The 115,343-nt window shown below is 57.3% G+C and carries 94 protein-coding genes and 2 pseudogenes (1 of these 96 only partly in view); 44 read left to right on the top strand and 52 right to left on the bottom strand.

The window, feature by feature from the left end; all coding sequences use genetic code 11:
- Window positions 1–80: 80 nt before the first annotated feature.
- Window positions 81–236, bottom strand: a pseudogene (locus QWJ10_RS13310) (general stress protein); the annotation flags it as partial.
- Between the two features lie 291 nt (window positions 237–527).
- Here QWJ10_RS13310 and QWJ10_RS13305 point away from each other — a divergent pair.
- The 4 genes from QWJ10_RS13305 to QWJ10_RS13290 all read left to right on the top strand — a co-directional run bounded on the left by QWJ10_RS13305 (window position 528) and on the right by QWJ10_RS13290 (window position 3,870).
- Window positions 528–1,109, top strand: a complete 582-nt coding sequence (locus QWJ10_RS13305; RefSeq protein WP_289927004.1) for an alpha/beta hydrolase — start codon at window positions 528–530, stop codon at window positions 1,107–1,109.
- A 58-nt stretch (window positions 1,110–1,167) separates the two neighbouring features.
- On the top strand, window positions 1,168–1,806 hold the full coding sequence (locus QWJ10_RS13300) for a peroxiredoxin (RefSeq protein ID WP_010795827.1): 639 nt from the start codon (window positions 1,168–1,170) through the stop codon (window positions 1,804–1,806).
- Window positions 1,807–2,037: 231 nt separating this feature from the next.
- Complete coding sequence (locus QWJ10_RS13295; RefSeq protein WP_289927244.1) at window positions 2,038–3,480, top strand: ATPase domain-containing protein; 1,443 nt, start codon at window positions 2,038–2,040, stop codon at window positions 3,478–3,480.
- A 27-nt stretch (window positions 3,481–3,507) separates the two neighbouring features.
- Window positions 3,508–3,870, top strand: coding sequence for a response regulator (locus tag QWJ10_RS13290; protein ID WP_074822007.1), 363 nt, complete (start codon window positions 3,508–3,510; stop codon window positions 3,868–3,870).
- 14 nt (window positions 3,871–3,884) lie between these two features.
- Here the strand turns inward: QWJ10_RS13290 and QWJ10_RS13285 are convergent, their stop codons facing one another.
- Window positions 3,885–5,234, bottom strand: coding sequence for a cation:proton antiporter (locus QWJ10_RS13285; RefSeq protein WP_289927000.1), 1,350 nt, complete (start codon window positions 5,232–5,234; stop codon window positions 3,885–3,887).
- A 178-nt stretch (window positions 5,235–5,412) separates the two neighbouring features.
- On the opposite strand from QWJ10_RS13285, the gene QWJ10_RS13280 reads away from it, so the two are divergent.
- Window positions 5,413–7,335, top strand: coding sequence for a PAS domain S-box protein (locus QWJ10_RS13280; RefSeq protein WP_289926998.1), 1,923 nt, complete (start codon window positions 5,413–5,415; stop codon window positions 7,333–7,335).
- A gap of 5 nt (window positions 7,336–7,340) precedes the next feature.
- Here the strand turns inward: QWJ10_RS13280 and QWJ10_RS13275 are convergent, their stop codons facing one another.
- The 9 genes from QWJ10_RS13275 to QWJ10_RS13235 form a co-directional block, all read right to left on the bottom strand.
- On the bottom strand, window positions 7,341–7,907 hold the full coding sequence (locus tag QWJ10_RS13275; protein WP_289926995.1) for an HD domain-containing protein: 567 nt from the start codon (window positions 7,905–7,907) through the stop codon (window positions 7,341–7,343).
- A gap of 207 nt (window positions 7,908–8,114) precedes the next feature.
- Window positions 8,115–9,857, bottom strand: coding sequence for a ClcB-like voltage-gated chloride channel protein (locus QWJ10_RS13270; RefSeq protein WP_289926994.1), 1,743 nt, complete (start codon window positions 9,855–9,857; stop codon window positions 8,115–8,117).
- Between the two features lie 142 nt (window positions 9,858–9,999).
- A complete protein-coding gene (locus QWJ10_RS13265) occupies window positions 10,000–11,310 on the bottom strand; it encodes an MFS transporter (RefSeq protein ID WP_122041594.1) in 1,311 nt (436 codons plus the stop codon).
- 193 nt (window positions 11,311–11,503) lie between these two features.
- Entirely contained in the window at window positions 11,504–12,838 is a 1,335-nt protein-coding gene (locus QWJ10_RS13260) for a sigma-54 dependent transcriptional regulator (RefSeq protein ID WP_010795819.1), read from the bottom strand.
- Window positions 12,835–14,628, bottom strand: a complete 1,794-nt coding sequence (locus tag QWJ10_RS13255) for an ATP-binding protein (protein ID WP_289926989.1) — start codon at window positions 14,626–14,628, stop codon at window positions 12,835–12,837. Before QWJ10_RS13255 ends, QWJ10_RS13260 begins: the two co-directional genes overlap by 4 nt.
- Before the next feature lie 91 nt (window positions 14,629–14,719).
- A complete protein-coding gene (locus QWJ10_RS13250) occupies window positions 14,720–15,448 on the bottom strand; it encodes a DUF4198 domain-containing protein (RefSeq protein WP_289926987.1) in 729 nt (242 codons plus the stop codon).
- Window positions 15,449–15,541: 93 nt separating this feature from the next.
- A complete protein-coding gene (locus QWJ10_RS13245) occupies window positions 15,542–17,665 on the bottom strand; it encodes a TonB-dependent siderophore receptor (RefSeq protein ID WP_289926986.1) in 2,124 nt (707 codons plus the stop codon).
- A gap of 177 nt (window positions 17,666–17,842) precedes the next feature.
- Window positions 17,843–18,121 carry a DUF3820 family protein gene (locus QWJ10_RS13240; RefSeq protein WP_010795815.1) on the bottom strand — a complete coding sequence of 93 codons (279 nt, stop codon included), beginning with the start codon at window positions 18,119–18,121 and terminating at the stop codon, window positions 17,843–17,845.
- A gap of 82 nt (window positions 18,122–18,203) precedes the next feature.
- Complete coding sequence (locus tag QWJ10_RS13235) at window positions 18,204–19,097, bottom strand: chemotaxis protein (RefSeq protein ID WP_197872576.1); 894 nt, start codon at window positions 19,095–19,097, stop codon at window positions 18,204–18,206.
- Window positions 19,098–19,346: 249 nt separating this feature from the next.
- Between QWJ10_RS13235 and QWJ10_RS13230 the strand changes: the two genes are divergently transcribed.
- The 7 genes from QWJ10_RS13230 to QWJ10_RS13200 all read left to right on the top strand — a co-directional run bounded on the left by QWJ10_RS13230 (window position 19,347) and on the right by QWJ10_RS13200 (window position 28,955).
- The gene (locus QWJ10_RS13230) at window positions 19,347–20,978 is read left to right on the top strand and encodes a methyl-accepting chemotaxis protein (RefSeq protein WP_289926983.1); all 1,632 of its coding nucleotides are present in this window, start codon (window positions 19,347–19,349) and stop codon (window positions 20,976–20,978) included.
- 151 nt (window positions 20,979–21,129) lie between these two features.
- Entirely contained in the window at window positions 21,130–21,219 is a 90-nt protein-coding gene (gene kdpF / locus QWJ10_RS13225; RefSeq protein WP_010795812.1) for a K(+)-transporting ATPase subunit F, read from the top strand.
- Window positions 21,220–21,229: 10 nt separating this feature from the next.
- A complete protein-coding gene (gene kdpA / locus QWJ10_RS13220) occupies window positions 21,230–22,930 on the top strand; it encodes a potassium-transporting ATPase subunit KdpA (protein ID WP_289926981.1) in 1,701 nt (566 codons plus the stop codon).
- 1 nt (window position 22,931) lies between these two features.
- Window positions 22,932–24,977 (top strand): potassium-transporting ATPase subunit KdpB, encoded by a 2,046-nt coding sequence (kdpB, locus tag QWJ10_RS13215; protein WP_289926979.1) that lies wholly within the window; start codon window positions 22,932–22,934, stop codon window positions 24,975–24,977.
- 28 nt (window positions 24,978–25,005) lie between these two features.
- Window positions 25,006–25,551: a potassium-transporting ATPase subunit KdpC gene (kdpC, locus tag QWJ10_RS13210; protein WP_122041602.1), complete on the top strand. Its 546-nt coding sequence runs from the start codon at window positions 25,006–25,008 to the stop codon at window positions 25,549–25,551.
- Complete coding sequence (locus tag QWJ10_RS13205) at window positions 25,548–28,193, top strand: sensor histidine kinase KdpD (protein WP_289926976.1); 2,646 nt, start codon at window positions 25,548–25,550, stop codon at window positions 28,191–28,193. The genes kdpC and QWJ10_RS13205 overlap by 4 nt, the downstream gene beginning before the upstream one ends.
- A gap of 60 nt (window positions 28,194–28,253) precedes the next feature.
- Window positions 28,254–28,955 (top strand): response regulator, encoded by a 702-nt coding sequence (locus QWJ10_RS13200; RefSeq protein WP_289926974.1) that lies wholly within the window; start codon window positions 28,254–28,256, stop codon window positions 28,953–28,955.
- Window positions 28,956–28,978: 23 nt separating this feature from the next.
- On the opposite strand, the gene QWJ10_RS13195 is transcribed toward QWJ10_RS13200, so the two are convergent.
- Window positions 28,979–29,269: a hypothetical protein gene (locus QWJ10_RS13195; RefSeq protein WP_125887565.1), complete on the bottom strand. Its 291-nt coding sequence runs from the start codon at window positions 29,267–29,269 to the stop codon at window positions 28,979–28,981.
- 351 nt (window positions 29,270–29,620) lie between these two features.
- Between QWJ10_RS13195 and QWJ10_RS13190 the strand changes: the two genes are divergently transcribed.
- Both QWJ10_RS13190 and QWJ10_RS13185 read left to right on the top strand, forming a co-directional pair.
- Window positions 29,621–29,800: a hypothetical protein gene (locus tag QWJ10_RS13190; protein ID WP_074822038.1), complete on the top strand. Its 180-nt coding sequence runs from the start codon at window positions 29,621–29,623 to the stop codon at window positions 29,798–29,800.
- 66 nt (window positions 29,801–29,866) lie between these two features.
- Complete coding sequence (locus QWJ10_RS13185; protein ID WP_289926969.1) at window positions 29,867–30,946, top strand: M42 family peptidase; 1,080 nt, start codon at window positions 29,867–29,869, stop codon at window positions 30,944–30,946.
- A gap of 45 nt (window positions 30,947–30,991) precedes the next feature.
- Here QWJ10_RS13185 and QWJ10_RS13180 read toward each other — a convergent pair whose 3' ends face one another.
- From QWJ10_RS13180 to QWJ10_RS13170, 3 genes are all read right to left on the bottom strand, one after another.
- Complete coding sequence (locus QWJ10_RS13180; RefSeq protein ID WP_197872584.1) at window positions 30,992–31,693, bottom strand: EF-hand domain-containing protein; 702 nt, start codon at window positions 31,691–31,693, stop codon at window positions 30,992–30,994.
- A 117-nt stretch (window positions 31,694–31,810) separates the two neighbouring features.
- A complete protein-coding gene (locus QWJ10_RS13175; RefSeq protein WP_289926965.1) occupies window positions 31,811–32,920 on the bottom strand; it encodes an ATP-binding protein in 1,110 nt (369 codons plus the stop codon).
- Window positions 32,921–32,923: 3 nt separating this feature from the next.
- Window positions 32,924–33,688, bottom strand: coding sequence for a response regulator transcription factor (locus QWJ10_RS13170; RefSeq protein ID WP_073450417.1), 765 nt, complete (start codon window positions 33,686–33,688; stop codon window positions 32,924–32,926).
- Between the two features lie 425 nt (window positions 33,689–34,113).
- Here QWJ10_RS13170 and QWJ10_RS13165 point away from each other — a divergent pair, with 425 nt between their 5' ends.
- Window positions 34,114–35,730 carry a catalase gene (locus QWJ10_RS13165; protein WP_289926962.1) on the top strand — a complete coding sequence of 539 codons (1,617 nt, stop codon included), beginning with the start codon at window positions 34,114–34,116 and terminating at the stop codon, window positions 35,728–35,730.
- Between the two features lie 68 nt (window positions 35,731–35,798).
- Here QWJ10_RS13165 and QWJ10_RS13160 read toward each other — a convergent pair whose 3' ends face one another.
- A complete protein-coding gene (locus QWJ10_RS13160; RefSeq protein ID WP_010795799.1) occupies window positions 35,799–36,251 on the bottom strand; it encodes a hypothetical protein in 453 nt (150 codons plus the stop codon).
- 249 nt (window positions 36,252–36,500) lie between these two features.
- On the opposite strand from QWJ10_RS13160, the gene QWJ10_RS13155 reads away from it, so the two are divergent.
- The 6 genes from QWJ10_RS13155 (at window position 36,501) to QWJ10_RS13130 (ending at window position 43,066) form a co-directional block, all read left to right on the top strand.
- Complete coding sequence (locus QWJ10_RS13155) at window positions 36,501–37,412, top strand: Fe(3+) dicitrate ABC transporter substrate-binding protein (RefSeq protein ID WP_289926960.1); 912 nt, start codon at window positions 36,501–36,503, stop codon at window positions 37,410–37,412.
- 35 nt (window positions 37,413–37,447) lie between these two features.
- The gene (gene fecC, locus QWJ10_RS13150) at window positions 37,448–38,410 is read left to right on the top strand and encodes an iron-dicitrate ABC transporter permease FecC (RefSeq protein WP_289927242.1); all 963 of its coding nucleotides are present in this window, start codon (window positions 37,448–37,450) and stop codon (window positions 38,408–38,410) included.
- Complete coding sequence (locus tag QWJ10_RS13145) at window positions 38,407–39,375, top strand: iron chelate uptake ABC transporter family permease subunit (protein WP_289926957.1); 969 nt, start codon at window positions 38,407–38,409, stop codon at window positions 39,373–39,375. Before fecC ends, QWJ10_RS13145 begins: the two co-directional genes overlap by 4 nt.
- A 4-nt stretch (window positions 39,376–39,379) precedes the next feature.
- Complete coding sequence (gene fecE / locus QWJ10_RS13140) at window positions 39,380–40,153, top strand: Fe(3+) dicitrate ABC transporter ATP-binding protein FecE (protein WP_289926955.1); 774 nt, start codon at window positions 39,380–39,382, stop codon at window positions 40,151–40,153.
- 407 nt (window positions 40,154–40,560) lie between these two features.
- Window positions 40,561–42,174 (top strand): methyl-accepting chemotaxis protein, encoded by a 1,614-nt coding sequence (locus QWJ10_RS13135; protein WP_019367403.1) that lies wholly within the window; start codon window positions 40,561–40,563, stop codon window positions 42,172–42,174.
- Window positions 42,175–42,622: 448 nt separating this feature from the next.
- Window positions 42,623–43,066, top strand: a complete 444-nt coding sequence (locus QWJ10_RS13130; RefSeq protein ID WP_019367402.1) for a DUF192 domain-containing protein — start codon at window positions 42,623–42,625, stop codon at window positions 43,064–43,066.
- Between the two features lie 286 nt (window positions 43,067–43,352).
- Here QWJ10_RS13130 and QWJ10_RS13125 read toward each other — a convergent pair whose 3' ends face one another.
- A complete protein-coding gene (locus tag QWJ10_RS13125; protein ID WP_010795791.1) occupies window positions 43,353–43,943 on the bottom strand; it encodes a Yip1 family protein in 591 nt (196 codons plus the stop codon).
- Between the two features lie 427 nt (window positions 43,944–44,370).
- Between QWJ10_RS13125 and QWJ10_RS13120 the strand changes: the two genes are divergently transcribed.
- Window positions 44,371–45,279, top strand: coding sequence for a M23 family metallopeptidase (locus tag QWJ10_RS13120; protein WP_019367401.1), 909 nt, complete (start codon window positions 44,371–44,373; stop codon window positions 45,277–45,279).
- 37 nt (window positions 45,280–45,316) lie between these two features.
- Here QWJ10_RS13120 and QWJ10_RS13115 read toward each other — a convergent pair whose 3' ends face one another.
- From QWJ10_RS13115 to QWJ10_RS13085, 7 genes are all read right to left on the bottom strand, one after another.
- Window positions 45,317–45,952: a LysE family translocator gene (locus QWJ10_RS13115; RefSeq protein WP_019367400.1), complete on the bottom strand. Its 636-nt coding sequence runs from the start codon at window positions 45,950–45,952 to the stop codon at window positions 45,317–45,319.
- A gap of 131 nt (window positions 45,953–46,083) precedes the next feature.
- Window positions 46,084–46,836, bottom strand: coding sequence for a phosphate ABC transporter ATP-binding protein PstB (gene pstB / locus QWJ10_RS13110; RefSeq protein WP_230382260.1), 753 nt, complete (start codon window positions 46,834–46,836; stop codon window positions 46,084–46,086).
- Window positions 46,837–46,853: 17 nt separating this feature from the next.
- Window positions 46,854–47,729, bottom strand: coding sequence for a phosphate ABC transporter permease PstA (pstA, locus tag QWJ10_RS13105; RefSeq protein WP_197872591.1), 876 nt, complete (start codon window positions 47,727–47,729; stop codon window positions 46,854–46,856).
- Window positions 47,729–48,709 carry a phosphate ABC transporter permease subunit PstC gene (gene pstC, locus QWJ10_RS13100; RefSeq protein WP_019367398.1) on the bottom strand — a complete coding sequence of 327 codons (981 nt, stop codon included), beginning with the start codon at window positions 48,707–48,709 and terminating at the stop codon, window positions 47,729–47,731. The genes pstA and pstC overlap by 1 nt, the downstream gene beginning before the upstream one ends.
- A gap of 73 nt (window positions 48,710–48,782) precedes the next feature.
- A complete protein-coding gene (gene pstS / locus QWJ10_RS13095) occupies window positions 48,783–49,805 on the bottom strand; it encodes a phosphate ABC transporter substrate-binding protein PstS (RefSeq protein ID WP_026004024.1) in 1,023 nt (340 codons plus the stop codon).
- A 290-nt stretch (window positions 49,806–50,095) separates the two neighbouring features.
- Entirely contained in the window at window positions 50,096–50,347 is a 252-nt protein-coding gene (locus QWJ10_RS13090; RefSeq protein WP_019366389.1) for a hypothetical protein, read from the bottom strand.
- Window positions 50,348–50,569: 222 nt separating this feature from the next.
- A complete protein-coding gene (locus tag QWJ10_RS13085; protein ID WP_019366390.1) occupies window positions 50,570–51,520 on the bottom strand; it encodes a nucleoside hydrolase in 951 nt (316 codons plus the stop codon).
- Window positions 51,521–51,673: 153 nt separating this feature from the next.
- On the opposite strand from QWJ10_RS13085, the gene QWJ10_RS13080 reads away from it, so the two are divergent.
- Window positions 51,674–52,741, top strand: coding sequence for an NAD(P)-dependent alcohol dehydrogenase (locus tag QWJ10_RS13080; RefSeq protein ID WP_289926941.1), 1,068 nt, complete (start codon window positions 51,674–51,676; stop codon window positions 52,739–52,741).
- Window positions 52,742–52,847: 106 nt separating this feature from the next.
- On the opposite strand, the gene QWJ10_RS13075 is transcribed toward QWJ10_RS13080, so the two are convergent.
- Complete coding sequence (locus QWJ10_RS13075; protein ID WP_289926940.1) at window positions 52,848–53,309, bottom strand: AAA family ATPase; 462 nt, start codon at window positions 53,307–53,309, stop codon at window positions 52,848–52,850.
- Between the two features lie 535 nt (window positions 53,310–53,844).
- Here QWJ10_RS13075 and QWJ10_RS13070 point away from each other — a divergent pair.
- The 5 genes from QWJ10_RS13070 to QWJ10_RS13050 all read left to right on the top strand — a co-directional run bounded on the left by QWJ10_RS13070 (window position 53,845) and on the right by QWJ10_RS13050 (window position 61,932).
- A complete protein-coding gene (locus tag QWJ10_RS13070) occupies window positions 53,845–56,127 on the top strand; it encodes an MHYT domain-containing protein (RefSeq protein ID WP_289926938.1) in 2,283 nt (760 codons plus the stop codon).
- A 223-nt stretch (window positions 56,128–56,350) separates the two neighbouring features.
- A complete protein-coding gene (locus QWJ10_RS13065; protein WP_289926936.1) occupies window positions 56,351–57,067 on the top strand; it encodes a class I SAM-dependent methyltransferase in 717 nt (238 codons plus the stop codon).
- Between the two features lie 939 nt (window positions 57,068–58,006).
- Window positions 58,007–60,583: an EAL domain-containing protein gene (locus QWJ10_RS13060; RefSeq protein WP_289926934.1), complete on the top strand. Its 2,577-nt coding sequence runs from the start codon at window positions 58,007–58,009 to the stop codon at window positions 60,581–60,583.
- A gap of 230 nt (window positions 60,584–60,813) precedes the next feature.
- The gene (locus QWJ10_RS13055; protein ID WP_289926933.1) at window positions 60,814–61,443 is read left to right on the top strand and encodes a LysE family translocator; all 630 of its coding nucleotides are present in this window, start codon (window positions 60,814–60,816) and stop codon (window positions 61,441–61,443) included.
- Window positions 61,444–61,458: 15 nt separating this feature from the next.
- The gene (locus tag QWJ10_RS13050; RefSeq protein WP_289926931.1) at window positions 61,459–61,932 is read left to right on the top strand and encodes a GNAT family N-acetyltransferase; all 474 of its coding nucleotides are present in this window, start codon (window positions 61,459–61,461) and stop codon (window positions 61,930–61,932) included.
- Between the two features lie 99 nt (window positions 61,933–62,031).
- On the opposite strand, the gene QWJ10_RS13045 is transcribed toward QWJ10_RS13050, so the two are convergent.
- The 6 genes and pseudogenes from QWJ10_RS13045 to QWJ10_RS13020 form a co-directional block, all read right to left on the bottom strand.
- Window positions 62,032–65,178 (bottom strand): multidrug efflux RND transporter permease subunit, encoded by a 3,147-nt coding sequence (locus QWJ10_RS13045; protein ID WP_289926928.1) that lies wholly within the window; start codon window positions 65,176–65,178, stop codon window positions 62,032–62,034.
- 9 nt (window positions 65,179–65,187) lie between these two features.
- A complete protein-coding gene (locus tag QWJ10_RS13040) occupies window positions 65,188–66,330 on the bottom strand; it encodes an efflux RND transporter periplasmic adaptor subunit (protein ID WP_289926925.1) in 1,143 nt (380 codons plus the stop codon).
- Window positions 66,327–66,815: a GNAT family N-acetyltransferase gene (locus QWJ10_RS13035; protein ID WP_289926923.1), complete on the bottom strand. Its 489-nt coding sequence runs from the start codon at window positions 66,813–66,815 to the stop codon at window positions 66,327–66,329. Before QWJ10_RS13035 ends, QWJ10_RS13040 begins: the two co-directional genes overlap by 4 nt.
- A gap of 14 nt (window positions 66,816–66,829) precedes the next feature.
- Window positions 66,830–67,645 (bottom strand): annotated as a pseudogene (locus tag QWJ10_RS13030) (ATP-binding cassette domain-containing protein); the annotation flags it as partial.
- A gap of 78 nt (window positions 67,646–67,723) precedes the next feature.
- The gene (locus tag QWJ10_RS13025; protein WP_289926921.1) at window positions 67,724–68,047 is read right to left on the bottom strand and encodes a DNA gyrase modulator; all 324 of its coding nucleotides are present in this window, start codon (window positions 68,045–68,047) and stop codon (window positions 67,724–67,726) included.
- Window positions 68,048–68,105: 58 nt separating this feature from the next.
- The gene (locus QWJ10_RS13020; protein WP_125887534.1) at window positions 68,106–69,041 is read right to left on the bottom strand and encodes an NADP-dependent oxidoreductase; all 936 of its coding nucleotides are present in this window, start codon (window positions 69,039–69,041) and stop codon (window positions 68,106–68,108) included.
- Between the two features lie 253 nt (window positions 69,042–69,294).
- Between QWJ10_RS13020 and QWJ10_RS13015 the strand changes: the two genes are divergently transcribed.
- Window positions 69,295–70,338: a DUF748 domain-containing protein gene (locus QWJ10_RS13015; RefSeq protein WP_125887533.1), complete on the top strand. Its 1,044-nt coding sequence runs from the start codon at window positions 69,295–69,297 to the stop codon at window positions 70,336–70,338.
- Window positions 70,339–70,379: 41 nt separating this feature from the next.
- Here the strand turns inward: QWJ10_RS13015 and QWJ10_RS13010 are convergent, their stop codons facing one another.
- Window positions 70,380–70,706: a thioredoxin family protein gene (locus tag QWJ10_RS13010; protein ID WP_019366033.1), complete on the bottom strand. Its 327-nt coding sequence runs from the start codon at window positions 70,704–70,706 to the stop codon at window positions 70,380–70,382.
- Between the two features lie 349 nt (window positions 70,707–71,055).
- Window positions 71,056–72,696 (bottom strand): methyl-accepting chemotaxis protein, encoded by a 1,641-nt coding sequence (locus QWJ10_RS13005; RefSeq protein WP_289926915.1) that lies wholly within the window; start codon window positions 72,694–72,696, stop codon window positions 71,056–71,058.
- A 303-nt stretch (window positions 72,697–72,999) separates the two neighbouring features.
- Here QWJ10_RS13005 and QWJ10_RS13000 point away from each other — a divergent pair, with 303 nt between their 5' ends.
- Window positions 73,000–74,070, top strand: coding sequence for an SMP-30/gluconolactonase/LRE family protein (locus QWJ10_RS13000; RefSeq protein ID WP_289926914.1), 1,071 nt, complete (start codon window positions 73,000–73,002; stop codon window positions 74,068–74,070).
- A 52-nt stretch (window positions 74,071–74,122) separates the two neighbouring features.
- On the opposite strand, the gene QWJ10_RS12995 is transcribed toward QWJ10_RS13000, so the two are convergent.
- Window positions 74,123–75,481, bottom strand: a complete 1,359-nt coding sequence (locus tag QWJ10_RS12995; protein WP_125887530.1) for an erythromycin esterase family protein — start codon at window positions 75,479–75,481, stop codon at window positions 74,123–74,125.
- 217 nt (window positions 75,482–75,698) lie between these two features.
- Here QWJ10_RS12995 and QWJ10_RS12990 point away from each other — a divergent pair, with 217 nt between their 5' ends.
- Together QWJ10_RS12990 and QWJ10_RS12985 are read left to right on the top strand one after the other, a co-directional pair.
- Window positions 75,699–76,160, top strand: coding sequence for a DUF2267 domain-containing protein (locus tag QWJ10_RS12990; RefSeq protein WP_019366029.1), 462 nt, complete (start codon window positions 75,699–75,701; stop codon window positions 76,158–76,160).
- Between the two features lies 1 nt (window position 76,161).
- Window positions 76,162–76,617 carry a DUF2267 domain-containing protein gene (locus tag QWJ10_RS12985; RefSeq protein WP_289926911.1) on the top strand — a complete coding sequence of 152 codons (456 nt, stop codon included), beginning with the start codon at window positions 76,162–76,164 and terminating at the stop codon, window positions 76,615–76,617.
- Between the two features lie 30 nt (window positions 76,618–76,647).
- Here the strand turns inward: QWJ10_RS12985 and QWJ10_RS12980 are convergent, their stop codons facing one another.
- Both QWJ10_RS12980 and QWJ10_RS12975 read right to left on the bottom strand, forming a co-directional pair.
- Window positions 76,648–76,947, bottom strand: a complete 300-nt coding sequence (locus tag QWJ10_RS12980; protein WP_289926910.1) for a hypothetical protein — start codon at window positions 76,945–76,947, stop codon at window positions 76,648–76,650.
- Between the two features lie 356 nt (window positions 76,948–77,303).
- The gene (locus QWJ10_RS12975) at window positions 77,304–77,507 is read right to left on the bottom strand and encodes a hypothetical protein (RefSeq protein WP_289926908.1); all 204 of its coding nucleotides are present in this window, start codon (window positions 77,505–77,507) and stop codon (window positions 77,304–77,306) included.
- Window positions 77,508–77,630: 123 nt separating this feature from the next.
- On the opposite strand from QWJ10_RS12975, the gene QWJ10_RS12970 reads away from it, so the two are divergent.
- A complete protein-coding gene (locus QWJ10_RS12970) occupies window positions 77,631–78,008 on the top strand; it encodes a hypothetical protein (protein ID WP_289926905.1) in 378 nt (125 codons plus the stop codon).
- Window positions 78,009–78,341: 333 nt separating this feature from the next.
- Complete coding sequence (gene gltP / locus QWJ10_RS12965) at window positions 78,342–79,688, top strand: glutamate/aspartate:proton symporter GltP (RefSeq protein ID WP_074822120.1); 1,347 nt, start codon at window positions 78,342–78,344, stop codon at window positions 79,686–79,688.
- 69 nt (window positions 79,689–79,757) lie between these two features.
- On the opposite strand, the gene QWJ10_RS12960 is transcribed toward gltP, so the two are convergent.
- The 4 genes from QWJ10_RS12960 to QWJ10_RS12945 form a co-directional block, all read right to left on the bottom strand.
- Entirely contained in the window at window positions 79,758–80,519 is a 762-nt protein-coding gene (locus tag QWJ10_RS12960) for a YkgJ family cysteine cluster protein (protein WP_010795745.1), read from the bottom strand.
- Between the two features lie 106 nt (window positions 80,520–80,625).
- Entirely contained in the window at window positions 80,626–83,292 is a 2,667-nt protein-coding gene (locus QWJ10_RS12955) for a GAF domain-containing protein (protein WP_289926902.1), read from the bottom strand.
- A gap of 320 nt (window positions 83,293–83,612) precedes the next feature.
- Window positions 83,613–86,693, bottom strand: coding sequence for an autotransporter domain-containing protein (locus QWJ10_RS12950; RefSeq protein ID WP_289926900.1), 3,081 nt, complete (start codon window positions 86,691–86,693; stop codon window positions 83,613–83,615).
- A gap of 183 nt (window positions 86,694–86,876) precedes the next feature.
- Window positions 86,877–87,461, bottom strand: a complete 585-nt coding sequence (locus tag QWJ10_RS12945; protein ID WP_010795742.1) for an NAD(P)H-dependent oxidoreductase — start codon at window positions 87,459–87,461, stop codon at window positions 86,877–86,879.
- Window positions 87,462–87,603: 142 nt separating this feature from the next.
- Between QWJ10_RS12945 and QWJ10_RS12940 the strand changes: the two genes are divergently transcribed.
- From QWJ10_RS12940 to QWJ10_RS12930, 3 genes are all read left to right on the top strand, one after another.
- A complete protein-coding gene (locus tag QWJ10_RS12940) occupies window positions 87,604–88,497 on the top strand; it encodes a LysR substrate-binding domain-containing protein (RefSeq protein ID WP_289926899.1) in 894 nt (297 codons plus the stop codon).
- A 125-nt stretch (window positions 88,498–88,622) separates the two neighbouring features.
- Complete coding sequence (gene uvsE / locus QWJ10_RS12935; protein ID WP_219651076.1) at window positions 88,623–89,648, top strand: UV DNA damage repair endonuclease UvsE; 1,026 nt, start codon at window positions 88,623–88,625, stop codon at window positions 89,646–89,648.
- A gap of 90 nt (window positions 89,649–89,738) precedes the next feature.
- Entirely contained in the window at window positions 89,739–90,272 is a 534-nt protein-coding gene (locus tag QWJ10_RS12930; RefSeq protein ID WP_289926898.1) for a 2,4'-dihydroxyacetophenone dioxygenase family protein, read from the top strand.
- A 39-nt stretch (window positions 90,273–90,311) separates the two neighbouring features.
- Here QWJ10_RS12930 and QWJ10_RS12925 read toward each other — a convergent pair whose 3' ends face one another.
- Entirely contained in the window at window positions 90,312–91,127 is an 816-nt protein-coding gene (locus QWJ10_RS12925; RefSeq protein ID WP_010795738.1) for a DUF1206 domain-containing protein, read from the bottom strand.
- Window positions 91,128–91,452: 325 nt separating this feature from the next.
- Window positions 91,453–91,935, bottom strand: a complete 483-nt coding sequence (locus QWJ10_RS12920) for a GNAT family N-acetyltransferase (protein ID WP_289926897.1) — start codon at window positions 91,933–91,935, stop codon at window positions 91,453–91,455.
- A 122-nt stretch (window positions 91,936–92,057) separates the two neighbouring features.
- On the opposite strand from QWJ10_RS12920, the gene QWJ10_RS12915 reads away from it, so the two are divergent.
- Window positions 92,058–92,240, top strand: a complete 183-nt coding sequence (locus tag QWJ10_RS12915) for a hypothetical protein (protein ID WP_010795736.1) — start codon at window positions 92,058–92,060, stop codon at window positions 92,238–92,240.
- Here the strand turns inward: QWJ10_RS12915 and QWJ10_RS12910 are convergent, their stop codons facing one another.
- From QWJ10_RS12910 to QWJ10_RS12890, 5 genes are all read right to left on the bottom strand, one after another.
- On the bottom strand, window positions 92,241–92,894 hold the full coding sequence (locus tag QWJ10_RS12910; RefSeq protein ID WP_289926896.1) for an HAD-IA family hydrolase: 654 nt from the start codon (window positions 92,892–92,894) through the stop codon (window positions 92,241–92,243).
- A gap of 64 nt (window positions 92,895–92,958) precedes the next feature.
- The gene (locus tag QWJ10_RS12905; protein WP_289926895.1) at window positions 92,959–95,004 is read right to left on the bottom strand and encodes a M13 family metallopeptidase; all 2,046 of its coding nucleotides are present in this window, start codon (window positions 95,002–95,004) and stop codon (window positions 92,959–92,961) included.
- Between the two features lie 232 nt (window positions 95,005–95,236).
- On the bottom strand, window positions 95,237–97,126 hold the full coding sequence (locus QWJ10_RS12900; protein WP_289926894.1) for a pyruvate kinase: 1,890 nt from the start codon (window positions 97,124–97,126) through the stop codon (window positions 95,237–95,239).
- Between the two features lie 455 nt (window positions 97,127–97,581).
- Entirely contained in the window at window positions 97,582–99,288 is a 1,707-nt protein-coding gene (locus QWJ10_RS12895) for a penicillin-binding protein 2 (protein ID WP_019366014.1), read from the bottom strand.
- Window positions 99,289–99,503: 215 nt separating this feature from the next.
- Window positions 99,504–101,384: a sigma-54-dependent Fis family transcriptional regulator gene (locus tag QWJ10_RS12890; protein WP_289926888.1), complete on the bottom strand. Its 1,881-nt coding sequence runs from the start codon at window positions 101,382–101,384 to the stop codon at window positions 99,504–99,506.
- Between the two features lie 309 nt (window positions 101,385–101,693).
- On the opposite strand from QWJ10_RS12890, the gene QWJ10_RS12885 reads away from it, so the two are divergent.
- The 4 genes from QWJ10_RS12885 (at window position 101,694) to QWJ10_RS12870 (ending at window position 107,010) form a co-directional block, all read left to right on the top strand.
- Complete coding sequence (locus QWJ10_RS12885) at window positions 101,694–103,214, top strand: aldehyde dehydrogenase family protein (RefSeq protein ID WP_019366011.1); 1,521 nt, start codon at window positions 101,694–101,696, stop codon at window positions 103,212–103,214.
- A 206-nt stretch (window positions 103,215–103,420) separates the two neighbouring features.
- Window positions 103,421–104,452 (top strand): alcohol dehydrogenase AdhP, encoded by a 1,032-nt coding sequence (gene adhP / locus QWJ10_RS12880; protein WP_289926880.1) that lies wholly within the window; start codon window positions 103,421–103,423, stop codon window positions 104,450–104,452.
- A gap of 220 nt (window positions 104,453–104,672) precedes the next feature.
- A complete protein-coding gene (locus QWJ10_RS12875; protein ID WP_289926879.1) occupies window positions 104,673–105,491 on the top strand; it encodes an alpha/beta hydrolase in 819 nt (272 codons plus the stop codon).
- Entirely contained in the window at window positions 105,448–107,010 is a 1,563-nt protein-coding gene (locus QWJ10_RS12870) for a sensor histidine kinase (protein WP_289926878.1), read from the top strand. The genes QWJ10_RS12875 and QWJ10_RS12870 overlap by 44 nt, the downstream gene beginning before the upstream one ends.
- A gap of 46 nt (window positions 107,011–107,056) precedes the next feature.
- Here the strand turns inward: QWJ10_RS12870 and QWJ10_RS12865 are convergent, their stop codons facing one another.
- The gene (locus tag QWJ10_RS12865; protein WP_019366006.1) at window positions 107,057–107,692 is read right to left on the bottom strand and encodes a LysE family translocator; all 636 of its coding nucleotides are present in this window, start codon (window positions 107,690–107,692) and stop codon (window positions 107,057–107,059) included.
- A 138-nt stretch (window positions 107,693–107,830) separates the two neighbouring features.
- Here QWJ10_RS12865 and QWJ10_RS12860 point away from each other — a divergent pair, with 138 nt between their 5' ends.
- On the top strand, window positions 107,831–109,234 hold the full coding sequence (locus QWJ10_RS12860; RefSeq protein WP_289926875.1) for an FAD-linked oxidase C-terminal domain-containing protein: 1,404 nt from the start codon (window positions 107,831–107,833) through the stop codon (window positions 109,232–109,234).
- A 122-nt stretch (window positions 109,235–109,356) separates the two neighbouring features.
- Here QWJ10_RS12860 and QWJ10_RS12855 read toward each other — a convergent pair whose 3' ends face one another.
- On the bottom strand, window positions 109,357–110,094 hold the full coding sequence (locus tag QWJ10_RS12855) for an SDR family oxidoreductase (protein WP_289926872.1): 738 nt from the start codon (window positions 110,092–110,094) through the stop codon (window positions 109,357–109,359).
- Window positions 110,095–110,226: 132 nt separating this feature from the next.
- Here QWJ10_RS12855 and QWJ10_RS12850 point away from each other — a divergent pair, with 132 nt between their 5' ends.
- A complete protein-coding gene (locus tag QWJ10_RS12850; protein WP_289926869.1) occupies window positions 110,227–111,135 on the top strand; it encodes a LysR family transcriptional regulator in 909 nt (302 codons plus the stop codon).
- 141 nt (window positions 111,136–111,276) lie between these two features.
- Here the strand turns inward: QWJ10_RS12850 and QWJ10_RS12845 are convergent, their stop codons facing one another.
- From QWJ10_RS12845 to QWJ10_RS12835, 3 genes are all read right to left on the bottom strand, one after another.
- Complete coding sequence (locus tag QWJ10_RS12845) at window positions 111,277–111,780, bottom strand: GNAT family N-acetyltransferase (RefSeq protein ID WP_289926868.1); 504 nt, start codon at window positions 111,778–111,780, stop codon at window positions 111,277–111,279.
- 114 nt (window positions 111,781–111,894) lie between these two features.
- A complete protein-coding gene (locus tag QWJ10_RS12840; protein ID WP_289926866.1) occupies window positions 111,895–113,454 on the bottom strand; it encodes a GGDEF domain-containing protein in 1,560 nt (519 codons plus the stop codon).
- An 853-nt stretch (window positions 113,455–114,307) separates the two neighbouring features.
- A protein-coding gene (locus QWJ10_RS12835; protein ID WP_019365999.1) for a glucan biosynthesis protein D crosses the window boundary here: on the bottom strand, window positions 114,308–115,343 show its 3' portion. The gene runs 584 nt beyond the window's last position; only the last 1,036 of its 1,620 coding nucleotides appear in the window; its start codon lies beyond the right edge, outside the window; the stop codon is at window positions 114,308–114,310.

The raw sequence follows: 115,343 nt of genomic DNA, 5'->3' as shown, positions 1-115,343 counted from the left end.
CAAACGGTAGGAAGCGTCTTCAGCAGCGCCTGAAAACAGAGCTTGAGCGGAAGCTGGGCCTCCGCTCAACCAGTCAGCTGCTAGCTGCGGCCGCCGCCATGGCTGTTCTGGCCACCTTTTTTGCCTGCTTCAGAGGCTTTCTCACGATCATTGGCAAAGTTACCGCCGCTGTTCTGACCCCCTTTCTTGCCTGCTTCGGAGGCTTTTTCGCGGTCGTTGGCAAAATTTCCTGGGTTGTCGTTTTTAGCAGTCATTTGAATTCTCCAGGGGAAACCCTGATTCGGCTATTGATGATCAACAGCCTTCCTAGGTAAGGAGAGGGATATCCGCGGGGAGTTCAGATATTACGGGCTGATGGTAAGAAAGAAGACCAATGGCATAGGGGGCGTAATCATCCAGGCCAACGCGCGGCAGCTTGTCGAGGAACAAGCCATATTCCATTAAAGAATAAATCAATTATTACTTATTCTTTGTGCGTATTTCAGGCGTGCGTACACTGGTGACATGACTCCTGTAGAGGCATCGCCATGGGCACCACTCCGATACAGTACCTGATTGTTCCCGGTTGGCAGGGCTCGCCTGACAACCATTGGCAAAGCCACTGGCAGCGTGTTCTGCCTGATTGCTCTCGGGTAGAGCAAAAGGATTGGTTCACGCCGCAACGTCAGGAATGGGTGGATGAGCTGGAGCGCAGCCTGAAGGCCTGCCACGCTCCGGTTATCCTTATCGCTCACAGCCTGGGCTGTGCAACCGTGGCCCATTGGGCCGAGCAGGCCGACCCTGAAACAAGACAGCGTGTAGTCGGTGCGTTGCTGGTTGCACCCGCAGACGTCGAGCGGCCGGCCTGTCCCGCGCCGCTAAAGAATTTTGCGCCATTGCCTCGGCAGGCTCTGCCGTTTCCGGCGCTGCTTGTCGGTTCCGGTAACGACCCGGCTGCCACACCGGAGCGCGCGCGTTATCTGGCGAATACCTGGGGCGCCGCCTCAACGATCCTGGCCGATGTCGGTCACATCAATGTGAAGTCCGGTCATGAACGCTGGGAGGACGGTTTCACATTCCTGTACCAGCTGCAGCATCAAATCGAGCGAACGTCACGATACCGGGCTTAACTTATCCGGACCATCTGCCCAGGCAGGTGGCCCCTTGAACCGATACAGGAGGATCACCATGAGCCTTAGATTGGGCGATATAGCACCCGATTTCGAACAGGATTCCAGCGAAGGCCGTATTCGTTTTCACGAGTGGCTGGGCGATAGCTGGGGCGTGCTGTTCTCGCACCCGGCCGATTTCACGCCCGTCTGTACGACAGAGCTTGGGTTCACGGCCAAGCTAAAGGACGAATTCGCAGCCCGAAACGTCAAGGTCATTGCCCTGTCGGTCGATCCGGCCGACTCTCACCGCCGCTGGATCGATGACATCAACGACACTCAGAAGACCACCGTCAACTTTCCCATCATTGCCGATGAAGATCGGAAAGTGTCGGGCCTGTACGACATGATCCATCCGAACGCGAACGACTCGCTGACGGTTCGCTCGTTGTTTGTCATCGACCCGAACAAAAAGGTCCGGCTGATCATCACGTACCCAGCCAGCACGGGACGTAACTTCAATGAGATCCTGCGGGTGATCGATTCGCTGCAGCTGACCGATAACCATAAGGTGGCTACGCCAGCCAACTGGGAGCAGGGTGGCGATGTGGTGATCGTGCCTTCGCTCAAGGATGAAGACGAGATCAAGCAGCGCTTTCCGAAAGGCTATCAGGCGCTACGTCCCTACCTGCGCATGACGCCGCAGCCAGACAAGTAACGTTCCCCTCGAGGAGCGGCAGCTGCCGCTCCCGTCTCTAAAGACGTGGTGCTCCATGTCTTTCTGTCTGAGAACTCCTGCTCATTTGTCATCTCTGGTGAGTACCCTGATCACCTCACAGAAGTATTCATCTGGATATTTCAGGCGCTGAGCCATAGTCTTGTAGACCTGTTCAGACCGCCACGGTGTGGTCGATCAATGATCTTTTACTCTCTGGCAGGGCCAATCGAATTGAAGCAACTAACGCGCCTGGAAAGTGGAATCGAGGGGCTGGATACCTTATTACGGGGCGGCTTTGTGGCCGGCGCGTCATATGTCATTCAAGGCCGTCCGGGTTCCGGCAAGACAATTCTGGCCAATCAGATTGCCTTCAACCATGTGCGCAAGGGTGAGCGTGTCCTGTTCGCCACGTTGTTGTCCGAATCCCATGAGCGGATGTTCCAGTTTCTTTCCACGCTCAGCTTTTTCGATCACAGCCAGATCGGCGGTGATATCCAATACCTTAGTGCGTTCGACACCATGGAGCAGGAAGGGCTGGAGCCGGTCGTCAAGCTGCTGCGCCGGGAAATCTCCCGGCAAAAGGCGACGCTGCTGGTGGTCGATGGACTGCTCAATGCCCGCTCCAGAGCCGAAACGCCTTTGGACACGAAGCGGTTTATCGCCGAATTGCAGGCCCATGCCGCCTTTGCCAATTGTACGGTTCTGTTCCTGACCAGCTCGCGTCTCGATGACGGCAGCCCCGAGTTGACCATGGTCGACGGTGTGCTGGACGTGGGCGAGGAGATTCGTGGCGTGCGCTCCATTCGTCGCATGAGCCTGCGCAAGACGCGTGGTAGCCCTGCGATTGCCGGGCTGCATGAGTATCAGATCACTGAAGATGGGTTTGTGGTCTATCCAAGGCTCGAAGCTGTCTACAACACGCCTTATCGTCCGGAGCAGATTGATGAGCGCCGAGTCGGCACAGGGCTGACCAGTCTTGACCAGATGCTTGCAGGAGGCCTTAGCCGATCCTCCATCTCCTTGCTGATGGGGCCGTCAGGCAGCGGCAAAACCTCCATGGGCCTGAGCTTTATTGCCCAGTCCTCTCTGGAGGAACCCGGGGTGATCTTCGGGTTTTACGAGACGCCAGACAGGCTACGGGTCAAGGCACGCAGCATGGGGCTGGATCTGGGCGGTCTGATGGACAGCGGCGCTGTACATGTCCACTGGCAGCCAACGGTTGAGTTGCAGCTGGACAAGGTGGGGCATCAGATTATCAATGAGGTCCGCCGGTTGAAGGCCAGGCGGTTATTGATTGACAGCCTCGGCGCCATTGCGCGCGTGGCCGGCAAGGAGGATCGACTCATGGAATTCTTTACCGCGCTCACCAACCAGCTCCGGTCTATGGGTGTCACAGTGTATGGCACGTGGGAGATGAAAGACCTCTTTGGGTCGGATATTCATGCGCCTGCGCCTGAACTGTCAGGCATTACAGACAATCTGTTCATGATGCGCTATGCGGAATTGAATGCCGAACTCAAGCGGGTCATTTCCATATTGAAGGTGCGGGACAGCCACTTCGACCCGTCACTTCGTGAAATTGTTATCAGTGATAGTGGTATTGATTTAGCTAAGGCTTTCAGAAATGCGGAGATGGTTCTTTCAGGCTCAGCAACGTCGAACAGTCAGGGCTGATGTCGTCATTACAGGGAAGGTAAATACATGACGACGATTCTGGTGGTCGATGATGAGTTTTTAATCGCTGAAATTCTCTCGTTCGCGCTTGAGGATGCCGGGTTCCAGGTCAAAACGGCCAGCAATGGCCAAAAGGCGCTGGATGCCTTGCTGCGCGAGCAGCCTGCGCTGGTCATCACGGATTTCATGATGCCCTTGATGAATGGCATGGAGTTGGCCCAGGCCATTCACGACCATCCCGATCTCAAGGCGATACCCATCATCCTGACCACCGGTGCGCAGGCGCATATCGCTCAGCAGAACCAGCATCTGTTCAATGCCATCTTCGAAAAGCCTTTCGACGTCTTCAAAGTCATCGACACGGTCAAAGCACTTACCGACACGGTATAAGCCCGCGCGCTAGCTCATGCCTGTTCTTTAGCATGTTTACGCTCATAGCGATCCAGCAAGGGCTGGGTAGTGACTCCGTGCAGCAGGATGCTGATAGTCACGACGGTTAAAGTGATGTCGATACTATCCTTGAGTGAGCCTTCCGTAAGGCCGTGGTTCAGGGCATAACTCAGGTAGTACAGGCTGCCGATCCCTCGTATGCCGAACCAGCCGATCAGTGTGCGCTGGGCAGGGGTCGCCCAACGTCGACCCATCAGCAAGTACACACTTAAAGGGCGAATCACGCAGAACAATATCAGCGCCAGCCCTGCCGCGCGCCAATCCCAGTGGGGGTAGAGCAATACGCCCAGCAGCGTGACCAGCAACACTTCCAGGGAGCGTTCCAGCAGGTTGCCAAAGGCTAGCATGTCACCCATCAGCACACCGGCTGCCACGGTGGGGCTGCTCAGTTTGTCCTGGTCGAGCCGGCCGGCCTGTACGACCGATCCAGTCATGTGGCCCAGTACCGGCTGGGTCTGTTCTTCGGCTGGAATCTTGGCGTGGCCGGAGGATGAGACCTCCACTCGACGCAACCCCACGCCCGCTGCAAACACCGCAAGAAAGCCCCAGGCGCTGACCAGATCGGCCAGTACATAGGCCAAACCTATCAGGGCCAGTGCAAGAAAGTCATTGGGAGAGATAACGCTATCGCGGTGCTTGATCCGCAGGTAAATGGAGAACCGTCCCATCAACCGCCCCAGGGTGTAGCCGATCAGAAGGCCTGCAGGCACGGCCCAGAGCAGGCGATGCAGAACCCATTCACCCAGCCAGTCGGCTTGTACGCTATCGTGGTGCATGACCAGCAGGGCCAGGACAACAAACGGAAAGGCCGTGCCGTCGTTGAGGCCTGCCTCACCGGACAGCGAGTAGCGCACCCGGTCGAAGTCCCGGGCATGAACGACCTGGACGAGCCCGGCCAAAACAGGATCGGTAGGGGCCAGTGCCGCGCCGATGAGAAGGGAGGTGCCCCAGTTGAGACCAAACAGGTAGTGGCAGACCAGGGTACTGCCGGTAATACAGCACAGCATGATCGGTCCGGCCAGCATGTAGGCACCGCGCCAGGCCGGGTCTGTCAGGGGTAATCGCAGTTTGAGTCCGGTCACGAACAGGGAGATCAGAACGGCAACTTCCGTTAGATGCTCCATCCAGGGCGCCACGTCCTGAAAGCTTTCCTGCCAGAGGCCCAGCCCCAGCGGGCCAATAGCAATGCCAAATGCCAAGCAAACGACGGATGTAGTGACAGGAAGCCAGCGAAGGTAGGCCGATGCCAGGGCCAGAACCAGCAGTAACGTACTGAGTACGCCTGCCCATTGAATGAAAGTCATGCGCTCATGGATACCTGATACTGAAACGTTATGGTTCGAGACATGACAGGGCGTACTGGTTCAGGTTATCGGATCAAAACGCTATCAATGACATACTGTGGCCTGACGAAACCATGAGCAGAAACGGCTGCTTATCTGTCAGACTGTGAAATAGTCCCGCTTTAGCCTGACCATTGCCATGTTGCCAGCAGCCGATCCTTCCTACGAAACCGAACGCTTGCGCGTCCTGAATGCGCTTGAGCTGATGGATTCGCCTGCCGAGCCTTTTTTCGAACGGATTACCCGGCTGGCGGTACGTACACTGGGTATGCCCATCGCCTATATCTCGCTGGTGGATGACAAGCGGCAATGGTTCAAGTCCCAGATTGGCCTGGATCTCGTGGAAACCAGTCGGGAGTCCTCTTTCTGCGCTCATACGGTATTGGCGCAGCAGGCTATCTTTATCGAAGACACAACGCAGGATGAGCGGTTTAAAAACCATCATCTCGTCAAGGGTAGCAAGCATATTCGCTTTTATGCCGGGATCCCCATCACGAGTATCGAAGGACTGGCGCTCGGTGCACTGTGTGTCATGGACACAACACCACGCAGGCTGGAGGCAGAAGAGCTTGAGGTGCTCAACGACCTGGCCGCCCTGGTCTGTCATGAGGTTCAGCTGCGCGAAACAACCCTGCTGGCCCGCCGTCACGTCAAACGGTCGAAAGCGGTGTTCGAGACACGTGAGGCGCGGTTTCGCGCCATTTTCGAACGGGCTGCGGTAGGAATTTCCCTGGTAGGCACAAATGATCATTGGATCGATATCAATGATGCACTCTGTCGAATGTTGGGTTACAGCCGCGATGAAATTAAGAAACTGACGTTCTGGGAACTCATTCATCCAGACGATCTAGCCGAGTTCAAGCAGCTGGCTGAGGGGTTGATTAGCGGAAAGGTAGATGCCATCGACCTGGAACGGCGCGCACTCAACAAGCAGGGCGATTCGATATGGGTTCGTTTGAATGTCAGCCGGCTGGAAGATCAAAACGGTAATGCCAGCAGTATTGTGACGATCGTTACCGATATTCATGCGCGTAAGGAAGCCGAAGAGGCACTGGCGGCCCTGAGGGAGGATCTGGAGCAGCGCGTAGTGCTTCGAACCTATGAGCTTCAACGTGCCAATGAGCAGTTATCTCAGGCGATGGCGCACCAGCTACAATCCGAGCAGGCGCTTCGTCGCCGGGAGGCGGAACTTAGTAGCGTGATCGAGCATGCTAATGATGCTTATGTCCGCGTTAATGAGCTCGGCATTATCACAGCCTGGAACCGTCAGGCCGTCGAAACGTTTGGCTGGACAGTAGAAGAAGCCCTGGGCCAGCCAGTAAGCGAGCTGATTATTCCTCCTTCGATGCGTGAGGCGCATCTGGCAGGAATGGCGCGTTACTTGGCGACTCGGGAAGCGAAAGTCCTCAATCAACGCTTGGAGTTGCCTGCGATACGGCGAGATGGGTCCGATGTTCCAATAGAGATACGCCTTCGAGCACTGAATGTGGAGGGACAATCCTTTTTTAGTGCCTTTTTGCACGATATCTCTGAGCGCAAGGCTGCCGAAGCGAGGCGTGAGCACGAGGCGCGTCATGATGCGCTAACGGGGTTGCTGAACCGGCGCGCACTGCTGGAGGTCCTGCCCAAGGCCATTGCACGGGCTGAGCGTACTCGGGCGACGCTGGCACTACTGTTTCTTGATCTCGATGGTTTCAAGGCTGTCAATGATGCTCAAGGCCATAATGCCGGCGATGCGTTGCTTATTGAAATCGCGAAACGGCTGCAAGGTAGTATCCGCAAGTCCGATGAGGCTATCCGCCTGGGCGGCGATGAGTTTACGGTCATTCTGGAAGGGTTGGTCGACGGAGTGAACGATGCATGTCGATTAGCGGGGCAACTGCTCGAGAAAATCCAGAAGCCGATCTGGTTGGAAAGCTATGAAGCCAAGGTAAGTGCCAGCATAGGCATCACGCTCTACATACCGGGCTCGGCCCGTACGGCAGATGATCTTATCAATACTGCCGACACCGCGATGTACGAGGCGAAGCGGGCCGGGAAGGCCCGGTATCACTTGATGTAAGTCTGCTATACGACGGTTTTTCGTTCGGTTTCTTCGTCCAGCTGCTCACGGATTGCAGCCAGTAGTGGGTGTGCGGAGGTGTATTGGCGGCCGTAGTTCAGGTTGAAGCCATAATCGAAATCTGGCGGATTCAAGCCCTGGTTGTGCTGGAGAATGGTCTCGAGCTTATCCAGGCCCTTGGCAAGCTTGGCCTCTGGAGAGGAGCCGTTCTCGTACTCGTCCCACAACGCCAGAAAACGTTCCTGACGTTCCGCGGAGAGCGAGGCCAGCAGGGTTTGCAAGTCCTGGCGCTCCTGCCCGGACTTGCTCAGGCCCGGTCGCTGCAGCACCGCCGGAATATCACCGCTGATGGCTTCGCCCAGGTCATGGATAAGGCAGATTTTCAGCAGCTTGGCAAAGTCGATGCCCTGAAGTTCGTCTTCGTACACCATGGCCATGAGGCATAGCCGCCAGGTGTGTTCCGCGGTGCTCTCCTGCTTTCCCGAGCGGGTATAGGCGGTGCGAAGGGTATCCTTCAGCATCTCGGCATCCTTGAGAAAGCGGAGTGTTCCCATTAATTCGCTTAGTGTCATGCAGGCCACTCCTGTCAAGGTGAATCAATACAACGAATCGAGTGCGCAGGGCCTGAATATGCAGGCGCGGCGCGGAACGCTCGATAGATGATGGCTTGGACAGCACAAAGGCGAAAAGGTGAGAGAAGATTGGGTCTTCCCGCATTAAAGCCTGACGCAAGAGACAGCAGGGCATTGCCACCGGGGCGATACCCTGCAAAACCCGCCTTATAAATACAGCTTCAGGTGCGCCAGGACCTGACTTTTCGATATATAGCCCAAAAGCCTGGGGCAAGCCTGGCTTTCTACCACCGGCAGGCGTTCGCCAGGATGGTTCAGGAAGGCTTCCAGGGCAACCGTAAGGTTATCGTAAGGGTGCAGCAGGGGAAGCGTATGACCCGGCAGGTCCCTGGCGAGCAGGTTGGCATCCAGTGTTCCAGCCGCCTGGGCTCTGTTGAGGTCTCGCAGCGCGACGATCTTGACCAGTAGGCCATTTTCGTCGATTACGTACACAAACTTGACGATCTGCTCGCGGAACGTTTGCAGCACTTCTTCCAGCGTGGCTGATGCTGGTACGGTTTGCGCGCCCTCGTTAAGAATGGCTTTAACCTTAAGGTTGCGCGTCTGGTTACGGGCTTTCCAGAGTTCGTTGTTTTTGGCAGTCACGGCGTACATGGAGCGGGGCGAGAATGCGCCACTGATGTAGTAGCCAGCCACCACGCACAGCAGCAACGGCAGCACGATGTCATAGCTCAACGTCATCTCGAATACCATGAGGATTGCCATGAGCGGCGCCCGGCTGGTGGCAGCGAGAAACGCGCCCATGCCGACCACGACATAGGTAAAGGTTGGCGCATGCAGGGTAGGGGCGAGATGCTCGACCAGGCTGGCAAACAGCACACCGATGGCGGCGCCGACAAACAGGGTCGGCGTGAAGATGCCGCCTACCGTTCCCGTACCGGCTGAGGCGGTTGTCGCCAGGACCTTGAAGACCAGCAGAGCCGCCACGGCTGTCCAGGGCCATGGGTGGTTGATGAAGTCATTGATGACGCTATAGCCGTTACCCCAGGTCTGTGGATAGAAGATCGAAATCAGGCCGACCACGAGCCCGCCGCACCCCAGCTTGATGGGCAGCGGCAGGGGAATTTGGTCGATTCGCTTGCGCGAGTGTTCCAGCAGCCAGAGAAAGAGCGGGGCCAGCGCGCCGAGCAGAATACCCAGCAGGATGAACATCAGGTCTTGCGACAGGCTTAGGGGCTCGAACAGCGGTACGCTGTAGATCGAGTGATACCCCGGCAGTGAGCGCATGGTGAGGTTGGCTACCACGGACGCCATGATCAGCGGAGGCATGCGCTCCGCTACGATGGAGCCTAATACGATCTCCGCCACGAAGAAGGCGCCGGCAATCGGAGCGTTGTACACGGAGGTGATCCCGGCTGCGGCCCCGCATGCGACCAGGGTCCGCATCTGCTCCGGTGAGATCGTGCGAAAGCGACCCACCAAAGAGGCGCAGAGGGCGGCCAGCTGCACCATGGGGCCTTCTTGTCCGATAGAGGAGCCGGTGGCAATCGAGCACAGCGAAGACGAGCTGCGTGCCAGGGTCTGCCGAACCGGGATACGGCCATCGCCCAAGGTGATGGCTTCCATGTAGTCCGAATGCGCCGTGGCCTTGGTATAGCGTCGACTGAGCAGGAGCAGGAGGCCCGCCACGATCCCACCCAGCGTAGGCACGATCAGGCGCATGTACCATTCGCTGGACTGGGCCAGCTCGACCACGTCGGCCGTTTTGCCGAAGGCCGCGAGATGGATGAGGTCAATCGCATGGCGAAAGCCCAGCGTGACCAGCGCCCCGACGATCCCGATCGGGATGGCCCAGAGCAGGGTACTCAGGTTTTCAGCATCGCCGAGTCGTTCGCTCAGGTGCTGCCAGGTTTGACGAAAGGACGATACCAGCCGGGTGATGACCCTCATAAACAATCCGAAGCCACAAGAAATGCTGTTCGGATCATGGACCATGCCTCGCTCAAGGGCTATCCCCCTGTGATGGCAAAAGCGTCCTGATTGATGCTGGCTGCGACAGGAAAGGCCCCTTGCGGGGCCTTTGGAGGAAGGATTATTCGTGGGTAATGCGGGAGTGGTCGCGGGTGTCCTTCATGAACAGGTAGACCAGAAGTGAGCAGGCGATACAGCCGGTAACGTACCAGTAATAGCCGGTCTCCATGCCGATGCTCTTGAACCACAGCGCTACATATTCCGCGGTGCCACCAAAGATCGATACGGTCAGCGCATAGGGCAGGCCCACACCCAGGGCACGGATTTCAGTGGGGAACAGCTCGGCTTTCACCACCGCATTGATCGAGGTGTAGCCGCTGACGATGACCAGTGCCGCCATGATCAGGAAGAACGCGCCCCACATGGACTGAATCGTGTGCAGCGCAGACAGGATCGGAACGGTGAATATCGTGCCCAGTACCCCGAAGGCGATCAGGATGGGGCGACGGCCGATCTTATCGGACAACGCGCCTACTACGGGTTGCAGCAGCATGAAGAGAAACAGCGTGGCCGCCGAAATCATGGTCGAGTCGGACTTGCTCATGCCTACGGTGTTTACCAGATACTTCTGCATGTAGGTGGTGTAGGTGTAGAACGCCAGGGTGCCGCCCATGGTCAGGCCTACTACGGTCAGCAGCTCCTTGGGGTGGCGCATCAGCGTACGCATCAGGCTTTCCTGGACGACGCTTTCATCCTTTTTCTTGAAGGAGGCGGTTTCTTCCATTCCACGGCGCAGGTATAGCGCGGTGACAGCGCAGGCCGCACCGATCAGGAACGGAATGCGCCAGCCCCAGCTTTCCAGCTGCTCGTTGGTCAATGTCAGTTGCAGGATGATCAATACCGCCAGGGCGATGAGCTGGCCGGAGATCAGTGTGACGTACTGGAAGCTGGAGAAAAAGCCACGGCGTTCCTTGGTCGCCATCTCACTGAGGTACGTGGCAGAGGTGCCGTATTCGCCCCCCACGGAAAGCCCCTGTAAGAGGCGGGCCAGCACCAGCAGGACGGGAGCGGCTACCCCGATGGTGGCATAGCTGGGCGTTAGTGCGATGATCAACGAGCCGCCGCACATCATGACGACCGACAGCATCAGCGCAGCCTTACGCCCTTTTTTATCGGCATAAACGCCCATCAGCCAACCGCCGATAGGACGCATCAGAAAACCTACGGCAAAGATGGCGGCCGTGTTCAGCAGCTGAGCGGTGAGGTCGCCTTGCGGAAAGAAGGCCTTGGCGAAATAAAGCGAGAAGGCGGCATAGACGTACCAGTCGTACCACTCGACCAGGTTGCCAACGGAGCCACTGAAGATGGATCTGATGCGCTGTGACGTGGTCTTGGGCGTTACGCCCGCGGCCAGGGTGGCGGTGCTTTCCATTCGGAATCCTCTCTTATCATTGTTGTATGCCGCTGCGTGAACGCACGGCTTGTCATCCTGACTGCACGAGGCGTGCCATCAGGGTGCTAGCCGTATCCAGCGGGTTGTAGAGGAGGACGTAAGCGGAATCTTGCCGAAGGCCTTTAAACCATAAGCGGATTTCCGCCTATGATCGCCGCCGGTTACGCCTGGGTCAGCCGTCGGTTTCCAGAAAGACTTCCCGCATCAGCCCATGGCGCTGCATTTTTTCATTGAGGGTACGACGTGGAAGCTTGAGCTCTTCCAGTACTGCTTTTATGTCGCCTTTATGCCGGGCCAGCGCATTACGCAGGCATTGCGCCTCGAAGGCTTCCATTTGCTCATAGAGGGAAAGGTCCGCCGTTGATTGCGGAGCGCCACTATCCAGGCCCAGCACATGCCGCTCGGCCGCGTTGGCCAGCTCCCGGACATTGCCCGGCCAGTCATGGGCCAGAAGGCGCGCCAACTGGTTACCGCTGGGCGTGCCGGGTTCGCGGCCCAGGCGTTTGGCAGCCTGCTGGAGAAAATGCTCGAACAGAAGGGGGATGTCCTCACGGCGCTCGCGCAGCGGTGGCAGGTAAAGCTCCGCTACGTTGAGACGGTAGGCAAGGTCCTCTCTGAACCGGCCGGCACGGGCCTCTTCCAGCAGATCAGGCTTGGTGGCGGCAATGATGCGCAGGTCCACAGGAATGCTCTGATTGGAGCCGAGCCGCTCCAGCTGCTGCTCCTGCAAGACCCGCAGCAGCTTGGCCTGCTGGGCGAGAGGCATACTTTCGATCTCGTCGAGAAACAGGCTGCCGCCGTTAGCATGTTCCAGTTTGCCGATCCGCTTGCCGGTTGCCCCGGTAAAGGCGCCACTCTCATGCCCGAACAGCTCGGCCTCGAACAGCGTATCGGGTATGGCGGCACAGTTGAGCGCCACAAAGGGCTTGGCGCTACGGGTGCTGAAGTCATGCAGGCAACGGGCGACCAGCTCCTTGCCGCTACCCGTTTCACCTCGCAGAAGGATATTGACGGGCGTATTGGCCAGTTCAAGCACCTGTCTGCGCAGCGTTTCCATGGGGCGTGAATAGCCGATCAGCCGTGCAGCCAGCTGGGCTTTCTGATCCGAGTGATCGTGCAGGCGCCGGTTCTCCAGCACTAGACGGCGTTTTTCCTGGGCGCGCTTGAGGCTGCCGAGCAGGGCCTCGGGGCTGAAAGGCTTTTCCAGGAAATCATAGGCACCTTGGCGCATCGCTTCGACGGCCATGGTCACATCGCCGTGGCCGGTCAGCAGGATGACCGGCAGGTCCTTGTCCAGGGTCTGAAGCTGCTCGAGCAGGGAGAGCCCGTCCAGGCCGGGCATGCGGACATCGCTGATGATCACACCGGCGAAGTCGGGCGTCAGCTGCGCCAGGCAGGCCTCGGCGCTGGCATACAACGCGACCTCGAACCCCGAGAGTTGCAGCCATTGCTGGATGGCTTCCCGGATAGTGGATTCATCATCGATGACGATTACGCGGTCCGTCATGTCGGGTCCTCTTCGATCACCATGGGCAGGGTCAACATAAAACGCGCGCCCTGGGCCGTATTGTCAACCGTCAGCTCGCCGCCCAGTTCGTGGACGATAGCGTACGACACGGCCAGGCCAAGGCCCAATCCTTCACCGACCGGCTTGGTGGTGAAGAACGGATCGAAAACCTGGCTCAGATGTTCTTCTGCAATCCCGCCGCCGGAATCCGTGACGGACAGCAGCCAACGGCCTCGCTCGGGTGTCAGGGCAATATCCAGCTGGCGAATCGATTTATCCGCCATGGCATCCAGTGCATTGCGCAGAAGATTGACGAGCACCTGCTCAAGACGGATGGCATCACCCCGCACCTTGGCGGGCCGGCTCATGCGCAGGCTGACGTCGACCCGCTCGTTCTGGACCCGTGGCGCCAATAGCTCGAAGGATTTGTCTACTACGCAGGCCAGATCCAGCGGTTCGCGAAGACCGGCAGGCGTCTTGCGGGCATAGGTTTTCAGATGACCGGTCAACGCAGCCATGCGACCCAGGAGTTCATCGATACGAATAAGGCTCTGGCGAGCCTCATCGTGACGCTGCTGGTCGAGCAGTAGGCGAACGCTGGCCAGCTGCATGCGCTGGGCTGTGAGCGGCTGGTTCAGCTCATGGGCGAGGGCGGCGGACATCTGCCCGAGCGCGGCCAGTTTGGCGGCCTGGATCAAACCGTCCTGGGCGGTTCGCAGATCGGCAGTACGGGCCTCGACCAGACGCTCCAGCTCATCACGGCTGCGCTGGCGCTCACGGGCCAGACGCCGTCGCTGCTGAAGAAAGAGCAGGGCGAAGACCAGGGCAAACCAGGCACCGGCGGCCGCAAGGCCCGTGGTTTGGGCCGTGGCAGGAAGACGAGAGCGGTCACGCAGCAGGTGCAGCGTCCAGCCTTCTTCGGTGAGGGGCAGTGAGGTCCAGAGAAAATCCTGCACGCCCAGGGGGCCGTGGACCCGGGTGAGGCGCTGATTCTGCGCCAGGGTGTTCATGGGCTGATAAGTGAGCGGCAACAAGGGCTGACGGTTGTACTGCCGGGTCTCCTCAAGTTCGGCATGGTCATCGGGCCTTAGCGACTCGAGGATGCGGTAGCGCCACCCCGACTGGTTGGCGATAAACACGATTCCACGCGCATCGCTTACCAGGATGATATCCGGCTGCTGGCTCCAGGAGTGTTCAAGCTCTGGAAATTCCAGCTTGACCACAATGGCCCCAAGAAAGGTGCCGTCATCGGCCGTCACCGCCTGGGAGAGAAAGTAGCCGGGTATGCCTGTGGTGACGCCTACTGCATAGAAACGACCTGCTCCCCGGGTGCGCGTTTGTAGAAAATAGGGTCGAAACCCGTAGTTATGCCCTACATAACTGGTGGGCAGGCGCCAGTTGCTGGCAGCCACGGCAAGGCCCGTGCGGTCGAGCAGTTCTAACGTGGATGAGCCAGCTGCCCGGTTGAGCTGTTCGAGCTTAAGGTTGAGCCGATGCTGGGCTTCGGTACTCAGGGGCCCGGCCAGACTCTGGCTCATCTCGGGATCAAGTGCCAGAACGGCGGGTAAGGAGCGGTAGCGGTCGATCAGGGTTTGCAGGTTGCGGGCATAAAGGTGCAGCTGCTCTTCGCTCAGGGCACCGGCTTCGCGCAGGGCATAGCGCTCAGCCTGAAGTGTGGCGGCATAGGCCACCAGCACGGCACCGACCACGATGACAAGCGAGGCAACGAACAGACGCGAGGAACGGGACAGGCGCATGGCAGACTTCGCGATCAGCGGAGCACGGATCATACTGCGTTCGGCCGGGACTGACAGCCCGGTTACCGAAATGCACTTGAACGGCTTTCCGGTGACTGGGCTGTTTCAGAGGTCTACGCCGGCATCAATGGTGGTAATCGCTCGGGCTGACAAAGACCAGGGTGGAAAACATCCCGCGCACGCGGCCGTTGGGGTCGTCCTGCTTGACCTCCGTGTTGGCGCCGATCACGTTACGACCATGATGGCGCACCGTAATCTGTGCCCGGCCCTGGGCATCGGTCGTGACGCTGACGTGATCAGGGTCGTTGATCACATCGTCGTACAGCTTGATACCGGGGGCGGGCTTGCCGTCGAGCAGGACTTGCACTTCCAGCGTCTCACCCGGCTCTACGGCCAGTGGATCACGCTGAGGAATAATGGCGAATTTAAGTGCGTCCAGAGAGGGCAGCTTGGCGCCTTTTTCCATAACCGCGAGGCTGTACTTGTAATAGCGTCCTGAGGCAAGGGCGCCCGATACCTCAGTTGCCCCCTTGTTCACCCACTTCTTGTCCTGGCCTTGTGCCCAATAGCCATTGTCCAGAGCAACCGCCAGCACCGCTGGTGTAGCGGCCGGTTTCAGACGCGCATGGTCGCTCTGCTTTTCAACCGTGATCGGTACGGGCTTGCCGGAGGTGTCGTACGCCCAGGCACCGGAAATCCGGGCAGGGTCATAGGCGTCCTCTTCGGCGCCTTCGCCAAAGACCACTTCGATCTGGCCGCGGCGCTCCTCCGGCCAGAGCGCATGGGCAAACAGCGAGCCGCTGAAAACGGACAACGCAAGGGTGGCGGCCACCAGGGTGTGCTTGGTATTCATGTCGAGGTTCCTGTAGCGAGCGTGACGGGATACAGCGTTTCGATAAAAGCGAAGCGTGTGCAGGCGATAAGTCCGGCACACGCCGCGTTCGGCTTACAAGGTGATGGAAACCCCGGCCTGCAGGGTGCGTGGCGCTCCGGGGTAGGCCCAGATCGAACCCCAGGCACGCTCGTCGTATTCCTCGTTAAAAACGTTGTCGAGGTTGAGGTTCAGGCGAATACGGTCAGTTAGCGGGTAATAGGCAAGCAGGTCGACCACGGTATAGGACGACATATCGAACGCCGTGGACGACGTGCTGCCCTTGCGGTCGCTTACGTATTTGAGGCCAACGCCCACGCCCAGCCCGCTCAACAAACCCGAATCGAATTCATAGGTATTGAGCAGATTCACGCTGTGCTTGGGAACGTTTGCCAGACGGCTGCCGGTGGGCATGGTGGACGTCGTGCTCTTGGTCACTTCGGCATCGACATAGGCATAACCGCCAATAACGCGCCATTGCGGCGTGATATTGCCAGCCAGGCTGAGATCGAAGCCACGGCTGCGCACTTCGCCTGCCGCAATCTGGTAATTGCTGTCGAGCGGGTCCGATGTGAGGACGTTTTCCTTGGTGATATGGAACAGGGCTGCCGTAATACTCAGGTCATGCTCCGGCACGTCGTACTTGATGCCGGTCTCGTAGGCGATGCCTTTTTCCGGGTCGAAGGCCTGGCTGCTGCGATCGGCGCCCCGGTTGGGCTTGAACGAGCGAGCCGTGTTGGCATACACGGCCAGCGAGTCGGTCAGGTCATACACCAAGCCGAAGCGAGGCGAGACGGCGTTATGTGCCTGCTCCCAGCTGCCTGATGTGGACAGGTAGTTCGTGTACTGCTGCTCGAAGCGCTCCAGCCGCGCACCAACCTGGGCCTTGAGCCGGTCGGTAAGTTCGACCTGATCCTGCAGGTACAGCGCGTAAGACTTCAGGTTCTCGTCATCATGGGTGGTCGTACGGGTCAGGGCAGGCAGCGGCTGGCCATACACCGGCGCATAGAGGTCGAGCGGGAAGGCACTGACGCTGCCGCTGGAGCGGCGGATAAAGGATGTGTAATTGAAATCGTCGTACTCGACACCAGCCAGCAGGGTGTGAGCAAAACCCGCCGTCTTGAAGTGGCCTTCAGCGTTGGTCTGGAAGGCTATATCGTCCCATTCCAGGGTGCGCTCGCTATAGTTCCGGCCAATGGTGCGGCCATCGGCTGCCAGTCCATTGTTCTCTACGGCGCCGCCGTCCAGGCTACCGTCGAGATACTGCACGCCGCCACGAATGGCCCAGTCGTCATTGAGCTGGTGTTCCAGACGCAGCTGGGTGGTGGCGTTTTCATTACGAAGTTTGCCAGCGTCCTCCTCGCCCAGGAAACGATCGCGTGGAAGCTGACCGGCCTGGGTGGCATAACGGGTAACGCCCCGATCCATAGGATGGCGGTTGTGCAGATAGTCGCCCTCAAGGATCACGGAGGTACGGTCGCTCAGCTGCCAGCGCAGCACGGGTGCTACGTTGTACCGTTCGCTTTCCACATGGTCACGAAAGCTGTCGCTGCCTTCAGCCACCAGGTTCAGGCGATAGGTAAATTCGGCGTTTTCATCCAGTGCGCCGGTGGTGTCCAGCGTGCCGCGGCGCAGCCCCTGGGTGTTGAATTGGCTGCCCAGAACGGTTTTCCGATCGGCCTGGGGCTGCTTGCTGACAATATTGAACGTGCCGCCCGGGTCGCCTCGGCCATACAGCATGGATGCAGGGCCACGAAGTACCTCCAGGCGCTCAATCGTGCTGGCATCCGGCATATTGGGATAGCCACGGTTGACGGCAAAGCCGTTGCGGTAGAACTCCTGGGTACTAAAGCCCCGCACCAGGAACTCAGTCAGACCCTGTCCGCCAAAGTTGTTGCCTCGTTCTACGCCCCCCGCGTAGTCCAGGGCATCTTCAAGCCGGGTAGCACCAATATCTTCTACGACCTGACGCGGCACTACGCTAATGGACTGCGGCGTCTCGTGGATGGCCGTATCGGTACGGGTGGCACTGGCCGAACGGGTTGCCCGATAACCCTCAACGGGGCCTTGAGCGCTTTCGGTCACGTTGGCTGTGATTTCCATCTGCGATAACGAGGCTGGCTCGGAGTCGGATGGGGTTTCCTGGGCATAGCAGGTGAAGGCGTGCAGAGAGAGCACGGGGACGATAAGACGCCGCATTTCTTCTTCTTTTCCTTGGTAAGAACCGCCAGACGCGGAGATAGGATGCGGATGCTATATATTATGATAATCGTTATCAATAACGAGTTGATAGCAACTTGATTGCGTCGTCTGGAGTGCGATGAGCACGGAGCGCGCTGTCCTAACGCCTCAGGTGTTCAGGCGGAAGAGAGACGGCTAGTCGAAGGAGAACCGCTTGGGCCTTACAGGTTTGTCTGGAAAGCGGGTTCCAGACTTGGGCGGGTGCGCTTTGCGCAGCGGTTCGAGCAGCGGTGACAGACCGTTGTGGTCGATCTCCTGCATCAGCTGGATCAGGCGGCCGATTTCGCCCTTGGGAAATCCTTCGCGGGCGAACCAGTTGAGGTAATGGCCGGGTAGATCGGCAATGACGCGACCCTTGTATTTGCCATAGGGCATTTCACGGGTCACCAGCAGTTGCAGATCCTTCGGGTCCATAAAGCCTCACAGGGTAACGGTTGGAATGCCCGGATCTTCACCGGACCCGGACATTCTACCGTATCGAGGCTGACAGGCGAGGTCAGCGCCCCTGAACGGCATGGGCCGCTCGAATCACGCAGCGGGTCAGCTCCGGTGGCGAGAACTTGGTGAGTACGTCGTTGGCACCTGCCTTCTTGGCCCTGTCGCTGTTCATGGAGCTATCCAGTGACGTATGCAGCAGTACATAGAGGTTGCTGAAATCCGGACTCTCGCGCAGGCTCTGGGTAAAGGCGTAGCCGTCCATCTCCGGCATTTCAATGTCAGAGACAACCACGTTGATCTCATCATCTGTGCCTTGTAGCTCTAGAAGCTTTTCAATGGCTTCCTTGCCGCTGCGGGCAACATGGCAGCGGATATTCAATGTCTGCAGGGCATGAAGCGACAGGTTGCGCGCGACTTGGCTGTCATCCACGATCAAGATACGCGTTGCCTCCAGGGCTTCGATGTCTTCTTCGTTCAGGGCCGAAGGCGTCTGCGGTATAGCAGGCGGTGCAATACCGTGGATAACCTTTTCGATATCCAACACCTGAACCAGCGTGCCTTCCACTTGGGTCACGCCGGTGACAAACGCGCGACTACCCGAGCCGAAGGGGGGCGGGATGATGTCGCTCGACCGGCAGTGAATGATCTTGGCAACGTTCTGGACGTGTAGCGCCTGCTTGGTACGGCTGATCTCGGTCACGATCAGGCAGCCACCAGAAGGGTCGGCCAGGGGCTGTTCGCCAATGGCACGGCTCAGGTCAATCACCGATAGCGAGGCGCCTCGCAGGGTCGTGACGCCTTTGACGTGCGGATGCGACTCAGGCATGCGTGTCAGGGGCGGGCACGGAATGATTTCGCTGACCTTGAGCAGGTTGATGGCCATGAGCTTTCCGCTGCGCAGTGAAAACAGTAGCAGCGAGAGGGAGTCATCGGACGGGTTGTGCTTGGGCATGGGTGACCTGTTCAGGAATTCAACTTAGCTGCCAGGACTATCGGCCAATAGACGCGAAGGTTTAGGCGAAAGTTTGCTTCATTCCGTCGCATCCGCCCGATGGGCCACTGGCCGGGCGAGCGTAGCCAGTCATCGGGTCGGGCTTCAGATCCCTGAAAGGGAGTCGATGAATCTAAAGACAGCCCAAAAAAGAGTCCGGGCACCGTCATGTCATGTGAGCTTCAACAAGAATAAACAGGAGCCTGTTGCATGGATGTCTTACGCAAATACCCCGTTCGCGCGCGTCTGTGGTTGATCCTGACTGTCGCGGCGCTGATGCTGCTGGCCTTCGGCGCGCTGACGCTCAGGGCGTCCTATGAGCACCTCTATCAGGGCAAGGCTGAAAAGACGCAGCATGTGGTCGAAACCGCTCTGGGTGTGTTCACACACTTTCAGGCGTTGGAAGCGGGCGGCACGCTCAGCCGTGAGGCGGCGCAGCAAGGCGCCTTGGCTGTGCTTAAAGCGCTTCGCTACGGTCGCAATGACTACTTGTGGGTCAACGATCTGCAACCGCGTATGGTCATGCATCCGATGAACCCCAAGCTCGACGGGCAGGACCTTTCTACCTATAAAGATCCTGACGGCAAAGCGCTGTTCAATGAGATGGTAGTCGTGGCGAAAAACGGCGGTGGGGTTGTGGCCTACCGTTGGCCCAAGCCCGGCGCCAGTGAGCCGGTGCCCAAGGTTTCCTACGTCAAGCAGTTCGAGCCCTGGGGCTGGGTGCTGGGGACAGGCGTCTACCTGGATGATCTGCAGGCCGAGTTTCGCGCACAGGTCTGGCAGACGGCAGGCGTCGGGGCCGTCATTGTATTGCTCATGGGCGTCTTGATCTTTCTCATTCAGCGCAGCATTACCCGACCGCTGACGTCGACCGTCAGGGCAATGGCCAGTATCGCCAGTGGCGAGGCCGACCTGACCCACAGGCTCGACACGTCGGGCCGTGACGAGTTGTCTGAGCTGGGCCGCCATTTCAACCGGTTTTCGGAGCATTTGGGTGAACTCATTCGTCAGCTACTGACGGCCGCTCATTCGCTGGATCGTCATTCGGGCGAGCTGGGTGCCATTGCGGCCCAAAGTCAGCGGCACAGCGACACCCAGACCCAGCAGATGGATATGCTCGCCACGGCTATCAATGAAGTGACGCATGCCATCCAGGATGTGGCCCGCCACGCCGAGCAAGCCTCGGGCGAGGTGCAGAGTGCTGAGCGTCGGGCCGATCAGGGGCAGGTCAGTATCCAGACCAGCCTCCACCAGACCGAAGGGTTGTCAGACACCATTCTTCAGGCCGCCGAGGTCATTGAATCACTGGCGCAGGAGAGTACCCAGATCGGCACCGTACTGGATGTGATCCGCTCCATTGCCGACCAGACCAACCTCCTGGCTCTTAACGCTGCTATCGAGGCAGCACGTGCCGGTGATCAGGGGCGCGGGTTTGCGGTAGTGGCCGATGAGGTCAGGCTTCTGGCGCAGCGTACCCAGAAGTCCACCCAGGAGATCCATGCCATGATCGAGCGGCTGCAGGCCAATTCAGGCGCGGCGGTTCGGGTCATTCAGGAGAGCCGGCAGGCTTCGCAGCACACCATCGAACAGGCCGGTCAGGCCAGCGACAGCCTTGAGCAGATTAACCAGACCCTGCGTAACCTTGCAGCGGTAAACGCCTCGATTGCGAGCGCTACCCTGCAGCAGTCCCATGTGGTGGAGGAGATCAATCAGAGCGTCGTGCAGGTGGCCGGCCTTGCCCAGACCAACGCCACGGCGAGCGTGCAGACGAGTCAGGCCAGTCAGCAGCTGCGTGGCATTGCCGATCAGTTGGGTCATCTGCTCGGCCAGTTCAAGGTGTAATGCCTTCCCTTGCAGGGCCGGTCCTGACGGGTCGCCCTGCATTTCTTAACGCTTTCTTTACGCCTCCCAAGGGGCTTACGTCTCGATCCTTTACGAGACTCCTCCCGACAATGCTCTCCATCAGCGGTCGTGCCGCGTAAAGGAGAGAGTCATGAGCGTTCTGGATAGCCTGTGCCTGCTATTGGCCGTGGGCCTGTTCGTGTACCTGCTGGTGGCGCTGATGCGCGCCGACCGTTCGTGAGGCCGCGACCATGAGCACTGCCGATGGCTTGTTGATTGTCCTGTTTTTGGCGTTGTTTCTAGCGCCAGCGCCTCTTCTGGGGCGTTTTTTCTACCGTGCCCTCGAAGGCGAGCGCACCTGGCTTACCCCGGTCCTGGCGCCGCTGGAGCGGGTGGGCTATCGCCTTGGTGGTATTGACGCCCGGCAGGAGCAGAGCTGGCAGCAATACGCCCTGGCACTGCTCATGTTCAATCTGGTCGGCTTGCTGGCCTTGTTCCTGATGCTTCTGCTGCAAGCGTATCTGCCGCTCAATCCACAGCATCTGCCGGGGCTTGAATGGACCCTGGCACTGAACACGGCGATCAGCTTTGTCACCAACACCAACTGGCAGGCCTATAGCGGTGAGGCGGCGCTGTCGTATTTCAGTCAGATGGTAGGGTTGGGCGTACAGAACTTCGTGAGCGCTGCGACCGGGATTGCCGTGCTGGTAGCCTTGAGCCGCGGCATTACCCGACGCAGCGCGCTGGCATTGGGCAATTTCTGGGTCGATCTGACCCGCGCGACGCTTTATATCCTGCTGCCGCTCAGCCTGGTGCTGGCCGTGTTGCTGATCTGGCAGGGCGTGCCGCAAACCTTCTCGGCCTATATCGACGCCCAAACGGTCCAGGGCGGTACGCAAGCCTTGCCGCTGGGGCCAGCCGCCAGTCAAATCGCCATCAAGCAGTTGGGCACCAATGGCGGTGGCTTTTTCGGCGTGAACTCCGCGCACCCCTTCGAAAACCCGACGGCGCTGAGCAATCTCCTGGAAATGGTCTCGCTGCTGCTGATCCCGGCCGCACTGGTGTTTACCTTTGGCCATTATGTGAGGGATCTGCGGCAGAGCCGGGCGATTCTGGCCTGCATGCTGGGCCTTTTGCTGATCGGCGTAGGCGTATCGCTGTGGTCCGAATGGCAGAGCAATCCGGCCCTGGCCTCGCTGGCGGTTGAGCAGGGCGCCTCGCTGGAGGGCAAGGAAAGCCGCTTCGGCATCACGGCCTCGGTGCTCTGGTCGGTTGCCACCACGGCGGCCTCCAACGGGTCGGTCAATGCAATGCATGACAGCCTTTCGCCGCTGTCCGGGCTGGTGGCATTGTTCAACATGATGCTGGGCGAGGTCATCTTTGGCGGGGTAGGCGCCGGGCTCTACGGCATGTTGCTCAACGTGCTGATCGCGGTGTTCCTGGCCGGGCTTATGGTGGGGCGCACCCCGGAGTACCTGGGCAAGAAGCTTGAAGCACGGGAAGTTCGCCTGCTGGTGGCAACACTCCTGGTCATGCCGCTGGGCGTGCTGGTGCTGGGGGCTCTGGCCATCAGCTTGCCGGGACCGGTATCGGCCATCAGCAACCCCGGCCCCCACGGCTTCAGCCAATTGCTTTATGCCTATACCTCCGCCACCGCCAATAACGGCTCGGCCTTTGGCGGGTTCGGTGCCAACACGCCCTTTCACAATCTGATGCAGGGGCTGGCCATGCTGCTTGGCCGTTATGGCTACATCCTGCCGGTACTGGCCATTGCCGGGAGCCTCGCCGCCAAGCGTACTGTACCGCAGGGGCCAAACAGCTTTCCTACTCACGGCCCGCTGTTCGTCACGCTGCTAACCCTGACCATCCTCCTGGTAGGTGGCCTGACCTTCCTGCCGACCCTGGCCCTTGGGCCGATTGCCGATCAACTGATGCTTTTCGGTGGACATTGATATGAACATGCATACCCAACCGACCACTGCTGCCGATACGCCTGCGCCCGGCAAACCGCTCTGGCAGGCCGCGCTGGTCCAGGCCTTTGTGAAGCTAGACCCACGGCAGTTGGTGCGCTCGCCGATCATGTTCGTCGTGGAGCTGACTGCCGTCTTCACCACCGTGCTGTGCTTTTTGCCGCAAGCCGGAGTGAGTACCGCCGTGGCCGTACAAATCACTTTGTGGCTGTGGTTCACGGTGCTCTTTGCCAACTTTGCCGAAGCCCTGGCCGAAGGACGCGGCAAGGCGCGTGCCGATAGCCTGAAAGGCGTAGGGCAGGACCTCATGGCCCGTCGCCAGACCGCGGACGGTCTGTTTGAGATGGTGCCGGCCGTGGGGTTGCGCAAAGGAGATGTGGTCCGCGTCGAGGCAGGTGAGCTGATTCCGGGAGATGGTGAGGTCGTTCAGGGGATCGCTGCTGTCAACGAGGCGGCCATTACAGGCGAATCCGCCCCGGTCATCCGTGAGTCCGGCGGGGATCGCTCGGCCGTAACCGGCAATACGCAGATCGTCTCGGACTGGCTGTTGGTGCGCATCACGACCAATCCGGGCGAATCTACGCTGGATCGCATGATCGCCCTGGTGGAAGGGGCCAAGCGGCAGAAGACGCCTAACGAGGTCGCGCTGGATATCCTGCTAATCGGCCTGACGCTCATCTTTCTCTTGGTGGTCGCTACGCTTCAGCCCTTTGCTCGCTATGCCGGTGGCGACCTGCCCATGCTGTACTTGGCGGCGCTGCTGGTGACGTTGATTCCGACCACTATTGGCGGCCTGCTTTCAGCCATTGGCATTGCCGGAATGGATCGTCTGGTGCGACTGAACGTGATTGCCAAATCCGGCCGTGCTGTGGAGGCTGCCGGGGACGTGCATACGCTGCTGCTGGACAAGACCGGCACCATCACCTTTGGCAACCGCCGGTGCAGCGCCATGTATACGGCAAGCGGCATTACGGCCAAACAGCTGGCTGAAGGCGCCCTGCTGGCGTCACTGGTGGACGATACCCCTGAGGGCAAATCCATCGTTGAATACCTGCGGGCCCTGCATCCCATGAACGAGCCTGCCCGTGATGCGGTCACGCCGATCACCTTTAGCGCCGAGACACGCCTGTCCGGTATTGATTGGGACGGCCACGTCTACCGCAAGGGGGCAGTGGACGCCGTGCTGCGTTTTCTAGGCATGACACGCAGCCATCTGCCCGATGTGCTGGCCCGTGAGATCGACCGCATTGCCAAGGATGGCGGTACGCCGCTGCTGGTCTGTGCCGATGGGCAGCTGCTTGGGGCCATTCACCTGAAGGATGTGGTCAAGCCCGGTATCCGAGAGCGTTTCGCCGAGCTGCGCAAGCTGGGTATCCGCACCGTGATGGTAACCGGTGACAACCCGCTGACCGCCGCGGCGATTGCGGCCGAGGCGGGTGTTGATGATGTGATCGCCGAAGCCACGCCTGAGAAAAAGCTGGCCCGCATCCGTGAGGAACAGGCGGACGGCAAGCTGGTCGCCATGTGCGGTGATGGAGCCAACGATGCTCCGGCGCTGGCCCAGGCTGATGTGGGCATGGCCATGAACGACGGCACCCAGGCGGCCCGCGAAGCGGCCAACCTGGTGGATCTGGACTCCGACCCTACCAAGCTTCTGGATGTCGTGCAGGTGGGCAAGGAGCTATTGGTTACACGTGGTGCGCTAACCACCTTTTCCATCGCCAATGACGTGGCCAAGTACTTCGCCATTCTGCCGGCATTGTTCGCCAGTATTTATCCGCAGTTGGGTGCACTTAACGTGATGGGTCTGCACAGTCCGCAAAGCGCGATTCTGTCTGCCATTGTGTTCAATGCCCTGATCATCGTGGTGCTGATACCCCTGGCGCTACGCGGTGTGCGTATCCAGGCCGCCAATGCTAGCCAATTACTGCGCCGTAACCTGCTGATCTATGGCCTCGGCGGCCTGCTGGTGCCGTTCGTGGGAATCAAGCTGATCGATATGCTGTTGACTGCCGCAGGGCTGGCCTGAGCGGCCGGTCTTCCTTAGGAGAATCGTTATGTTTGCGCACGTTCGTCCCGCCCTGGCCATGATGCTGGTCCTGAGCCTGATCACTGGAGTGGCCTACCCGCTGGTGGTCGCTGGTGTCGGGCAGACCGCCTTTGCCAGCCAGGCCAATGGAAGTCTGATTCGCAACCCGGCGGGTCAGGTCATCGGCTCGGCATTGATCGCTCAGCCCTTTACCGGAAACCAATGGTTCCACCCGCGTCCCTCGGCGGGTGATTTTGCCACGGTGTCCAGCAGTGCGAGCAATCTCGCGGCGTCCAACCCGGCACTGGTACAGCGAATCGCCGAGTCGCTGGGAAATGAGCAGGGCAGTGGGCCGACGCCGCTGGCGTTGGTCATGACGTCGGGCAGCGGGCTTGACCCGGATTTGCCACCGGCTGCCGCCCGTTATCAGATCGCCCGGATAGCCCAGGCGCGCGGCATACCGGCCGATGAGCTGGAAAAACTGGTCGTCGAGCATACGGAACGCTCGCTGATCGGGCCGCCAGTGGTTAATGTGCTGCAACTTAATCTGGCCCTAGATGAGCGTACGCGATGACCGATGCCGCCGAGCGCGCCGATGCACTGCTTGCCGACCACGCCGAAGGACGTGGCCGGCTAAAGGTATTCCTGGGCGCGGCGCCCGGTGTCGGCAAGACCTACGCCATGCTCCAGGCCGCCCAAGCTTTGCAGCGACAGGGCGTGGACGTGCGGATCGGCGTTGTGGAAACCCACCGACGCGCGGAGACCGAAGCCTTGGTCGCCGGTCTTACGCAACAACCGCTACGGCGATACGACTACCGGGGCATGCATCTGGCGGAGCTGGATCTGGACGGTGTACTCGCCAATCCACCCCGGCTCGTGCTGGTCGATGAGCTGGCGCATACCAATGCGCCGGGGAGCCGCCACGCCAAGCGCTGGCAAGACATCGAAGAACTCCTGGCCGCCGGGATCGATGTCTACACCACCGTCAACGTCCAGCATCTGGAAAGCCTGAACGATCAGGTTCGTGATGTGACCGGCGTACAGGTGCGCGAGACCGTGCCGGACCGGCTGTTGCAGGATGCCTATGAGATCGTTCTGATCGACCTGCCGCCGCGCGAGCTGTTGGAGCGGCTGCGCGAGGGTAAGGTCTATGTGCCCGAGCAGGCGCGGGCTGCCATCGATGCCTTTTTCAGCCAGACCAACCTTACTGCCCTGCGCGAGATGGCCATGCAGACGGCAGCGGCGCGGGTCGACTCGGATCTGGCCCGGCGTTATCGCGCCCAGGGGGAGGATGCTCCGGCGCTCCTGGGGCGTCTGCTGGTAGCGGTCAACGGTGACGGCCAGGCGGAGCGGCTGGTGCGCCATGCGAGTCGAGTGGCGGAGCGCCGGCACCTGCCGTGGAGCCTGGTACATGTCGAGACCGGGCGGACACAGGACGAGGCCGAGCGCGCCCGCCTGCAAGCCGCCCAGCGTCTGGCCGAGCGGCTCGGGGGCGAAGTGATCATTCTACGGGCCGGAGAGGTGGCGAAATCCCTGGTGAATTACGCCGTGGAAACGCGGGCCAGCTTGTTGCTGGTTGGGCGCAGCCGGCCCACCTGGGTTCGCCGTCTGTTTGGTACTGGGTTGGCCTCGCGCTTGCTACAGTTCGAGGCGGGGCTTGAGATCAGTGTGCTGGATGCCCGTGAGGAGGTAGGCACCTCCCTGCCAAAGGTGCCCCAACGCAATGGCCGGGATTACCTGCTGGCGATCGGTGCTACCGTGGGCGCTGCTCTTCTGGCCAAGGCCGCCTCCAGCCTGCTGGAGCTTCCCAATATTTCGCTGGTATTCCTGACCGCCGTTTTGCTGGTCGCCATTCGCAGTAGCCGTGGTCCGGCCATCCTGTGCGCGGTTCTGAGCTTTCTGACCTATAACTTTCTGTTCATCCCACCGTTGTTCTCGTTCACCATTCAACGTGAGCAGGATGTGCTGACGCTCATGTTCTTTCTGTTCATGGCAACGCTCACCGGTAATCTGGCGGCCCGCCAGCGGGGGCAGCTGAACAGCCTTAGACAGGCCCAGACCGAAACCGGCGCCCTGCTGGAGCTCTCCCGCAAGCTGACGGCCGCCACTGACCGGCAGGCAGTACTGAAAGCTGCGGCGCAGCAACTGGGCTCCGCCGACATCGAGGTCTGCCTGATGAGCCGGGATAGCCATGAACAGTGGCATGTCGAGGCTGGAACCTCTAGCGTCCTGAATGAAAGCGAGCGTGCCGCGGCTGACTGGGCGTGGAAGCACGAGCAGCCAGCGGGCCATGGAACGGATACCTTGCCCCATGGGCGTTGGTGGTGGTGGCCCCTGGCGTCCGAAGAAGGCCCCCTGGCCCTGCTGGGGATTGCCTTGAAAGACGGCAAGAGCCTGAATGCCGAGCAGCGCCGGCTGTTTGCTGCGCTGGGTCAGCCACTGGCCCAGGCGCTGGCGCGGGCGCGTCTGGCCGAAGACCTGGAGGCTGCACGCCTGCATGGGGAAACCGAGCAGCTACGCAGCGCCTTGCTGGCCTCCGTATCGCATGACCTGCGCACCCCGCTTACCGCCATGCGCGGCTCTATCGACACACTGGCCACGCTGGGCGACAGTATCAGCGCCGAGGATCGCCAATCGCTTCTAGACACGACACGCCTTGAGGCCGAACGTTTGGATCGGTATATCCAGAACCTGCTCGACATGACCCGGTTGGGTCATGGCGGGCTGCAGCTGGCCCGCGACTGGGTCTCCCCAGGCGACGTCGTGGCCAGCGCCCTGAGCCGACTGAAGCCTGTGCTGGCACCGCTGCATGTCGAAACATCGGTTCCCCCCGATATGCCGCTGCTCTATGTGCATCCTGCCCTGATCGAACAGGCCCTGATCAACGTATTGGAAAACGCGGCGCGGTTTTCCCCGGAGCACGGGCGCCTGCGCGTTGCGGTAGAGCATGACGATGAAGAGATCCGTCTGGCTGTGAGCGACCAGGGCCCCGGTATTCCAGAGGCGGAACGTGCCCGGATTTTCGATATGTTCTACACCGCTGCGCGGGGTGATAGAGGCGGACAGGGGACCGGGCTGGGACTGGCAATCTGCCAAGGCATGGTGGGCGCGCACGGCGGTCGCGTGACCGTTGATACCGGCCTGGACGGAAGGGGGGCGACCTTGACCCTGCATCTGCCGCTGCATCCGCAACCGCTCGGTGACAGCGAGGGCTGAGGCGTTTCGCCTTTCAATAACGTAGCATGCGGCAAGTGTTCGCTTTTTCTGAAGGCTTCCATGACCACAAATGCACCCTTGATCCTGATCGTCGATGACGAGCCGCAGATTCGCAAATTTCTGCGCATCAGCCTGACGGCTCAAACCTATCGGGTCATCGAGGCTGCCACCGGTGCAGAAGGGTTGGCCAAGACGGCACTGGAGCGGCCTGATCTGGTCGTGCTGGACCTGGGCCTGCCGGATGAAGATGGGCAGGCCATCCTCAAGGAAATTCGTGAATGGTCGTCCGTACCGGTACTTATTCTGTCGGTCCGGGCAGATGAGCAGGAAAAAGTCCGTGCACTGGATGCAGGGGCGAATGACTACGTCACCAAGCCCTTCGGCATTCAGGAGTTTCTGGCCCGGGTACGGGTATTGTTAAGGCAGGGTGTGGCCCAGCTGCAGACGGAGTCAGCCCTGAGCTTGGGTGCGCTCAAGGTAGATTTTGCTTTTCGCCGCGTCACGGTGCAGGACAGTGACATCGCCCTGACGCGTAAGGAATATGCAGTGCTTGAACACCTTGCCCGTCATCTGGGGCGCGTGGTGACCCAGCAACATCTGCTCAGGGAAATCTGGGGCCCGTCCCATGTCGAGGACACCCATTACCTACGTGTCGTGGTAGGGCACTTGCGGCAGAAGCTGGGCGATGACCCTGCTGCTCCGCAGTACATCATCACCGAGCCTGGGGTCGGCTACCGGCTACGTGACAGGCACGATGCCTGAGCCCATCCCTGGGCGCTGGCGGATTACGCTTCGAGCATCTGCTCGCGACTGTACTGAAGTGCAGCCTGAGCGCGCTTGATCAGGTCCTCTTCTTCAGTCTGGGCCAAGACGGTATTGGCCAGCAGTTCGATGTTCTGCAGATGAGTCATCTTTTCATCCCGACTTATATTGTCGAGCATGCCAAGTTCTTCGATCCGGTCTTCACACCGGGTGAGCAAGCGATTGTGAAAGTCGTACTGGGATTCGTAGTGCTTGGTACGACGGGCACGGCGAGGGGTACTGATTACCTGATCGGTACTAGGCGCTAAAGTCATGATGTACTTCTCAATCATCAACTAAATCGTGGAATGGCAATATGCCATTTCCCGATCTGGCCGACCATACCTTGCGCCCGTAATGATTCATTTTGGAGATGAGCGGATACGTTTTTAGCACGTAAGGGCTCCCTTTCGATGAATGAAATGTCAGGGTAGCGATGTGAAATCATCCAATTGTCAAAAAAGCGTGAAAGACTGACCGGTGGGGTCGACCTGTGTCACGAAAGAGGCACTGCCTGTATCCGGTTTCCCTCACCTCAATTCGAACCATCCAGAACGATCGACGGTCGACTTTCTTGTACGGACCCTGGTATTGACGGGTCCGGAAATCGACGTGGAGGTAGAAAGATGGTTTCCAGAATAGGCATGGTCGGACTCACCCTATGTGCCGTGCTGCTCAGTGGCTGCTTTGGCAGCTCCGATGACAAATCCAGCGAATCCAGCTCCGAGAAGGCATCCATCCAGATGCACTCGCCCCAGGACGACGCCACCGGCCAGGACAACCAGGACGCCAACAGCGGCAAGTAAGGCAATAGGGCGCGATTGAAGGTTGGCGGCCTGCCCGGCAGGTCGCCCGGAGCAGGAAGGTAAGGCATGGCGAACACCGAGGATCTGAAACTGCTGGAAGAGCTGCTTCTGGCACGAGGCCCGGGCGGGCAGGAGGATGAAGTCAGGCGCATCTGCCTGCGTGAGCTCAAACGCAGCTGTGATGAGGTATGGGTCGACGCGGCCGATAACGTAATCGGGGTTGTGCGGGCCACCGAAGGGATTTCCCGGGAAGAGGCTGCACAGCGCAGCGTCGTGATCATGGCGCACCAGGATGAAATCGCCATGGTCGTCAAACGCGTCAACTCTGACGGTACGTTGAGCGTCGTCGCACTGGGCGGGGCCTTTCCGGTGAACTTTGGCATGTGCCCGGTGGATATCATGGGTGAGCATGCCCTGCTGCCAGGTGTACTGTCATTCGGAACCATGCACGCCACGCCCGAGTCGCCTCAAGGAGCCGATGTGCTCAGCGGCAATGTGCAGTGGAAGGATGTGCATGTGCTTACCCGGCGCTCGAAGGATGAGCTGGGCGAAGCAGGCATACGGGCTGGTACACGAGTTGTGCTGAGTCAGCATTGGCGCCAGCCCTTCAATGTTAAGGACGCTATCGCAGCCCATTTTCTGGATGACCGTGCGCCTATCGTGGCGACGCTCAAGGCCGCTGCGTTGACGGCTGCGCGCCGTTCCCTCCTCAAGCGCGATGCTGTGTTTGTCTTTACGACCAAGGAGGAGGAAACCAATGGCGGTGCTCAATATGCAGCCCGAACGCTGCCCGGTGAAATTGTCATTGCTGTCGAGGTAGGGCCTATCGCCGAGGAATACGATACACAGCTTAGCGCCGACCCGATTGTGCTGACCGGTGATGAAAAAGGGTTTTACTCGAAATCCGTAACGGACGAACTATTGCAGGCTGCCGAGCGTTGCGGACTCAATCCGCAACCGGCGCTCATGCCGGATTTTGCTTCCGATGCCAGTGCCATACTCAGTTCCGGCTCGAAAGGTAAGGCAGGGTGTATCGCCATCCCAACTGAAAATACCCATGGCTATGAGGTGATCCTGCATGACGGCATGGATGCTTGCGCCCGAACGCTGACGGAATACCTGATTGGCAAGCCTGTGAACGGATAGTGATCCCGTAGAGAAAGGCCATTCGGAGAATGGCCTCGTGTCCACTCAGACCGATACGCTGATCCGGGACGCCTTGGACGCATCCAATGAATAGTTGCTGACGCTCTGGTACTTGCGGATCACCGCTTGCGCCAGCAGGTTAACGGCATCATTGGCGGCTGTTGATGAGGTGCTGGCTGCACTGACCGTACCAGACGTGCTGCTATCGTCATTGTCCGTCTGCGCCATCATCGAGGCCTGCAATGCACGGCTCAATTCATCCTGACTGACTTCTCTGTTCTTGTCTTCGTCCAGTGTGGACATCAGCGACGTGCTGTTAGTGTCGTCCAGAGCGGCCAGTTCGAGGGTACTGAGTGTACCGCTGGCATCAGCATCCAGGCTGACGATCAGCTCGTCGGCCAGATCGTCGCTGTCTGCATCAGCTACCGGCAGGGGAGGCGGTAGTGGTGCGAATGCACTGGCAAATTCACGTTGGCTGATGCTATCGCTGCTGTCCTGATCTATCAGGCTGAGCAGCTGGTCGACATCAATTGCCGTGCTGTCGTCACTCTCTCCGCTGCTAGAGGCGGCTGCGGTCAGCTCGCTCTGGCTGATCGAACCATCACCGTCGGCATCCAGGGCCTTGAACAGATTCTTGAGTGAGTTTTCATCATCACTCGTGGTGCTGGCGGGTACGGTGGTGCTGTTCTTGTTAGCAGTGTAAGTGCTGAAATAGCTGGAATGACTGCTACCTATTCCACTGATCATGACGGGCTACCTGGCTGAGAAAGGGCTAAGGGGAGTTCTCAGGTTCAAGCTTCGCGCATGAGTATGTCGTGGGTATCGTGACTGTGTATCTGGCGAGATACACAGCGGTTGAAGGCATCATGCCGAGCGTATCGGCAGCATGATAAGGGCGGTCAGTCCACCGCCTGGGGTTTCTTCCAGGCGCAACGTGCCGCCTTGGTTTTGAATGGACTCCCGCGCAATGGCAAGGCCCAGCCCCACGCCGCCGGAGTTGCGGTTACGGGAGCCTTCCAGGCGGAAAAACGGCTCGAATACTGCCTCGCGGTATTGGGCAGAAATGCCGGGACCGTGATCGCGCACCTGTATTTCTATGGAGTCAGGATGTTCCTTCAATACGATTTCGGCGCTACCTCCGTAGCGCAGTGCATTATCGAGCAGGTTGGTCAGGCATGAGCGCAGGGCCATGGCCTGGGCCCGAACAGGCTTGCACTGGCCACTCAGCGATACATCGGCTCCGTCATCCAGGGCGTTTTCCGTCAGTGATTCAGCCAACGCCTGAATATCGAACAGCACCCAGGGCTCTTCACTGCGTTGCTCGCGCAGGTACTCCAGTGTTGCGTTGAGCAGGTTGATCATGTCGTCCACATCCTGCGTTACACGGCTGCGCAGTTGAGGATTGTCGATGTCTTCCAGCCTGAGCTTCACGCGGGCCAGTGGTGTACGCAGATCATGGGAAACCGCCGCCAGCATCCGTCCGCGTTGCTGGATCTGCGCCACGATGCGTTCGCGCATCTGGTTCATCACCCGTGCCGCTTCACGGGTTTCGTGAGGGCCCGTTTCTGGTATGGGAGGGCTGTCCAGGTTATCGCTCAGGTCCTGCGCTGCCGCGGTGAGACGGCTGATAGGGCGGGTCAGCAGACGGGCGCTGATCCAGGCAGCAACCAGCAGAGTGCCTAACTGGAAGGGGAACGGTCCGCCCAAAATCCAGCCAAGCTGACCCAATGCCGAACCCGGCGGTCCGGCAGGAGGCGGGAGCGATGGCTTGGTAAAAGGCGGCGGTGGGTGAGGACCACTGAATGCTGTGATCGCGGGTGGTGGTAGACGAGACTCAGCGCCTGGCGGCAGCAGGGGTGGGCCGGGCTGCCTTCCCATATAATGGAACCAGGCGAAGGCCAGCAGGTGGCCCAGTACGATGGCAATGACCAGTACGCCGAACAGACGCGCAAATAAGGTGTCCAGACGGCGCACGGGTCAGTTTCCGATTTTCTGGGCGTCGAACAGGTAGCCTTCGCCGCGCACCGTCTTGATAAGCGTTGGTGAGCGGGGGTCGTCTCCCAGCTTTTGCCTTAACCGTGAGACTTGCAGGTCGATACTCCGGTCGAACGCCTCGATGGCGCGTCCACGGGTGGCATCCAGTAGCTTGTCGCGGCTGAGCACCTGACGCGGGTGATCGATAAACACCCAGAGCATTCGCACCTCGGCGTTGGATAACGGAACGACCATGCCGTCCGGTGAGTGCAGCTGGTGCCGCACTCCATCGAGCTTCCAACCATCGAAGCGGATATGCGTGCGTGCAACATTCCGGCGTACGCCTCGCGTATCCTGAGTTCTACGCAGTACGGATTGAAGACGGGCGACTAGCTCCCGTGGTTCGAAGGGTTTGGCCATGTAGTCATCGGCACCCAGCTCAAGGCCGATGATCCGGTCCATGGGCTCCGACTGGGCCGTCAGCATCAGGATGGGAATGCTGCTGTCCTGACGCAGCCACCGGCACAAAGACAATCCATCTTCACCAGGCAACATCAGATCCAAAATGATGATGTCGTAGCTGTTGCCGCCCAGCTTCTGCCGCATCTCAGCGCCACTGGCCACGCCGTCGACATACAGATTGAAGCGTGCCAGATAATCACCGATCAGCTCGCGCATGGGGGCGTCGTCATCGACCAGTAAGACCCTGGCCGTCCAGCGGCTGGGCTCATCGGCAACGGGCGATGCAGGAAAAGGCTGGCGGTCCATAGATACCTGGCGAAAACAAAAAGGCAGGGCCGGAATGCTAGCGAGTCGCCCTACCGGCATCTATAGGTAGCGGCTGACCTTACCTCTTCTTTACAAACCGATACACTCGACCGATAAGAAGAACTAATGGATGGGTTTAACGTTATCAATGAAGTCGCTTGAATAAAGGCGAAAGCCAACTTCGAATAACCCCTGTTTCCAAGTGCTCAAACCATGCCCGAAGGCAGGCTGGGCAAGGGCTCCAGCTATTCATGCGCTTTTGGCAGGGCGGTTTGCCAGACCGTTCTCATCGGCACTTTGCCATGCTGCCTGACACCTGATTGTCATGCTATGTCCGCTTAATGGCGCTTCGCTTGGCCGAACTCCCCGTAGCTTTCCAGACCTAAATAACTCCAACAACCGTGAATTTAGGCTTGGAAATCGCTATGGCTGACGAACAGAAAACACTCACAACCCGTCAGGGGCACCCTGTCAGTAACAACCAGAGCCTGCGCAGCGTAGGCGAGCGCGGCCCGGCTACGCTGGAAAACTATCAGTTCATCGAAAAGATTACCCATTTCGACCGCGAGCGCATCCCGGAGCGCGTCGTGCATGCCCGTGGTACGGCGGCGCATGGTTATTTCGAACCCTATGGCAAGATCGGCGACGAGCCTGCCAGCAAATACACCCGAGCCAAGGTGCTCACCAAGACCGGCGTTCAGACGCCTATCTTCCTGCGCTTCTCCACCGTGATCGGTGGCAAGGAATCGCCCGAGACAGCTCAGGACCCCCGTGGCTTTGCCATCAAGTTCTATACTGAAGACGGTAACTGGGACCTGGTCGGTAACAACCTCAAGGTCTTCTTTATCCGTGATGCGATCAAGTTTCCGGACATGATCCACGCGTTCAAGCCGGACCCTGTCAGCAACCGTCAGGAGCCCTGGCGCTTCTATGACTTTGTGCAGCATCATCCTGAAGCGCTGCACATGGTGACCTGGGTCAAGAGCCCCTGGGGCCGCCCGGCCACCTACCGCAACATGCAAGGTTCCAGCGTAAACACCTACAAACTGGTAAATGACAAGGGTGAAGCGGTACTGTGTAAGTTCTCCTTCGAACCCAAGCAGGGTGTGAAGAACCTCACCAGCGAACAGGCTGCTGAAATCCAGAAAAATGACGTGGGGCATGCCACCCGCGACCTGTACGACGCCATCGAACGAGGCGAATTTCCCGAGTGGGAAATGTGCGTCCAGATCATGTCCGAGGATGAGCACCTGAACCTGGATTTCGATCCACTGGATGACACCAAGCGCTGGCCGGAAGACAAGTTTCCGCTGCTGCCGGTAGGCCGAATCGTCCTGAATCGCAATCCGTCCAATGTCTTTGCCGAGACCGAGCAGTCTGCCTTTGGTACTGGCGTGCTGGTAGACGGTATCGACTTCTCCGACGACAAGATGCTGCAGGGCCGGACGCTGTCGTATTCAGATACCCAACGTTATCGCGTAGGCGCCAACTACCTGCAACTCCCGATCAATGCGGCGAAAACAACGGTAGCCACCAACCAGCGCGACGGCTTCATGGCCTACAACGTGGATAATGGTGGAGAAAACCCTCATGTGAACTACGAGCCCAGCACCCAAGGCGGTCTGCGTGAAGCACCCAAGCCCAAGAAGGACTACCACCAGTGGGTCGAAGGGCATCTGGGACGTTATCAGACCACCAAGACTGCGGCGGATTACAAGCAGGCCGGTGACCGCTATCGCACCTTCGAGGACTGGGAGCGTGAGGACCTGATCAACAACATCACAGGCGATTTGAAGCAGTGCCCGGAAAACATCCAGCTGCGGATGATCTGGCACTTCTGGCATTGCGATCCGGATTACGGTCAGCGTCTGGCCGACGGTGTGGGTGTTGATATCGAAAAGGCCAAGGCACTGCCTCCGTTGGAAGGCCGTCCGGTACCGGGCCAGGATCTGGACGTGACCCTCTATGACACCGGCGAGCCGGAAGGGGATAGCAAAAACAATCCCACGCAGGCCAGCGTCATGACTGACAGCGTCAAGTAATTTCCCCAAAAGGCCGTTGAGGCCTGGTTTGGCGGCTACGTCGACTCATGAGCGACGTAGCCGCTTTTTTATTCAAGCGGCAGTCCCAGCTCCTTTTCGATTTCCACCTTGGAGATGCCAAAGTGGGTCATCAGAAAAATGATCTGGCTTTCCAGCCCATGTGGCGCATCTTCGGCTTCTAACGTATCCAGCGATTCCATCTCACCTTCTTCATCCTCCGGCGCCTCGTCCGTACGAATGCTGATGACATCGGGCTGGTTGGCCCCTGACGCATCGCGAACCAGTTCATCCAGAGCCGATTCCCGGATACCGGCCTGACGGGCACGCTCCGCCAGCTCAGCCGCAACGTGCTCGATATGGGTACGTTCCGACAGCCATTGCCGAAAGCTGACGCAGGCCAGCATGGCCTCGGTGCGTTCATCGCAATAGGCCACATAGGCTTCGAAAAGCGGATGTTCGCGGTCACCGTCCAGAACGGCTCCCAGGACATGCTCTTCACTGTTCAATGACTCGATGCTCATGCAGACCTCATCTTCGATTTGAATATGTACCTGTAAACAAGGAGGCTTGAAACAACGCGCAAGTTCAAAGCCTGTATGCAAAGTACGCAGCATAAGACGGCTAGGGTTTCATTCATCACCGCAAGGTCGGAAAATGGTAATGACTCTTACTTGCTACGGTGAAGAGTTTTGATCCCGCGGAGCCAATGTGGAATAGTGCCCGCTTTTTTCGCCTTATCGTTAATGGCCCTGTGGGCTATCAGGTCACTCATGTTCAAGCGCTCATTTTTGTCTCTCTGTCTGTTTTCCCTGGCGGTTGTTTTCGCCCAAGCGGTTCAAGCCAATCCGATCATGCTCAATGATGGCGAGCACACCCTTACCTTGCCAGAAGCACCCAAGCGTGTCGTAGCGCTGGAGTTTTCCTTTGTCGATGCGCTGGCTTCGATTCATGTCTCGCCGGTGGGCGTTGCCGATGACGGCGATGCCAGCCGCGTCCTGCCTCGCGCTCGGGAAGCCATTGGTGAGTGGACGTCTGTCGGTTTGCGCTCGCAACCCAATATCGAGGTCATTGCCCGGCTGAAGCCGGACCTCATCATTGCAGACGAGAGCCGTCATGCCGGTCTCTATGACGAACTCTCCAGCATTGCCCCTACGCTGCTGCTGCCGTCTCGCGGAGAGAATTACGAAAGCAGCCTTACCTCAGCTGAATTGATCGGCAAGGCGCTGGACCGTTCCGTGGACATGCAGGATCGTATCTCGGGCAATCGCCAGCACCTCAAGGACATTGCGGCGAATATTCCTGCCAACACCCAGGTTCTGTTTGGTGTGGCCCGGGAAGACAGCTTTTCCGTACACGGTCCTGACTCATATGCTGGCAGCGTGCTTAAGACCATTGGCCTGACGGTACCAAGCGTGCGTGCTGGCGCAGCACCGACCGAGTTCGTGAGCCTCGAACAGCTCCTGGCGCTAAACCCCGGCTGGCTGCTGGTCGGGCATTATCGCCACCCGAGTCTGGTGGATGCCTGGAGCAAACAGCCGCTGTGGCAGGCCCTCGGTGCGGTACAGGCCGGGCATGTGGCCGATGTGGACGGTAACGTCTGGGCACGCAACCGCGGCATCATGGCGTCCGAGCAGATTGCCGAGGATGCGCTGAAGATCCTGACCGGCAAGGACCAAGAGTGAGCCGTACCCTGGCGCTGTGCTTTGCTTTCGGGGCGATGAGTGCGGTAGGCCTTGGGCTGTTCTGGTTGTCGTTATCGGTCTACTCGCCCTTCGTCATTACCCGGCAGGATGCCTTCCACGGGCTGTTTTCCGGCGGCCAGGGCGGTACGCAGATTGCCTTTGTTGTTGCGCAGCTGCGTGTGCCCCGAGCAATGGCGGCCGCCCTGGTAGGGGCTGCATTGGCTATGGCGGGCGCGCTCATGCAGGGCATTACTCGGAATGAGCTGGCATCGCCTTCTCTGTTTGGTGTCACGGCGGGAGCGGCGCTGGGGCTGGCGCTCTTTTCAACCGGATTGATGGCGCTGCCATTGCCGGGCGGTGCCATGATCATGACCCTGCTGGGCGGTGCGTTTGCCTGGGGGATCGTGTTCAGCCTGGGCAAAGCGTGGTCGGTGGGGGATACCCAGGGCCGTCTGGTACTGGCCGGTGTGATTGTCGCGGCGCTGTGCGCGGCGTTGACACGGCTGACCATCATTCTGGTCGAGGATCAGGCGCAGAATGTCCTGAACTGGCTGGCAGGCTCCTTTGCCAACGTCACTTACAGCCAGGTTGGACTGCTGTGGCCTGCCGTGCTGATCGGCAGCGTCCTGGCGCTGGCCTGCGCGCCCCGGCTCAATCTCATCAATCTGGGCGATGACGCGGCCCGCTCGCTGGGTGTTCGGCTTGCCGGGCTGCGGCTGCTGGTCTTTGCGGTCAGCCTGTTGCTGGTAGGCGCGAGCGTCTGTGCTATCGGGCCGATCGGCTTTGTCGGTCTGGTCGCGCCCAACATGGCCCGCTACTGGCTGGGGCACGATTACCGTGTGCTGGTGCCCGCCAGTGCCGCTCTTGGCGCGGTCATCGTTCTGGCCTCCGATATCCTGGCTCGCGCAGTGGCGTTTCCGGCTGAAACGCCGGCTGGTGTAGTGACGGCTCTGGTGGGGGCGCCGTTTTTCCTATGGCTGGCGAGGCGCTCCCGATGAGCCGTCCTGCCGCTAGCCTGATCGCGCTTATTGCCGTATTGCTTGTCGTCTGCCTGGCGAGTCTGTGCATCGGCACGCAATGGTTGAGCCCTGTCGAGGCGATCCAGCACGTTATCGCCCATGACGCGCAGGACTTTCTTGTCTGGCGGCATCGTCTGCCGCGAACATTAATCGCTGTGCTGGCCGGAGGAAGCTTTGCCCTGGCAGGCGCGTTGGTACAGGGCGTGATTCGCAACCCGCTCGCTTCACCCGAGATTCTGGGGGTAACCCAGGGTGCAGGGCTGGCGTTGACCATTGCGCTGATCTATTTCCCTGCGCTTTCGCTTGTCTGGCTACCCGGGGTAGCCTGCCTTGGGGGTGCGTTTGGCGCAGGTGCCCTGGCACTCTACAGTGCCGGACGATCCTTTTCCGGGGTACGTTTTGCGTTATCGGGCGTGGCGATTTCACTCACCCTTGGCAGCGTGATTGAGTTTCTAATCTTGTCTCACCCTCTTAACATCAATACCGCCCTGCTAGCCCTGACCGGTAGCCTATGGAGCCGCACCTGGCACCATGTTGGACTGGCCGTACCGCTGCTGGCAGGGCTGCCCTTGGCGCTTATGCTGGCCAAACCTCTCAATCTGATTGGGTTGGGCGATGAAGCCGCTTCGGGACTGGGGGTTCGCCTGGGCCCAGCACGACTCGCCGTGCTGGTACTGGCCGTGATCCTGACAAGTCTGGGCGTGGCGATCATCGGGCCGGTCAGCTTTATCGGTCTGGTCGCACCGCATCTTGCGCGCCGCCTGATCGGTGGCCGTCATCAGTGGCTACTGCTAGCAAGCGCCATTGTAGGCGCCATTCTGCTGGTACTGGCCGATACCTTGGGGCGAGGACTGATCCCACCGGTTGAGATTCCAGCCGGTATTCTCACGGCCATCATTGGCGCGCCGTATTTTCTATGGCTGCTCACGCGGCTCAAGGGGTGACTCCATGCTCGAAGCAGTCGCATTGACACTGGGATATGGCAGCAAGGCCATTGTCGACACGCTTCACTTCAAGGCACCTGCCGGCCAGGTGACAGCCTTGATCGGCCCCAACGGCTGTGGCAAGTCGACCTTGCTCAAAGCCTTTGCCCGAGTGCTAGCACCCACGCAAGGCGAAATAAGGTTGGGCGGTAGGGCGTATGCCTCTCTGTCTGCGAAGGAGATCGCTCGGCAGGTTGCCTTTCTGCCGCAAGTGTTGCCTGTGCCGGAGGGGGTGACGGTCGAACAGCTGGTGGGCTACGGTCGTAGCCCACATAACGGCCTTTGGGGACGTCTGCGTCAGATGGACAAACCCCATGTGGAAGCTGCGCTTGAACGCATGGGGCTTGGCGAGCTGCGTGGTCAGCTGCTGGCGGACCTTTCCGGTGGCCAGCGTCAGCGCGCCTGGCTGGCCATGGTATTGGCGCAGGATGCATCCGTGGTTCTGCTGGACGAACCCACAACCTATCTGGATATCTGCCATCAGGTCGAGCTGCTCGAACTGATGCAGTCGCTTGCAGGAGAGGGCAAGACCGTAATCACCGTCCTGCACGACCTGAACCAGGCCTGTCGCTATGCTGATCACTTGGCTGTGATGAAGCAGGGAGTATTGCAGGCGGTTGGATCGCCCCGTGAAATCATGAGCCCGACGTTGATCCAGCAAGTGTTTGGCGTATCGGCCCACGTCATGGACGAGCCGTATACAAGAGCGCCCATGTGCATTATCAAGGGTATTGCCTGAATTCTGCTTTTATTACTCAAATGCAGCGCAATTGTTTAGCAACCTATTATTGGATTAGTCGATGTTAATAGGTGCCTTAGTGAGTTGCTCAACTGTTTGGTTTGATTGTTCTTGATTTAAGCCCGGCTTAATTTTTATTGCCTAGAAATGTTCAGTTACATTGGCGGGTTTTTGAAACTTACTGAACGATTTCTTTGGAAGCCCAGCGATAGACACTGTATGGGTCATTTCTACAGCTTCTATAGTAAAAATCGGAACCAGGGTTGTTCGGGTTTTCATCAAGTTTCCTAAGGTTGAGTCGAAAAACTCAGTGATAGACATGTCAGTCTCACTGGGTTCGAGTAGTGGGGCTTATCCAATAAAATGGCTTGGCTACATAGCCAGTCCCACTATCAGTTGTGAAACCTATGAAACTCAAGCATCAATTGTGGGCAGCATTTGGCGGTATGTTCTTAATGATTCTGTCATTAGGACTTCTGGCTTATTGGAGTCTTGGGACTCTGCAGGATCGTACCGAGGAAATGGCATCGGCTGCTCGTAAGGTCCAGCTCTCCCTCGTAATTCCCGGTATTCTTAACTTGAACCGCGAGCGCGCTATCAAGAGTTTATTCCTTGATGATCCAGAAGATATTCGTGCTCTGGATGCTGAGCGTGCGCGAACGGTTCAGCTGAACGACGTTTATCTCAAAGAGTTCGAGGCCAGCGTCAAGGATCCTGAAGGGATTGCCTTGCTACAAACCATGCGGGAAAAGCGAAAGATCTATCTGGATTCGTTAGCGGCGTTCGTTCAGAAATCCAAAGGCGCTGACCGTGCCACGCTGATGGCTACGGTAGATAGGGAGCTGGGCGATAAGGTGAAGGCGTATCAGGACGCCTATAACACGATGAGTGACTATCAGGCTGCATCCTTGAAAAAGGACCAAGAGCTTGCGACTAACACGGTTAGCCGGGTTCGTACCCTTGTCATCGTGACGCTGTTGATTGGAATTCTGGCTTCCCTGGCATTGATTACCTGGATCACTCGATCTGTCTTCAGAACATTAGGTGGCGAACCTGCCGATGCGGCGCGTAGCGTTGCATTGATCGCTCAAGGTGATCTGACTCAACCAATCCCCAGTAGCCGCCCTGACAGTCTGCTTGGGCACCTGGAAGCTATGCGGTGTGAGCTTAACTCGGTTATTGCTCGCCTGAAGGGCGGCGCAGACCGGCTGGTCTCCTTTTCAGGAGAGTTGGCGAAGGCTTCGGAGACCGTAGCGCAAGGCGCTGGGCGTGGTAGTGATGCTGCATCAAGCATTGCTGCCTCCATCGAACAGATGACCACAAGCATCTCGGATCTTTCAAATAATGCATCTGCTGCAGCAGAAACAACTCGCCAGACTGGCCAGATTGCTGCAAGCGGTAGCTCTACCGTTATGGACCTTGCCAATGGTATGGCTACATTGTCTGTCAGTGTAAGGGACTCGGCTGGCAAAGTGGCTGAGCTTGGGCAGCAGTCAGATGAAATCCGCTCAATCGTAGGACTGATCCAGTCCATTGCTGATCAGACCAACCTCCTGGCGCTAAACGCGGCTATCGAGGCGGCTCGGGCCGGTGAACAGGGTCGAGGTTTCGCTGTGGTTGCAGATGAAGTGCGATTGTTAGCGCAGCGTACGACGCAATCAACACAAGAGATTGCCAGCAAAATCCAGGGTATCCAGAGCAACGTCAAGGCTGTGGTTGCGATCATGGACCATAACGTAGAGCAGGTCACTCAGGGCGAGCAGCTGGCCAGCCATGGTGCTGAAGCAATCAGTACGATCCAGAAAGCTACAGAAGAAGTGGTCAGTATCGTACGAAACATCAGCGATGCGGTAAGGGAAAATTCTACTGCCAGTCAGGAAGTTGCTCGCACGGTAGAACATATTGCAACCCTATCCGAGCAGAACAGCCATTCGTCCAATGAGGTGGCAGGCACAGCCAATGAGCTGACTGAACTGGCTCATGAATTGAGCCGAATTTCAGCGCAATTCAAAACGCGCTAAGACAGGGCTCCATGATGGCATCGCGCATTGATAATGTTGTGATGCCATCTACTTTCCATATTTGGCTCTGCATCTGCATATAAGCTAACAGCTCTTGTAATCAGAACACAGGTTGAGCTAATCGGGCCGGTTATATACACAGCAATTTTATTGGCACTGGCTGGGTGATTATTGCAGTGGAGCCTTGGTAACGGCTGCCATAGTTGGTTGGTCAATGCTGGACTGCACTTACACTATAAGCCCTTAATTTTATGAGTATCTTGTTTACTGCTCATGGTCTTTCTTCAACGGTGAAGGAACCGGGTGGGACGGCAGTACCAAGGAGTCAAATGCTATTCTTATTGCCAGGACATAACCTTTAATCGACCTGATCCCGGTCCGCGGGATTTAAGTAGCCCAGGCGATTCGCTTAGGTTTCTTTCATTACACAAAGGAAAGGGCTCGCCATATGCCCCAATCATCGTTGTGCTCATGGGTGGCGGCCGGCGTTATTGGGCTGACAGGGGCAATCGCTGCCGGGTCGGGTTATGCGCAGGCGTTAGAAGTACGACCAATAAAGGTAGGGAGACATGCCGTAACGGTTGAAGTGGCCGACACGGCTGAAAAACGCCAACAGGGTCTTATGCAACGCACGCACCTGCCCGACACACAAGGCATGTTGTTTGTATTCGATCAACCCAGGAAAGCCTGTTTCTGGATGCGGGATACTCCATTGCCGCTTTCGGTTGCATTTGTAGACGAGCGGGGGCGTATTCTTGAAATACAGGATATGGAGCCACTGAGTGAAACCGTCCACTGTGCTTCTGCCAAAGTCGAAAGAGCATTAGAGATGAATCAAGGCTGGTTCGAGCGGCATGCCATCAAAGCTGGAGACAGGATACAGGGTTTGTAAGGCATCGCTGCGCTAAGGCACTTGCCAGATAACTAGCCGGCCTATGGCTGAAACCTGGGCCTGCAGAGCGGCAGTGTCTACCGTTGAAAGACCGGGGCTGTTCTTTTCATAGGGACACGATGAAAGTCTTGATTATCCCGGATTACGAACTCGTATTGTCTGAACTTGAATACGATCCCTATGCTCAGATCCCATTGAATTACATGGTGTAGTTCAATGATGTATTGCTTGTCACTTGCGATAAAAAGGTGTGCACCGCTCCGACTTTAGGAGCGGTGCACATGGATTAGCCAAATTGCAGACCGTAACCCCAAAGCAATACGGTCATCGCCATCAGCAGTTCCAGCACGAGCACGCCAATGGCCAGTGTCGAGCCTGACATGATGAAGCCTTCACGGCGATCGATATTCAGAAAGTTCGGGATACCTACATAGAGCAGGTAGGCGGTGTAGCAGAGCCCGGCAATCCCGGCCAATGCACACAGCCAGACCAGCGGGTAAAGCGCAACAAGGCCGCTTAAAAACATAGGCGTAGCAATGTAACCTGCAAAGACTACGCAGCGTTCCTTGCTGGGCCGGTCAGGATAGCGCCGTGCCAGCCAGTGAATCACACTGCCCATCACGTAAACGGCACCCAGCATCAAGGCGTAGGACATTACCCCTATCGTGAAGGCTGTCCAGGGTGACAGGCGAAGAAGATGATTACCGCCAAAGCTCCAACCCAGTTGGGTCGTGCCAATAAAGGCGCAGACTGCTGGAATCGCAGCCAACCAGAGGATGTGATGCGCATACGCATGGGAAACCGACTCCCTCTCGTTATCGATCTGCTTCCATTCACGATCAGGATGGGCCAGAAGGCCCCAAACGTGATTGATCATGACACACCTCACTTTCGCCGAAGGACGCTATCGGCGAAACGTTGTAGGTCCTCCGCAGCAGGCCGCTGCGAGAGGTGCGGCCTGTTTTCAGTATAGAAAGTCAAAATGCTTGGTCAGGTCATTGCTATGAGCATTTGGTCATAAGTAACAAACCTTAAAGATCAAACTGAAATGAGGATATCGGTCACGTGTTTACTGACCGATGAATGGTCTACCTGAGCTGGGCTAGGCGTTATAGAGCCGATAGGCGGTAATGCCTGATGTCAGGTCGCTATCAGGAAGTTTGATTTGCCTCTCACTTTGAAAGTGTGCGCTGGAACTCAACCTCCTCGCTCTGGATCATAGGCCGATCCCGCCATGCAATCGGCGACCCTTCGCCCGCCCAATCAAGCGTGGGCACAGACCTTACCGAGTGACGGATCACAGCATGCGCTATTTGTGTTCAGCTTTATTGACTTCATGGCTGCTGGCCTCGCCCACGTGGGCCATGACAGAGCAAAGCAAGGAAACCTCCCTGATCAGCAAGGCTGATCAAACGAGCCTCACGGAAAAGCCACGTGCCAAGCGTAAGGGCGGTGTTCGTCTCCTGACATTGAACACCAAAGCAGGCAAAGCGCTGGAAGTCCGCAATGATATGGACGTACCCGTAACGGTGACGGTGCGCTTGAGCCGTACTGTCAATGTAGGCGGGGTTGGTAATGGCGTGATTCGCCAGACGGTCCCAGCCAATAGTCAGCTTCGTGTGGCCACGCTACAGAAACGTCAGCAGGGCTTCCCGATGCACTATGACCAGGCGTTCAGCTTTTCTCCTCATTTCGCACCAGGCAGTGGCGGCGGGCTGGGCAACCCTAACAGTTTGGCCAGTATTACGGCTGGCTACGCCTATTCCTTGCCCTGGCAGGGCGGTCCGTTCTTCATCAGCCAGGGCGCGAACGGTGACTTCAGCCACCATACGCCCAAAGGCCGTTATGCCGTGGATGTCGCCATGCCTGAAGGCACGCCCGTCGTGGCGGCGCGTAGCGGTACTGTCATCGAGATCCAGAATCGCCAGTTCGGGCATGGACCGAGTCCATCAGGCAACTTTGTTCGTATCCAGCATGATGATGGCACGCAGAGTGCCTATCTGCATCTCAAGCGTGGCTCGGTTGTCGTAAGGGAAGGGCAGAAGGTTACGACAGGCACACCCCTGGCGCAGTCGGGCAATACCGGACGCAGTACCGGGCCGCACCTGCATTTCGTGGTTCAGCAGGGCGAGGGGGATGCGCTGGTGTCCATTCCTTTCCGCTTCGCCAGACCTGTAGGCGAGTTGCCCAACTTCGCGCTGGGTGGGCAGTAAACATCGCATGGCGGGGCCCGCTTGCCCCGCCTGCCTATCAGCGTGAAACGATCAGACGAACGCCCAGCGCGACGAAAATGCCGCCTGCGACTCGATCGAGCCATAGCCCAATACGAGGCTTTCGCTGCAGCCATTGCCCGGCTGCGCCCGAGAAATATCCCAGTAGACCAAACAGCACCGCCGCCTGAAGTGTGAACAGTACGCCCAGCTGCAGGATTTGCAGACTGGCATTGCCCTGTTCGGCAATCACGAACTGCGGCAGAAAGGACAGGAAGAACAGCACGACTTTGGGATTGATCGCATTGGCGAACAGACCTTTGAAGAACAGCTTGCTCAGCGACTCATCGATCTGAACATCATTGTTGATACGCGTCTGCCCGGTGCTGCGCAGCGCCTGGATACCAAGCCATATCAGGTAGAGCCCGCCGGCAATCTTGAGGGCAGTGAAGGCCGTGGCCGAGGCGGCAATCAGCGCACTGACGCCCAGCGCGGCCAAGGCGGTATGTGCCAGACAGCCGAGTGCACAACCAAATCCAAATACCATGCCGCGCAGTCGCCCCTTGGAGACGCCAATACCCAGGACCATCAAATTGTCCGGGCCCGGCGAGGCGGTGATCAGAAGGGCTACGGCCAGAAAGCTTAAGAATTGCTCAGGTGAGAGCATGTGAATCATCTCTTCTCATGATGGGGAGCAAGAGATAGTGCGGGGAGGGCGGTACGACGTAAAGGGGGGAGGACGATCTACAGTAGTACCACGCCTCGTTAAAGATCCATAAGCGAGGCGTGGCGTGCTGTTGCGTTACATCAACCGAAGCGGCCGGTGATGTAGTCTTCGGTCTGCTTCTGCTTGGGCTTGGTAAAGATCAGGTCTGTCGACCCCACTTCGATCAATTCACCCAGGTACATGAACGCAGTGATATCCGAACAGCGGGCGGCCTGTTGCATGTTGTGGGTCACGATCACAACAGTGAACTGCTCTTTCAGGTCCGTGATCAGCTGTTCAATCTTCATGGTTGAGATCGGGTCGAGCGCTGACGTGGGTTCGTCCAGTAGCAGTACGCGGGGACGCAGGGCAATGGTCCGGGCGATACACAGGCGCTGCTGCTGACCGCCGGAAAGACCCAACGCGCTCTGCTGGAGCTTGTCCTTCACCTCATCCCACAATGCCGCGCCGCGAAGGGCCTGCTCTACGCGATCGTTCATTTCGACGCGCGACAGTTTCTCGTGATGGCGAATGCCATAGGCCACGTTGTCGAAGATCGACATCGGGAAGGGCACCGGCTTCTGGAATACCATGCCCACAGTGCTGCGCAGGCGGCTCAGCGAATACTTGGGATCGAGGATGTTTTCCCCATCGAGCAGAATCTCGCCGGTAGCCTTCTGATTGGGATATTCGGCGTAGATGCGGTTGAAAATACGCAAAAGCGTGGACTTGCCGCAGCCGGATGGGCCAATGATCGCAGTGATCTTGTTGGCCGGGATATCCAGGTTGATGGATTTCAGCGCGATATGGTTCTTGTACTGGAACCCAACGTTGCGCGCGCAGATTTCTGGCATATGCGTCTGAAGATTGCTCATTGGGCACCTTTATTACGGGAGAAAACGAAACGGGATAGAAGGCTCAGGACCAGAACAAAGATAGTTAGCAACAGCGCACCTGCCCACGCCAGCGCTTGCCAGCTTTCGAACGGGCTCATGGCGAACTGGAAGATGGTGACCGGCACACTTGCCATTGGCTTTAGCAGGTCGGAGTTCCAGAACTGGTTGCCAAAGGCGGTAAACAACAGCGGCGCCGTTTCACCGGTAATGCGCGCCATGGACAGTAGAACGCCTGTTACCACGCCGGCTTTGGCCGCGCGTAGCAGGATCTCAATAGTGACTTTCCACTGCGGGATACCCAACGCCAGGGCCGCCTCACGGAGAGAGGCAGGCTGCAGCTGAAGCATTTCGTCCGTGGTCCGGGTCACCACTGGAATCACCAACATGGCAAGCGCAAGTCCACCGGCAAAGCCCGAAAAGCTGATCGAGCCGTTGGTGAACTGGTTCATCGGGATCACGACGGCGGTGTAGACGAACAGACCGATCACGATGGACGGGGCAGACAACAGGATATCGTTCACGAAACGAATCACCGTGCCCAACTTGGAGGTACGAGCGAACTCGGCCAACCACAGTCCAGCCAAGATGCCGATAGGCGCACCAACGGCCAGGGCAAGCAGGCTGATCAGCACGCTGCCATACAAGGCGTTGGCCAAGCCCCCTTCGGCGCCGGGCGGTGGCGTCATCTCGGTAAAGAGCGTCAGGCTCAGCGCACTACCACCCTTGATCAGGGTAGTGGCCAGAATCCAGACCAGCCAGCCAAGGCCGATGATCGCCGCCGCGCTGCTGAGCGTCATGGCGATGGCGTTCTTGATCTTGCGTGTGCGATAGAGGTTTTCGTTGACGGCCATCAGTTACCTGCCCGGCGCGACATACGCGCCAACATGAGGCGGGCCATCATCAGCACGATGAACGTGACGACGAATAGCAAGAAGCCCAGGGCGATCAGCGAGGAGCGATGCAAATCAGTATAGGCCTCGTTGAACTCGTTAGCGATGACCGAAGCAATGGAGCTGCTGGGCATCATCAGCGATAGGGACAGCTGGTGGGCGTTACCCAGTACGAAGGTCACGGCCATGGTTTCTCCAAGCGCCCGTCCCAGGCCCAGGAAGATACCGCCGACGACTGCTGAGCGAGTGTAGGGAAGAACGATATCCCAGCAGACTTCCCATGTCGTCGAGCCCAAGGCATAGGCCGATTCTTTCAGCTGTTGTGGAACGGTTCGGAAGACCTCGTACATCACCGATGTGATGAAGGGCAGAATCATGATCGCCAGAATAATGCCGGCGCTCAGCATACCGATACCCAGCGCCGGGCCTTGGAAAAGACCGCCGATAACCGGGATGGCGCCTAGATAGTCATTGATCCAGGGCGCCAGATACTCCGCCATGAACGGGCCGAATACGAACAGGCCCCACATCCCGTAGATGATCGAGGGGATGCCGGCAAGCAGTTCGACTGCGGACGCAACCGGCGTACGCAGCCAGGGTGGCGCGATTTCACTCAGAAACAGAGCGATGCCAAAGCTGACCGGTACGGCCAGAATCAGCGCAATCAGAGAGGTAACCAGTGTGCCATAGATAGGCACCAGGGCGCCGAAGCGTCCGTTGACCACATCCCACTCGCTGCTGGTCAAAAAAGACCAGCCAAAGGTGGTAAAGGCCAGGCGACCGCCCCAAAGTGTGGATACAGCCGCACCAAGCATGACGAACAGGACAAGCAGTGCAGCGGTCAACAGGGTAATACGGAACCAACGGTCATGACGCGTATCGCGTCTGGCACGCTGCTCTCGTTGTTCCCGGGTGGCGGTCGTATAGGGTATAGCGGGCATTTTTCAGGATCCTTCAGCAGTGCACCCCGCCTCGATGATCGAGGCAGGGTGCACGGGGAGGGGCAGTGGGGAATCAGCTCTTGAAGTCAGATGCCCAATACGCCTCGATCTTCTTGACCAGGGAGTCCGGCAGCGGAACGTAGTCCAGTGCAGCGGCATCCTTCTGGCCGTTTTCCAGGGACCACTTGAAGAAATCGAAGGCGACCTTGCTACGCTCGGCGTTCTTCGGCTCCTTGTACATGATCACCCACGTCGTGGCAGTGATTGGCCATGCGTCAGCACCTGGCGCGTTGGTCATCAGCAGGTTGAAGTCCTTGGAGGCGCCCCAGTCTGCAGTATCAGCAGCGGCCTGGAAGCTCTTCGCGTTGGGCTCAACAAAGGTGCCCGCCGCGTTTTTCAACTGAGCGTGGGACATCTTGTTTTGCAGGGCATAGGCGTATTCCACGTAACCAATGGAGTTCTTGATCTGCTTAATGTAAGCAGAAACCCCTTCGTTACCCTTGCCACCTACACCGGTCGGCCAGTTGATGGTGGTGCCGAAATTGACCTTTTCCTTCCACTCAGGGCTAACCTTAGCCAGGTAGTTGGTAAAGTTGTAGGAGGTGCCCGAGCCGTCGGAGCGGTGTACAACGGTAATGTTGGCCGAAGGCAGCTTCAGGTCCGGGTTCAGCGCGGCGATGGCCGGGTCGTTCCAGGTCTTGATGGTACCCATGAAAATCTTGGCCAGGGTTTCGCCGTCCAGCTTCAACTGGCCGGGCGCAATACCTTCCACGTTGACGACCGGTACGATACCGCCGATCACGCTGGGGAACTGGCCCAGACCTGACTTTTGCAGATCGTCAGTGCTCAGCGGGGCATCGGAGGCACCGAAATCAACCGTGCCCGCCTTGATCTGAGCAATACCGCCGCCCGAACCAATGGACTGGTAGTTGATACGGTTTTGGGTTTTCTGGCTGTAAGCCTGAGACCACTTCGACAGTACCGGATAGACGAAGCTGGAACCGGCGCCTGTAACGTCTGTGGCATGAGCGACCGTGCTCAGGCAGAGAGCAGACAGAAGAGCGGCAAGACGGAAAGTGCGAGTGGCGTACACGATGCCTCCTAGGCATGTCTGGCTGTTAAGTGAGGCAGAAGCTAGTTTGTGTACGTGAAATTAAAGCGACAAATATGTTACAGAATTATGAACAAGCGGCACTGAGCCATCAGGAGATTGTATCCAGGCGTGTTTTTCAGCTTTTAAATTGTCTTGATCCCCCTGAAAACAAAGGGTTCCGGAGGATATGGAAGGTTTATCCGAAATTTTTTGTCTATTTGTGCAAACCGACCGTGTGGGTGCTGTCACGGTCGGTTTTAAGACAGGTTATTACGTGAGTCAGCCTGGAAGGCTTAACGCGGTGATTCGGCATTACCTTCTTTCTGAGGGTCTTTTTCAGCTTCCTCAAGGCGCGCGGCATGATCGGCTTCTGCCGCGGCGGCACGCTCGGCATCGGCTGCCTGCTGATTACCGGCGGCTTCATGCTCCTTGGCCTTTTGCGCGTGTTCAGCAGCCTCCTTGCGATGGTCCTCAGGCTGGTCATCACACCCGCCGAGTCCTGCCAGGGCCAAGGCTGTAAACAGGATGGCTAACCATTGGCGCATGGTGTACTCCCCTTCACATAATGATGTCGCTTGGAAGACAGTCGCTTTGCGTTAGTTCCAGCGAAGGCCACGCAAGCGGCTGTCTGTGGTGGTTGAGCCTGAAAAGTGAGAACTACGGCAATGCTTGAGCAGAAAAAGCTGTGGCGGTAGAGGCGATGGGTATCGCTGTACTCCACCCATCGTGCGGGCGCTACGAAATGAGCCGTAGCGCCATGACCGGGCTTAGGTGTTGGCTGTCAGGACCTCTTCCATCCAGTGCACGACTGCTTCGCCATCGATGCCCATGCACACGTCGACGAGAGGTGACTGGCTCCACCGGTCTCCCACGAACTGGCGGCCTTCGGGTGCAAAGACGGTCTGGCCTTCGGCAAGCCCCTCGGTTATCACGTTCAGGTGGCCGCGTACGGTCTGGAACCACTCCGGATGACGCAGGAACGCTACTGCGCAGCTGTCATGAGGCGTACAGCCGTCTATGTCCAGGGCCGATTTGTAGAACTTGGCATAGAAAGCGTAACTATGGGCCAAGAGTGGACCCAGGGTGCGGTGCGCTTCGGTGATGCGCTGCATGCGCACCGGATCAAGGCAGGTGCGGTGGGTAACGTCCAGGCCTACCAGCGTGAGCGGCCAGCCAGCCGTCATGACGCGGGCGGCTGCATGCGGGTCGGAAAACATGTTGGCTTCCGCCAGTGGCGTAACGTTGCCGCCCTCACGGATCGAGCCGCCCATGACGATCACCTGCTTTACGCGGTGGATAACCTCTGGATCAAGCTCCAGGGCCTTAGCCAGATTACCCAGCGGGCCGACAGCCACCAGGGTGATCTCGCCGGGACGCTTGCGAGTTTCCTCGACAATGAACTCGGCCGCACTCTGGGACACCGCCTGACGCGTCGGGGCGGGCAGGTTCAGATTGCCCAGGCCGTCATCGCCATGCACATGGGCGGGAACAGGGTGAGGCGTTTTTTCCAGCGGAGTACCCATGCCCTGGGCCACGGGAATGTCCTGACCCGCCAGCTCGACAAGCGATAAGGCATTACGCGTGGCCGTCTCGATCGAGACATTGCCGAAGGTGGTGGTCAGGCCAACCACTTCGATGCCCGGATCAGCCATGATGATGGCAATGGCCTGGGCGTCATCAATGCCCGGATCGGTGTCGAAAATGATAGGGGTTGTCATGCGGTCATGTCCTTCTTGCTAAAGTGGGTGGTGGCGTTTGCATCAAGGCGCGCCAGGACCCGATAGGGGCACGGTAACTTTGCCTGTAGAAACGAGTCCACTGTTTCCTGCCTTTTTCTGGCCGTTACGGCCTTCTGCAAGAGGACGATAAGCATGATTAAGTCTCAGGGCTATGCCGCTCATTCCCCTCAGGATCAACTGGTGCCGTACAACTTCGACCGGCGTGATGTAGGCCCACACGATGTACAGATCGATATTCTGTACTGCGGCGTCTGCCATTCGGACCTGCACACTGCGCGCAATGAATGGAAGAACACGCTATACCCGTCAGTACCGGGACATGAAATCGTTGGCCGTATCGTAGCGGTTGGTGATCATGTGACCCGTTTCAAGGTAGGCGATCTGGCTGGTGTAGGGTGCATGGTCGACAGCTGTCAGCAATGCTCTTCCTGCAATGAAGGGCTGGAACAGTATTGCGAGAACGGTTTCGTCGGTACCTATAACGGGCCGGTCTTTGGCGGCGAGAATACCTATGGCGGTTACTCCGACAATATCGTCGTCAGCGAAAAGTTTGTTCTGAAGATCACCCATACCGAAAATCTGGCTGCTGTTGCGCCGCTTCTGTGCGCTGGCATCACCACCTATTCGCCGCTCAGCCACTGGAAGGTCGGTCCGGGCAAGAAAGTAGGTGTTGTTGGTCTGGGCGGCCTGGGCCACATGGCAGTCAAGATTGCCCATGCAATGGGCGCTCATGTTGTATTGTTCACAACCTCGCCCGACAAGAAGGAGGACGCGCTGAGACTGGGTGCTGACGAAGTAGTAGTGTCAAAAAATCAGGACGAGATGAATGCACACCTGAACAGCTTTGATTTCATCCTCAACTGCGTAGCTGCCTCGCACAACCTGGACGCGTTCATTTCTCTGCTCAAGCGTGACGGCACCATGACGTTAGTGGGCGCGCCCGCTGAGCCGCATCCGTCTCCCGAAGTGTTCAACCTGATCTTTAAGCGTCGCCAGATTGCCGGATCGCTGATTGGCGGAATTGCCGAGACCCAGGAAATGCTGGATTTCTGTGCCAAGCACAACATCGTCTCCGACATCGAAATGATCAAGATGCAGGACATCAACGAAGCCTACGAGCGCATGCTCAAGGGGGACGTGAAGTACCGTTTCGTGATCGATATGGCCTCGCTGAAAGAGGCAGCTTCTGTGGCCGCCTGATCACTGACAGACAAAAAGCCCGCTTTGTGCGGGCTTTTTTATGGGTGGGGTAGAAGGGCCAGTCGCTCGAGTTCAGCCACAACATGTCTTACGCGTGCCTCCACGGTCATATCACCTTCCAGCCTAAGCACCGGGCAGGTACGCTGGCACAGCCAGACGGTATGGTTAGCAAGGCTCCTGCTCCCAACCGCGGGACCACTATCGTATTGAGCAGCCCAGTCCAGAACTCGGGGCTGGCTGAGCCGAAACGGGCTTCCTCCCGTGCCTTGAGGCGGGGGATGCGGATTTCAGCGGGCAGGTAAAGAAACACAATCAGGTCGAACAGGTTTTCGAGGGAGTCCCCGTAGTTCATGATCGAGCCGGAAATAATCACCGTCTCACTGACCTGCATGTCTTTAATCAACAGCGCATTACGCTCGGACTTGTCGCGTCGCTGGGTATAGGGTGTTTCAGTGGGTAACCAGTAATAGCTATCTGCGTCCAGGGCCACGCCATGCAGACGGTTGGCCAATGCGGCACCCAAGGTTGTTGTACCAGACCCTGATGCGCCCGTAATCAGTATGTTCATAAAGCAGGCTTCACTTTGGAGATGAGGGCAGGGCAGAAAAGCGCTACATGGTACAGAGCGGTTATTTAATAGTTATTCCGGAATAGTTAGAGCGACTAACAAAACCTTTCTAATGAGCACAGCCAGATGATGCTGCAGACTAGGGATAGAGTGCTCGGGAGTATCAAGCCTGCGCTCAAATCGGATACGCATTTCGTCCGTCGCGGCTAGCCAGCTACTAAGATTGATTAATCCACTTGTAACGGACTGTTATCTCTGGCCTCTGTTCAGAAGTTTGACAGATCGCCTTTTAAGATAGGTTTCTTAATTAAAGGCGGGCAGGCTCGGACAGCAGTAATACAGTTAGCTAAAAAAGCAGCAGAATAGACTACTGAAAAGCCGGAAATTCCAATCCTTCAGTACCGGGGAACAGATCTTGCATCTGATCAAAATTTTAGGGCTTTGATCAAGGGAGTGACAGAAAAGCGTTCTTTATCTCAAGCAATGACCATATTAGTGGAAAGTCATTTGCCCGGAGTAAGAGATCTATCCAAAGATGCATGGTTCCTACAATGTTGTTCTTGTCTGTCTTTCGATTCTTATTGCCATAACTGCAGGCTTTACTGCTTTAGACCTTGCTGGACGTGCGCGTACCGCAATGGGATGGGCACGTCATTACTGGCTATTAACGGCAGCGACCGCCTTGGGGGGTGGCGTTTGGGCGATGCATTTTGTCGGCATGCTAGCGTTTGAGATGCCGGAAATGCCAATGCAGTACGACGTCTATCTAACGGTTATATCGCTACTTGTCCCAGTTGCTGTAACAAGCGTCAGCTTTCTGTCAGCCAATCACATCAAATCCAAAGCAGGTCTGTTAGCGAGCGGTCTGTTTATGGGGTTAGGCATTGCCAGTATGCATTATCTAGGCATGGCAGCAATGGACATGCCTGGAAGCATCGATAACGATCCGTTTTGGGTAGGCGTTTCGATTCTGATAGCCATAGGTGCGTCTGTCGTTTCGCTGTGGCTTTCCAGAAGGACGAATCGACTGTTGGCAAGAATGCTAGCTGCACTTGCCATGGGCATCGCTATATCAGGTATGCATTACACAGCGATGCATGGGGCAAGTTTTAACGTCACTATGCCCTCTGGCATGACTCATTATTACGACAACGTTGATCAGGTTACGCTTGCTATTGCTGTTTCTGCTTCAACGCTACTTATTCTTTTTTTGGCATTAATTGCCGCTATGTACGATAAGCGTGTTGCCTTTATGGCGCAGCGGGAAGCCGACTTACTCCGATTAAGCGAGGCCCGCTTCCGATCGCTTTACAAAAAAACGCCGCTTCCACTTTATTCCCTGGATGATGACGGGCGACTTGAGTCGGTGAGTGAGGCTTGGCTGACGTTGCTTGATTATGAGCGAAAGGATGTGATTGGCCAGCCTCTGAGTCACTTTATGACGGAAGCCTCGGCACGTAAATTCATCAAGCATGACTGGCCAGGTCTGTTCCAAACAGGTGAGATTAAGGATCTTGAGTGCCGGGTAGTTACTCGTGCAGATGAGGTTCTGGACGTATTGGTCTCTGCACGCATCGAGCAAGATGAACAAGGCGCCTTCCTGTATGTTTTAGGCGGCCTTATCAATATTACCGAGCGTAAACGGGTTGAAGAGGCTTTGCGGCAGTCCCAGAAAATGGAAGCCATAGGCCAACTAACGGGTGGCGTCGCGCATGACTTCAACAATCTATTGGCGGTGGTCATGGGTAATCTTGAGCTTTTGCGCAAACGCCTGGTAAATGATCCTAAAGGGCTTGCGCTGATCGAAAACGCTCTGCTTGGGGCTGAGCGTGGAGCTAACCTCACGCAACGTTTGCTAGGCTTTGCTCGCAAACAGCAACTTAGCCCCGCAGCTGTTGATGTGCCGGACCTTATTCGCGGTATGAGTCAATTATTTGAGCGCTCGGTAGGGGATGGTACTCAGATTGACATCCACTTTCCCCTCACGTTGTCCAAAGCTTACGTGGATGGTCATCAGCTGGAAATGGTTCTGTTGAATCTTGTGGTAAACGCAAGAGATGCTATGCCAGAGGGCGGTACGATTAGCCTTACCGCCATAGAGCGGAGCATAAACCATGCTTCCCTCAGTCGTTTAAAGCCTGGTCGCTATGTCTGCCTTTCTGTAACCGACACGGGAGAAGGCATGGATAAAGAAACCCAAGCCAGAGCTACCGAGCCCTTTTTCACAACAAAGGCCGTTGGCAAGGGCACAGGCTTAGGGCTCTCCATGGCGCTGGGGTTGGCTGAGCAATCGGGGGGACAACTTCTGATTAGCAGTAAACAAGGGCAGGGTACGACGATTGAGTTATGGCTCCCTACAGCTGAAGTGGAGCTCATCATCAATCAGCCCGCTCTCGCTATTGATAAGGGCTTAAACAGCGCCGAACCGTCAGACAAATCGTTGAAAATCCTTGTGGTGGATGACGACACGCTTGTTCTGAGAAATACCGTAGCGATGCTGGAAGATCTCGGTCACACCGTGCTCAGTGCTGCCACAGGTACTGCCGCATTGGAAATCTTAAGGAAGGAGCCTCGCCTTGATGTCCTGCTAACTGATCTGGTCATGCCGGAGATAAGCGGGACGCGACTAGCCGAAATGGTAAGAAGTGAAAGGCCTGATTTGCCAATCCTGCTTATGAGTGGTTATGTCGATCTGTCTTCTTATACAGATACAGCACTACCAAAGCTGGCAAAACCCTTTACTCAACGGGTGTTGGCTAAAATACTCAATGAGGCAAGTGTCGCACCTAAAAAAGCAGTAGTGATACCGTTCCGGTAATGACTAACCGGATGGAGGCATCGTAGATGTCTCCATCCGCTACCTTCCAAGCCTGGATAAGGTAATCCTCTGCCTTGCAGCTATATCAAGAGCGGTTAACAAAACTCTCTAATGAGCGCAACCAAGTATTATCCATTCCCAAGAGGAATGGATAATATAAAAAAACCGATTTTTATTTATTGAACAATTGGCCATAGAGTGTCTTGAGAACTGGAGAATCTCTATGGACCACAGCACTGAAAATCCTGCTGCAAAGTTTGACTCATCCCGCGCTAATGAATATGGACAACAGAGCCGAATTGCTCTTGCTGGTTATGAAGCCTGTCATGATCTAGCTGCCTGTGTTCTTACAGCCAGTCTTGGAAATATAACTTCTGCACGTATCTTAGTCGTTGGCGTGGGAGGTACTGCTCAAGAAATCATATCGCTGTCGGCCCTTGAGCCAACGTGGAGCTTCGTTGCTGTTGATCCATCGCCATCCATGCTGGAGACCGCAGCCGAGCAGTTAAAAAAACATGGGCTGATGGATAAGGTTCAATTGCTGTTGGGCACGGTTGAGGATCTACCAACCGATACGGCATATGACGCTGCGACGTTGATCGGTGTGCTGCATCATATTCCGGGAGATGATCCCAAGAAAAAGTTGCTGCGCTCGATCCAGACTCGCTTGAAAGCGGGGGCCCCGCTGGTTGTGGCAGCTAACCACTATGCCTATGCAGATCAACCATTTTTGCTCAAGGTATGGGGTGAGCGCTGGCGGCAGCAGGGTGCTACTGCAGATGAGGTCAGAGCCAAGCTCGGCAAAATTTTACAAGGAGCAGATCCGCCTCATTCCGAGTCCGCCGTTCAGGGCCTTTTGTATGAAGCCGGATTTAGTGGCTTCCAGCGTTTTTTCAGTAGCCTTTTCTGGGGCGCCTGGGTAACAAATAAGGTAATCTAAAACAGTCATTGGCTCTTAGAGCTGCTAACAAACCCCCTCCAATGAATGTAGACAGATGAAGCTGTAGGCTAGGGATAACAAGGTTCGGTGAATATCGAGCCCGCGTTCAAACTGGATACGCAGTTTATCCCTATCAGCCCACCAGGCGTGGGTATGCTCCATTACCCCAGCGGTGCTGGCCGAGCCGTTTCTTGCTTTTCCTTTACGTGCGATTCGATCAGTGATCCCGTGCTGTCAATGTGTAGCTTTTCTACAAGATCGTAGACTGGATGAGGGAGCTGTCCCGTTAGTAGAAGGTATAGCGGACCAGCCTTTCCCATGGCGGCCGCATCTTGACGACGGTGACTCGTGTCAGCTTCAGATGGCCGCGAAAATCCATTTCATCATCGGCATGGGCTCAGAGTACCTTGGTCGTGTCGCCAGCATCAGCTGTCCCTTAGCAGGCATACCTATCAAGGGTCAGCCTGCATGGGAGATACCACTGGATCAGACCGATACAAGCGAGACTACCCATGTACCCGTACTGCTATGTGCCGCCTGCAAAAAATGCTAGACCTAGACAACGACTCGAATGTCGTTGTGCTTAGAAATACTGGGTACGCTGAGGCGAAGGCTATTACTCATTACGGCATATGTATTGAACTGACGTTAAAAGAGAAGTTAAAGCCAAGGTCTGTCGCTTCTGCCAATAGAGGCTTGCGTCAATTTAATCCCGCGCCGGTTGCAGCCTGAAGAATTGAAACCTTCATCCGACAGGGCAGGGAACAGTCACAGCCTATATCGATCTAGTAGCTTTTTGCTGCTTGTTGAACAAAGTAAGTGCGTAAGAGTGAGATGCCAAATGGATGAAGATGTATACAGCCTGCGTATCACGTTTTCGGGCACTGATTCACTTCCAGCGTATCTATAACTTTACCTATATTTTGGTGCAGATTGAGCATGTCTATAACCGCAGCTCTTAATCGTTTGCTTGCAAACATTCCAGAACGTTTCCATTTTGCGCTCGGCAAAAACGACGTTCACGAGTGGGAGCTAGATATCCAGACGGGGAGACTGACCTTTTCGACCGACCCGGGGATATTCAAAGATATAGGCAGCATAGAACTCTTTTTCGAGGCTCTGCACCCTGAAGACAGGGACGTGGCCAAGCGTATTACTAAAAGCATCTTGCTCAAGGCCAACCGCTTTCGCTACGAATGCCGCTTTGTCACAAGTCAGGGTGATATACGCTGGATTGCTGTCAACGGCTGCTCGGAGGGACAAGCTGGTTGCATCGAGCGGTTGTATGGATTTACTCAAGACATTACTGAGAGTAAACGTGCCGACATCATCGCCAAAGGTCAAAGGCAAGCTCTTGAGCTAGCCATGACCAGCGCTCCGCTGAAAGAGGTCCTTGAGCTTTTGTGCAATCTGGCCGAGGAGCAAATTGGTGGCAAGGTAGTGTCGTCCATTATGCTGCTCGATACGGATCAGAAGCATTTAAGAAGCGGCGCGGCTCCATCATTGCCAGCTAAATACAGTCTATCGCTTGATGGCTTAGCCATTGGACCAGATGTTGGCTCCTGTGGGGCCGCTGCATTTTTTGCCAAGACAATAATCGCTACAGATATCGAGAATGACGAACGCTGGCGTCAGTTTTCTCACCTGGTATCACCCTACGGATTTCGCTCCTGTTGGTCAGTACCTCTGCTCTCAACCAAAGGCACTGTGCAGGGGATAATGGCGCTTTATAGCCGAAAAATGAGAAGCCCCACCGACTGGGAGCTTTACTCGATAGAGCTATTGGCCAATACCGCTTCACTGATTATCGAGCGCTATCGTGAGACACAAGAGCGAAACAGGGCTGAGTTGCGCTTCCGCTCATTGGTGAACGCAACGAATGCCATCGTCTGGACAACGTCCAAAGACGTCGAAGTCTTTACGCCTCAGCTCGAGTGGGCCAGATTTACAGGCTTCACTCCCGAACAAGTGGATGGGATGGGGTGGCTCAATGCGATTCATCCAGATGATCGCGACATTATGCTAAATCTAGTTTCCCGTATGCGCCACGAGGCTGCCCCTATTCACACCGAGGTGCGTTTGAAGCGTGCCGATGGCGAGTTCCGAGAAATGGAGTTGCACGCCGTGCCCATTCTTGACTCCTCGGGTGCGGTCAAGGAATGGGCAGGTAGTTACGTGGATATCACCGAGCGCAAGCAGTCCGAGAACCGTCTCCGTCACATGGCTACATACGACGCTCTGACGGGCTTGCCTAACCGAGCATACCTTAACGAGCATTTGCAGGAGCTACTCGATTTCACCTCGCCCACCGAGCGTATCGCAATCATGCTAATTGACCTCGATCGTTTCAAGCGCATCAATGACTCGATGGGGCACAAGGCAGGTGACGAGCTGCTCTGCATCATTGCCAAGCGCCTGCAGGACGCGCTTCTGACAGGTAACCTAGTCGCTCGTCTAGGTGGGGATGAGTTCATAATCGTAGCGCATGCCAATGATGGAAAAACTTCGGCGGAATTACTGGCAAAAAGATTGTTAGGCATTGTTGCCTTACCCGTATACGTCGGTGGTAATCAGCTTTTTTCTAATGCATCAATTGGGATCTGCCTGTACCCAGATGACGGTCAGCGTAACGACATTCTTATACAAAATGCTGACATCGCTATGTACAAGGCCAAGGCAGACGGAGGGAATCGCTATAGCTTCTTCTCAAAAGAAATGAGCACTGCCATGAAAGACCGCATGGCATTGGAGATTGCTCTTCAAGGCGCGCTTGACCGAGGCGAGTTCGTACTCTACTACCAACCGAGGGTCAGTTTACCCGATGAGAAACTCAAGGGCTTCGAAGCACTGATCCGCTGGAAAAGCCCGGAGCGCGGCCTGGTTTCGCCATTAGATTTTATTCCAATCGCTGAAGAGACCGGTCTGATTAACGAAATCGGAGCCTGGGTGCTAAGACAAGCCTGCGCTGACATAAAGACCTTAAGTTTGCGTATGGGTTACGCCCTGTGCGTATCAGTAAACCTGTCGCCCAAACAATTGATGTGCTCCAATCTGACTCAGAAGGTCAAAAGTGCTTTGAACCAAGCAGGCCTGTCGCCAGAGCAGTTGGAGCTCGAACTGACTGAGGGCGCTTTCATTCACGACATCGAAGCATCAGCCCTGGCCATGGAGGACTTGAAATCACTCGGTGTACTATTGGCGGTTGATGATTTCGGAACGGGACATGCCGGCATATCGTATCTGCGCCAATTTCCTATCAATGTTGTCAAACTGGATCGTACGTTCATCGCACCCAATGTTTGTGAGTCCAATTCATCAGGGTTCATGAAGGCATTATCGGACATGGCCCATGCGCTAGGGCTCCATGTCGTCGCAGAGGGCGTAGAGGACAAGGAGACCCTGGAGCTCCTTTGCAAAGCTCAGTGCGACGAGGCGCAAGGTTATCTATTCGCAAAACCGCTACCGTGGCCTGAGCTACTTGCTTACGTAGATAAGGTGTCAGTGACGAGCGACTGACTATCTTTGCCAATTCTGGGTTTTGACGTCTTGATCATCATGCCGTATCGCTTGATGTATGCCCTAAGGGCTACACAAAAAGGCTCTCACTGAGTACATAAAGGGCCTGATCTGAAATGAGGGTCTTAACCTTCTCATCACCCGAGCTCGAACTTCAGCATTCTCTTGGCAGGACAGGTAAAGTGTCACGATAGTGATGCGGTAACATCTGTGATCCTGTGGAGAGTTCCATGACGCTGCATGTCTGGTTTGTCTTTTGTTTTGCTTACCTGGTAACAACGCTTTCTCCCGGGCCCAACGTCCTTTTGGTCATTCGCAATACCTTGCGCTATGGCGCACGGGGAACGCTGGCGACCCTGGCAGGTAACCTGACGGCGCAGCTATTCGTGATCATTCTTGTGGCGCTTGGCATAGGCGCTCTGGTGGCAGCCATGCCGATGGCGTTTCTGGCGATGAAGCTGATCGGAGCGGCTTATCTGATCTATCTTGGTTTTGTGCAGCTGCTCAAACGTCAGCCTGGATCGTCTACGGTCACACCAGCTATTGCGCCCAGTGTCTCGTCGCCCAAGGTTTTTGGTGAAGCGCTGCTGGTATCAATCAGCAATCCGAAAACGCTTGTCTTCTTTTCCGCTTTCTTGCCGCAGTTCATCGAGCCGGGACGGTTATTGGTTGTACAGTTCACCACAATGTACCTGACCATCGCCTTGATTGTCGTGACGGTACACTGTGTGTATTGCTTCAGTGTGTCCAGGCTCAGCAGGCGGCTTTCCGCAAGCCGTTGGGTCACGACGATCAAGCGGGCCAGCGGCGCGTTATTCGTAGGGCTGGGCGTAAAGCTGTTGATGGCCCGGCAGGCCTAAGAGGAGGTTTGCACCATGACTGCCACACTAAGCGCACCGATTCCCAGTGATTACGAGGCACTGGTTGCCTGGGTGCCTACGGCTGACGCCTGCGCGCGCTGGGCAGGGCCCCAACTCAGGTATCCGTTCACCGCCACTGAGTTGCCGGAACTGCTGGAGGTGCCCGGTAAGAGCTTTTCATTGGTAGAGGGCGTCAACCGGCCGCTTGCCTTTGGGCAATACCGAACCGTCTCGCCCGATACCGTCCACCTGTGCCGCATTATCGTCTCGCCTGACTGGCGGGGCCACGGTTATGGCAAGCAGTTGTGCGAGCAACTGATTCGGCAGGCTGTGGCGGACACAGGCGCTTCCATGGTTACGCTGCGCGTCTACCGGGACAATGCCGTGGCACAGTCGCTGTACCACAAGCTCGGCTTCAAACCAGTGGAGCTGCGCTCGGATGTGGATGTCATCGGCATGCGATTGATCCTGACCGAGCAAGCCGGTTAGCAGCCGAGCGGCTCATTCTTTAAAAGCCAGATCAACCGGTCTACCGCCCACTGGAAATCCAAGTGTTTGGCAGGGTCTGAAGAGTGCGAAAGCAGCGCATCAAGGCGTAAGCTCATGGGCCGTCCTGTCCGTAGGGGAGGAAGACGCAGCAGAGGTCGTGCGCCGTTTGAAGCGCATGACCAGTGCATACAGGAGCGGGACGAAAAACAGGGTCAGCAGCGTGGCCGAGAGCATGCCGCCGAAAACGCTGGTGCCAATGGCGTGCTGGCTGGCCGAGCCCGGGCCCTGGGAAAACATGAGGGGCAGCACGCCGAACATGAAGGCCAGGGACGTCATGACGATAGGGCGCAGGCGCATCCGGGCGGCGTCCAGAATGGCCTGACGCAAGGGAGTGCCCTCATGCTGGAGTTCACGGGCCACCTCGATGATGAGGATGGCGTTCTTGGCAGTGAGGCCCATGATGGTGATGAGGCCGACCTTGAAGTACAGGTCGTCCGGCAGTCCGCGCAGCGTAGTGGCCATGACCGCACCGATGATGCCCAGCGGAATCGCCAGGATGACCGCAAAAGGTACCGACCAGCTCTCGTAGAGTGCCGCCAGGCACAGGAAGATTACAAGAATGGACAGACCGAACAGCAGAGGTGTCTGATCCCCGGACAGCCGCTCCTGATAGGACTGGCCTGCCCATTCATAGCCGACGCCGGTGGGTAGCTCACCTACCAGGCGTGCCATGGTATCCATCGCCTGGGTGGTGCTGTAGCCCGGCGCGGGCGTGGCGTTGATGGAGAGCGACGGGAAGCCGTTGAAGTGCTCGATAGCCATCGTGCCCACAGTCCATCTAAGCGTCACGAAGGTGCTTAGCGGCACCATCTCGCCGTCAGCATTGCGAACCTGGGCCTGGAGCAAGCTGTCAGGCTGTTGCCGGTCCTTGCCCTCCGCCTGGATGACGATTCGGCGGACCTGATTGTCATGGATGAAATCCCCCACATAGAGCGAGCCGTAGAGGGTGGCCATGGTCGAATTGATCTCATCCACCGAGACGCCCATGCTTTGGGCTTTCAAGCGATCAATGGAAACCTTGAGCTGCGGCGTGTCGTCCTGCCCCGAGTAGGTGGCGGTAGCAAATACAGGATTCTGCCGTGCCAGTGTCAGGAGCTTGTCCTTGGCGGCTAGCAAGGCTTCGTGCCCAAGCCCTGCGCGATCCTGAAGACGCATGTCGATACCGGCGGTGCGTCCCATGGAGGGCAGCGGCGGGGTGTTCAAGGCCTGGATAGTGACGTTGGGGATCGACGCGACGCCATTGGCAAAGTGCTTGTTCAGTCGTGCGATGATGGCATCGACGTGCTGATCAGGCGCCTTGCGTTCGGACCAATCCTTGAGCGTGGGCCAGATCATGGCAGCGTTCTCGCCGCCGCCGAAATAACTGAAGCCCTGCAGGGTGAAGAGCTGTCCGACCGAAGGATCGCTGCGCAGATAGGCCTGCACTTCCTCTACCACCTGATGCGTCATTTCTTGGGTCGAGCCGGTGGGAAGCAGCACGACGGTGGCAAAACTGCCCTTGTCTTCGTTCGGCACAAAGGAGCCGGGCAGGCGGCTGAACAGGAGCGCCAGCACGGCCAGCAGAACGAGATACAGCAGCACGAAGCGCACCGGTCGATTCAGGACACCGCCCAGACTGCGTTGATAGCCTGCCGATAGGGAAGCCGCCCAGCGACCCACTCTGCCCAGGCTGAGCGTATTGGTCGCTGCCGGTTTGAGCAGCGTTGCGCACAGGGCGGGCGTTAGCGTGAGCGCCAGAAATGCCGAGAAGGCCATCGGCACGGCCAGCGCCACGGAGAACTGCCGGTAGATCGAGCCCGTAGCGCCCTCGAAAAACGCCATCGGGATGAACACGGCAGTCAGTACCAGCGTAATTGCCACAATGGCGCCGCTGATCTGCTGCATGGCCTTGAGCGTTGCCTCGCGGGGAGCCAGTCCTTCCTCCCGCATGATGCGTTCGACGTTTTCCACTACTACGATGGCGTCATCCACCAGAATCCCGATGGCCAGGACCATACCGAACAGGGTCAGCACGTTGATAGAGAAACCCAGTGCCAACATGGCGCCACAGGTGCCGGCCAGGGCTATCGGTACCACGATGGACGGGATCAGCGTGGCGCGCAGGTTTTGCAGAAACACCAGCATGACCAGAAAGACCAGCACCATCGCCTCGATCAGCGTATAGGCCACCTTCACGATGGACATATGCACGTAGGTCGTCGTATCGAACGCCGTCTGGTAGTGCATGCCCGGTGGGAACTGCTGGGACAACTCCGCCAGTGTGGCCTTGACCGCCTGCGCCGTGCTGAGCGCGTTGGCGCCGGGAGCAAGCTTGATGGAAATGGCGCCACAAGGCCTGCCGTTCACGTAGGACGGGTAGGTGTAGTAGTTGCCGCCCAGCTCGACACGGGCCACATCCTGAATGCGCAGGGCCGACCCGTCCGGGTTGACTCGCAAGGGAACCGCGCCAAAGGACTGCGGCGTATCGAGAGTTTCCTCAACCGTCAGCGGGGCCGTCAGTGTGGTATTGGCAGGCACTGGAGGCGTCCCGATGGCGCCGAGGGTGATGCGCTCGTTGTAGCGGTTGATGGCATCAACCATGTCTGAGGTAGTCACGCTCATGGCGGTGAGCTTGTGGACGTCTGGCCAGATTCGCATGGCATATTCGGGGCTATAGACCTCCACCTTGCCCACGCCGGGCACACGCAGCAGGGCAGGGCGCACCACGGTAGTGGCGTAGTCGCCCATCTGGATATGCGTGATGTTCGGGTTGTCTGCCAGGAGTGTGACAAACAGCAGGTCGTTGTCACCGCTCTTGTCCACTTCGATTCCCTGGCGCCGCACGCTCTCCGGCAGACGCTCCTCGACGCGCTTGATGCGGTTCTGCACTTCAATGGAAGCGATCTGCGGATTGGTGCCCGGCTCGAAGGACAGGCCGATTTCCACCTCGCCCGTGGCGGTACTGTCGGAGGCGAAGTACAGCAGTCCCTCAATACCACTCAGCTCGCGCTCGATAACGGAGGTAACGGTACGTTCGATGACTTCGGCCGAGGCGCCCGGGTAGTAGGCCTGTATGCCTACCCTCGGAGGCGAGACGTTAGGGTATTGCTCCACCGCCAGACGCAGCGCCGTCAGGCCGCCGCCCAGAAAGATCATGATGGCGACGACCCAGGCGAACACTGGGCGCGCAATGAAAAACGAGGACATGGTCTACGCTTACTCTTTTGAGGCGACCGGCTGGGTCGTCAGGGTGGCTTGCTTGGGCTCTACGGCCTGACCGTCCTTCAGGGCGCTGCCACTGAGGATGACCCGCTCGCCAGCTTTCAGACCGTCGGTGACGCGCCATTGATTGCCTTCGAGCGTATCGGCGGAAATCGGGCGGCTGTGGGCGTGGTTGATCTCGTCGACAACCATGGTATAGGCGCCTTCACGGGTGCGTGTCAGGGCCTGCTGGGGAATAAGAACGGCCTGCGTCTGGCCGGGCTGCTGCAGCTCGACCTGCACATACATTCCGGGCAGCAGCAGATGGTCGGGGTTATCGAACACAGCCCGCATGGCCACCGTATCGGTCTTCTCATCCACGGCCCAATCGGAGAAGAGCAGGGTGCCGTTCAAGGGGTAGGTCGAACCATTGCTCAGTCGCAGGCGCAGGATGGGCTTCTCGCGCTTGTCGGCCTGCTGAAGGCTCTGCCTGAGCCCCAGGGAGTCGGCCATGGGCTGGGCAAAATTCACATAGATCGGGTCGATCTGCTCGACCGTGGTCAGTTTGGTGCCTTCATCCTGACCGACCAGTGCTCCCTCGGTGACCTCGGCCCGGCGTGCGCGGCCGGCAATCGGAGCGGTCACGTTGGCATAGGCGAGCTTGAGGCGGGCGCTCTGTACCTTGGCTTCGGCTGCCTTTTCGGTAGCCCGTGCCTGCTTCTCGGTAAAGAAGTCCTTGCGGTACTGCTGGGCGCTGATGGACTCATCGGCCATCAGCTGCCTGGAGCGTTTGGCAATGTCTTCAGCGGCATCGGCAGCCGCCCGTGCCTGGGCCAGCTCGGCTTCTGCCGCAGCCAACTCGGCCTTGAGCGGAGCCGGGTCGATACGAAACAGCAACGTACCGGCTTTGACCTCCTGGCCCTCCTGGTAGGTGCGAGCCTCCACGATACCTTCCACGCGGGCACGGACTTCCGCCGTACGATAGGCCTCCATCCGGCCGGTGAGACGCGTGGTCAGCGGCTCCGTCGAGGGCGTAACCGTTGCGATGTCCACCTTCAGGACGGCTGGCGTTTGCGTTTCGGCTGTCTTTTCGGTGGGTTCACAACCTTGGAGCAACACGGCCAGTGCCAGCAGCGCGCCCTTTACCACATCCTTCATGCTCTCACCCGGGCCATGCAATAGACATCCACGTAGGCACCGTCACGATAGGCATAGGCGATCTGAGTGCCCTCGTGAACAAAGCCGAATTTTTCATACAAGGCGATAGCCGGTGCGTTATCCGTGTATACCGTCAGCTCAACACGCTTGAGGTTCATCCAGTTGTCGGCGGCGTCAATCAGCGCCGCCATCAGCTGGGTTCCCACGCCTTTACCAGTGTGGTCATCCCCAACCGCAATGACCAGCTCCGCCACATGAATCCGCCGGCCTTTCATACGGTTGAGCGTTGCAAAGCCCAACACGTTGCCTTGCTGTTCGGCCAGTACCCGAACGTCTTCAGCGGGGTACTGCTTGATCCAGTCGCTTATGCTCTGAGTGGGTCGGTAGGGTAGGCGCAGCGTACCCCGGCGCGTGCCCGGCTGGTTCAGAATCGATGCCAAAGCCTCGGCATCGCTCTCGCGGATAGCGCGTAGGGTAATGGTCATGAGTCCTCCTTGATTCAGGCCCGTTGTCGGTCAACGATCTCGCCTGAGCGTTCCAATGGTGCGACCGACGCCGCCAGTAATTCCTGAGTATACGGGTGTTGTGGCGCCTGAAAGATCCGGCAGGCCTCGCCGTGTTCCACGACCTTGCCATCCTTGATGACAATCAGATCATGGGCCAATGCCCGAACCACGGCCAGATCATGGCTTATGAACAGATACGTTAGCTCATGAATCGCCTGCAGGTTACGCAACAGGTCGACAACCTGCTTTTGAACGGTACGATCCAGAGCCGACGTGGGCTCGTCCAGCAATATCAGCTCGGGTTGCAGCACAAGCGCCCTCGCGATGGCGATACGCTGGCGTTGGCCGCCCGAAAACTCATGAGGATAGCGGTGCCGTGTTTCAGGATCGAGACCTACTTCCTGTAAGACCCTAATGATCGCCGATTCCCGCTCTTTGGGTGTGCCGATCTTGTGGATATCCAAACCCTCACGGATGATCTGCGCGACGGACATCCGTGGGCTCAGGCTGCCGAACGGGTCCTGAAACACAACCTGCATGTGGCGACGAAGCGGACGCATCTGCCTGGTGTTAAACGTTTCGATCGCCTGCTCCTGAAAGCGGATGCCGCCCTGGGCCTGCACCAGTCGCAGAATCGCCTGGCCCAGGGTGGACTTGCCTGAGCCGGACTCGCCCACGATGCCCAGGGTACGGCCTTTCTTTAGCTCGAAGCTCACACCGTCCACCGCCTTGACATAGTGGCGCTGGCGGCTGAACAACGGTTTGGGCAGCGGAAACCAGACGCGTACATCCTGCGCCTGTATCAGCGAGGCATCGCGTTGGCAGGATGTGTCGTCACATGACCTTGCGGCCGAACAGCCCCAGCGCCCGTGCCGCTTTGAAGTACTTCAGATTACGCTTGCGTAGAAACTCGGCCCGTACCACGTCCCCGCCCTGTCTGTGGCCACCGGCATGTCGGTAAAGTCGATCAGGCTATGTTGGGCCAATGCCTGAGCATACTGCTCGGCCTGCTCGAGGGCTTTCTGAAGGCCCGCTACGGTGAGGTCCGAGGTTGCTGCATAGGTCTCGATCCCATTCAGGCGAACATAGACCATTGCGCCTTCGTCCTTCTGGAAGAAAGGCGGATCGATGACATTTCGGGTGACGCTTAAGGCATGGGTAGTTTCGCTGACATAACGCAGGGACCAAGTGTCAGCGCGGCTGTGAAGCAAGGCGAAGCGTTGTTCGTGAAAGCACTGGACGCAGCGTGGCCTGCGTCCAGCAGTGGGATCAGGGCTGTCCCACGTGGATGACGATCTTGCCTACTGTACGGCCGGATTCGCTTGCCTCATGGGCCTTGGCAATGTCCTTTAGCGCGAACTCGGCCGACACGACTGGACGCAGATGACCGCTGTCTGCCAGACGTGCCAGCTCCTGCAGGATCTCGGCATTGGGTTCGATGAAGATAAACGCACTGCGGACGTTGTGGGCCTTGGCCTTTTCTTCCGACGGCGGTGCAACGATGGAGACCAGAATACCCCCAGGCTTGAGCACGCTGAAGGACGCTTCCTGCACCTCGCCACCCAGGGTATCGAAGACCAAATCGGCGTCTTTTACGATCTCCTGGAAATTCTGGCTCTTATAGTCGATGACCTGATCAGCACCCAGAGACTCGACAAGCTTGCGGTTCTTCTCGGAACAGGTGGCAATCACCTGGGCGCCGCGCCATTTGGCCAGCTGTACAGCCAGTGTGCCAACGCCGCCTGAGGCCGCATGAATCAGCACCTTCTGGCCCGGCTGGGTCTGGCCCACATGCACGATAGCTTCCCAGGCCGTGATACCGGCCAGGGGCAGGGAGGCGGAATCGGCATGGGACAGCGTCTTGGGTTTGCAGGCCACTTCGCTTTCGCGCACCGCAATGTATTCGGCGTAGGTGCCATTGCGCTTGATGTCCGGGCGGGAATAGACCGCATCGCCTTTCTTGAAGCGAGTAACGCTCGCACCGACTTCTTCAACGATGCCGGAAACGTCCCAGCCCAGGGTCACAGGCAGGTCGTAGGGCAGCATGTCCTTCAGATAACCCTGGCGGATTTTCCAGTCGACGGGGTTGACCGAGGAAGCCACCACACGAATCAATACATCGTCGGGGTTCAGGGTCGGCTTTTCCACGTCGGTATAGGTAAGGACACTGGCATCGCCATAGGAGTGAATCTGAACAGCTTTCATCGAATTCTCCATGAAGTAGGGAGAGCGGCCGCCGTGGCCGTCTGTATAGGTGATGTTGTTAGGTTCTTTTCAATGCAAGAGTTGCATTGACCTGCTTCAGGTGCGAAGTAGTTAGCGTCTCGCTTGTCATAAAACACGTTGAATCAAGGCGTTTTCCCGTTTTCAAGCCATGCCGGTCGTCTGGCCAGACAAATTTCAGGCGACTCCTGCGGGTCTAGTGCTTACCGCATGATGACTGTCTGCTAGAGGTTTCATGAAACGTACGTCTGGTAAAACGCTCCCTGTGTTGCTTATTGTAGTCGCCGTGCTTGTTCTGGCGCGACTGGCAGCGCCTTATGGTATCCACCGCTACGTAGAACAGACGCTCAACGAAATACCGGGGTATCGAGCTACCATCGAAGACGTGGACGTCAGCCTGTTGAAAGGGGGCTACACGCTCAAGAACGTTCGAATCGAAAAGGCCAATGGTGCAGTGCCGGAGCCGTTCTTCGAGGCTGAGCGCATTGATAGCTGGACCCAATGGGGAAAGTTTGTCGATGCAAAACCCGTGGGGCTGATGCATATGTATCGCCCGGTACTGACCTTCGTATTGGCCGACAGCGAAGATCATAGCCAGACCGGAATCGATTCGAGCTGGTTGCAGCAGGTCGATGCCTTATCGCCGCTACCGCCCAACCAGTCAGAAATCCATGATGGAATAATTCAACTGATCGACAAGCGTCCGGAACGCCCTGTGACGCTTTACATCAGTAACATAGAGTCGGTTACTCGTAATCTGGCCAATGCAGACAATGTCGATGATCCGCTCTGGGCAGAATCAGAAATGACGGGTAATCCCATGGGTGCCGGTAGCATGACAACCCGCTTGCGGCTGGATGGTCTGTCACCCAACCCGACGTTTGAAATGGACAGTGCAATCGATGATTTGCCGCTCAGCCGGCTGAATGATTTTTTCCGGGCTTATGCCAATATCGATGTCGAGCAGGGCACGCTATCTTCGCGGACACACGTCTCGGCACAACAGGGTAACTTCACGGCCTATACGAAGCCCCGGTACGAAAACCTCAAAATGGTTTCGCTGGAAAAGGACGTAAAGGAAAAAGGCGTCTTGGGCACTCTGAAGGAAGGCATCGCCAGTGTGGCGGCCAAACTGACTGATCAGGATGACCCACAGGATCCGGACGACGGGGTCACGTTGCGGTTGGCAGGCGTCATTAATGCGAATGAGCTTCGGCTCGATCCCAAGGCATCCTTCCGGCAGCAGTTTATCGACTCGGTGGTACCAGGGGCTCATTAGCCGGGCGGCAAGGCGAAGGGTGCTTTCGCCTTGCCTGCCAGTCACTGATCAATGCCCGCCAGGCCCTGCCGGATATCGTCGGTGCTGGCAGGACGCACCAGACGAGAGATTTCCTGGCCGTTTCGAAAGAAGATCAGCGTAGGCCAGAGCTTGACTTTGAAGGAGCGGCCTAGTCGCCGGCCGCTGCCATCCTCGATCTTGAGATGACGAATAGCTGGGTGATCCTGGAAGGCTTGCTCGATCAAAGGTTGTGCGGCCCGACAGAAGCCGCACCAGGGCGCGCCGAACTCGATGAGCGTGGCACCTTCGAGCGCATCGACCTCATTGCGGCTGGGCTCCTGCGCAGCATAGGTAGTGTTCATGGCCATAAGGGGACTCCTGAAGCGTCAAGGGATACCTTACAGCAGACCACCGATCGCCAGGGAATATCTCGAAAGCCGTTGCCATGTCCTACAGCGATATAGCAAAAGGCTTACACAGCATTACCACGGTTGGCGCTATGACGCTGCCGGGCTTGTGCGTAATCTACACACATCGGACAGCAGCGCAGGACGCGCTCATACGAAGGTCAAGGATGATGACCGAGCCAGGATGGCAAACTCGATAAGGACATTGAGTCCGGTCAGAAAACCCCGCTTAGGCGGGGTTTTTGTTTGCCTGCTAAAAAGTACCGAGCATGAAAAAGCCCGCCGGAGCGGGCTTTCCAGTATTACCGCGTTACAGCTTGAAGCGTGCCACCATGGTGTTGAAAGATGTCGCCAAGCGGGACAGTTCCTGGCTTGAGGCACTGGTCTGGTTAGCCCCTGCGGCGGTCTGGGCCGACAGGTCCTGGATGTTGACCAGATTACGGTCGACCTCCCGGGCGACCTGGGCCTGCTCTTCGGAAGCACTGGCAATTACCAGGTTGCGCTCGTTGATCTGCGATACACCTTCGGTGATCCGGGTCAGCGCATCGCCGGCAGCAATCGCAAGGCTTTGGGTGTTAGTGGCCAGCGACTGGCTCTTCACCATGGCTTCTACCGCCTGATCCGCCCCGGCGCGTACCGTACTGATCATGCTTTCAATCTCTCCGGTGGAGGACTGTGTGCGATGAGCCAGCGCACGCACTTCATCGGCTACCACGGCGAAACCACGACCCTGCTCACCGGCACGGGCCGCCTCGATCGCGGCGTTCAGCGCCAATAGGTTGGTCTGCTCGGCGATGGCGCGGATTACGTCCAGCACCTTGGCGATATCTCGCACCTGACCGGCCAATGTGCCAACCTTGTCAGTGGAGGCGGTGATTTCCGATGTCATGACATTGATGGCCGTTACGGCTTCCTGTACCTGATGGCGGCCGGTCATGGCGTCCTGGCTGGTCGCCTGGGAAACTTCGGACGTCGAAACAGCGTTACGTGCCACTTCTTCCACCGCGGCGGTCATCTCGTTGACTGCCGTGGCGGCCTGCTGGATTTCGTCGTTCTGGCGAGTCAGTCCCTGTGTACTTTCCTCGGTTACCGCACTGAGCTCTTCGGCTGCCGATGCCAGCTGATGGGAAGCATGGGCAATTTCCTGCAGGGTGTCCTTGAGGCTGCCCTGCATATTGGACAGTGCCACCAGTAGCTGGCCGGTCTCATCCTGGGTATGAGCCTGAATATGCTGGGTCAGATCTCCTTGGGCAATGCGCTTGGCGCTATCCACCGCCGAGTGCAGCGGACGAGTAATCATGCGAGTGATCAGAAGACCCAGACCAATGGCCAGGAAGAAGGCGATGATAATGCCCGTGAGCAGCGTCAGGTTGGCGCTTTTCTGCGTATGCATCGCATCGGCGGCACTTTCTTCGCTCTGCTTGATGTTGATGGCCAGAATGTTCTTCAGCTCGCCAACAGCCTTGCGATAAGCCGGATAGGTCTCGCTGTTGGTTATCTTCACAGCGGTCTCAAGCTCCCCCCGACTCAGTGCCGAGATGACTTTGTCCACGCTGGCAGTATAGGCGGGCCAATCGTTGGCAAATTTGTCGCCTTCGGCCTTTTCCTCGCCATCCAGAGGGGTCGCTCGATAATCCACGAATGCTTTATCAACCGTCCCGCCGTTCTCTTTCAGCGAGTCCAGGGCTATTTGAACTTCGGCGGGCTCCGCATTCGTGGCCTTGAGTGCCAGCACTTTGTAGAGATCGCGGTTATGGGCAATGACGTTTCGGAAGAGCGTATTGACCGCCAGTACCGAGGCCAGATCGTTGTGGATCGCGTTGTCCAGATCATCGGAGAGCGAGTCGATGCTCTGTTTGCCCAACAGGCCGACCGCCAGGGTGATCAGTGCGCATAAAAGAAAGGCAATTAGCAACTTTGTTGCAAGTCTTGCATTGGCAAACCAGGCCATGGTGTGTCCCTGAAATAAAGGTGAGCGAGGTCTGAACACCATCGCTCCAGCATGAGTAATCAAACGTATTTAGTGGGCGTAGGGCATCGTTTAGCTGAGTTACGCCCATTACTCACCCTTCGTCATACATCGACTGGAAGGCGGGAAACTTGAGTTGTAATGAGGGATGGTTGGCGAAATGCTGTTGAAAGAATGGCATTTATATCGCGCTGTTCTACAGTTCTTTAGTCAGACTATTTGCTTCGCCCTCTCTAGGGTGGGCGTTTGACGACTTCCTCTAACAATCACAATAAGGAATGCAGAATGGCTTTCGCGCGTCGCGAATTTCTTACTGTTTCACTCACCTCGGCCGCAGCGCTGGCGGCTGGCAGTGCGCTGGCAGCTACCAATACCCCCTCCGGCGATCCGTTTGGCCTCACCCGTGACTGGAACGGGACACCGGCTATCGTCATGCCTGATCCTGCCTGGGAGATTCATGACAAGGCATTTACCGGGCGGCTGGGCAATGCGATGGTAGAGCGCCTCTGGAGCGGCGGTCGCTGGACGGAAGGCCCCGTATGGATGGCGGATTGGCGCTGTCTTCTCTTCAGTGACATTCCTACCGGGCGAATCCTGCGCTGGAATGAGGATGACGGTCGCGTCACGGTATATAGCGCCCAGTCCAATAATGCCAATGGCCATACGCGTGACCGAGAAGGACGGCTGATCAGCTGTGAGCACGATAGTCGTCGGGTAACTCGCCTGGAGTATGACGGCACAATCACGGTACTGCTGGACGCGTTCCAAGGCAAAAAGCTCAACGCGCCGAACGATGTGGTCGTTGCGGCTGATGGCGCCGTCTGGTTTACCGATCCGGGCTATGGAATCCTGGGGGCATACGAAGGCCACAAGGCAGACTTTGAGCTGCCGACCAATGTCTATCGCATCGATCCACAAAGTGGCGAGGCCCAGGTGGCCGTGGGAGATTTCCAGCGTCCGAACGGTATCGCGTTCTCACCCGATGGCAAGCGCCTGTATGTCAGTGATACGGCCGGCGGTGGTGATCCGGGCAAGCCCTGCCATCTGCGGGCGTTTAACGTGGGCGAGGGCGGTAAGCTCGAGGGGGGGCGTGTCTTGATCGATGCAAAGAACGGTGTAATCGATGGATTCCGCTGCGATAGCGATGGCAATCTCTGGTGCAGCTGGGCAGGGGACGCGGCTAACAACAGTGTTCGCGTCTTTTCGCCTGAAGGTCAGCCACTGGCTACCCTGCATCTGCCGGAAACGGTATCCAATGTGGAGTTTGGCGGACCTAAGGGCAACCGCCTGTTCATTACCGGTGGGCAGTCACTCTATGCCACCTATGTGAATGCAACAGCTGCCCGTCGCAGCTGAGCGGCATGAGGTTGGCCAAGCGCAGAATGCCGTCGCGCCTGGCCAAAAAACGTTACAGGCCGAATGGGTAGGTCTCGTCTGCCGAACCTGCCGCTTCCGAGTCGCCCAACGGCGTAACGGCCTGGGTTTCCTCAATCCAGATGAAGGCATCGAACTGATCGGCCAGTACCGTTTCGAAGTAGTGGCTCATGCGCTCGGTTTCAGGTCGGTAGATGACGCCAATGGCGCGGTTGAGATTTAGCTCACCCAAGGCCTCACGTAGATCCTCTCGCCGGAAGTCCCGCCAATCGGTGAGGGACGCCGGTACACCCGCCTTCAGAAAGCGGTGTTCCCAACTGTCGTGACGGGAAGGGCGAACCTGCTTGATATACATCTCGCCATCCCAGTCGTCTGCTGCCGCGACGGTTCCCCGGTCAGTGCCCATACCAATCAGGACGGCCTCCCGCTCGTAGGCGCTGCGGCACAGCTGACCAATATTGAATTCACCGCGCCAGCCCATGGCAGTCGCATCGGCATTGCCCACATGGGAGTTGTGTGCCCAGACAATGGCCTTTGCCTCAGGGCCACGGTGCTCCAGCAGGGTTTGCAGGGTATCGAACATATGTCGATCACGTAGGTTCCAGGAGGCGACCGAACCGCGGTACATCGCCCGATAGTATTGCTCTGCCGCCCGGACCACTCGAGCGTTTTGCTTGGCGTTGAACAGATCTTCTTCATCCTGCGCAAGCTCTTCAAGCCGGGTGGAGAGCAGGCTGTGCAGCTGGTTGACGACTGCGTCTTCGCAGGAGTCCTTTCCGGCACGCTCTACTAGGTGGCCATAGATAGCCGGCTCGTCCTGCCAACGGGAAAGACAGCTATAGCGCTCCCGGGCCTGCTTCGCTAATTCCGGATCGGTCTTGCCCAGGTAATCCAGCACCTCGGCGATGGAGTTGCGCAGGCTGTAGACATCCAGGCCACGAAACTCTACTCGGTCTCCAGGGGCCCGTTGCTCGTTATAGTCGCGTAGCCATTGTGTAAAGACTTCTACGTCCGTATTACGCCACATCCAGGTGGGAAAACGCTTGAAACCCGTTGCCTTCCAGTCATCGTTTGTTCGCCCGCGTACGTAGCGATCTATGTAGCCGGCGTCCGGCCAGTCCGCCTCGACGGCCACGATCGAAAACCCATGGTGCTCGATCAGGTGGCGGGTGATGGCGGCGCGGGTCCGATAAAAATCGGATGTGCCGTGACTGGCTTCGCCGATCAACACCACCCGTGCATCGGCGTAGCGATCGAAGAGAGGGCCAAAATCAGGGCTTTCCAGGTCCGGAAGCGGTTCTGCATAGCGCCTGAGCATGTCGATCGTGTGTTGATCCGAGGTGGATGATCGACGCAGGAAGCGTTGCAGTCGTTCTCTGGCCGGTGCGCTCATGGTTGTTACCTCGCGAATGCAGTGAGGCCCTTTATCCATGGGCGGTAGGGTGCGGTCATGCCTATATCAGAGACAGGGCTCGGCAGGGGGATGTTCCAGCTATGCGACCAACGCACTGGTGTCCAAACCAGTCATCGGCAGGGGCTCCGCTTCGTTGCGACATTGTTACAGACGCACGGTCAACCGAATTCATCCTGCAATCACGAGGAGGACCTCCATGTCATCCAATGTCGAGGTGTTGGACCGAACCATTCAGCAAACGAACCTGTGGCTTGACGATATCGCCACGCATCTGGGCGCTCCTGATCGACAGACGGCTTATCATGCCTTACGCGCCGTACTGCTTTCGGTACGAGACCGTATCGGAATCGATAACGCGGCTCACCTGGCTGCCCAGTTGCCCCTCATGATTCGCGGCATTTTTTATGAGAACTTCCATCCGGCGGGCACACCCACCCAGGAAGAAACCCAGGACGCCTTCCTGAAAAAGATCAGCAGCCTTGTATCGTCCTCAATCGATCTGGATCCGCACAGGGCGGCCAAGTCGGTGCTACGTGTCCTGTATGAGCGTATAGACCCTAACGAAGTCGCCAAGGTCGCCAGCCTGTTCCCCATGCCGCTGCGTAGCCTTTGGCCGGAAGACACCGGTGTGCCCGGCACTCGGGAAGGGGAAGCGTAAGATGCACATCAACGTTGAAGAGCTGGACCAGTCCGTAAAGCAGGCCTTGCAGTGGATCGCGGACGTCGATGAGCGCATGGGAACTCGAAACCGGCGTCTTGCCATGACCTCTTTGCAATGCACGCTGCAAGCGGTCCGTCGGCAGCTTGATCCTGATCAGGTCGCGCGTCTGGCCAAGTGTTTGCCAATTCCGCTGAAGGGCGCCTTGTTCGAAAACTGGCGCCCGTCAGCTCCCCACCCGGCCACGAGCCGCAGCGAGTTTCTTGGCCGCATCGAGGAAACCGTTTTTCGCAACCTCGACATTTCGGTCGAGCGCGGCGTCAAGGCGTCCCTTGAAGTGATGTGCAAGAAAATACCGGCTGAAGTCGTGGCCGAGTTTGCCGGACGCCTGCCATTCGACTTGCGCAGTTTATGGAGCAATGAGCCCTTGCCCTATCCAGGACACGGAGCGGTTTGAGTTTTTTCCAGGTAATTGACTCAATGCGGCTCAAGCTCTGGCAAACCGTGTCGATACAGTGATCAGGCAGGCAGCTTTCCACCCTCCTTCGCTGCCTGACTTCTTTTTCTGCCCCACCTGTTGGGGCTTTTTTTTGCCCGTTGAAAGGCGCAGACCATTGCGCTCAGGACAACAGGCAGAACGCTGTGCTAGTGGCTCGCGGCTCCTCTGCGGCCCGCCCACATCACACACCACAGCGCTATGGGCAGAGGAGGTCAAGAACAGGAGCGACACAAGCGTAACGCCCAGCAGGCGTGACGGAATAAGAGCTTTCAGCGTGAGGTTCATCATGCATAATCGTTATATAGTTACCAATATAGCGATAAGGATTTTCAACGCGCTGTCAATGAACGTGACGGCGCTAGCGCTGAACGTGCTTGAGGCCACCTGTTCGAAAGCGGTTGGAAGAGCACCTTTTTGCAGGCAATAAAAAACCCGCCGAAGCGGGTTTTGCTGACCATACTCGACATCCCTGGCAAGCTGCCATCCTGGCGTGGTCATTCGTCCTTGATCTCCCTGAGCGCTTCCTGCGCTGCAGTCCGATGTGTGTAGATTACGCAGGAGAAGGCGCGGGCAATAGCGCTGACTACAGGCATGCGATGTAAGCCTTTTGCTATTGCGTGAGTAAGACGCCTGTAAGTCGACCGTTAGGGCTTCTTCTCGTCAGAGGCTCTGGCAGCGGGTGCCAGTTCCTGCTTTACGCCCTGCTCGCTGGCAGGGCTGGACACAGCGCCTTGCGCCTGTTCATTGGTAGGCTGACTGCCAGTCTTGTTGTCTTCGGAAGTCTTTTCACAGGCGGCCAAGCTAAGCGCACTGGCCAGCAAGACGGCAGAGGCCAAAGTCTTGTGCATGATGTTGTCCTCGGATGGGTGCGTTATTTCGAGCCTGCACCCGGGGGCGAGTTCCTGAGCGATCCTCCGGCACTTTCGTCCATCTGCTTTAATGACGTAACGACGAAATAGAGGGAATGCTGCATGAGAATCGCATGGATACTACTGTTGGTGACAGTGGCAGGATGCTCGAAGGTGTCTACCCCAACGGAGTCCGCAGATACCCCGGACTGGTTAAAGGCGAGGATCAAGTCGTTACAGGCGCTGCCTGAAGCCAATCCGCCCAGACGTATTTTCAGGACGATGTTTGAGGGAGAGACCGCTTATTACGTTTCTCCGGCCTGCTGTGACATACCCAGTGAACTCTACCGGGTTGACGGTACGTTATGGTGTTATCCCAGCGGTGGCATCGCCGGTGGTGATAGGCGCTGCCCTGCGTTCAGTCTGGATCGCCAGCGCATGGAGCCTATCTGGCAGGACGAACGTTCCTCCAAGGCCAGCCGTACGCCTGCCAGGAACTAGGGTGCCGTTTTACTCTTGAGCTTGAGCATCGGCAAAAGTGATTGCCCGCGTACGGATCCTGGCGGCTACGGCCTTGAAATACCGTTTAGCTGATCTATTCCTCAGAAATATTCTAGACGGCTGTGTTTGTTTTGGCCTGTGGTAGACTAGCCAACTCTTTGTTTTTAAAGGAAATCAAGAGGCATGCCCATGCCGAATCGGTATAGGGCAGATAGGAGCGGCATTAGACGGTAGTGTCTCGTCAGCCAATGATGGCCGCCTTTTTGCGCCAATTCTCTTTTTCTGGCGCCTTCCATTACAACGCCAAAACTAGAACAACGGGGATATACATTCATGTCCAAGCCCAAGCTTAGTCTTGCCTGGCAGATTCTCATCGGTCTTGCCCTGGGAATTGCAGTCGGAGCGCTTCTCAACCACTTCAGCGGCGAAAAAGCCTGGTGGATCGACAATGTTCTCAAGCCAGGCGGCGATATCTTCATTCGCCTGATCAAGATGATTGTCATACCCATCGTGATCTCCACCCTCATCGTAGGCATCGCCGGGGTAGGGGACTCGAAAAAGCTGGGGCGCATCGGCCTCAAGACCATCGTGTATTTTGAGATTGTCACCACGATTGCCATTGTGGTGGGACTGATGCTGGCCAACTTCTTCCAGCCTGGCTCGGGGATCGACATGTCTACCCTGGGTACGGTGGATATCTCCCAGTATCAGAAGACCACGCAGGAGGTTCAGCACGACCATGCGCTCGTGGCGACCATCCTCAACCTGATCCCTTCCAATATCTTTGCTGCGGTGGCCCGTGGCGAGATGCTGCCCATCATCTTTTTCTCGGTGATGTTCGGACTGGGCCTGGGCGCGCTGCCTGACAGTACGCGTGAGCCCGTGGTTCGTGTGTTCCAGGGCATTTCCGAAGCCATGTTCAAGGTTACCCACATGATCATGCGCTACGCGCCCATCGGTGTGTTCGCGCTGATTTCGGTAACCGTGGCCAACTTTGGTTTCTCCTCGCTGCTGCCGCTGGCCAAGCTGGTGATCCTGGTTTATGTCGCCATCCTGTTCTTTGCTCTGGTGGTGCTAGGACTGGTGGCCAGGCTGTTCGGCTTCTCGGTCATGAAGCTGATCCGCATCTTCAAAGACGAGCTGATCCTGGCGTATTCCACGGCCAGTTCCGAAACCGTACTGCCGCGTATCATCGAAAAGATGGAAGCCTATGGTGCGCCCAAGTCGATCAGCAGCTTTGTGGTTCCGACAGGGTATTCCTTCAATCTGGACGGCTCGACGCTGTATCAGAGCATTGCCGCCATTTTCATCGCCCAGCTCTATGGCATCGATCTGAGCCTTGGTCAGCAGCTTCTGCTGGTCCTGACCCTGATGGTGACCTCCAAGGGCATCGCCGGTGTACCGGGTGTGTCCTTCGTGGTGCTGCTGGCTACCTTGGGCAGCGTGGGTATTCCATTGGAAGGTCTGGCATTCATTGCCGGCGTGGACCGCATCATGGACATGGCGCGTACGGCCCTGAACGTAATCGGTAATGCCCTGGCGGTTCTGGTCATTGCCCGTTGGGAAGGTTTGTACGACGCTGAAAAAGGCGAGCGTTACTGGAACTCCCTGCCGCATTGGCGTCATGATAAGACGCAGGCATACGGCAACATGACCAAGTCGGATATTGCACAATCGTGATCGAAAAGAAGCCGCTGAAAAGCGGCTTCTTTTTAGGTGCGGGTTAGTAACTAGCCCGTTTCTTGTTCGTCAGGACACCTTGCTGAGCGAGATGAACCCAATGTTTTCCAGGGCCGAAGCGATCATGGCACCGGTTTCTTCGAGTTGGCTGGCAAGGTCATCGCTCGAAACCCGCATTGACCACTCTTCCTCTTCAAGCGGCGGCCAGGGTTGTTCAGGGCTGGCCTCTACCTGATCCACTGCATTCAGGAAGGCACCCAGGTCTGGCAGGAAGACGGTATAGCCATCCCCCTTGAGCGCCATGGTACGAATGCCCAGCAAACGGCAGATTTCCGCCTTTGCGCCTACTTCTTCGCGGTCCGCCTGCCGGGAGCGCTCGATCAGAGCTGCCAGCTCTGTATCCATGAGGCGCCCTCCATGAATCAGCTCAGGGCCGGACTGCCAGGTTTCAGGCGCGCAGTCCTTCAAATCCGGGCGCAGCGGAATATGCGGATTGATCTCCATTGGATAAATCCGGCAGACCAATGGGCGACGCTCATAGATCGAACAGCGATTACTGTCGTCCAGGTTGCGGCACGGGCCAACGTTATACGCAGCAAAGGTGATAGAGACGTAGGCCTGTGTATTGCCGCAACGAACCGGTAGCGAACGGCGCTGTACATGCTCACGCTGGTTGACAGGCACTCCGTAGCCATTGTCCAGAAAGCCTTCGACCAGAATGATCAATTGGCCGCCATCGGTTGCCCAGGCCTTGGCTTCCTGAAGCGTCAAAGGGACGTGATGATCGTTGCAGCACTTGCCGCAGCCGTTACAGGCGAATCGAGTATTCATGTCGGACCCAGAACTGGTTGAACGAGCGGCGGAAAACAGGCACCGCCGCCAGGAAAACCTCTTCCGAGCAATTAGCGCGCCAGCCTTGCAAGGGCTGGCGAACCTGTTAGTGCTCGATCATCTCGCGGATACGAATGGCCAGCTTTTCCACGGCAAAGGGTTTGGTGACCATTTCCATACCGGGCTCCAGAAAGCCGCTCGCCAGCGTCGCGTTTTCAGCATAGCCGGTAATGAACAGAACCTTCAGGTCGCTGCGTAGCTCGCGGGCGGCATCAGCCAGCTGGCGACCGTTGAGGCCGGGCAAGCCAATGTCGGTGATGAGCAGATCGATAGGCTGGGATGACTGAATGATCTTGAGCCCGGACGGTCCGTCATGGGCTTGCAAGGCCTTATAACCCAAGTCCTTGAGGACCTCGACGATCAGCTCGCGAACAATGGGCTCGTCCTCGACAATCAGCACCGTCTCACCGTGCTCGGTGCGGTAGGTGTCGGTCAGGCCTGTTTCTTCGCGATCCTCTTCGTGCGAGCCCTGAAAACGCGGCAGATACAGTTTTACCGTCGTACCGATGCCCACTTCAGAATAGATAGTGGCATGGCCCTCGGACTGACGAATGAAGCCATAGATCATCGACAGGCCAAGCCCCGTACCTTGCCCGATGGGCTTGGTCGTGAAGAAAGGATCAAATGCCCGCTCAATGACTTTCCTGGGCATGCCAACGCCGGTATCGGTTACGGAGATGCACACATACTGTCCGGGCTTTATGTTGCGCTGGCGTGACGTATAGGCCTGATCCAAATAGGCATTGCAGGTTTCGATCACGAGACGGCCACCGTTGGGCATGGCGTCGCGCGCATTGATCGCCAGATTAAGAATGGCGCTTTCGAGCTGGTTGGCATCACACAAGGTAATCCACAACCCGCCCACAGTAACCAGCTCCATCTGAATGCTCTCGCCCAGGGTGCGATGCAGGAGGTCTTCCATCGAGACGACCAGCTTGTTCACATTGACGGGCTTGGGGTCCAGCGGCTGTCGGCGGGCAAAGGCCAGCAGGCGATGAGTCAGCGCGGCAGCTCGGTTGGCGGAGGTCATCGCGGCCTTGGCGTAACGCTCGATAGCCTCGACACGACCCTGGGCCAGGCGGGTCTGCATGATATCGAGCGAGCCGATGATGCCGGTCAGCAGGTTGTTGAAGTCATGGGCGATGCCGCCCGTCAGCTGTCCCAGCGCTTCCATCTTCTGCGACTGACGCAAGGCTTCTTCGGCCATTCGCAGCGCTTCGGCCTGCTCCTTTTCTGCGGTGATTTCTCGGCCTACGGCATGGATGAGCGTGCCATCCGGAACGGCAATCCAGGACAGCCAGCCGTAGCTGCCATCCTTGCGCAGATATTGGTTTTCGAAGCGCATGGTGGTGATCCCCTTGGCGAGACTTTCTGTCTCGGCCAGGGTGCGCTGCCTGTCATCAGGATGGGTAAAGTCGAAGTAGGAGCGGCCAATCAGCTCCTTTTCGTTCCAGCCAAACAGTGTTTTCCAGGCCGGGTTGGCCGCCGTAATGGTGCCATCGAAGCGGGCCACCAGCATGACGTCTGTTGACAGCCGCCACATCCGGTCCCGGTCGGCGGTGCGTTCGGCTACCTGCGCTTCCAGCGTCTCGTTCAGCTTGCGCAATGCCTGCTCCGCCTCCAGGCGCTTGAGTACGGCCCCGGCCGCGCGCGCCAGCGCTTCAAGCGTAGCAATCTCGGCCGGTTCAGGCGTATGGAGTCTGGCCCAGTACGCGCCGATGGCAGCGGTAGCGCGTCCATCGCTGACCAGGGGCACCATCACAAGGCTCTTGATGAAGGTAGGCGTGTAAAAGCGTTTGATCAGCCTCGGATCATCCTGCACATCGGGAATCACTGCTGTTTCCAGGTGAGTCATGGCCCAGCCGGAGATGCAGTCGGTGATGGCGAACCGTTGACCCTTCCACAGCGGTTCAGGCGTGATCTCGGCAGCGTAGAAACACTGATCGCCTTCTCGCAGCACGATCGCGACCCCATCGGCATTGGAAAGCCGACGTGCTGCATGACTCACGATCTCGATCAGCTCCTCCAGCGTGTGGGCGGAAGGTGCTTTCTCGATGGCCTCGGACAGCAGCTCTAGGCGGTTGCTGCGCTCATGTGCCAATTGCTCAGCCCGCTTGCGCTCGGCTAACTCGTTCTGGGCCTTGCGGAAGAGACGGGCATTGTCGATGGCAATAGCCGCCTGACCGGCAATGCCATCCAGCAGGTATTCGTGCTCTTCGGTAAACATGCCGGGCTCGGCATGACCAAAAAACATAGCCCCCAGTACTTCGCTGGAGCGTGAAACTACCGGGACCGCCAAATAACTGCGTACCGGTAGATGTCCAGGTGGCATGCCGGTGTAGGGCATGTTTTTTCCATAACGGGCGTCTTGGGTAATGTCGTCTGAGCGAACGATACCCTCACCTTTAAAGGTTGGTCCAAAGACGGTCGTTTTCCGCGGCATGGGAAAGTTTGCAAAGGCTTCGCGGGGCACGCCTGACAGCGTATACAGCATGTAACTTTCACCCTGCTCGTTCAGCACGTTGTAAAAGAACGCACCGAACTGCGCTTGAATCAACGCGACGGCTGCATCGGTCGCTTCCTGCACTAGCTTGTCCAGGTCCAGTTCGGCAGCCAGGCGAGCGCCAATCCGGTTGAGAATCTCAAAGCGATCCACGTCTGGAGGAGTGAGCGCATCTTGCGGCATGATTGAATTGAGTTTGACATCCAACATGTAAACGGCTCGACAACGGGGCAGGCAGAAACAAGGCCGCCGGCTAGCGGGGCCTTGGGTATACGAGGAGGATGTTGGGCTGCTTGACGTGGGCTTCGCTCTGTTAAAAGCAGGCCGAAGGGCGCGCATGGGCGATCAAGGCGCGCAGCTACTCATCAGGCTTACCAACAACTTCATCTACAGCCGATGGGCATTAGGCGCGGAATCTACTGGCAGGAGGGGAGACTGGCAATACAGATCTGACGATCGTCACAGTTTTATGGTCTCAAACCATTTCGTTGCCAAGTGGGGGATGGCCTCCGGAGAGGCCATCCAGATGCTTAGAAGCGCAAGGTCAGGTTGGCTTTGACGTTCTGATCAGTGGTATCGCTGCTGAGTTGGCCACCGTAGCTGATCCCTACGCTGACCGTTTCGTTCAGGGCCATATCCACTGCGCCTTCGATAACGGCTGCGTTGCGAGCAATTGGCGCGCCTTCCAGGGTGAATGTATTGCCACCTTCAAACGCTGCCTTGTGCTCAGGCGTTACGTCGCCAAAGGCATGTCGCCACCCGAGGGTTGCGCTGGGCTTGAGTTGTACGCTGCCAACCGATGCTGTAGTCGACGCACGCAAGCCCAGAGTGCTGAAGGTCACGTCTGTATCCTGGGATTTGTTATCCAGCGCCAGGGCACCGCTGCGCTCATGGAAGCTGTCGGTATGCACACGGACATGGGCAAGGCCCGCGAAGGGCTCCAGCGTCACCTGATCCTGCCTGATCAGATAACCCAGTTCGCCAAACACCTGAGTGGTACCTGCATCGTAGTTGGGCGACAACCGATCGGCACTGCCCAGGACGGACAGGGTGCGCTTGGCATCGATGTCATGCCAGGTGTGCGCCGCGCCCAGTTTCAGGCTCAGGGCATCCCATTGGGCGCCGGCATACAGGCCCAGATGATAGTTGTCGCTCTTGGACGAGCCCGAGGCGTGGCGCAGGTCGAAGTCACTGTGGCTATAACCTGCCAGCGCGCCCAGGCGCCAGGTATCGTTAAGCGGTGCATCGGCGCCGAACAGGATGCCGGTGGTATGCGTATCCAGACCGGAGACGTTATGTGTACTGTCGGTCTTGCCCCAGGCGCCAAGGGCTTGCGTCCAGATCACACCCCGGGCGTTGCTGCCCGTCAGGTTCTGCATGCCTGGCGTGGTATCAGCTGCCGAGACCTGGGCATTATGCAGGCGATCCGTCATGGCATTACGGACCAGACGGCTGTCCTCGACCAATGCTGTCTGGGTAGAGGCGTGCAGTTCATTCGACAGCGCACGGAAGGTCTGCTGCGCCGTCGCTGTGTCCAGCTGTGCCACCTGATTCCACAACGCACTGCCAGCTACGACGCTATCCAACCCGGCTGCAACGGCACGCTCGTTACGGGTCGTGCCCAGGGAGGCAAAGGTAGTGCTGTTGCGCTCCAGCGCCAATTCAACACCATTGGCAGAGTAGCTGAGCGTGGGCGTCAGAAAGGCATAGTTTGAGGTGACGTTGGCAAAGGTGCCGGTTACCCCGCCGTTGGCTGTCAGGATGGAATAACGCGTCAAGGGTTGCCAGTTGCCGCTCTGTACCAGCGACAGCGTGCTGTTATCGATCGTGGCGCTACCGGTCGCGACGATGCGATCTGTCTGGCCGGCCTCGTTGGTTTCAACCTGAAGGACCGCTCCATTGGCGAGCGTGACATTACCGTTCACATTCAACTGTCCGACGGAGTTTCCGGGCGCGACGATGCCGCCCTGGGCCACGACGAGAGTGCTGACCGTACCGTTGCCACCCAGGGTCGCGCCCTGGTTGACGGTAACGGCAGAGTTGGCGAGGCTGCCGTTCACGGCCAGGCGGCCTTCGTTGACTGCTGTGGTACCCGAAAAGCTGCTATTGCCGGTCAGGTCCAGCGAGCCGGCTCCGGACTTGATCAGCGAGCCGTTACCGGCAAGGGTGTTGCCCATCGTATCGTCGACGGACTGGTCCAGCACAAGGGTGGCGTTGTTGGTGATGGCACCGCTGCCGAACGCGCGGGCATAGCCCCTGAGCGTACCACCATTGATTGTCGTGCCGCCGGTATAGGTGTTTTCGCCACTCAGCGTCAGCTCGCCGGTGCCATTCTTGATCAGCCCACCGCTACCGCTGATGTTGTTGCGCCAGGCATCCTTGGCGTTGAAGCCGCCGAGGCTGGCATCCATGTTGACCGTTACGTCGGAGGTGAAGGCCCCGTAGCCATCACCAGCCGCCAACAGGTTCAAGCGGCCATAGCCGTTGGACTCATCGATGACCACATAGCCGGACGAGATTTCGGTACTGGCCAGCACATCACGACGCTGGCTGGCGTCCAGATAGGGGAAGCGGGTTTCCAGCAGCACTTCGGCATTGACTGGCACCACGGGCGCACGGTCTGTCGGGCCTACCGGCGCAAAGCCATAGGTCATGCGTGAGGTATACAGCGCCTTGTCCTGCGCATGTTGCGAGAAGCGGTCCGTTGCCGGGTCGATTGGATCCATGCAGTTGTTGATATCGCCACCGCACTGCTCGGTGAAGTATGCCTGCGCCTGCTGAAAGGCCTCGTTGCGAAGTTGGGCGTTATTGGTGAGGTTGTCGATCGCAAAGTAGGTCGCGGTGATACGGCCGCCTATTACATCGAACGGCGAATGCATACCTGCGACGATCCGGTTGTTACCTACCTCCGAGGCGCGCAGCATCAGTTCTTCGAAGCGCTGCGGGATGGCATAGCTCAGGGCAATCGAGGAAAGATAGGCCGCGTTGGTATGTCCACTGGGAAAGCCGCCGTCCGTTTCTGGAGTGCTGCTGCGAGCCGGCCGCAGGGAGGGCTGAATAATCTCTTCCTGGGTCTGGCGCCAGGGGCGAGGGTACTGATAGGCATTCTTGGCGGGTGTAGTGGATGCATCGTTGCGCACCGCACCAACCAGCTGAACAACCTTGCCCAGGGCGGATGAGGTCTCGCCTGCACCGTTGCCCTTGTCGTCGTATTTGACGGTCTGGTTGGAGTCGTCGAACGTGGTGATGGTGGTAAAGGCACCGGAACCTGCGCGGTATCCGTCCGCCAGTGAGCCCAGCCCATCGATGGCGCTGTAGCTCTGGTTGCGACGGTCATCGTAATAGGCTGCGATTTCCTGCTCACGTGTCCGAGTATGGGAAAGGTTCACAACATACTGAACGTTACGCTGAAGAATCGGTGCCCCCAGTGCGGTCGGCGTACCGGTATTCCACGTGGCGCCGGGTGTCCAGAGCGTGTTGAAGCCAGACAGCAAGTCTACACCATTGATGGCGTTATTATCGGCACGACCGGCCGCTTGTACTGATGCAGCCAACAGGGACAGAACGAACGATGAAGCGACCACACACGAACTGACGTTTGACGGTCTCACTAACGACTCCTTTCATGTATCCGAAGCTTTACGAAAAGGTACAAAGCGGTACAAAGGTCGAGGAGCGTACGTAGCCAGCTTTTCAGTTCTGTGGCGGGAACATGACAATTGGGTTGTGCGATGACGTTTAGGCGGCCATGAAAAAGCCCGGTCTAGACCGGGCTTCATGCTGATGCAGACTGGTTACTGCTGACCGAATACGCGCGTCAGGTGCGCCTTGTATTCGGCCTGATGACGCTCGATGTCCGGCGCCTTGATGACATCATTCGCCAGATAGGTCGGTAGGGCCTCAAGACCCACAAACTGCTGCGACTTGTGGAAGGGGAAGTACACACCGTCCACACCTTTGCCTTCAAAGAAGTTACCCGGCTCGTCGAACGCTTCACGCGGTGCGTTCCAGGTCAGGGACAACATGTAGCGACGGCCCTGCAGCAGGCCACCAGTGCCGTACTGCTTGGTGGGATCGCTACGGGTACGACCGTCGTTGGCATATAGAGAGCCGTGGCCGGCGGTCAGGACCTCGTCCAGATACTTCTTGACGGTCCAGGGGGCGCCCATCCACCATCCCGGCATCTGATAAATGATGGCATCAGCCCACAGGTACTTCTGGACTTCAGCCTCAACATCGTAACCCGACTCGATCACGGTTTCCTTGACGGTATGGCCCAGCTCGCTCAGATGGCCCACAGCCAGAGTGTGCAGGGTTTCGTTATAACGCCCTGCGGAATGGGCGAACGATTTGCCGCCATTGATCAACAAGATATTCATGAAAGCTCCCACTTAAACGGGTAGGGCGCAAAAGGGGTGCGCCAGAAAGCGGTACAGTGTCCTCCGCACATGCTTGTCGTTAAAGTAGATAAACTGGAAAAGATAATTGATTTGAAATCAAGAATGACGGGCGAAGGCAGGCATGAAAACCACGCTGGAAGAACACCTGGTATTCAAGACCGTTGTCGAAACGGGTTCCATAACCGCAGCGGCCGACCAGTTGGGACAAACCGTTTCGGGCGTGAGTCGCGCTCTTAGCCGCCTCGAGCAAAAGCTTGACACCACACTGTTACGTCGCACGACCCGGCGTCTGGAGCTTACCGATGAGGGACGGCATTTCCTGATCCAAGTCCGTGCCATCCTGGCCTCGGTCGATGAGGCCGAGGAGCAACTGGCGATCCGGCGGCAACGGCCGGCAGGCCGTTTACGGGTAAATGCGGCACCGTCCTTCATGTATCACGTTGTCGTCCCGTTGGTGGGCCTGTTCCGTGAACAGTATCCCGGCATTACGCTGGAGCTGGACACGAATGACCGCTTCATCGACCTGCTGGAGCAGCGCACGGATGTTGCCATCCGGATCGGCGAATTGCGTGACTCTACTCTGCACGCGCGACCGTTGGGGCAGAGCAGGCTCAGCCTGCTAGCCAGCCCGGACTACCTAAATAGGCATGGGACACCGCTTGCTGTCGCTGACCTGCATAAACATACCTTGATCGGTTTCAGCCAGCTTGATCACCTCAATCAGTGGCCGCTACCAAACGAGCGAGGCGCTACGCTGGCGGTTTCGCCCGATATATCCGCCTCAAGCGGGATGACGATTCAGGCATTGGCACTGGCCGGACAAGGAATTGTGTGCCTGGCGGACTATATGACACGGTCGGCTCGCGAGCAGGGTCTGCTTGTTCCGATCATGAGGGATCAGGTGCAGGACTCCTTTCAGATCATCAATGCGGTCTACTACCGCAATACCCAACTCTCACTGCGGATCACGCTGTTTCTGGACTTTATTGCAGAGCATTTGCGCGAGCGCTTGTAGTGTCTGTCGACCGGTAGCGATCGCTGTTCAGGCACTTCGGCCCGAATACAGCCTCCTAATAAAATGTTTTCCAGAACAGGTGATGCCTATGAGCAACGCCTGTCCGTGCCTCGAAGGAGTTTGCCATGTACCGGATCGGCTTTGCCTGCAATTACCGCCATCCCGACAGAAGCCTGCCTGCAAAAGAGATCGAAGCCATCGAGCGGCTCTACAATGGCAAGACCACCACGCTACGTTGGCTGTCCAGCCAGACAACCGAGGCAGCCGAAGAGAAGCTGCTCTATGTGATCGAGCACAATCTTCAGGCCCAGATGCGTCTGTTGCAGTATGTCAATTCCTTGCCGGCTCACCTACACATGATGCGCATGAGCAGCGATATCCTGCCGTTCTACAGCCATCCCAGTTATGCCTATTTCTACGACTCCACGGCTATCCGGGATTTCATCTCCGAACAGTTCCAAGGTATCGGTGACTATGCGCGTACCCATGACATTCGCCTCTCCATGCACCCGGGGCAGTATTGCGTGCTGGCCTCGGATAACCCGGATACGGTGGAAAACAGCATCCGCGAATTTGAATACCACGCCGATATGATCCGCATGATGGGCTATGGACGGCAGTTTCAGGATTTCAAATGCAATATCCACATTGCGGGCAAGCTGGGCGTCGAAGGCATCCTGCATATCTGGCCGCGCCTGTCAGACGTGGCCCGCAACTGCATTACCTTTGAGAACGAGGAAAAGAAATACGGTGTCGACGCCTGCCTTGAGCTAGCCGACCACGCTCCGGTCGTTCTGGATATCCACCACTGCTGGATTCACGAAGGTCGCTACATCGACCGTCATGACCCACGGGTAAAGCGCATCGTCGAAAGCTGGCGGGGCGTACGTCCAGCCATGCACTACTCACAGTCCCAAGAGATGTTGATGGAGCTGGGTATCTCGGCTGACGAGAAGATTGAAATGGAACAGCTGCTGACCAAGGTCAACAAGCGTGACCTGTATGGTCACAGTGACCGGATGTGGAACCGCTGGTGTAACGAATACGCCAAGTCATTTCTGGACGAGTTCGACATCATGTTCGAAGCCAAGCACAAAAACCTCGCCGTGATCGATTTCTACGAACAGTACATGGTTCAAAAAGCTGCCTAGGTCTCAAACCTGGACACTCTCCGGTTTCTGGCCTGCAAAGCCCCGTAAGCTGGCTATAGTCACTAGAACAATAATAAGAGGAGCACTGCCATGCCTGAACTCGCCCGTCGTGAATTCTGGAAAGAACTCCAGCCGATTCCGAACAGCTTGAAGCCCGATGCCAGGCCTGAGGTCTACATCGAGGACGCAGCGACAGAAGACGAGCGCTATTACGTGCCGTTTACCGATACCGTCTCGAGTCGCCCGTTATGGATCTCGCCCTCCGAGAACAAGTGGTGCGATGTTCTCATGGCCAAACAGGCGGGCCTGGTGAACCGTCATTACCATCCCCATGAGGTTTTTGCCTATACCATCTCTGGAAAGTGGGGCTACCTGGAGCATGGCTGGACGGCCAGAGCCGGCGACTTCGTTTACGAAACGCCTGGCGAGGGGCATACGCTGGTGGCTTATGATTATGATGAGCCGATGCGGGTCTTCTTTATCGTCAAGGGCCCTCTGATCTGGCTGGATCAGGACGGCAACGCCGCGGGCTATTTCGATGTACACGACTATATCAAGCTCTGCCGGGAGCATTTCGAGCGCGTTGGTATCGGCGCAGATTACGTCGATACCTTGTTCCGCTAGGTAAAAGCGCCCTGCGATCCTGCCTTGCAGGGCGCTACGTCATACCGGGACGTTCATATTGATACGACGCCATACCGCTTCGGCAAAGCTGTAGACCGCAAAGGCGATCAAACCCAGCGCAACCACCAGCAGAATGATATGGCCGAAAGGCAAGTTCTGAAGCCCATTGAGAGCCTCCTTGATCCCCGGTGGGTGCATTGCATCGTAGCGTGAGCCGCTGACAGCCAGCAGTACGGCAATCTCGATAAAGGCCACCCCCCGTGCAATCAGTCCGAATCGGGAGACGGGGCGTACCATGCGCATGACACCTTCATCCGCCTCGAAATACCGTTCGAAGGAGGCCTTCCACCCCTTGATGATATGGGCAATGCCTACACCCAGCGGAATCAGGGCTATCAGCCGTATCACTATATTGGAGTGGTCCCAGCTGAGCAGGTGTGAAAGAAAGTCCTGTGCCTGACCACCACCTCCAGAGCCTCCGCCCTCACCAGGAGTTTTGAAACCGCTGATCAGAAGGCCCAGGGCGAAGAGCGCCAGGAGGACATATGTCACGCCACTGGCGAGGAGTCCTGTACGGATTGTTAATCCTTTGAGATCCGTGCCGTGATGATCCGAATCTCGTAGAGCCTGGACGGCACGCCAGGCTGCAAAGGCTGCAAGCCCGATCACTACAATCCAGAGCAGGGTACTGCCGGACGGTTGCGCCAATACGGTTTGCAGGCTCTGATGACTGTCGACGGGCTGTCCTGAGCCTATGGCTGCCAGTAACGCGAAGCCACCGATAATGAGGTACACCACGCCTCGGGCAGCGTAGCCACCACGGGCCAGCCAGGTAAGGCCTCGGTTGGGAGTCATGCTGATTAGGTTTCCTGTAGTTATGAGGGATACAGGAAAAGACCCGGCGACTGAGGCGGCGGTTCGTATTCACGGCTGGGGTAGCAAGCCAAACGGACGAAAGGCGACTGGCCAGTATTTGTAGGAAAAAGCTTACAAGGACTCTCAGCGGTTGGCTCTAGGGGAAACGAAGGGAGAGGCGTAATCTATTTACATCGGAGCAGCGCACGGAAGCGCTCATGGTAGATCAAGGATCCGATATGACCGCCAGGATGGCAGCTTGACAGGATGTCGAGCATGGTCAACGAAACCCCGCTACGGCGGGGTTTTTCCGTTTCACCGCTGTTTAGCAGTCTATTCTCCGGATCAGTCGACGTTCCAGACCGACGCGTCCTTTATACGTCCTGCCCTCATCGATCCATCCTTCTTTTAAATAGAGCCCCAGCGCTGATTCATTGTGGGCGTCTACTACTAGTTGAATATGCCGGATATCGGGCCACTGCCTGCAGACCAGCCCGGGAAGCGCCCGCAGGCAGGCTTTGCCCAGCCCTCGGCCCTGTGCGCGAGCCGCGATTTGCAAGGCATGGAGCGAGCAGGCATCGGCGCTGACCCACTGGGGAGACAGGGGAGGCCGCTTAAGTACAAACAGACCTGCCGGCAGGCCTGTTTCCAATAGGGCGAACCCTTGGATATGCCGAGGTGACTGCCCCTCAAGACTCACCAGTGCAGCCTCAGGCGTGCCTGAAAAGGCTATCTGCTCAGGGTGTAATTCAAGGCTGAGCAGCGCCTGGCGCTGTGTATCGTCAAGGGCGGTAATGGCTTCAATCAAAAGAGGGCCATCATTTCGTCGGACCTTTGAACCGTTAATGACCACTATCAATCCTGTCGATTTCTCAAGGTATCAATCACAGCGTACTGTGAAGCCTGGCTTAAGAGTAGATAGAGGTCCTTATGCCCATTGTTCAAATCATGTCAGTAGTAGGCAGTGCCGTACCTGCTGCGCTTCGGGAGGCCGGGTTTATGGTCTGCTGGTATCTGGTACGCAATGGCGAGCGCATCAGTGGTCCGTTCACGACGCGTCAGGAGGCACAAGTGCAAATGAGCACCTTGGCCGAGTTGCATACCGTCGCCTGATCAGGCGGTTCGTTTCAGCATTTCCCAGAGCTTGGGGTCGTTGAAGTCTGCTATTGCCAGATCGGCACCGGCTGCCAGCAGTTCATCGGCTGTCAGTGTTGAGGTAATACCGACCGTAACGATTCCTGCTGCCTTGGCTGCCGTCAGGCCGGGAATAGAGTCCTCGAAAACCAGCGCCTGCCGGGGCTGGATCTCCAGCATATTTAACGCAGTGGTATAGGGAAGGGGATCCGGCTTCGAACGTTCCAGCTCTTCACCCAGCACGACCAGGGGAAAGCGGTTTTCCAGTCCAAGCGCCTTGAGCATGTGGTGGACATTGGCACGCGGGGCATTGGTCACGATCGCGCGTTTCCATCCCTGTTGGTCCGCGTAGCTCAACAACGTTTCAAGGCCGGCGGTGGGCTCGAGTGTGTTGGCTAACTCACGCAGCAAGGCTTCCTTTTCGTTTGCAATCACCGTGTGCTCATCGGGCGTCTTGTCTGGATAGAGGTCTTTGCAAACTGCGTCGTTGGCGCGACCCGAAATGTGACGCCTAAAGTCCTCTTCATTCAAGTCGCGTCCCTCGCGGGCTAGAAGTTGCTTCCAGGCCTTGTAATGAACCGGATCGGTATCAGTCAGGGTTCCGTCGAGATCGAATATCAGTGTATTGAGCATCAGCATGTCCTGAATGGCTCCAAGGGTGAACCTGAAAAGACTCAGGCTCACCGGTGGAAGGGGCTTACCAGATCTTGATGCGCTTGTCCGGAGGAAGGTACATCTGGTCGTCTGGCTTGACGTCATAGGCCTCGTAGAAACCAGGCACGTTGCTCAGCACCCCATTGGTGCGGTATTGCGCCGGTGAGTGCGGGTCGGTTTTCAGACGATTGAGCAGGTTCTGTTGTGTGTACTTGGTGCACCAGACCTGCGCCCATCCGGTAAAGAAGCGTTGTTCGGCCGTCATGCCGTCAATGACAGGGGCAGGTTTGCCGTTCAATGACAGGTGATACGCCGAGTAGGAGATCGTTACGCCACCCAGATCCGCGATATTTTCACCCAAGGTAAAGCGGCCATTGATGTGATAGCCCGGTACCGGCTCATAGGCCGAGTACTGTTCCGCCAGCGCTGTCGCACGCTTTGCGAAGCGCTCGCGGTCTGTCTTGGTCCACCATTCTCGCAGATTGCCGTCGCCATCGAACTGCGAGCCCTGATCATCGAAACCATGACTGATTTCGTGGCCGATGACTGCACCGATACCACCGTAATTGACAGCATCTTCTGCCTGCATGTTGAAGAAGGGCGGTTGCAGGATGGCGGCCGGGAAGACGATCTCGTTACGCAGCGGGTTGTAATAGGCGTTGACTGTTTGTGGCGTCATGGCCCACTCATCTGGATCGACCGGCTTGCCGAGTTTGGCAAGGTTGCGCTGATACTCGAATGTCTGGGCCCGCTGCAGGTTGCCGATCAGGTCATCCGGGGCAATGTGCAAGGATGAGTAGTCACGCCACTGGTTGGGGTACCCGATCTTGTAGGTGAACTTCGCCAGCTTGGCCTTGGCTGCCTGGCGGGTGTCTTCGCTCATCCAGTCCAGCTTATCCATAGCCTGCCCATAGGCGGCGATGAGGTTGCGAACCAGCGCCTCCATGCGGGCCTTGTTTTCCGGCGGAAAATGACGCGCGACATATTCCTTGCCCAGGGCTTCACCCAGGCTGCCTTCAACCGCACTTACGCCACGCTTCCACCGGGGACGCTGCTCTTTGGCGCCGTTCAGGGTCTGCTGGAAGAATGCGAAATCCTCCTGGGCATAGGCGTGCGGTAGTGCCTGGGCATAGGCATGCAGCACGTGCCACTTGAGATAGGTTTTCCAGGTGGAGAGCGGTGTAGACGTCAACAGCTTGCCAAGCCCCGTAATGTAGCTGGGCTGTTCAACAATGATCGGGTGTTGATCGACAAAGCCGGTCTCCTTCAGGTACGACGGCCAGTCGATGGCACGGGTCAGCGTACGCAGTTGGGTGGGCTCATAGGCATTGTAGGTTTTAATGGGGTCGCGGTTGTCGACTTTGTCCCACTGGGCCAGGGCGATCTGCTTTTCCAGTGCAGCCACTTTGCGGGCACTACCGGCAGGGTCAGGGAGGTTAGCCAGGTCCAACATGCGCTGCACGTGCGAAACGAAGCCGGAGCGGATCTCGGCGAATGACGTGTCATCGATCAGGTAGTAATCCCGGTCGGGCAGGCTGAGACCGGACTGGGCAATCTCGGCTACGTATCGCTTGGAGTCCTTAGCATCTTGGGTGACATAGGGTTCGAGCGGAACATCGATACCCAGCTGCTGGAGGCGGGCCATTGTGATGAGCAGCGAGCGACGATCATGAATGGAGTCGATAGCATCGAACGCACCCTGCAAGGGTTTGAGCTCCTGCGCCTCGATGGCGGCTTCATTCATGAAGGAGGCATACAGGTCGCCGATTTTCTGCTCGTCGCTGCCAGTAGCCTTGTCGGGCTTGGCGGCCAGCGCCTCGATGATGGCGTGCAGCTGTTTCTCGGTGGTATCGGCAATGGCATGGAAAGCGCCGTAGCTGGTCTTGTCGGCTGGGATAGGTGTGTTTTTCAACCATTGACCGTTGATGGCGTTGAAAAAATCATCCTGAGGCCGGACGCCGGGATCGAAGTTCTCCTTCTTGATGCCGGACTGCAGCGTGTTGGCAGGGGTTTGGGGCTGGACAAATTCCGATTTACCGCAGGCGCTCAACGCCAGTACACAAACGGCGCCGGCAAAGATATGTCTCATGGGATCTCCATTGGGATTAGCGGTCACGCACGTGACTATAACGGGCTCGCTTATGGCGAGGCCAACGGCTTTGCAAGGGCGGGGCCAGGCACTGCCGAGGGCGTATCACACCCGTTATGTCTGCGGTGAACGTACCAGAGGCACGCGGCTCTGGCACTGTTTTGGGCTATGGAACATCCTTTGTAGAGCAGCCTGGCTGCAAAATGGTGCCCGCTATCGGCACGGTAAGGTGTCACTCCGGGCAGCTGGCCGCCAGAGTAGGTTGCTGCGCTACCTGAAGTTTTCGCAGGAGATCCCGCTTCTTGGAGTGATGCGCCTGCATGCGTGCCAGCAGATCATGCAGAGTATGGACGGCCTTCAGAATGTGCGGGCCCTTGTTCAGCATCACGCATTCGGCCCGTACGCCCATGGCGGCATCCGTAATCTCGGCCCGCGACGGCGCGCCTTTCTTGGCCAGGGTTTCCAGTACCTGGGTCGCCCAGATCACGGGCACATGGGCCGCTTCGCACAGGCAAAGTATTTCTTCCTGAAGCTCAGCCAGTCGTTCGAAGCCGCTTTCTACCGCCAGATCGCCCCGCGCGATCATGACGCCGAAACGCGGAAGATTCATGCCTGCAAAGAGCAGCGCCGGCAGGTTCTCGAAGCCTCGACGTGTCTCGATCTTGAGCACGACGCCCAGCTCATGGGCGTTCAGTCGATCAATGTGATGGAGCAGGGTCCTGACGTCATCTGCCGTGTTAACGAAAGAGAATTCGACCACGTCGGCATGCTCGGCTGCGAACGCCAGGGCTTCGATGTCATGGGGCGTGAGCGCATCGAGACGCAGATGGCTGTCCGGAAAGTTGATGCCTTTGTCGCTCTTGAGCTTGGCACCCCCAGGCGCGTGGGTGATACGGATACGCAGCGTCTCGCTCTGCACCGAATCAATGACTCCGCCAATCTTGCCATCGTCGAACCAGACTGGCTCGCCAGCCCGTACATCCTCGAAGATTTCCGGCAGCGTGCAGCCGATGGACGCTGGGGTCAGGACTTCTCCGAAGCTGTCGTAGGTTGCCGGATGTCCGGTATGTTGATCCTTGGTCAGAATCAGCACATCGCCCTCCACCAGCTTGATGGCCTGCTCTTGAGCCGGGAAGGGCGCAATGCGTGTCTCGCGTTTCCGGCCTTTCCTATCCTTGATCAAGAGGGCTGTGTTCGGCGTCAGGTAGGCGGTCTTGTAGAGTTCGCCCCAGCACCCTTCGCGCGTAATATCAACGATCTCGATCTGCCGCTTCGAGCCGCGGGCATCGTGAAGGATTACCTGTGTATGTGGCTGGAGATTCGATAACCAGTCCGCTGCCACCGGCAGGCTGGCATCTGCCGGGGTCGGTGGAGCTTGGGGATTTTCTCTGGCAGTCAGCCAGAGGCGGGCTGGCTTGGCTGCTCGACCGAAATCATCTCGGGTCGGCTTGACGCGTATCACGGCCGGCCCGGCGTTGATTTGCCCGGTGCGCAGCTTGGGACCCGCAAGGTCCATCATGACGCGGCAAGGCTTGCCAAGGGCCTTTTCCGCTCGGCGTGCATGTTCAATCATCTGTTGCCAGGTCTTGGCGTCGTCATGAGCACAGTTGATGCGCATGCTGTCCATGCCGGCCGCCAGCAGATCATGCACAAGCGAGTAGTCCTGTGCGGCCTCGCTGGGCATGGTCACCATGATTCGGACTCCACGCCCGACAGGCGTTGCGCCAAACAGAGCCTCGGTGTGCTCATGCAGCAGTTGCTCGCCCCGGTCCATGCCCAGCGGCTCATAAGGAGGGCGCGCGTTCTTGCTGCCGGAGAGCTTTTGCAGGATTTCGATAAGGGTAGTGATTGCAGCCAGGATGTAGGCTTCCGAGCGCCCCAGCGACGACAGTCCCAGCCGTGCCAGGCGTGCCTGTAGCGGCCGGATGTCATGACGGCGTAGCGCCAGATAGTTAAGCAGGTTATGTGCGCTCTCGGTATAGCTCTGGTGCACATGCTCCGCCAGGATGGGTGCGTCACAGGCCGCCGTGATCATCTCGTCACGCAGAGCGATCAGTTCGGACAGGGCCGCTTCGATATCGGCCGGGATCAGTGCGCCTGGGGGAAGTGTCCTGGTGTTCAAGTGATAACCTCAACAGTCAAAGTCCGGATGACAACAGGCGTCATTACGTCGCGTCGGCCGAGCTAAGCACAGGTATGTGACGTTGGTATGTAGGGGGCCCTTATGGGGACAGGCGAAGGTTTAGAAAGAACCAGACTGAGGGTGTTCTGCAGAATAGCGGACGCTTTGTTTCATGAGATTACAGTAATGGCATATCTGCTCAGAAAGCTATCTATGTAGGCAAAGGCTTACAAGAAGTGACTGTGATTGACGCTAGGGAAGAAGGCGGCGGTGGCGTAATCTTCTTACCCATGGAATGCAGCGCAGGACGCGCTCATGAGCCTCAAGGATGAAAGACCCGCTAGGATGGCACTCGATAAGGATATCGAGCGGTCAACAAAAACCCCGCCTAGGCGGGGTTTTTTCGTTGGGCCGGAAAAAGGATCTCCTCGAAATCCTCTCCGGCAAGCCCTCACTCACGTATGGGAGTGAGGGGCTGGTGTTTCGCTCTGGGCAGTATTGGTAGGCGGCAGGTTGTCGGGCGGAATGGCCAGCGCGCGTAGCGCACCTGACATGATCTGGCTGAACACCGGTGCCGAAACCAGACCGCCGTAGTAGCCGATCTTGGTCGGGGAGTCCATCATCACGGCCAGTACTAGCTTGGGATCGCTGGCGGGCGCCATGCCTACGAACATCGAACGATAGGCATGCTCCTTGTAGCCGCCGCCCCCGGAGCGACGGGCAGTACCACTTTTCCCTGCCACCTGATAGCCCGGCACCCGGGCGCGCACGACACCGCTGGGATCTTCCACTACCTCCTTGAGCATCATGCGAATCCGATGCGCCACCTGTGGGTCCATCGCAGGCACCAGTTGTTGTGGGTTATCGCGCAGCAGCGAGAGTGGGGCCAGCTTTCCGTCATTGGCAAAGACCGTATAGGCCTGGGCCAGCTCGGCGGTATTGACGGCCAGACTATAGCCATAGGACATGCTGGCTGTGGCGATTCTGGACCATTTCACATGGTTGGGCAGATAACCTGCGTTTTCACCCGGGAAACCCAGAGACAGGGGCGAGCCAAAGCCGACCCGGGCCAGCTGTTCAAGGATAGGTTTGGGACCGACTTCCAAGGCAACCTTGCTCATGCCGATGTTCGACGAGTTGATCAGCACGCCGGTCATGGTCAGGATGTCTCGACGTGCTACGTCGCGAATCGTGTGGCCGTCAATGACAAACCAGCCCGGCGCCACACTCACCTGGGTATTTTCGTTGAATTTTCCCGTGGCCAGCGCCGCTGACATGCTGAACGGCTTGATAACCGAGCCGGGTTCGAACACATCGGTTAGCGCGCGGTTACGCATGAAAGTCGGGTTGATGGATGCCCGGTTGTTCGGGTTATAAGACGGAAAGTTCGCCATGGCCAGGATCTGACCATTTTTGGGGTTGACCAGTACGGCCGAGCCGGACAGGGCACCAAACTTGGTTACTGCCTCCTGCAGGGCGCGATAGGCCTCGAACTGCAGACGCAAGTCGATGGACAGGGCAATGTCCTGGCTGGGCTTGGGCTGTTTGTCGACCTTGATGTTCTTGACGATGGAGCCGCGCGGGTTGATCAGCACCTCGCGAACGCCTGCTTTCCCGCTGAGCCACTCGTTGTAGCCCAGCTCCACGCCTTCCTGGCCTTCACCATCCAGGTTCACCAGACCAATCAATTGGGCTGTCAGGTCGGAGGTGGGGTAATAGCGCTTGTACTCCTTGAGCTGGTGCACGCCCTTGATATCGAGCGCCATGATGTCCTCGCCTTCGATGGGGGACAGGCCACGGGCCAGGTAAAGGAAATGCTTTTCCGAGCGGGCCTTGATATAGGACATGAGCTCGTCTGCGGGACGATGCAGTGCCGCTGCCAGCGCAGGCACCCGGTCCATGCTCTCCTTCATTTCCGAAGGGTTGCACCAGATCGTCGACACTTCGGTTGAGACGGCCAGGGGAGAACCATTGCGGTCGGTAATCAGGCCGCGGGTAACGGGGATGGGGATATGACGAACGCTGCGCCGTTCGCCCTGATCGATCAGGAATTCACTGTCATGAACTCGGAGATAGACCAGCCTGGACGCGACGGCCAGAGTAAGCAGGAACAAAAAAAATAACACCGCATGAAAACGGTAGCGGTTTGAAAATCCATTCATGGTCTTGGCAACTTGACGTGTTCAATGCCTGGGCAGGCCATCGTCAGGCCTGCTGGCCCGATGAGGCGAGAAAGCGCGGATAGTACCGTAAAGGTGCCAGTAGTTGGCGATGGGTTTCGCATCAGCGTAGGCATCTTTCAATCTCGAAGGCGCGACACGACCAATGGTCATTCCGCCAAACAACCGGTCTTGAGCAGCTCCCGCCGGCAGGATCGCTAGCGTCTGGGGGTAATGCCGTGTTTGTGCAGCTTCCGGTAAAGCGTGTTTCGGCTTATGCCAAGGCGTTCGGCCGTGCGTGTCATCTGCCAATGTTCCTGCTCCAGTATCTGGAGCAGGGCGGTCTTTTCGGCATCTTCCAGAGGCGCATCCAGCGTCAGGGCGGGCAGGCTCGCTGGGCTGGAAATCTCCTGCGGCAGATCACCCCTGCGAATCACCCCATCCTCGCACAAGGCCACCAGGGTTCGCAGGACATTGCGCAACTGACGAACATTGCCTGGCCATTGGTACCCAAGCAGGGCCTGGCGAGCCTCGGCGTCCAGGTGCAGGCTCTGGCCCTGCGCCTCTTCAAGCAGCAAGTGATTGAGCAGCGCGGCCTTGTCGAGCCGCTCACGTACCGGCGGCAGGCTCACCACCAGACCATTGAGCCGGTAGTACAAATCCTCTCGAAAGCTGCCGTCGCCTACCCGTATCCTGAGATCGCGGTGGGTGGCGCTAATGATGCGGATGTCAATCGCCTGCGGTTGTCCGCCCAGCGGAACGACCTGCCGTTCCTCCAGGACGCGCAGCAGGCGGGTCTGCAACATCAGGGGCATATCGCCGATTTCATCGAGAAACAGGGTGCCGCCGTGGGCTTCGAGTAGCTTGCCACGCATGCCTTCCTTGCGCGCACCGGTAAACGTGCCACCGGCGTAGCCGAACAGCTCGCTTTCGATAAGTGATTCCGGGATCGCCGCGCAGTTAAGAGCAATAAAAGGCTTGCTGGCGCGCGAACCGGCCAGATGCAGGGCTTTGGCGAAGGCCTCCTTGCCGGTCCCCGTCTCACCGGTGAGCAGCACCGGAACATCGCGCTCCATGACCTTGCGGGCGCGCTCGAACTCCCGCGCAAGGGCAGGATCTTCCAGGCACAGCGCTGGACGCGGCGGGGTACGGACAGGTACGGACTGAACAAGCTTGTGCGGCGCTCGCAGCTGTCCATAGAAGCGTGTTCCCTCAGTGCTGTACAGCGGCCAGCAATGTGTAGGATGCGGTTGTGCACGATCAAGTAACGAAGCAAGGGGAAGCTCGACGAGCGCCTCCACGGGTTGCCCCAGAAGGGCCGGTCGCGTCGTGCTCAGGAGGTTCAACGCGCTTTCGTTGATGGCGCTGATTCGGCCAGACTCATCAAACGCCAGCAAGCCTTCACTCAGCAGCCCGACGTAATCCGGCTGGGTATGGAAGCGCAGCAGATAGCTGTCCTCGCATTGACGCAGGAAATAGCAGCTTTCGATGAGCTTGGCCGACAGGTTGACCAGCGCCATGGTGTGAAACTGGCTCTGCCGGGAAACGGTGCGCCGCGCCGAGGACACATCCAGTACGGCCAAAAGGTCTCCGGCAGGGTCGAATACCGGGCTGGCGGAGCATGTCAGGATGGTGTGGCGATTGCGGAAGTGCTCATCCTGATGAATCGTCAGTGCATGCCGTTCGACCGCGCAGGTGCCGATGCCATTGGTGCCCTCGCAGGATTCGCTCCAGTCTGCTCCCAACCATAGGCCTGCTCGCTGAAAGGTATCTCGTTCGGCCTCGTGGGTGATGCAATCGAGAATAAGGCCGCTGGCATCGGTAAGCAGGACGGCATGACCGGCACCCGCGAGCTGCTGATGCAGGCGATTCATCTCGCCATGGGCGATTTCTAGCACCCGTTGCGAGCGCTCGCGCTGTTCAAGGATACGAGGGTGCTCGAGTACGCTGGGCGAGGTGGCAGTGGACGGATCCAGGCGGTGCTGTTCGAGACAGCGACGCCACGAACGGGCAATGGCTGGATCGGTGTCGGCCTGGCCCAGACCATGACCAACGGCAAGCACCTGACGCGTGTGACGACTCATGGGTGTGGCAGTCATTCTTATTGTGCTCCGCAAGGTGAATTCCGGGCCCTTGATTCACAGGAACCCTCCGATTCAGCGAAGTGCGTAATAGCGCCTATGCTTGATCAGGCGCAGGTTAAATGCAATGCAGATCATCGACTGTGTCAGAAGTGGTACAGCCTGTCACGCCTGCTGTCCTGGCGCTGACACACGATGTGATACCTGCCGGTTCGTGCCGGACAGCCGAAGCCGCCTGCGGCGCACATTTGCCACAGTTGGCCCAGGCCTTGCTATTTCTCAGGTATTACCGGTCCTCATAACAAACACAACATCGGGAGAACCACCATGCGTTACGCAGCCCCAGGCAGCCAAGGTGCTCTGATCACCCTGCAATCCCGTTACGGCAATTACATCGGCGGCGAATTCGTACCGCCGGTCAAGGGCCAATATTTCACCAATACCTCGCCGGTCAATGGCTCTGTCATTGGCGAGTTTCCCCGTTCCTCTGCTGAAGATATCGAAAAAGCGTTGGATGCTGCCCATGCGGCGGCAGATGCCTGGGGCAAGACGTCAGTACAGGCGCGCTCGTTGACCCTACTCAAGATTGCCGACCGCATCGAGCAGAATCTGGAAAAACTGGCCATTGCCGAAACCTGGGACAACGGCAAGGCCGTGCGTGAAACCCTTAATGCCGACGTGCCGCTGGCTGCCGATCATTTCCGCTACTTTGCAGGTTGTATCCGGGCTCAGGAGGGGACGGCGGCCGAAATCGACCAGCATACGGCGGCGTATCACTTCCATGAGCCGCTCGGCGTGGTAGGGCAGATCATTCCCTGGAACTTCCCGCTTCTGATGGCTGCCTGGAAGCTGGCACCTGCGCTGGCTGCAGGTAACTGTGTGGTGCTCAAACCGGCCGAGCAGACGCCGCTCTCCATTACGCTCTTCGTTGAGATGATTGGCGACCTGCTGCCACCCGGTGTGATCAATATCGTGCAGGGCTACGGCAAGGAGGCGGGGGAAGCCCTGGCGACCAGCACACGCATCGCCAAGATTGCCTTTACCGGCTCGACGCCGGTGGGCTCGCACATCCTCAAGTGCGCAGCGGCCAATATCATTCCAAGTACGGTCGAGTTGGGGGGCAAGTCACCCAACATCTATTTCGACGACATCATGGGTGCGGAGCAAAGCTTTATTGAAAAGGCGGCCGAAGGGCTGGTGCTTGGCTTCTTCAACCAGGGAGAGGTGTGTACCTGCCCATCCCGCGCCCTGGTGCAGGAATCTATCTATGAGCCGTTCATGGCGGAAGTCATGAAAAAGGTTGCGCAGATCAAGCGTGGTGATCCGTTGGACACCGACACCATGGTCGGCGCCCAGGCCTCTCAGCAGCAGTTCGAAAAGATAGTCTCGTACCTGGAAATCGCACGTGGCGAAGGGGCCGAATTTTTGACTGGCGGCGCTGTGGAAACCCTGCAGGGCGACCTGGCCAATGGGTATTACATCCAGCCGACCCTGCTCAAGGGCCACAACAAGATGCGGGTATTCCAGGAAGAGATCTTCGGGCCGGTCATCGGCGTGACCACGTTCAAGGACGAGGCCGAAGCGCTTGCCATTGCCAACGATACCGAGTTTGGCCTGGGCGCGGGGGTCTGGACGCGGGATATCAATCGCGCGTATCGCATGGGTCGCGGCATCAAGGCCGGGCGTGTATGGACCAACTGCTATCACCTCTATCCTGCCCATGCGGCATTCGGTGGCTACAAGAAGTCCGGCATCGGTCGCGAGACCCACAAGATGATGCTGGATCATTATCAGCAGACCAAGAACCTGCTGATCAGCTACGACACGAATCCGCTGGGCTTCTTCTAGGCCCGTCATGGGGGCCGGTGAATCCTCATCGGCCCCTGGGACTGCGGCGTATCTACTCCTGTGAAGGCTCAATCTGAGCCTTCCTTGAGCCAGGTCATCATTTCTGTGCCTTGTTTGCTCCAGGCTTGCAGTATGGAGCGCCGGAACGATTGACCTGTATTTGCCAGCACTACTCCATACGTCATGTATCCATGAGGGATCACGTCATGCCTAAAACAATGAAAGCTGCCGTCGTTCGTGAGTTTGGTAAACCGCTGGAAATCGAGGAGGTGGATGTCCCTACACCAGGCGCAGGACAGGTCCTGGTGAAGATCGAAGCCTCCGGGGTGTGCCATACCGACCTGCATGCCGCCGAAGGCGATTGGCCGGTCAAACCCAATCCGCCCTTCATCCCGGGACATGAAGGGGTTGGGTATGTGGTAGGGGTGGGCGCTGGCGTCACCCATGTGAAGGAGGGGGATCGGGTCGGTATCCCATGGTTGTACTCTGCCTGTGGTCATTGCGAACACTGCCTCGGGGGTTGGGAAACACTGTGCGAGGATCAGAAGAACACGGGCTACTCGGTCAATGGCGGCTTTGCCGAATATGCCCTGGCTGATGCTGGCTACGTGGGACGGCTGCCGGATAATGTGGGCTTTGTGGAGATTGCGCCGGTGTTGTGTGCCGGGGTGACCGTTTACAAGGGACTCAAGATGACCGAAACCAAGCCCGGGCAGTGGGTAGTGATCTCCGGAATTGGTGGCCTTGGGCACATGGCTGTTCAGTATGCCAAGGCCATGGGCATGAACGCGGCTGCAGTCGATGTGGACGATAAGAAGCTGGAACTGGCGCGCCGGCTGGGGGCCGAGGTTACGGTCAACTGCCGTGAGCTGGACCCGGCGGGCTATCTGAAAAAGGAGATCGGCGGCGCCCACGGCGCCCTGGTCACGGCTGTCTCGCCCAAGGCGTTCGAGCAGGCTATCGGCATGACCCGTCGTGGTGGCACCATTGCCCTGAACGGGCTTCCGCCGGGAGAATTCCCATTATCGATCTTCGACATGGTCCTCAACGGCACGACCGTTCGCGGCTCCATCGTCGGGACGCGGCTGGATCTGCAGGAAGCCCTGGAGTTTGCCGGTGAGGGCAAGGTCAAGGCGACGGTTGCAGCCGAACCCCTCGAAAACATCAACGACATCTTTTCCCGGATGCACGAAGGCAAGATCGAAGGACGTATCGTGATCGATATGAGCCTGTCCTAGATGCCCTGCGGTACATCTTGCCTCGATGCAGCAGGATGTACCGTTCCTACTCTCCCGTCTGTCTAAAGATACTGACGCTGGTATCTTCTGCCTTAAATGCAAAGCCTCAGTGCTGTATAAGCACGCCCTTGCATGCAAGTTCTTCCTGGAAGGTTAGCTGACGTAGGGTTGCGCTTGTGAAACAATCCCGCGCCGCCGCTACCTTTTGGGAACTGTAGACATGAATGTTCAAATGCGTAACAACGTTCACGTCACCGGTAATGGACCAGCTACCATGGTGTTTTCCCATGGTTTTGGCTGTGATCAAAACATGTGGCGCTTTCTTGCTCCGGTGTTTGCCAAGCAATATCGGACGGTGTTGTACGACCTTGTTGGAAGTGGCTCATCAGACCTCTCCGCCTATGACCGGGTAAAGTACAACTCTTTGAAGGGCTATGCCGAAGACGTAATCGAACTCATCGACCAATTTGCCGAAGGGCCTGTGATTTTTGTTGGCCATTCAGTCAGCTCAATGATTGGTATGCTGGCCGATATTGCTGCGCCAGGCCGTTTTGCTGCCCATATCATGATTGGCCCATCACCCTGTTACATCAATGATGGTGATTATTTCGGCGGATTTACCCGCAGTGACATTGAGTCATTGTTGGAAACCCTGGAAAGCAACTACCTGGGATGGTCAAGCACCATGGCCCCCGTCATCATGGGTGCCCCAGGCCAGCCGGAACTGAGCGACGAATTAACTAATAGTTTCTGCCGTACCGATCCAGAGATTGCCAAACAGTTTGCCCGTGTTACGTTTACCTCGGATAACCGGGCTGACCTTGTAAAACTTAAGACCGACACGCTGATTCTTCAGTGCAGCGATGATCTGATCGCACCGATTCAGGTGGGTGAATATATGCATCGGACGCTACCGAACAGCGTACTGCAGATCATTGATAACGTAGGGCATTGCCCTCACCTGAGTGAACCGGATGCGAGTATCGACGCTATGAATGCTTTCCTCGGCACGCGTTGCCGTGACGCCAGTGGCGCCTGACAATATCGGCTTGCCGGATGCTGAGGCGCTCTTTGAAGAAGCTGCCTGTGGGCTTTTGGTTACCAGTCGGGACGGGATCATTCGCCGCGTCAACAAGACTTTTTGCCGGTGGATGGGCTATTGCGCCTCCGAATTAGTTGGTCTGCGCCGGATACAGGACCTGCTGACCATGGGGGGACGTATTTTTCACCAGACCCATTGGGCGCCTTTGCTGCAAATTCAGGGCTCTGTGGCTGAGGTCAAACTTGATCTGGTTCATCAGGCAGGACATACGATCCCGATCATTCTCAATGCCGTACGCCGTGAGTATGCCACTGGTGTTTTTCATGAGCTGGCCATTTTCGTGGCTGAAGATCGGCATAAATACGAGCGTGAGCATATCCTGGCGCGGCGGCGAGCCGAAGAATTACTGATCAAGCAGCTTGAGGCGCAGCAGGCTCTTGAAGTGGCTCAGGCAAAACTTCGGCTGGCGCTCGAGTCCGGTCAATTGCTGGTCTGGGATGTTAATCCCGAAACCACTGAACGCCGTTATGAAGAGGGAGTTGCCAGCCTGCTGGGGTTCGAGACGCCCCAGACCATCACCGAAGAGCAGTATGCCTCATTCATCGAGCCTGAAGACCGTGAGCGGGAGCAGCTGGCCTTCTCACAGGCGCTAAACGTCTATGGTGAAACCTATCGCTGTGTGTATCGGCTTAATGGTGTGGATGGGGTCCAGCGGACGGTGAGCTCTTCGGGGCGAGGGTTATTCAAGGAGGATGGCTCCCTGCATCAGTTTGTAGGCATCCTGCAGGATATTACCGAGCTGAGCCAGCAGCGGGCAGAGGCGGAAGATCGCGCGTTATTTGCCGAGCAGATGGTAGGTATTGTCAGTCATGACCTGCGTAACCCGCTATCAGCTATCAGGATGGGAATTCATCTGTTAGAGCGAGGCGAAGTCACGCCTGCCCAAACTCAGGTGTTGGGGCATCTCACGCACTCTACGGACCGTGCGCAGCGGCTGATTGCCGACCTGCTGGACTTTACTGTGGCGCGGGTGGGAGAAGGCATCACATTGTCCCTCGAACCTATCCAACTGCATAAACTGGTATCGGCCAACGTTACCGAGCTGACCCTCGCATTTCCCGGACGAGCTCTGGAACATGGAGCATTTGGGGAAGGCATGTGTATGGGGGATGCTGATCGCATTGCTCAGGTCATTGGGAACTTGGTCTCCAATGCCATGGCCTATGGCGCTCCAGACCGTACGGTGACTGTAGCATCCGGTATTGAGGACGATACCTTCTGGGTCTCGGTTCATAACCATGGCGTACCTATTCCAGACGATGTATTGCCTAGATTGTTTGAGCCCATGACCCGCGGTGGCAGTGGTAACAGTAAGGCACGCAGCGTAGGGCTCGGCTTGTTCATCGTGCGTGAAATTGTAAGAGCCCATGAGGGTGATATTCGTGTTCGCTCGTCGGCTGGGGAAGGCACAACCTTTATCGCGACCTTTCCGCGGAGAACCATGGAGCATGCCTAGCCTGACCGAAGCCTGCCGTTAGAACACGCCTCGATCAGTTTTGGATTTATGCTGGCCGGCTTTCACTAACCATTCGCACGGCCAACCCTGCCAGTACAGTTCCCATCAGCCACCGCTGAACAGTCAGCCATAAGGGGCGGCCTGCCAGAAACGCTGCAATAGAGCCTGCCGTAAAGGCGATCAATCCGTTCACGGTTACGCTGATCAGAATCTGCGTCGCTCCCAGGAGCAGGGACTGGGTCAACACGCTGCCCTGTGCAGGGGAAATGAACTGCGGCAGCAACGACAGGTAGATTACGGCAATCTTGGGATTGAGCAGGTTGGTCACAAAGCCCATGGCGAAGAGTTTGCGTGGACTGTCCTTGGGTAGGTCCCTGACCTGAAACGGAGACCGTCCGCCGGGTTTCACGGCCTGCCAGGCTAGATATAGCAGATACAGCGCACCGCCTATCCGCAGTGCATCGTAGGCGAAGGGCACCGCCATCAGCAGAGCAGTGATTCCAAGGGCTGCACAAACCATATAGAACGCAAAGCCCAGGGCCACGCCGCCAAGGGAAATCATGCCAGCCGTTCGGCCCTGGCAGATGGAGCGGGAAATCAGATAGACCATGTTTGGTCCGGGTGTCAGCGCCATGCCCAGGGTGATGGCCGCAAAGGCGAGCAGGTGTGAAAGTTCAGGCATGACGACTCCGTTCAAGACATTGTTTCTAGGCTATCTATATATCATCGGAAAACGTTCAATGGATTGAATAATAAGCCAGCAGGAAAGGGCTAAGCTTAGAGCACTCGCTACATACAACAAGAACAAGGTGAAAGGCCCATGAATGCGCAACAACCCTTTCTCTCTCCATTATCTGCCGTCATCGAGGACATCCAGGCGTTTCTCGGTGAGCGGATCGTAACCAGTCTCGCGGAGCGTGAGCAGCATGGTCATGGCGAGTCCTACCATGCGACCCGGATGCCCGATGCCGTCTGCTATGCACATAGCACCGAAGAAGTCTCCCGCATCGTCAAGGTCTGCGCCCACTACGGCGTTCCCATCGTTCCCTTTGGGGGCGGCACCTCGCTGGAAGGGCATGTCTGTGCGCTCAAGGGTGGCATCTGTATAGACCTTAGTCGCATGCAGCGCATCCTGGCGGTTCGCCCGGGCGATCTGGATGCCACGGTTGAAGCCGGAGTGACGCGCCAGCAGCTCAATACCGAACTGCGGGCCACGGGACTGTTCTTTCCCATCGATCCGGGCGGAGAAAGCACCCTGGGCGGCATGGCGGCAACGCGTGCTTCCGGGACCAATGCCGTACGCTACGGGACCATGCGGGAGAATGTCCTGTCGCTGACCGTGGTGTTGGCCGATGGCCAGATCATCAAGACGGCCAACCGTGCCCGCAAGTCCTCGGCGGGTTATGACCTGACGCGACTGTTTGTGGGCTCGGAAGGTACGCTGGGGATCATCACCGAAGTGACCTTGAGGCTCTATGGCATTCCGGAAACCACGTCCGCTGCGGTGTGTACCTTTCCCGATGTAGAGAGCGCTGTAACCTCGGTGGTGACGATCATCCAGTACGGTATTCCTGTCGCCCGGGTCGAGCTGCTGGATGCGCGGACCATCATGGCTGTGAACCGCTATTCAAAGATGACGCTGGATGAGCGGCCCACCTTGTTCTTCGAATTTCACGGCTCACCGGCAGGCGTTGCCGAACAGGTAGAGCTGACCCAATCAATCACCGAGAGCAACGGGGCGCTGAGCTTTGTCGCTGCGGCCGATGCCGACGCGCGTAACGCGCTCTGGAAGGCCCGTCATAATGTGCACTACGCCATGCAGGCCATGCGGCCGAATGGACGGGTATGGAGTACCGACGTGTGCGTGCCTATCTCGCAGCTGACGCCCTGTATTACGGAAACTGAAAAAGACGTGCTGGCCGCCTCGTTCTTTATCGCGATGGTTGGACATGTGGGGGATGGTAATTTTCACCTGGGGCTGGTGGTCGATCCGTCCAGTGAGGCTGAACTGGAGGAGGCCGAAGCGCTCAATGAACGGCTGGTGCGCCGCGCCATCGCCCTGGACGGGACCGCCACGGGCGAGCATGGCGTAGGGTCGGGCAAGATCAAGTTCATGACGCTTGAGCATGGCGCCGCAGTGAACACCATGCGCACCCTTAAAATGGCGCTGGACCCCCAGGGAATTCTCAACCCAGGGAAGGTGCTCCCGGACGCCGATGTCTGACGCCTCGGCAAGCAGGCCCGCCTGGAAATAACAGCGGGCCAGCTTTACATACGTCTTTATAGATCGGATTTTCGTATACCCCCATGAAAGACGCAGGGTGTACTTTCTGGGACAGAACAGGGTCAGGCGAACCCGCCATTGGCGCGGATGACTTGCGCGTTGATCCAGCTGCCTGGAGGGCTTGCCAGAAACGCCACCACCTCGGCGATGTCCTCAGGCGTACCGAGGCGCTCAAGCGGTGTAGCCTGTTCGATCTGCCGGATCTGCTCCTCACTTTTGTCATTGAGAAAGAGCTCGGTTGCCACCGGGCCGGGCGCAACGGCATTAACGGTGATGTCCTGACCGCGCAATTCATTAGCCAATACTCGGACCAGACCTTCAACGCCAGCCTTTGTGGCGATATAGGGGCCGTACGTGGGCAGCGATTTGGCGATCACGCTGCTGGATAGCGCAATGATCCGGCCGCCACGCTCCACTTGCTGCGCCGCCTGGCTCAACACCAGAAACGTGCCGCGCAGGTTGATGGCTATCATCCGGTCAAACGCCTCCAGGTCACCTGCCGAAACAGGAGTATTGGTCATGATACCGGCGCTGTTCACGACTATATCGATCCGTCCGTAGGCTTCCTTGGCCGCCTTGAACAGGGTCTGCACATTTTCCAGAGTGGCAACGTCGCCTCTGACCGCGAGGGCATTACCTCCCAGTGATTCTATTTCAGCCACCAAAGCCTCCGCAGGGCCTCGGCTGTGGGCGTATTGAATGGCAACGGAAAAGCCTGCCTGGGCGAGACGTTTGGCAATGGCATGTCCGATACCACGGGAACCGCCGGTAACAATGGCTGTACGGGATGAATGCGACATGTCCGACTCCTAAAGGCAGGGCCGGAACGTCCAGCCCTTTCATGGCTGTCATTTTTTGCAATTCATTGGCATTGGATAAATGCACAGAACTTGGTAAGACCGTTCAACAGGCACCAACAATGGGCTGAAGTCATGGATAGATTCGAGTCGCTGCGGCTGTTTACCCGTATCGTCGAGTTGGGCAGCTTCACGCAGGCGGCCAATGCCCTAGGCATTCCCCGGGCCACAGCGACTCATGCAGTCAAGGAGCTGGAGAGGCGGCTGGGGACGCGCCTGCTGGAGCGTACAACCCGACAAGTCCGCACAACACTCGATGGTCAGGCCTACTACGAACGGTGCTCCCGCATTCTGGCGGATCTGGAAGAGGCCGAGTCTTCCCTCAGCACCATTGCGGCTAATCCACGCGGCTTGCTTCGCGTCGATCTGCACGGCAGTCATGCCACACGAATCATCCTTCCTCGAATCGCCGAATTCCGGCAGCGTTATCCAGACATTGAGTTATCCATCAGCAGCGGTGATCGGTTGGTGGATCTGGTGCGTGAAGGAATCGATTGTGTGGTACGGGCAGGGCACCCTAGGGACTCAACGCTGGTTGCAAAAAGGCTAGCGCTCATGCCCGAGGTGGTCTGTGCAAGCCCGGGCTACTTTGCCCGCTATGGTGTGCCAAAGCATCCAGATGAGTTGACCCGGCATCAGGTCGTCGGCTTCTTCGCCAGCAGCCACGATATTCGTTACCCCTTCACCTTCCAGGTTGAGGGGCGGGTTATCGAGTACGATCTTGGCGGTTGGATCTCGGTCAACGATGCCGAATGCTATACCCGCGCTGCCCTGAGCGGCTGCGGTTTGATTCAGGTGCCTCGCTTTCGAGTAGAAAAATACCTGAAAGCGGGGCGGCTGAAGGCGGTTCTACAAGAGTTTGCTACGCCGGGCCTGCCGGTTTCATTGCTCTATCCCCAGCACAGGCAGCTATCGCCTCGAGTGAGAGTTTTTGTAGAGTGGCTGACCGATCTGTATAACCAACGCTTTGGCCAAACGGCCTGAGGGATGGATGTCATCTAATGGCTTGCATTGAATGCCAGCCTTGGAAAAAGATTGATCTTGGACTTGAGTTGATACAGGAAATACCTGAGTTTGATAAGACATTCAATTAATTTGAAGAATCCTGATTGCAAGCGTACAGCGTCAAAGATCAGCCTCGAATGCCTGCCACATATGTATTTTCGATATAAAACGGCCGTTCACTGCTATGGCCATAGGTTCTGTACCAAAGACTCTAAAACCACACCTTTCATACAGGGCCTGCGCGGTATCGTTACCCTCTGAAACGGTAAGTTGAACAGCTTGGATACCTTCGTTACCTTTTGCATGGTTTAAAGCCGTCTGGATTAATTCGAATCCGGCACCCTTGCTACGGTGATGCGGCTGAACATACATGCCGAACAGCTTGGCAACATGGCGAACCTTTTCCTGGGTATTTAGTGCCATCCCTATAGCGCCAATCAGAGAAATGTTTTCGAATGCACCAAATACAGCATCTTTTATAAGACGCGATTCCCACCAGGATAAGGGAAGTGCAGCCCGTTCGTTCATGCTGGAGGTAAACGCTTCCGGGTGAGCATCGTAGGCTTCAAGCATTAGCGCTCTATAAGCTGATGCATTGTCTGGAGGGAGACGCTTAATGAGCATAATTTTGTCAGTTAATCAGTTGATTACTGCAATGCTAACAACGAGGGCAATAAAGTACTCCATGTATTTTTAACCTCAGACTTGCAACAGGCAGCAACACAGTCGCTCAAGTGCTCAGCTAGACCCACTTGGTGATGCTTCATCATATGTACATACTCGATTTCTGCCGTTTGCCTTCGCCAAGTAAAGTGCCTTATCGGCTGCTTGAATAAGGTAGCCTGGCCCATGCTCTTCTTGAGTCGGGATAAAGCCATGAACGCCAATACTAATGGTTATATGGGCCGTTGGGCTCCCTGTATGGGCGATTTCAAGTGTTCGAGTTGTCTGCTGGATCTTTTCAGCCACTAACAATGCACCTTTAGTATCGGTCCCTGGCAGTAAGACTGCTAGCTCCTCGCCGCCGTAGCGAAAAGCAGTATCGGCAGGTCGTTGAAGGCACTGCTTCAGTGCATGGCTAACCTTTTGCAAGCATTCATCTCCTGCAAGGTGGCCATAGGTATCGTTGTACCGTTTGAAATAATCGATATCGATAAGAATGAGTGACAACGGGCTTACGCTGCGGAGGGCTCGTTTAAGCTCTTCTTCTAATGAAGCATCAAAATAACGTCGATTTCCAAGTCCCGTTAGACTATCGGAGTGCGCAATTTCGGCAAGTTCTGCATTGGCATTCTGAAGGGCATGTTGTGTTTTCCGAAGTTGTTGTTCAGTTTTTACAACTGCCTGAATCTGTCGATACAACAGAAAGCCGAGACAGCTCAACATAATAATGGCTGCGCCTGTTCCTATGGCGTAGCGGCGGGTATTGGCTGTCCATTCTGCCAGAACAGCCTTTTCAGATAAGGCAGCAAAGGCTATGAGCGGATAATCATTAACATGCCTATACGCATAGATCCGGTTTACATTATCCAAGGGGGAAGCTTTTTGAAGCGTACCAGAGTTAATGCTCTTAATTGAGTTCTTTAAATCTATTTTATTAAGTAAGTTAATGCCAATTAAGGATTCTTTGTAAGGTCTCCGCGCCAACAAAGTGCCATCATCTAATAAAAGCCCAGCGGAACCGCCTTCTTTAATATCAAAGCTATCGTAAAATGACTGAAAGTAAGCCATTGTTATGCTGGCTAAAACGATTCCTGCAAATGTCCCATCTGAATGATTATAGCGACGCGAAATGGTGATAACCCACGTGCCATAGGAGCGGCTGCGTATGGCAGAATCTATATGGGCGCTCTTTTGTGTGTCATGCTGATGAAACTGAAAATATGCGCGATCAGCTACGTTAGCTTTTAACGAGAAAGGGTTGGTGGCAATTATCGGCTGGCCGTATTCATTAGTAATTGTAATGGTCTGCAGCTGATCCAGGTGATTCAAATAAGAGTTGAGCAAAGGCTGAAGCGCTTCGACTTCTCTAGACTGGTTTCCAGTGCTCTCAAGTCGCTCTACAAGTCCGATCAAGAGTGTATCGGCCTCTCCAAAGGTATGCTCTGCATGCTGAGCTAAAGAGCGAGCCAAATTGACCGTATCAATCTGGCCTTCCTTAAACTCATCCTGACGCGTATCCCATATCTGCAGTCCATTGATGGCGATAAGTACCAGTGAGGCGGCAATAATGAGTAAAACGGTAAGCGTAAGAGCGGCGGGGCGTTTACGTACCGATTTTTTAAGGTGCTTATTCACATTCCGTCCTGGGAAATAAGGCTCTCGCCAGAGTCCATTATCAAAGCTTAATCGAGTTAATTAAGCTTTGATATCAAAACGACATCATAGTTCAATCTCTAGCTAAATATGATTAGTTCGTTTTTGGAAAGCGATGAATGGTCTCTTCATGCCTATGGGATATAGAAAAGAAGCTAAAAGGTCAGCTCTTGGAGTTATATAAGGATTTGTTACAAGACTAAGCGTTTTTATAATAAAACTAGAAGAGGTTGTGGCTAAGACGGCAGGTTATATAGGCAAATCAAGTGGATTCTTCGGGAGCTGGTTTGATCTAGTACATACCATCAGTAGCCTATGCCACGCTAGTGCTCACGCTTAAAGCTCACCTCAAGTAAACCCTAATGTAGGTCAGCCTCTTTGCTTTATGTCGCTTTGCGTTGCTCAGGTTGCGCAAGGCGATACTCGCATGGGGAGCATGAACGTTTGCGTTTTCGGTAAGGGCAACAGCGTTTCAGAAAACGCTCATTCGAAACCTTGCACGTTAATGCTTTTCGATATAGATAGTTGTGTCTACTGAATAACGATATGTTGACCGGCTGCGCTGCTGGATGGCATAGGCGTAATCAACAACTTCATGACTCTGCTCTGCAGCAAGGCAAGATGTTGTGTAAGTGTCGTTTCAATAAGGTGACGTATTTCTTCAACGTTAAGTGACAACTCTTCAAAATGGACGAGTCCAATATCACAGAGCATAGATAGCTTGGATGGCGAAAGCACTCTGGCGCATATGAGTCGTATACGGATAGTCAGGATCCAATAGCTAATAGAAAAGCGGCTGCAAAAGCCGCTTTCTTCAAACGGATACTGTGGTGAATCAGGTATAGCGACGCTTCTCAGGCGCTGGCGGGAAGTACTGATACAGCCATGTTTCGCTGAGCGTTCGGTCGTTGGTGCGGATGAACAGACGCATGTCTACCGGGTCGACGCTATCGCTGGTCGGATACCAGTCAAAGATCACACGATATCCTTTGATGTCCGGTATCCAGAGGACGTGGAAGTCTTTCAGCTCACCGCTCGAGACCTTGACGACGGGCTCGATTCCGGTGCCTTGGGGGAGGGTATCCAGGCCACCGCCCACGAAGTCCACCGCAAAGCGGCGGGCCCAGACTTCCGGATAGTGCTCACCCGGCGCCCACCCCTCTACGAAGCCGCCCATGCCGGAGCGCGTCGCATGGACCTGTGCCAGCGGTGTTCTAACCGGCGGCAGCGCGCTCCAGTAGAGCTTGTAGCCATAGCGCAGCTCTTTGCCCGCCGTGATAGGCACCTTGGGATTCCAGCAGGCCACGATGTTATCGAGCGTTTCGCCGGTTGTCGGGATTTCCAGTAGATCAATGCTGCCTTCACCCCATTCCGTAGTGGGCTCGACCCACAGGCTTGGGCGGCGGCTGTACCAGTCCACCGTATCTTGATAGCTGGAAAACTCATGGTCGCTCTGCACGAGACCAAAACCCTTGGGGTTTTTGTCTTCGAACGCATTGAACTGAAGCTTGGCGGGGTTATTCAGCGGACGGCACACCCACTCGCCATTACCGCGCCACATGTAGAGGCGGTCGGAGTCGTGGATCTGCGGGTGGATGGTGTCGCACATGCGGCGCTCATGGGTGCCGCAGCTGAACATGCTCGTCATCGGCGCAATACCCAACTGCTTGATTTCCTTGCGCGCATAGATATTAGCGTCGATTGCCATTACCACCTGCGTGGCGCGGCAGTCGATGTCGAAGCGATATGCACCGGTCGCGCTGGGCGAGTCGAGCAGGGCATAGACTACAAAGCGCGTGCTGTGCGGCTCGGGCGTCTCGAACCAGAATTTAGTGAAGTTCGGGAATTCCTCCACCGTATCCGAGAAGTTA

It is taken from the genome of Pseudomonas sp. WAC2, from assembly GCF_030403525.1.
Taxonomy (GTDB): Bacteria; Pseudomonadota; Gammaproteobacteria; order Pseudomonadales; family Pseudomonadaceae; genus Chryseomonas; species Chryseomonas luteola.
This window is presented reverse-complemented; position numbering and strand designations above follow the sequence as displayed.

Excerpts from the sequence above, each read along its gene's own strand:
- QWJ10_RS13305 (WP_289927004.1), top strand. The coding sequence starts at position 528 with ATGGGCACCACTCCGATACAGTACCTGATTGTTCCCGGTTGGCAGGGC.
- QWJ10_RS13300 (WP_010795827.1), top strand. The coding sequence starts at position 1,168 with ATGAGCCTTAGATTGGGCGATATAGCACCCGATTTCGAACAGGATTCC.
- QWJ10_RS13290 (WP_074822007.1), top strand. The coding sequence starts at position 3,508 with ATGACGACGATTCTGGTGGTCGATGATGAGTTTTTAATCGCTGAAATT.
- QWJ10_RS13285 (WP_289927000.1), bottom strand. The coding sequence starts at position 5,234 with ATGACTTTCATTCAATGGGCAGGCGTACTCAGTACGTTACTGCTGGTT.
- QWJ10_RS13280 (WP_289926998.1), top strand. The coding sequence starts at position 5,413 with ATGTTGCCAGCAGCCGATCCTTCCTACGAAACCGAACGCTTGCGCGTC.
- QWJ10_RS13275 (WP_289926995.1), bottom strand. The coding sequence starts at position 7,907 with ATGACACTAAGCGAATTAATGGGAACACTCCGCTTTCTCAAGGATGCC.
- QWJ10_RS13270 (WP_289926994.1), bottom strand. The coding sequence starts at position 9,857 with ATGAGGGTCATCACCCGGCTGGTATCGTCCTTTCGTCAAACCTGGCAG.
- QWJ10_RS13265 (WP_122041594.1), bottom strand. The coding sequence starts at position 11,310 with ATGGAAAGCACCGCCACCCTGGCCGCGGGCGTAACGCCCAAGACCACG.
- QWJ10_RS13260 (WP_010795819.1), bottom strand. The coding sequence starts at position 12,838 with ATGACGGACCGCGTAATCGTCATCGATGATGAATCCACTATCCGGGAA.
- QWJ10_RS13255 (WP_289926989.1), bottom strand. The coding sequence starts at position 14,628 with ATGATCCGTGCTCCGCTGATCGCGAAGTCTGCCATGCGCCTGTCCCGT.
- QWJ10_RS13250 (WP_289926987.1), bottom strand. The coding sequence starts at position 15,448 with ATGAATACCAAGCACACCCTGGTGGCCGCCACCCTTGCGTTGTCCGTT.
- QWJ10_RS13245 (WP_289926986.1), bottom strand. The coding sequence starts at position 17,665 with ATGCGGCGTCTTATCGTCCCCGTGCTCTCTCTGCACGCCTTCACCTGC.
- QWJ10_RS13240 (WP_010795815.1), bottom strand. The coding sequence starts at position 18,121 with ATGGACCCGAAGGATCTGCAACTGCTGGTGACCCGTGAAATGCCCTAT.
- QWJ10_RS13235 (WP_197872576.1), bottom strand. The coding sequence starts at position 19,097 with ATGCCCAAGCACAACCCGTCCGATGACTCCCTCTCGCTGCTACTGTTT.
- QWJ10_RS13230 (WP_289926983.1), top strand. The coding sequence starts at position 19,347 with ATGGATGTCTTACGCAAATACCCCGTTCGCGCGCGTCTGTGGTTGATC.
- kdpF (WP_010795812.1), top strand. The coding sequence starts at position 21,130 with ATGAGCGTTCTGGATAGCCTGTGCCTGCTATTGGCCGTGGGCCTGTTC.
- kdpA (WP_289926981.1), top strand. The coding sequence starts at position 21,230 with ATGAGCACTGCCGATGGCTTGTTGATTGTCCTGTTTTTGGCGTTGTTT.
- kdpB (WP_289926979.1), top strand. The coding sequence starts at position 22,932 with ATGAACATGCATACCCAACCGACCACTGCTGCCGATACGCCTGCGCCC.
- kdpC (WP_122041602.1), top strand. The coding sequence starts at position 25,006 with ATGTTTGCGCACGTTCGTCCCGCCCTGGCCATGATGCTGGTCCTGAGC.
- QWJ10_RS13205 (WP_289926976.1), top strand. The coding sequence starts at position 25,548 with ATGACCGATGCCGCCGAGCGCGCCGATGCACTGCTTGCCGACCACGCC.
- QWJ10_RS13200 (WP_289926974.1), top strand. The coding sequence starts at position 28,254 with ATGACCACAAATGCACCCTTGATCCTGATCGTCGATGACGAGCCGCAG.
- QWJ10_RS13195 (WP_125887565.1), bottom strand. The coding sequence starts at position 29,269 with ATGACTTTAGCGCCTAGTACCGATCAGGTAATCAGTACCCCTCGCCGT.
- QWJ10_RS13190 (WP_074822038.1), top strand. The coding sequence starts at position 29,621 with ATGGTTTCCAGAATAGGCATGGTCGGACTCACCCTATGTGCCGTGCTG.
- QWJ10_RS13185 (WP_289926969.1), top strand. The coding sequence starts at position 29,867 with ATGGCGAACACCGAGGATCTGAAACTGCTGGAAGAGCTGCTTCTGGCA.
- QWJ10_RS13180 (WP_197872584.1), bottom strand. The coding sequence starts at position 31,693 with ATGATCAGTGGAATAGGTAGCAGTCATTCCAGCTATTTCAGCACTTAC.
- QWJ10_RS13170 (WP_073450417.1), bottom strand. The coding sequence starts at position 33,688 with ATGGACCGCCAGCCTTTTCCTGCATCGCCCGTTGCCGATGAGCCCAGC.
- QWJ10_RS13165 (WP_289926962.1), top strand. The coding sequence starts at position 34,114 with ATGGCTGACGAACAGAAAACACTCACAACCCGTCAGGGGCACCCTGTC.
- QWJ10_RS13160 (WP_010795799.1), bottom strand. The coding sequence starts at position 36,251 with ATGAGCATCGAGTCATTGAACAGTGAAGAGCATGTCCTGGGAGCCGTT.
- QWJ10_RS13155 (WP_289926960.1), top strand. The coding sequence starts at position 36,501 with ATGTTCAAGCGCTCATTTTTGTCTCTCTGTCTGTTTTCCCTGGCGGTT.
- fecC (WP_289927242.1), top strand. The coding sequence starts at position 37,448 with ATGAGTGCGGTAGGCCTTGGGCTGTTCTGGTTGTCGTTATCGGTCTAC.
- QWJ10_RS13145 (WP_289926957.1), top strand. The coding sequence starts at position 38,407 with ATGAGCCGTCCTGCCGCTAGCCTGATCGCGCTTATTGCCGTATTGCTT.
- fecE (WP_289926955.1), top strand. The coding sequence starts at position 39,380 with ATGCTCGAAGCAGTCGCATTGACACTGGGATATGGCAGCAAGGCCATT.
- QWJ10_RS13135 (WP_019367403.1), top strand. The coding sequence starts at position 40,561 with ATGAAACTCAAGCATCAATTGTGGGCAGCATTTGGCGGTATGTTCTTA.
- QWJ10_RS13130 (WP_019367402.1), top strand. The coding sequence starts at position 42,623 with ATGCCCCAATCATCGTTGTGCTCATGGGTGGCGGCCGGCGTTATTGGG.
- QWJ10_RS13125 (WP_010795791.1), bottom strand. The coding sequence starts at position 43,943 with ATGATCAATCACGTTTGGGGCCTTCTGGCCCATCCTGATCGTGAATGG.
- QWJ10_RS13120 (WP_019367401.1), top strand. The coding sequence starts at position 44,371 with ATGCGCTATTTGTGTTCAGCTTTATTGACTTCATGGCTGCTGGCCTCG.
- QWJ10_RS13115 (WP_019367400.1), bottom strand. The coding sequence starts at position 45,952 with ATGATTCACATGCTCTCACCTGAGCAATTCTTAAGCTTTCTGGCCGTA.
- pstB (WP_230382260.1), bottom strand. The coding sequence starts at position 46,836 with ATGCCAGAAATCTGCGCGCGCAACGTTGGGTTCCAGTACAAGAACCAT.
- pstA (WP_197872591.1), bottom strand. The coding sequence starts at position 47,729 with ATGGCCGTCAACGAAAACCTCTATCGCACACGCAAGATCAAGAACGCC.
- pstC (WP_019367398.1), bottom strand. The coding sequence starts at position 48,709 with ATGCCCGCTATACCCTATACGACCGCCACCCGGGAACAACGAGAGCAG.
- QWJ10_RS13090 (WP_019366389.1), bottom strand. The coding sequence starts at position 50,347 with ATGCGCCAATGGTTAGCCATCCTGTTTACAGCCTTGGCCCTGGCAGGA.
- QWJ10_RS13085 (WP_019366390.1), bottom strand. The coding sequence starts at position 51,520 with ATGACAACCCCTATCATTTTCGACACCGATCCGGGCATTGATGACGCC.
- QWJ10_RS13080 (WP_289926941.1), top strand. The coding sequence starts at position 51,674 with ATGATTAAGTCTCAGGGCTATGCCGCTCATTCCCCTCAGGATCAACTG.
- QWJ10_RS13075 (WP_289926940.1), bottom strand. The coding sequence starts at position 53,309 with ATGAACATACTGATTACGGGCGCATCAGGGTCTGGTACAACAACCTTG.
- QWJ10_RS13070 (WP_289926938.1), top strand. The coding sequence starts at position 53,845 with ATGCATGGTTCCTACAATGTTGTTCTTGTCTGTCTTTCGATTCTTATT.
- QWJ10_RS13065 (WP_289926936.1), top strand. The coding sequence starts at position 56,351 with ATGGACCACAGCACTGAAAATCCTGCTGCAAAGTTTGACTCATCCCGC.
- QWJ10_RS13060 (WP_289926934.1), top strand. The coding sequence starts at position 58,007 with ATGTCTATAACCGCAGCTCTTAATCGTTTGCTTGCAAACATTCCAGAA.
- QWJ10_RS13055 (WP_289926933.1), top strand. The coding sequence starts at position 60,814 with ATGACGCTGCATGTCTGGTTTGTCTTTTGTTTTGCTTACCTGGTAACA.
- QWJ10_RS13050 (WP_289926931.1), top strand. The coding sequence starts at position 61,459 with ATGACTGCCACACTAAGCGCACCGATTCCCAGTGATTACGAGGCACTG.
- QWJ10_RS13045 (WP_289926928.1), bottom strand. The coding sequence starts at position 65,178 with ATGTCCTCGTTTTTCATTGCGCGCCCAGTGTTCGCCTGGGTCGTCGCC.
- QWJ10_RS13040 (WP_289926925.1), bottom strand. The coding sequence starts at position 66,330 with ATGAAGGATGTGGTAAAGGGCGCGCTGCTGGCACTGGCCGTGTTGCTC.
- QWJ10_RS13035 (WP_289926923.1), bottom strand. The coding sequence starts at position 66,815 with ATGACCATTACCCTACGCGCTATCCGCGAGAGCGATGCCGAGGCTTTG.
- QWJ10_RS13020 (WP_125887534.1), bottom strand. The coding sequence starts at position 69,041 with ATGAAAGCTGTTCAGATTCACTCCTATGGCGATGCCAGTGTCCTTACC.
- QWJ10_RS13015 (WP_125887533.1), top strand. The coding sequence starts at position 69,295 with ATGAAACGTACGTCTGGTAAAACGCTCCCTGTGTTGCTTATTGTAGTC.
- QWJ10_RS13010 (WP_019366033.1), bottom strand. The coding sequence starts at position 70,706 with ATGGCCATGAACACTACCTATGCTGCGCAGGAGCCCAGCCGCAATGAG.
- QWJ10_RS13005 (WP_289926915.1), bottom strand. The coding sequence starts at position 72,696 with ATGGCCTGGTTTGCCAATGCAAGACTTGCAACAAAGTTGCTAATTGCC.
- QWJ10_RS13000 (WP_289926914.1), top strand. The coding sequence starts at position 73,000 with ATGGCTTTCGCGCGTCGCGAATTTCTTACTGTTTCACTCACCTCGGCC.
- QWJ10_RS12995 (WP_125887530.1), bottom strand. The coding sequence starts at position 75,481 with ATGAGCGCACCGGCCAGAGAACGACTGCAACGCTTCCTGCGTCGATCA.
- QWJ10_RS12990 (WP_019366029.1), top strand. The coding sequence starts at position 75,699 with ATGTCATCCAATGTCGAGGTGTTGGACCGAACCATTCAGCAAACGAAC.
- QWJ10_RS12985 (WP_289926911.1), top strand. The coding sequence starts at position 76,162 with ATGCACATCAACGTTGAAGAGCTGGACCAGTCCGTAAAGCAGGCCTTG.
- QWJ10_RS12980 (WP_289926910.1), bottom strand. The coding sequence starts at position 76,947 with ATGATGAACCTCACGCTGAAAGCTCTTATTCCGTCACGCCTGCTGGGC.
- QWJ10_RS12975 (WP_289926908.1), bottom strand. The coding sequence starts at position 77,507 with ATGCACAAGACTTTGGCCTCTGCCGTCTTGCTGGCCAGTGCGCTTAGC.
- QWJ10_RS12970 (WP_289926905.1), top strand. The coding sequence starts at position 77,631 with ATGAGAATCGCATGGATACTACTGTTGGTGACAGTGGCAGGATGCTCG.
- gltP (WP_074822120.1), top strand. The coding sequence starts at position 78,342 with ATGTCCAAGCCCAAGCTTAGTCTTGCCTGGCAGATTCTCATCGGTCTT.
- QWJ10_RS12960 (WP_010795745.1), bottom strand. The coding sequence starts at position 80,519 with ATGAATACTCGATTCGCCTGTAACGGCTGCGGCAAGTGCTGCAACGAT.
- QWJ10_RS12955 (WP_289926902.1), bottom strand. The coding sequence starts at position 83,292 with ATGTTGGATGTCAAACTCAATTCAATCATGCCGCAAGATGCGCTCACT.
- QWJ10_RS12945 (WP_010795742.1), bottom strand. The coding sequence starts at position 87,461 with ATGAATATCTTGTTGATCAATGGCGGCAAATCGTTCGCCCATTCCGCA.
- QWJ10_RS12940 (WP_289926899.1), top strand. The coding sequence starts at position 87,604 with ATGAAAACCACGCTGGAAGAACACCTGGTATTCAAGACCGTTGTCGAA.
- uvsE (WP_219651076.1), top strand. The coding sequence starts at position 88,623 with ATGTACCGGATCGGCTTTGCCTGCAATTACCGCCATCCCGACAGAAGC.
- QWJ10_RS12930 (WP_289926898.1), top strand. The coding sequence starts at position 89,739 with ATGCCTGAACTCGCCCGTCGTGAATTCTGGAAAGAACTCCAGCCGATT.
- QWJ10_RS12925 (WP_010795738.1), bottom strand. The coding sequence starts at position 91,127 with ATGACTCCCAACCGAGGCCTTACCTGGCTGGCCCGTGGTGGCTACGCT.
- QWJ10_RS12915 (WP_010795736.1), top strand. The coding sequence starts at position 92,058 with ATGCCCATTGTTCAAATCATGTCAGTAGTAGGCAGTGCCGTACCTGCT.
- QWJ10_RS12910 (WP_289926896.1), bottom strand. The coding sequence starts at position 92,894 with ATGCTCAATACACTGATATTCGATCTCGACGGAACCCTGACTGATACC.
- QWJ10_RS12905 (WP_289926895.1), bottom strand. The coding sequence starts at position 95,004 with ATGAGACATATCTTTGCCGGCGCCGTTTGTGTACTGGCGTTGAGCGCC.
- QWJ10_RS12895 (WP_019366014.1), bottom strand. The coding sequence starts at position 99,288 with ATGAATGGATTTTCAAACCGCTACCGTTTTCATGCGGTGTTATTTTTT.
- QWJ10_RS12890 (WP_289926888.1), bottom strand. The coding sequence starts at position 101,384 with ATGACTGCCACACCCATGAGTCGTCACACGCGTCAGGTGCTTGCCGTT.
- QWJ10_RS12885 (WP_019366011.1), top strand. The coding sequence starts at position 101,694 with ATGCGTTACGCAGCCCCAGGCAGCCAAGGTGCTCTGATCACCCTGCAA.
- adhP (WP_289926880.1), top strand. The coding sequence starts at position 103,421 with ATGCCTAAAACAATGAAAGCTGCCGTCGTTCGTGAGTTTGGTAAACCG.
- QWJ10_RS12875 (WP_289926879.1), top strand. The coding sequence starts at position 104,673 with ATGAATGTTCAAATGCGTAACAACGTTCACGTCACCGGTAATGGACCA.
- QWJ10_RS12870 (WP_289926878.1), top strand. The coding sequence starts at position 105,448 with ATGCTTTCCTCGGCACGCGTTGCCGTGACGCCAGTGGCGCCTGACAAT.
- QWJ10_RS12865 (WP_019366006.1), bottom strand. The coding sequence starts at position 107,692 with ATGCCTGAACTTTCACACCTGCTCGCCTTTGCGGCCATCACCCTGGGC.
- QWJ10_RS12860 (WP_289926875.1), top strand. The coding sequence starts at position 107,831 with ATGAATGCGCAACAACCCTTTCTCTCTCCATTATCTGCCGTCATCGAG.
- QWJ10_RS12855 (WP_289926872.1), bottom strand. The coding sequence starts at position 110,094 with ATGTCGCATTCATCCCGTACAGCCATTGTTACCGGCGGTTCCCGTGGT.
- QWJ10_RS12850 (WP_289926869.1), top strand. The coding sequence starts at position 110,227 with ATGGATAGATTCGAGTCGCTGCGGCTGTTTACCCGTATCGTCGAGTTG.
- QWJ10_RS12845 (WP_289926868.1), bottom strand. The coding sequence starts at position 111,780 with ATGCTCATTAAGCGTCTCCCTCCAGACAATGCATCAGCTTATAGAGCG.